General features: G+C 72.3%; 106 protein-coding genes, 2 tRNA genes and 1 pseudogene (2 of these 109 running past the window's edge). 73 read left to right on the top strand and 36 right to left on the bottom strand.

Translation table 11 applies throughout. The features are described from left to right. Window positions 1-939, top strand: partial view of a LysR substrate-binding domain-containing protein gene (locus ACFPCY_RS26865; RefSeq protein WP_378259611.1) — the 3' portion only. It extends 60 nt beyond the left edge of the window; 939 of the gene's 999 nt are visible here — the last part of the coding sequence; its start codon lies beyond the left edge, outside the window; it ends in the stop codon at window positions 937-939. A 212-nt stretch (window positions 940-1,151) separates the two neighbouring features. Next, window positions 1,152-2,024 carry a serine hydrolase gene (locus ACFPCY_RS26860; RefSeq protein ID WP_378259610.1) on the top strand — a complete coding sequence of 291 codons (873 nt, stop codon included), beginning with the start codon at window positions 1,152-1,154 and terminating at the stop codon, window positions 2,022-2,024. 622 nt (window positions 2,025-2,646) lie between these two features. On the opposite strand, the gene ACFPCY_RS26855 is transcribed toward ACFPCY_RS26860, so the two are convergent. Beyond that, the gene (locus ACFPCY_RS26855) at window positions 2,647-3,231 is read right to left on the bottom strand and encodes a DinB family protein (protein WP_378259609.1); all 585 of its coding nucleotides are present in this window, start codon (window positions 3,229-3,231) and stop codon (window positions 2,647-2,649) included. 706 nt (window positions 3,232-3,937) lie between these two features. Between ACFPCY_RS26855 and ACFPCY_RS26850 the strand changes: the two genes are divergently transcribed. The 4 genes from ACFPCY_RS26850 to ACFPCY_RS26835 all read left to right on the top strand — a co-directional run bounded on the left by ACFPCY_RS26850 (window position 3,938) and on the right by ACFPCY_RS26835 (window position 10,336). Continuing rightward, window positions 3,938-6,613 carry an AAA family ATPase gene (locus ACFPCY_RS26850; RefSeq protein WP_378259608.1) on the top strand — a complete coding sequence of 892 codons (2,676 nt, stop codon included), beginning with the start codon at window positions 3,938-3,940 and terminating at the stop codon, window positions 6,611-6,613. A 272-nt stretch (window positions 6,614-6,885) separates the two neighbouring features. Next, the gene (locus tag ACFPCY_RS26845; RefSeq protein ID WP_378259607.1) at window positions 6,886-8,184 is read left to right on the top strand and encodes a toprim domain-containing protein; all 1,299 of its coding nucleotides are present in this window, start codon (window positions 6,886-6,888) and stop codon (window positions 8,182-8,184) included. A gap of 544 nt (window positions 8,185-8,728) precedes the next feature. Beyond that, window positions 8,729-9,556: an AraC family transcriptional regulator gene (locus ACFPCY_RS26840; protein WP_378259606.1), complete on the top strand. Its 828-nt coding sequence runs from the start codon at window positions 8,729-8,731 to the stop codon at window positions 9,554-9,556. Between the two features lie 399 nt (window positions 9,557-9,955). Continuing rightward, complete coding sequence (locus tag ACFPCY_RS26835; protein WP_378259605.1) at window positions 9,956-10,336, top strand: VOC family protein; 381 nt, start codon at window positions 9,956-9,958, stop codon at window positions 10,334-10,336. Window positions 10,337-10,463: 127 nt separating this feature from the next. On the opposite strand, the gene ACFPCY_RS26830 is transcribed toward ACFPCY_RS26835, so the two are convergent. Next, the gene (locus ACFPCY_RS26830; protein ID WP_378259604.1) at window positions 10,464-11,000 is read right to left on the bottom strand and encodes an RNA ligase 1 family protein; all 537 of its coding nucleotides are present in this window, start codon (window positions 10,998-11,000) and stop codon (window positions 10,464-10,466) included. Window positions 11,001-11,064: 64 nt separating this feature from the next. Between ACFPCY_RS26830 and ACFPCY_RS26825 the strand changes: the two genes are divergently transcribed. From ACFPCY_RS26825 to ACFPCY_RS26815, 3 genes are all read left to right on the top strand, one after another. Then, window positions 11,065-12,138: a lipocalin family protein gene (locus tag ACFPCY_RS26825; RefSeq protein WP_378259603.1), complete on the top strand. Its 1,074-nt coding sequence runs from the start codon at window positions 11,065-11,067 to the stop codon at window positions 12,136-12,138. Between the two features lie 364 nt (window positions 12,139-12,502). Continuing rightward, entirely contained in the window at window positions 12,503-13,420 is a 918-nt protein-coding gene (locus ACFPCY_RS26820) for a MerR family transcriptional regulator (RefSeq protein ID WP_378259602.1), read from the top strand. 247 nt (window positions 13,421-13,667) lie between these two features. Beyond that, window positions 13,668-14,750: a TIGR03118 family protein gene (locus tag ACFPCY_RS26815; RefSeq protein ID WP_378259601.1), complete on the top strand. Its 1,083-nt coding sequence runs from the start codon at window positions 13,668-13,670 to the stop codon at window positions 14,748-14,750. 157 nt (window positions 14,751-14,907) lie between these two features. Here the strand turns inward: ACFPCY_RS26815 and ACFPCY_RS26810 are convergent. The 7 genes from ACFPCY_RS26810 to ACFPCY_RS26780 all read right to left on the bottom strand — a co-directional run bounded on the left by ACFPCY_RS26810 (window position 14,908) and on the right by ACFPCY_RS26780 (window position 21,236). Continuing rightward, a tRNA-Ala gene (locus ACFPCY_RS26810) sits at window positions 14,908-14,981 on the bottom strand. A 60-nt stretch (window positions 14,982-15,041) separates the two neighbouring features. After that, window positions 15,042-15,722, bottom strand: coding sequence for a divisome protein SepX/GlpR (sepX, locus tag ACFPCY_RS26805; protein ID WP_378259600.1), 681 nt, complete (start codon window positions 15,720-15,722; stop codon window positions 15,042-15,044). A gap of 241 nt (window positions 15,723-15,963) precedes the next feature. Continuing rightward, window positions 15,964-16,587: a GNAT family N-acetyltransferase gene (locus ACFPCY_RS26800; protein WP_378259886.1), complete on the bottom strand. Its 624-nt coding sequence runs from the start codon at window positions 16,585-16,587 to the stop codon at window positions 15,964-15,966. 609 nt (window positions 16,588-17,196) lie between these two features. Next, a complete protein-coding gene (locus ACFPCY_RS26795; protein WP_378259599.1) occupies window positions 17,197-18,033 on the bottom strand; it encodes a class II fructose-bisphosphate aldolase in 837 nt (278 codons plus the stop codon). Then, the gene (locus ACFPCY_RS26790) at window positions 18,021-18,971 is read right to left on the bottom strand and encodes a 1-phosphofructokinase family hexose kinase (protein ID WP_378259598.1); all 951 of its coding nucleotides are present in this window, start codon (window positions 18,969-18,971) and stop codon (window positions 18,021-18,023) included. The genes ACFPCY_RS26795 and ACFPCY_RS26790 overlap by 13 nt, the downstream gene beginning before the upstream one ends. Continuing rightward, entirely contained in the window at window positions 18,968-20,200 is a 1,233-nt protein-coding gene (nagA, locus tag ACFPCY_RS26785; protein ID WP_378259597.1) for an N-acetylglucosamine-6-phosphate deacetylase, read from the bottom strand. The genes ACFPCY_RS26790 and nagA overlap by 4 nt, the downstream gene beginning before the upstream one ends. A 154-nt stretch (window positions 20,201-20,354) precedes the next feature. Then, window positions 20,355-21,236, bottom strand: coding sequence for an SIS domain-containing protein (locus ACFPCY_RS26780; protein WP_378259596.1), 882 nt, complete (start codon window positions 21,234-21,236; stop codon window positions 20,355-20,357). An 89-nt stretch (window positions 21,237-21,325) separates the two neighbouring features. On the opposite strand from ACFPCY_RS26780, the gene ACFPCY_RS26775 reads away from it, so the two are divergent. Further along, a complete protein-coding gene (locus tag ACFPCY_RS26775) occupies window positions 21,326-22,105 on the top strand; it encodes a DeoR/GlpR family DNA-binding transcription regulator (RefSeq protein ID WP_378259595.1) in 780 nt (259 codons plus the stop codon). Window positions 22,106-22,265: 160 nt separating this feature from the next. On the opposite strand, the gene ACFPCY_RS26770 is transcribed toward ACFPCY_RS26775, so the two are convergent. The 5 genes from ACFPCY_RS26770 to galU all read right to left on the bottom strand — a co-directional run bounded on the left by ACFPCY_RS26770 (window position 22,266) and on the right by galU (window position 26,557). Then, on the bottom strand, window positions 22,266-22,973 hold the full coding sequence (locus tag ACFPCY_RS26770; protein ID WP_378259594.1) for an SIS domain-containing protein: 708 nt from the start codon (window positions 22,971-22,973) through the stop codon (window positions 22,266-22,268). A 136-nt stretch (window positions 22,974-23,109) separates the two neighbouring features. Then, window positions 23,110-23,592: a MogA/MoaB family molybdenum cofactor biosynthesis protein gene (locus ACFPCY_RS26765; RefSeq protein ID WP_378259593.1), complete on the bottom strand. Its 483-nt coding sequence runs from the start codon at window positions 23,590-23,592 to the stop codon at window positions 23,110-23,112. Between the two features lie 307 nt (window positions 23,593-23,899). Next, on the bottom strand, window positions 23,900-24,403 hold the full coding sequence (gene moaC / locus ACFPCY_RS26760; RefSeq protein ID WP_378259592.1) for a cyclic pyranopterin monophosphate synthase MoaC: 504 nt from the start codon (window positions 24,401-24,403) through the stop codon (window positions 23,900-23,902). Further along, window positions 24,400-25,608, bottom strand: coding sequence for a molybdotransferase-like divisome protein Glp (glp, locus tag ACFPCY_RS26755; protein ID WP_378259591.1), 1,209 nt, complete (start codon window positions 25,606-25,608; stop codon window positions 24,400-24,402). The genes moaC and glp overlap by 4 nt, the downstream gene beginning before the upstream one ends. Window positions 25,609-25,630: 22 nt before the next feature. Continuing rightward, complete coding sequence (gene galU / locus ACFPCY_RS26750; protein WP_378259590.1) at window positions 25,631-26,557, bottom strand: UTP--glucose-1-phosphate uridylyltransferase GalU; 927 nt, start codon at window positions 26,555-26,557, stop codon at window positions 25,631-25,633. A gap of 33 nt (window positions 26,558-26,590) precedes the next feature. Between galU and ACFPCY_RS26745 the strand changes: the two genes are divergently transcribed. From ACFPCY_RS26745 to ACFPCY_RS26730, 4 genes and pseudogenes are all read left to right on the top strand, one after another. Then, window positions 26,591-27,181, top strand: a complete 591-nt coding sequence (locus ACFPCY_RS26745) for a 5-formyltetrahydrofolate cyclo-ligase (RefSeq protein WP_378259589.1) — start codon at window positions 26,591-26,593, stop codon at window positions 27,179-27,181. Between the two features lie 185 nt (window positions 27,182-27,366). Further along, window positions 27,367-28,467 (top strand): NAD(P)-dependent oxidoreductase, encoded by a 1,101-nt coding sequence (locus ACFPCY_RS26740; protein ID WP_378259588.1) that lies wholly within the window; start codon window positions 27,367-27,369, stop codon window positions 28,465-28,467. A gap of 341 nt (window positions 28,468-28,808) precedes the next feature. Then, on the top strand, window positions 28,809-30,299 hold the full coding sequence (locus tag ACFPCY_RS26735; RefSeq protein WP_378259587.1) for a potassium/proton antiporter: 1,491 nt from the start codon (window positions 28,809-28,811) through the stop codon (window positions 30,297-30,299). 117 nt (window positions 30,300-30,416) lie between these two features. After that, window positions 30,417-30,599: pseudogene (locus tag ACFPCY_RS26730) on the top strand (FmdB family zinc ribbon protein); the annotation flags it as partial. A gap of 14 nt (window positions 30,600-30,613) precedes the next feature. On the opposite strand, the gene ACFPCY_RS26725 reads toward ACFPCY_RS26730, so the two are convergent. Then, a complete protein-coding gene (locus ACFPCY_RS26725) occupies window positions 30,614-30,760 on the bottom strand; it encodes a hypothetical protein (protein WP_378259900.1) in 147 nt (48 codons plus the stop codon). 243 nt (window positions 30,761-31,003) lie between these two features. Between ACFPCY_RS26725 and ACFPCY_RS26720 the strand changes: the two genes are divergently transcribed. From ACFPCY_RS26720 to ACFPCY_RS26700, 5 genes are all read left to right on the top strand, one after another. After that, window positions 31,004-31,822: an S-methyl-5'-thioadenosine phosphorylase gene (locus tag ACFPCY_RS26720; RefSeq protein ID WP_378259586.1), complete on the top strand. Its 819-nt coding sequence runs from the start codon at window positions 31,004-31,006 to the stop codon at window positions 31,820-31,822. 277 nt (window positions 31,823-32,099) lie between these two features. Next, on the top strand, window positions 32,100-33,278 hold the full coding sequence (locus ACFPCY_RS26715; protein ID WP_378259585.1) for an SAF domain-containing protein: 1,179 nt from the start codon (window positions 32,100-32,102) through the stop codon (window positions 33,276-33,278). Window positions 33,279-33,331: 53 nt separating this feature from the next. After that, window positions 33,332-33,733 carry a large conductance mechanosensitive channel protein MscL gene (mscL, locus tag ACFPCY_RS26710; RefSeq protein ID WP_378259584.1) on the top strand — a complete coding sequence of 134 codons (402 nt, stop codon included), beginning with the start codon at window positions 33,332-33,334 and terminating at the stop codon, window positions 33,731-33,733. A gap of 877 nt (window positions 33,734-34,610) precedes the next feature. After that, window positions 34,611-35,585: an RNA polymerase sigma factor SigJ gene (gene sigJ, locus ACFPCY_RS26705; protein ID WP_378259583.1), complete on the top strand. Its 975-nt coding sequence runs from the start codon at window positions 34,611-34,613 to the stop codon at window positions 35,583-35,585. Between the two features lie 4 nt (window positions 35,586-35,589). Next, window positions 35,590-36,777, top strand: a complete 1,188-nt coding sequence (locus ACFPCY_RS26700; RefSeq protein ID WP_378259582.1) for an FAD-dependent oxidoreductase — start codon at window positions 35,590-35,592, stop codon at window positions 36,775-36,777. A gap of 191 nt (window positions 36,778-36,968) precedes the next feature. On the opposite strand, the gene ACFPCY_RS26695 is transcribed toward ACFPCY_RS26700, so the two are convergent. Then, window positions 36,969-38,786, bottom strand: coding sequence for a thiamine pyrophosphate-dependent enzyme (locus ACFPCY_RS26695; RefSeq protein WP_378259581.1), 1,818 nt, complete (start codon window positions 38,784-38,786; stop codon window positions 36,969-36,971). A 238-nt stretch (window positions 38,787-39,024) separates the two neighbouring features. Between ACFPCY_RS26695 and ACFPCY_RS26690 the strand changes: the two genes are divergently transcribed. After that, window positions 39,025-39,201, top strand: a complete 177-nt coding sequence (locus tag ACFPCY_RS26690) for a hypothetical protein (protein ID WP_378259580.1) — start codon at window positions 39,025-39,027, stop codon at window positions 39,199-39,201. Between the two features lie 694 nt (window positions 39,202-39,895). Then, complete coding sequence (locus ACFPCY_RS26685; protein WP_378259579.1) at window positions 39,896-40,729, top strand: hypothetical protein; 834 nt, start codon at window positions 39,896-39,898, stop codon at window positions 40,727-40,729. A gap of 56 nt (window positions 40,730-40,785) precedes the next feature. Here ACFPCY_RS26685 and ACFPCY_RS26680 read toward each other — a convergent pair whose 3' ends face one another. Beyond that, window positions 40,786-41,451 carry a GntR family transcriptional regulator gene (locus ACFPCY_RS26680; protein WP_378259578.1) on the bottom strand — a complete coding sequence of 222 codons (666 nt, stop codon included), beginning with the start codon at window positions 41,449-41,451 and terminating at the stop codon, window positions 40,786-40,788. Between the two features lie 166 nt (window positions 41,452-41,617). On the opposite strand from ACFPCY_RS26680, the gene ACFPCY_RS26675 reads away from it, so the two are divergent. The 27 genes from ACFPCY_RS26675 to ACFPCY_RS26545 all read left to right on the top strand — a co-directional run bounded on the left by ACFPCY_RS26675 (window position 41,618) and on the right by ACFPCY_RS26545 (window position 59,801). Further along, on the top strand, window positions 41,618-41,761 hold the full coding sequence (locus ACFPCY_RS26675) for a hypothetical protein (protein ID WP_378259577.1): 144 nt from the start codon (window positions 41,618-41,620) through the stop codon (window positions 41,759-41,761). 107 nt (window positions 41,762-41,868) lie between these two features. Further along, the gene (locus tag ACFPCY_RS26670; protein ID WP_378259576.1) at window positions 41,869-42,168 is read left to right on the top strand and encodes a WhiB family transcriptional regulator; all 300 of its coding nucleotides are present in this window, start codon (window positions 41,869-41,871) and stop codon (window positions 42,166-42,168) included. A 1-nt stretch (window position 42,169) separates the two neighbouring features. Continuing rightward, a complete protein-coding gene (locus ACFPCY_RS26665; RefSeq protein ID WP_378259575.1) occupies window positions 42,170-42,493 on the top strand; it encodes a hypothetical protein in 324 nt (107 codons plus the stop codon). After that, on the top strand, window positions 42,490-43,356 hold the full coding sequence (locus ACFPCY_RS26660; RefSeq protein ID WP_378259574.1) for a DUF4097 family beta strand repeat-containing protein: 867 nt from the start codon (window positions 42,490-42,492) through the stop codon (window positions 43,354-43,356). The genes ACFPCY_RS26665 and ACFPCY_RS26660 overlap by 4 nt, the downstream gene beginning before the upstream one ends. Further along, complete coding sequence (locus ACFPCY_RS26655) at window positions 43,353-43,550, top strand: hypothetical protein (RefSeq protein ID WP_378259573.1); 198 nt, start codon at window positions 43,353-43,355, stop codon at window positions 43,548-43,550. Before ACFPCY_RS26660 ends, ACFPCY_RS26655 begins: the two co-directional genes overlap by 4 nt. Then, window positions 43,547-44,026: a transcriptional regulator gene (locus ACFPCY_RS26650; RefSeq protein WP_378259572.1), complete on the top strand. Its 480-nt coding sequence runs from the start codon at window positions 43,547-43,549 to the stop codon at window positions 44,024-44,026. Before ACFPCY_RS26655 ends, ACFPCY_RS26650 begins: the two co-directional genes overlap by 4 nt. 1 nt (window position 44,027) lies before the next feature. Continuing rightward, window positions 44,028-44,249: a hypothetical protein gene (locus ACFPCY_RS26645; RefSeq protein ID WP_378259571.1), complete on the top strand. Its 222-nt coding sequence runs from the start codon at window positions 44,028-44,030 to the stop codon at window positions 44,247-44,249. Then, complete coding sequence (locus ACFPCY_RS26640; protein WP_378259570.1) at window positions 44,246-44,791, top strand: hypothetical protein; 546 nt, start codon at window positions 44,246-44,248, stop codon at window positions 44,789-44,791. Before ACFPCY_RS26645 ends, ACFPCY_RS26640 begins: the two co-directional genes overlap by 4 nt. Continuing rightward, window positions 44,788-45,240: a hypothetical protein gene (locus ACFPCY_RS26635; RefSeq protein WP_378259569.1), complete on the top strand. Its 453-nt coding sequence runs from the start codon at window positions 44,788-44,790 to the stop codon at window positions 45,238-45,240. The genes ACFPCY_RS26640 and ACFPCY_RS26635 overlap by 4 nt, the downstream gene beginning before the upstream one ends. 128 nt (window positions 45,241-45,368) lie before the next feature. Further along, window positions 45,369-45,665, top strand: a complete 297-nt coding sequence (locus tag ACFPCY_RS26630; protein ID WP_378259568.1) for a hypothetical protein — start codon at window positions 45,369-45,371, stop codon at window positions 45,663-45,665. A gap of 8 nt (window positions 45,666-45,673) precedes the next feature. Beyond that, window positions 45,674-46,015 (top strand): hypothetical protein, encoded by a 342-nt coding sequence (locus tag ACFPCY_RS26625; RefSeq protein ID WP_378259567.1) that lies wholly within the window; start codon window positions 45,674-45,676, stop codon window positions 46,013-46,015. After that, window positions 46,012-46,278 carry a hypothetical protein gene (locus ACFPCY_RS26620; RefSeq protein ID WP_378259566.1) on the top strand — a complete coding sequence of 89 codons (267 nt, stop codon included), beginning with the start codon at window positions 46,012-46,014 and terminating at the stop codon, window positions 46,276-46,278. Before ACFPCY_RS26625 ends, ACFPCY_RS26620 begins: the two co-directional genes overlap by 4 nt. Continuing rightward, window positions 46,275-47,480, top strand: a complete 1,206-nt coding sequence (locus tag ACFPCY_RS26615) for a hypothetical protein (RefSeq protein ID WP_378259565.1) — start codon at window positions 46,275-46,277, stop codon at window positions 47,478-47,480. Before ACFPCY_RS26620 ends, ACFPCY_RS26615 begins: the two co-directional genes overlap by 4 nt. Further along, entirely contained in the window at window positions 47,477-49,687 is a 2,211-nt protein-coding gene (locus ACFPCY_RS26610; RefSeq protein ID WP_378259564.1) for a hypothetical protein, read from the top strand. The genes ACFPCY_RS26615 and ACFPCY_RS26610 overlap by 4 nt, the downstream gene beginning before the upstream one ends. A 209-nt stretch (window positions 49,688-49,896) precedes the next feature. Beyond that, window positions 49,897-50,667, top strand: coding sequence for a FliH/SctL family protein (locus ACFPCY_RS26605; RefSeq protein WP_378259563.1), 771 nt, complete (start codon window positions 49,897-49,899; stop codon window positions 50,665-50,667). A 5-nt stretch (window positions 50,668-50,672) separates the two neighbouring features. Then, window positions 50,673-51,050, top strand: coding sequence for a hypothetical protein (locus ACFPCY_RS26600; RefSeq protein WP_378259562.1), 378 nt, complete (start codon window positions 50,673-50,675; stop codon window positions 51,048-51,050). Between the two features lie 38 nt (window positions 51,051-51,088). Beyond that, window positions 51,089-51,253, top strand: a complete 165-nt coding sequence (locus ACFPCY_RS26595) for a hypothetical protein (RefSeq protein ID WP_378259561.1) — start codon at window positions 51,089-51,091, stop codon at window positions 51,251-51,253. Window positions 51,254-51,290: 37 nt separating this feature from the next. Beyond that, window positions 51,291-52,313 (top strand): DUF5131 family protein, encoded by a 1,023-nt coding sequence (locus ACFPCY_RS26590; protein WP_378259560.1) that lies wholly within the window; start codon window positions 51,291-51,293, stop codon window positions 52,311-52,313. Beyond that, window positions 52,310-52,537: a hypothetical protein gene (locus ACFPCY_RS26585; protein ID WP_378259559.1), complete on the top strand. Its 228-nt coding sequence runs from the start codon at window positions 52,310-52,312 to the stop codon at window positions 52,535-52,537. Before ACFPCY_RS26590 ends, ACFPCY_RS26585 begins: the two co-directional genes overlap by 4 nt. A gap of 133 nt (window positions 52,538-52,670) precedes the next feature. Further along, on the top strand, window positions 52,671-53,060 hold the full coding sequence (locus ACFPCY_RS26580; protein WP_378259558.1) for a hypothetical protein: 390 nt from the start codon (window positions 52,671-52,673) through the stop codon (window positions 53,058-53,060). Further along, window positions 53,057-54,658, top strand: a complete 1,602-nt coding sequence (locus ACFPCY_RS26575; protein WP_378259557.1) for a DNA cytosine methyltransferase — start codon at window positions 53,057-53,059, stop codon at window positions 54,656-54,658. Before ACFPCY_RS26580 ends, ACFPCY_RS26575 begins: the two co-directional genes overlap by 4 nt. Then, entirely contained in the window at window positions 54,655-54,843 is a 189-nt protein-coding gene (locus ACFPCY_RS26570; RefSeq protein WP_378259556.1) for a hypothetical protein, read from the top strand. Before ACFPCY_RS26575 ends, ACFPCY_RS26570 begins: the two co-directional genes overlap by 4 nt. Then, window positions 54,840-55,190: a hypothetical protein gene (locus tag ACFPCY_RS26565; RefSeq protein ID WP_378259555.1), complete on the top strand. Its 351-nt coding sequence runs from the start codon at window positions 54,840-54,842 to the stop codon at window positions 55,188-55,190. Before ACFPCY_RS26570 ends, ACFPCY_RS26565 begins: the two co-directional genes overlap by 4 nt. Further along, complete coding sequence (locus ACFPCY_RS26560; protein ID WP_378259554.1) at window positions 55,187-56,113, top strand: bifunctional DNA primase/polymerase; 927 nt, start codon at window positions 55,187-55,189, stop codon at window positions 56,111-56,113. Before ACFPCY_RS26565 ends, ACFPCY_RS26560 begins: the two co-directional genes overlap by 4 nt. Then, the gene (locus ACFPCY_RS26555; protein WP_378259553.1) at window positions 56,110-58,092 is read left to right on the top strand and encodes an ATP-binding protein; all 1,983 of its coding nucleotides are present in this window, start codon (window positions 56,110-56,112) and stop codon (window positions 58,090-58,092) included. The genes ACFPCY_RS26560 and ACFPCY_RS26555 overlap by 4 nt, the downstream gene beginning before the upstream one ends. A gap of 99 nt (window positions 58,093-58,191) precedes the next feature. After that, window positions 58,192-58,389: a helix-turn-helix transcriptional regulator gene (locus ACFPCY_RS26550; protein ID WP_378259552.1), complete on the top strand. Its 198-nt coding sequence runs from the start codon at window positions 58,192-58,194 to the stop codon at window positions 58,387-58,389. 23 nt (window positions 58,390-58,412) lie between these two features. Beyond that, a complete protein-coding gene (locus tag ACFPCY_RS26545; protein WP_378259551.1) occupies window positions 58,413-59,801 on the top strand; it encodes a tyrosine-type recombinase/integrase in 1,389 nt (462 codons plus the stop codon). A 135-nt stretch (window positions 59,802-59,936) separates the two neighbouring features. On the opposite strand, the gene ACFPCY_RS26540 is transcribed toward ACFPCY_RS26545, so the two are convergent. Continuing rightward, a tRNA-Arg gene (locus tag ACFPCY_RS26540) sits at window positions 59,937-60,009 on the bottom strand. Window positions 60,010-60,619: 610 nt separating this feature from the next. Between ACFPCY_RS26540 and ACFPCY_RS26535 the strand changes: the two genes are divergently transcribed. Beyond that, a complete protein-coding gene (locus tag ACFPCY_RS26535) occupies window positions 60,620-61,663 on the top strand; it encodes a D-alanyl-D-alanine carboxypeptidase family protein (RefSeq protein WP_378259550.1) in 1,044 nt (347 codons plus the stop codon). A gap of 25 nt (window positions 61,664-61,688) precedes the next feature. Here ACFPCY_RS26535 and ACFPCY_RS26530 read toward each other — a convergent pair whose 3' ends face one another. The 5 genes from ACFPCY_RS26530 to ACFPCY_RS26510 all read right to left on the bottom strand — a co-directional run bounded on the left by ACFPCY_RS26530 (window position 61,689) and on the right by ACFPCY_RS26510 (window position 70,429). Then, window positions 61,689-62,495, bottom strand: coding sequence for an ABC transporter ATP-binding protein (locus ACFPCY_RS26530; protein WP_378259549.1), 807 nt, complete (start codon window positions 62,493-62,495; stop codon window positions 61,689-61,691). After that, window positions 62,488-63,432: an ABC transporter ATP-binding protein gene (locus ACFPCY_RS26525; protein ID WP_378259548.1), complete on the bottom strand. Its 945-nt coding sequence runs from the start codon at window positions 63,430-63,432 to the stop codon at window positions 62,488-62,490. The genes ACFPCY_RS26530 and ACFPCY_RS26525 overlap by 8 nt, the downstream gene beginning before the upstream one ends. After that, window positions 63,429-66,074 carry an FtsX-like permease family protein gene (locus ACFPCY_RS26520; RefSeq protein ID WP_378259547.1) on the bottom strand — a complete coding sequence of 882 codons (2,646 nt, stop codon included), beginning with the start codon at window positions 66,072-66,074 and terminating at the stop codon, window positions 63,429-63,431. The genes ACFPCY_RS26525 and ACFPCY_RS26520 overlap by 4 nt, the downstream gene beginning before the upstream one ends. Continuing rightward, entirely contained in the window at window positions 66,071-69,409 is a 3,339-nt protein-coding gene (locus ACFPCY_RS26515) for an FtsX-like permease family protein (RefSeq protein ID WP_378259546.1), read from the bottom strand. Before ACFPCY_RS26515 ends, ACFPCY_RS26520 begins: the two co-directional genes overlap by 4 nt. A 129-nt stretch (window positions 69,410-69,538) precedes the next feature. Then, window positions 69,539-70,429, bottom strand: coding sequence for a LysR family transcriptional regulator (locus tag ACFPCY_RS26510; protein ID WP_378259545.1), 891 nt, complete (start codon window positions 70,427-70,429; stop codon window positions 69,539-69,541). A gap of 93 nt (window positions 70,430-70,522) precedes the next feature. Between ACFPCY_RS26510 and ACFPCY_RS26505 the strand changes: the two genes are divergently transcribed. Continuing rightward, entirely contained in the window at window positions 70,523-71,839 is a 1,317-nt protein-coding gene (locus ACFPCY_RS26505; protein ID WP_378259544.1) for an MFS transporter, read from the top strand. Window positions 71,840-71,845: 6 nt separating this feature from the next. On the opposite strand, the gene ACFPCY_RS26500 is transcribed toward ACFPCY_RS26505, so the two are convergent. Both ACFPCY_RS26500 and ACFPCY_RS26495 read right to left on the bottom strand, forming a co-directional pair. Continuing rightward, window positions 71,846-72,145: a DUF6204 family protein gene (locus ACFPCY_RS26500; RefSeq protein WP_378259543.1), complete on the bottom strand. Its 300-nt coding sequence runs from the start codon at window positions 72,143-72,145 to the stop codon at window positions 71,846-71,848. Next, window positions 72,142-72,933 (bottom strand): TetR/AcrR family transcriptional regulator, encoded by a 792-nt coding sequence (locus tag ACFPCY_RS26495; protein ID WP_378259542.1) that lies wholly within the window; start codon window positions 72,931-72,933, stop codon window positions 72,142-72,144. Before ACFPCY_RS26495 ends, ACFPCY_RS26500 begins: the two co-directional genes overlap by 4 nt. Window positions 72,934-73,008: 75 nt before the next feature. Here ACFPCY_RS26495 and ACFPCY_RS26490 point away from each other — a divergent pair, with 75 nt between their 5' ends. From ACFPCY_RS26490 to ACFPCY_RS26470, 5 genes are all read left to right on the top strand, one after another. Then, entirely contained in the window at window positions 73,009-73,776 is a 768-nt protein-coding gene (locus ACFPCY_RS26490) for an ABC transporter ATP-binding protein (RefSeq protein WP_378259541.1), read from the top strand. Between the two features lie 8 nt (window positions 73,777-73,784). Then, on the top strand, window positions 73,785-74,546 hold the full coding sequence (locus tag ACFPCY_RS26485) for an ABC transporter permease (RefSeq protein WP_378259540.1): 762 nt from the start codon (window positions 73,785-73,787) through the stop codon (window positions 74,544-74,546). Between the two features lie 91 nt (window positions 74,547-74,637). Then, entirely contained in the window at window positions 74,638-74,988 is a 351-nt protein-coding gene (locus ACFPCY_RS26480; protein ID WP_378259539.1) for a YciI family protein, read from the top strand. 489 nt (window positions 74,989-75,477) lie between these two features. Continuing rightward, complete coding sequence (locus ACFPCY_RS26475) at window positions 75,478-76,710, top strand: RNA polymerase sigma factor (RefSeq protein WP_378259538.1); 1,233 nt, start codon at window positions 75,478-75,480, stop codon at window positions 76,708-76,710. 84 nt (window positions 76,711-76,794) lie between these two features. Beyond that, window positions 76,795-77,226 carry a DoxX family protein gene (locus ACFPCY_RS26470; RefSeq protein ID WP_378259537.1) on the top strand — a complete coding sequence of 144 codons (432 nt, stop codon included), beginning with the start codon at window positions 76,795-76,797 and terminating at the stop codon, window positions 77,224-77,226. 105 nt (window positions 77,227-77,331) lie between these two features. Here ACFPCY_RS26470 and ACFPCY_RS26465 read toward each other — a convergent pair whose 3' ends face one another. The 3 genes from ACFPCY_RS26465 to ACFPCY_RS26455 form a co-directional block, all read right to left on the bottom strand. Then, window positions 77,332-78,633 carry a lipase family protein gene (locus ACFPCY_RS26465; protein ID WP_378259536.1) on the bottom strand — a complete coding sequence of 434 codons (1,302 nt, stop codon included), beginning with the start codon at window positions 78,631-78,633 and terminating at the stop codon, window positions 77,332-77,334. Between the two features lie 110 nt (window positions 78,634-78,743). Continuing rightward, window positions 78,744-79,493, bottom strand: a complete 750-nt coding sequence (locus ACFPCY_RS26460) for a poly-gamma-glutamate hydrolase family protein (RefSeq protein WP_378259535.1) — start codon at window positions 79,491-79,493, stop codon at window positions 78,744-78,746. A gap of 163 nt (window positions 79,494-79,656) precedes the next feature. After that, window positions 79,657-80,460: an SAM-dependent methyltransferase gene (locus ACFPCY_RS26455; protein WP_378259534.1), complete on the bottom strand. Its 804-nt coding sequence runs from the start codon at window positions 80,458-80,460 to the stop codon at window positions 79,657-79,659. Window positions 80,461-80,495: 35 nt separating this feature from the next. On the opposite strand from ACFPCY_RS26455, the gene ACFPCY_RS26450 reads away from it, so the two are divergent. Beyond that, window positions 80,496-81,263: an SDR family NAD(P)-dependent oxidoreductase gene (locus ACFPCY_RS26450; protein ID WP_378259533.1), complete on the top strand. Its 768-nt coding sequence runs from the start codon at window positions 80,496-80,498 to the stop codon at window positions 81,261-81,263. Between the two features lie 3 nt (window positions 81,264-81,266). On the opposite strand, the gene ACFPCY_RS26445 is transcribed toward ACFPCY_RS26450, so the two are convergent. Next, the gene (locus ACFPCY_RS26445) at window positions 81,267-82,718 is read right to left on the bottom strand and encodes a serine hydrolase domain-containing protein (RefSeq protein WP_378259532.1); all 1,452 of its coding nucleotides are present in this window, start codon (window positions 82,716-82,718) and stop codon (window positions 81,267-81,269) included. A 222-nt stretch (window positions 82,719-82,940) separates the two neighbouring features. Here ACFPCY_RS26445 and ACFPCY_RS26440 point away from each other — a divergent pair, with 222 nt between their 5' ends. The 3 genes from ACFPCY_RS26440 to ACFPCY_RS26430 all read left to right on the top strand — a co-directional run bounded on the left by ACFPCY_RS26440 (window position 82,941) and on the right by ACFPCY_RS26430 (window position 87,747). Continuing rightward, the gene (locus ACFPCY_RS26440; protein ID WP_378259531.1) at window positions 82,941-83,621 is read left to right on the top strand and encodes a TetR family transcriptional regulator; all 681 of its coding nucleotides are present in this window, start codon (window positions 82,941-82,943) and stop codon (window positions 83,619-83,621) included. 68 nt (window positions 83,622-83,689) lie between these two features. Beyond that, on the top strand, window positions 83,690-87,154 hold the full coding sequence (locus tag ACFPCY_RS26435; RefSeq protein ID WP_378259530.1) for an AAA family ATPase: 3,465 nt from the start codon (window positions 83,690-83,692) through the stop codon (window positions 87,152-87,154). A 158-nt stretch (window positions 87,155-87,312) separates the two neighbouring features. Further along, window positions 87,313-87,747, top strand: a complete 435-nt coding sequence (locus tag ACFPCY_RS26430; protein WP_378259529.1) for a hypothetical protein — start codon at window positions 87,313-87,315, stop codon at window positions 87,745-87,747. A gap of 12 nt (window positions 87,748-87,759) precedes the next feature. Here the strand turns inward: ACFPCY_RS26430 and ACFPCY_RS26425 are convergent, their stop codons facing one another. Beyond that, on the bottom strand, window positions 87,760-88,911 hold the full coding sequence (locus tag ACFPCY_RS26425; protein ID WP_378259528.1) for a flagellar basal body-associated FliL family protein: 1,152 nt from the start codon (window positions 88,909-88,911) through the stop codon (window positions 87,760-87,762). A 174-nt stretch (window positions 88,912-89,085) separates the two neighbouring features. Here ACFPCY_RS26425 and ACFPCY_RS26420 point away from each other — a divergent pair, with 174 nt between their 5' ends. After that, on the top strand, window positions 89,086-89,265 hold the full coding sequence (locus ACFPCY_RS26420; RefSeq protein ID WP_378259527.1) for a hypothetical protein: 180 nt from the start codon (window positions 89,086-89,088) through the stop codon (window positions 89,263-89,265). Window positions 89,266-89,384: 119 nt separating this feature from the next. Further along, on the top strand, window positions 89,385-91,286 hold the full coding sequence (locus ACFPCY_RS26415; protein WP_378259526.1) for a serine/threonine protein kinase: 1,902 nt from the start codon (window positions 89,385-89,387) through the stop codon (window positions 91,284-91,286). An 84-nt stretch (window positions 91,287-91,370) separates the two neighbouring features. Here ACFPCY_RS26415 and ACFPCY_RS26410 read toward each other — a convergent pair whose 3' ends face one another. Beyond that, a complete protein-coding gene (locus ACFPCY_RS26410) occupies window positions 91,371-91,598 on the bottom strand; it encodes a DUF397 domain-containing protein (protein ID WP_465251238.1) in 228 nt (75 codons plus the stop codon). 74 nt (window positions 91,599-91,672) lie between these two features. Then, window positions 91,673-92,494, bottom strand: a complete 822-nt coding sequence (locus ACFPCY_RS26405; protein ID WP_378259884.1) for a helix-turn-helix domain-containing protein — start codon at window positions 92,492-92,494, stop codon at window positions 91,673-91,675. Between the two features lie 419 nt (window positions 92,495-92,913). Between ACFPCY_RS26405 and ACFPCY_RS26400 the strand changes: the two genes are divergently transcribed. The 5 genes from ACFPCY_RS26400 (at window position 92,914) to ACFPCY_RS26380 (ending at window position 98,602) form a co-directional block, all read left to right on the top strand. After that, window positions 92,914-93,495 carry an ATP-binding protein gene (locus ACFPCY_RS26400; RefSeq protein WP_378259524.1) on the top strand — a complete coding sequence of 194 codons (582 nt, stop codon included), beginning with the start codon at window positions 92,914-92,916 and terminating at the stop codon, window positions 93,493-93,495. Window positions 93,496-93,569: 74 nt separating this feature from the next. Continuing rightward, window positions 93,570-93,947, top strand: coding sequence for an STAS domain-containing protein (locus ACFPCY_RS26395; RefSeq protein WP_378259523.1), 378 nt, complete (start codon window positions 93,570-93,572; stop codon window positions 93,945-93,947). Between the two features lie 209 nt (window positions 93,948-94,156). After that, on the top strand, window positions 94,157-95,416 hold the full coding sequence (locus ACFPCY_RS26390; RefSeq protein ID WP_378259522.1) for a M16 family metallopeptidase: 1,260 nt from the start codon (window positions 94,157-94,159) through the stop codon (window positions 95,414-95,416). Continuing rightward, window positions 95,413-96,768 (top strand): M16 family metallopeptidase, encoded by a 1,356-nt coding sequence (locus tag ACFPCY_RS26385; RefSeq protein WP_378259521.1) that lies wholly within the window; start codon window positions 95,413-95,415, stop codon window positions 96,766-96,768. Before ACFPCY_RS26390 ends, ACFPCY_RS26385 begins: the two co-directional genes overlap by 4 nt. Window positions 96,769-96,853: 85 nt before the next feature. Further along, on the top strand, window positions 96,854-98,602 hold the full coding sequence (locus ACFPCY_RS26380) for a sporulation protein (RefSeq protein WP_378259520.1): 1,749 nt from the start codon (window positions 96,854-96,856) through the stop codon (window positions 98,600-98,602). 419 nt (window positions 98,603-99,021) lie between these two features. Here ACFPCY_RS26380 and ACFPCY_RS26375 read toward each other — a convergent pair whose 3' ends face one another. Continuing rightward, window positions 99,022-99,843: a GNAT family N-acetyltransferase gene (locus ACFPCY_RS26375; RefSeq protein WP_378259519.1), complete on the bottom strand. Its 822-nt coding sequence runs from the start codon at window positions 99,841-99,843 to the stop codon at window positions 99,022-99,024. A 415-nt stretch (window positions 99,844-100,258) separates the two neighbouring features. Here ACFPCY_RS26375 and ACFPCY_RS26370 point away from each other — a divergent pair, with 415 nt between their 5' ends. After that, window positions 100,259-101,164 carry a hypothetical protein gene (locus ACFPCY_RS26370; protein WP_378259518.1) on the top strand — a complete coding sequence of 302 codons (906 nt, stop codon included), beginning with the start codon at window positions 100,259-100,261 and terminating at the stop codon, window positions 101,162-101,164. A gap of 330 nt (window positions 101,165-101,494) precedes the next feature. Here ACFPCY_RS26370 and ACFPCY_RS26365 read toward each other — a convergent pair whose 3' ends face one another. Next, window positions 101,495-102,364: a hypothetical protein gene (locus tag ACFPCY_RS26365; protein WP_378259517.1), complete on the bottom strand. Its 870-nt coding sequence runs from the start codon at window positions 102,362-102,364 to the stop codon at window positions 101,495-101,497. 1,631 nt (window positions 102,365-103,995) lie between these two features. Next, the gene (locus ACFPCY_RS26360; RefSeq protein ID WP_378259516.1) at window positions 103,996-104,877 is read right to left on the bottom strand and encodes a hypothetical protein; all 882 of its coding nucleotides are present in this window, start codon (window positions 104,875-104,877) and stop codon (window positions 103,996-103,998) included. A 934-nt stretch (window positions 104,878-105,811) separates the two neighbouring features. Here ACFPCY_RS26360 and ACFPCY_RS26355 point away from each other — a divergent pair. From ACFPCY_RS26355 to ACFPCY_RS26335, 5 genes are all read left to right on the top strand, one after another. Then, window positions 105,812-106,414 carry a sigma-70 family RNA polymerase sigma factor gene (locus tag ACFPCY_RS26355; protein ID WP_378259515.1) on the top strand — a complete coding sequence of 201 codons (603 nt, stop codon included), beginning with the start codon at window positions 105,812-105,814 and terminating at the stop codon, window positions 106,412-106,414. 269 nt (window positions 106,415-106,683) lie between these two features. Next, a complete protein-coding gene (locus ACFPCY_RS26350; protein ID WP_378259514.1) occupies window positions 106,684-107,085 on the top strand; it encodes an SSI family serine proteinase inhibitor in 402 nt (133 codons plus the stop codon). Window positions 107,086-107,265: 180 nt separating this feature from the next. Continuing rightward, window positions 107,266-107,679 carry a CBS domain-containing protein gene (locus ACFPCY_RS26345; RefSeq protein ID WP_378259513.1) on the top strand — a complete coding sequence of 138 codons (414 nt, stop codon included), beginning with the start codon at window positions 107,266-107,268 and terminating at the stop codon, window positions 107,677-107,679. 44 nt (window positions 107,680-107,723) lie between these two features. Then, entirely contained in the window at window positions 107,724-108,458 is a 735-nt protein-coding gene (locus ACFPCY_RS26340; RefSeq protein WP_378259512.1) for an ANTAR domain-containing protein, read from the top strand. Between the two features lie 537 nt (window positions 108,459-108,995). Continuing rightward, window positions 108,996-111,023 carry a SpoIIE family protein phosphatase gene (locus ACFPCY_RS26335; protein ID WP_378259511.1) on the top strand — a complete coding sequence of 676 codons (2,028 nt, stop codon included), beginning with the start codon at window positions 108,996-108,998 and terminating at the stop codon, window positions 111,021-111,023. Between the two features lie 124 nt (window positions 111,024-111,147). On the opposite strand, the gene proS is transcribed toward ACFPCY_RS26335, so the two are convergent. Next, window positions 111,148-112,596: a proline--tRNA ligase gene (gene proS, locus ACFPCY_RS26330; protein ID WP_378259510.1), complete on the bottom strand. Its 1,449-nt coding sequence runs from the start codon at window positions 112,594-112,596 to the stop codon at window positions 111,148-111,150. 77 nt (window positions 112,597-112,673) lie between these two features. Between proS and ACFPCY_RS26325 the strand changes: the two genes are divergently transcribed. Further along, on the top strand, window positions 112,674-113,260 hold the start of the coding sequence (locus ACFPCY_RS26325) for a proline--tRNA ligase (protein WP_378259509.1). It continues 1,126 nt past the right edge of the window; only the first 587 of its 1,713 coding nucleotides appear in the window; its start codon is at window positions 112,674-112,676; its stop codon lies beyond the right edge, outside the window.

Raw genomic sequence — 113,260 nt, 5'->3', positions numbered from 1 at the left:
CGCGCGGCGGAGCGGCTCGGCATGGCGCAGCCGCCGCTGAGCCAGCGCATCCGGCGGCTGGAGGACGAGCTGGGCGTGCGGCTCTTCGATCGTACGAGCCGGCGGGTCGAGCTGACCGCCGCCGGCCGCCTCCTGCTGCCCGAGGCCAGGGACGTCCTCGGACGCGTCGGCCGGATCCGGGAGCTCGCCGAGCGCTCGCGCAGCGGCGAGATCGGCCTCGTCCGCGCGGGCCTGCCCGCCGACCTCGGCGGCGACGTGGTCGCCGCGCTCGTCTCGGCGTTCCGCGGACGCCACCCGGACCTGCGGCTCACGCTGCGCGAGACGGGCACCGCCGAGCAGGTCGCCGCGCTCGCCGACGGGTCGCTCGACATCGCCGTCCTGCGCCATCCGTGCGACACGCGCGGCCTCTCCCTCGGTCCGATGCTCGCCCAGCCCCTCGGGGTCCTGCTCGCCGCGGACGACCCGCTCGCGGACGACCCGGAAATCCGGGCCGAGGCCCTCGCCGGTCGCGACCTGGTCCTCTTCCCGCGCGAGGAGGCCCCCGGCGTCCACGACGACCTGCTCGCCGCCTGCCGGCGGAACGGATTCGACCCGCCCGCGGTTCACGAGGCGCGGCATCCGCAGTTCGCGCTGGGCCTCGTCCTGGTCGGCACGGCCGTCGCGCTCGTCCCCCGCCCGGCCGACGCGCCCGGCGCCGGCAGGACGGACGGAACGGGCGGCGGGGCCGCCGCGGGCGGCGCGGTGTGGCGTCCGCTGGCCGGATCCCCGCTGGTCCTGCGCACGTCCTGCGCCTGGCGACGCGACGCCGCCCCCGGCCCGGTGGCAGACTTCGCCGCCGTGACCACCGACGTCCTGCGCGAGGTCGCCGCGATGCGGCCGCTCGACCCCACCCCGCCGCGCCGCGTCGTGCTGCGCCCGTCCTCCGGCTTCCTGTCATGACCCCCCACAACCCCGACCCGCCCGCCACCACCGGCCCCGGCGACCCGAAACGAGCCTCCGACGCGCCAGACCAGCAACAAGCCCCGGGCGCACCCGCCCAGCAACACCCCAGCACCCCGCCCGCTCGCAAAAGCAGCGCCCGCGCAGGCGACCGCGGACCCAACGACCGCCCGGGCGGTCGCGGGCGGGGCGCGGGCGGGCGCGAGGGGGACGTGGCGCGGGCGATCGAGGAGGCGTTCCGGGCGGCGGGCGTGACCGGGCACCTGCACGCCGCGGACATCGACACCGGGCGCGAGATCGGTGTCGGCGCCGACGAGCCGGTGGTGCTGGCGTCCGTCTACAAGGTGCCGCTGCTGGTGGCGTTCTTCCGGCTGGCGGCGCGCGGCGCGCTGGACCCGACGACGCAGGTCACCCTGCGTCCGGACGAGCGGACCGAGGGCGGCACCGGCCTGACGGTGATGCTGGACGACGTGACCATGTCCCTGCGCGACCTGGCCTGCCTGATGATCACCGTCAGCGACAACGCGGCGGCGGACGCGGTGTACGCGCGGGTCGGCCGGGACGAGATCAACGCCGCGCTCCACGCGCTCGGCCTGCGCCGCGTCCACGTCGTCGGCGACGGGCAGGACCTCTTCGACGCGCTGCTCGCCGACTCCGGGACGGCCGGCCTCGGCGAGCTGTGGCAGCGCCTGGACGAGCCCGGCATGCTGGACCGGCTCGGCTCCCTCGACCCGTCCCGCACCAGCTACGGCACCCCGCGCGAGCTGACCCGGCTGCTGGCGATGATCTGGCGGGACGAGGCCGCCCCCGCCGCCGAGTGCGCGCTGATGCGCCGGATGCTCGGCCTCCAGGTCTGGCCGCACCGCCTGTCCTCGGGCTTCCCCCACGACGACGTCCAGGTCAGCGGCAAGACCGGGACCCTGCTGACGCTGCGCAACGAGATCGGTGTCGTGGAGTACCCCGACGGGGGCCGCTACTCGGTGGCCGTCTTCACGCGCGCGTCCGAGACGGTGGCCGTCCAGCCCCGCGCGGACGCGGTCATCGGCACCACCGCCCGCCTGGCCGTCGAGTTCCTGCGCGCCTGACCCCCGCCGCGAAAGCGCTCACGAAACCAGCGAGCGTCCCGCCGTAGCGAGAGCGGCAAGCGGGATGCGAAGGGAAAGCCGCAAGCGGGCGCTGAAGGCGCCTGCAACGCGCAGGCATTCGCAACATGTCCAGCGCGCTCCTACCGCGGATGGAGCGCGCCTTGAAGCGGATCCAGCGCGCCCCTGAGGCAGCGCACCGGGCGGGACCCGAAACGGACGCGAGCGGCGGAGCGCGAAGCAGGCGCAAGGGGCATGTCCGACGCAGGCGCAAGGGCAGGACTCCACGCGGGCGTGAAGGGGTGGCACCCACAACGGGCGGGAGCGGCGGAGCGCGAAGCCAGCGCGAACAGCGGAGCGCGAAAACGGCGCGAGCGGCGGAGCGCGAAAACGGGCGTGTGGGGCCGGGGGCCGAAGCGGGTGCCGCGGTGGGCTGTCGGAGGAGGTTCGGCGGGATCCCGGACGGTGGTTGGCCGTCCGGGATCCGCGCTGAGGGAGTGCCTGGCCTGTACGCAGCGGTCGTAGTGAGGCCAAGCCAACGCTCGGCACGCCTGCCAACCCCCTGGAGGCGCGCCGACGGGGGCGACCCTCGCACGAGTCGATCAACGCTGGATTACCGCGCAGGTCAGGCGAGGTTCTCGGGACGCCAGGGTTTGATCCACGGGGTCTCGGGCCAGCCTTCGGCGGCGGCCATGAGGGGGTAGGCGGTGGCGCCGTCGATCGACTCGCGGACGATGTCGGCGTGCCCGGCGTGCCGCGCGGTCTCGTGGATCAGGTGCAGCAGGACCCAGCGGACCGACCAGGCGTCCACGTCCTGCGGGAACCAGGGGACGTGCTTCGGGACCGGCACCGGATAGGCCAGGTCGTCGATCGTGCCCACGACCTTCTCGGTGCGCTCGGCGGCGCGGGCGTACTCGGCGAGGACCTGTTCGAGGGTGTCGTCCGGCCCGAAGACGAAGCCCTCGGCGTAGTCGTCGGCACCGGCGCCCGCGTCCGGGGGCAGGCGCTCGACCATGTCCATCCAGCTGTGTTCGACGCGGGCGAGGTGCTTGATCAGGCCGCCGACGCTGAGCGAGCCGGCGGTCGGGGTCAGGCCCGCCTGCTCGTCGGTCAGCCCGTAGGCGGCGATGCGCACCACGTGCCGCTCGTGGGCGAGATAGGCCATCAGGCCGTCGCGCTCGTCCGCGACGGGGCGCACGTTTCCGGGCATATGGGGCTCCTTCGCCTCGGCGGGGCGCCGGCGGCGACCCAGCGGAGATCGTCCGAACGGACGGATCCATCCTCGCACCCGCCTACGACGTTTCCCCGGACAGCCGACACCCGCCGCCAGCCCACGGCAGCCCCCGCCTCACCGGACGGCCGACACCCAGCACTCGCCGGACGACCGGGACCCGCGCTCGCCAGAACGCCGCGCCCCAGCCTTCGCCGGGCGACCGCCACCCAGCACGCGGCAGAAGATCAGGGCACGCGCTCACCGGACGGCCGACACCCAGCGCTCGCCGGACGACCGGGACCCCGCGTTCACCGAGGAGCCCGGACATGCGCTCGCCGGCAACCCGTAGCCCGGCGCTCGCCGAACAGGCGGGATCCGGTGTCGCCGGACGGCCGGAAGCGGCGCTCGCCAGGCGGCCGGGAACCGGCGTTCGGCGGGCGGCCGGGAACCGGTGTTCGGCGGGGCGGGGCGGGAGGCGGTGTTCGGCGGGGTGGGCGGTGGGTGCCATGTGAGGAAGACGCTCTCGACGGGACGGGCGGGGAGGCGGAGACTGGCGGGGTCCGGCGGCGGGCGGGAGATCGCCGGATGGGGGCCGGCACGCGCGGGCGCCGGGGCCGGAGCGGACCTCCGGGGACCGGACCGGGCGACACGTCCGGAAACGTAGGCTGTTACCCCTGTTTAGGACGTCCCTGGGGAGAATGCGTTGCGGCTGCCGGAGCACCTGGAACTGCTGCTCACCGACGAGCCGGTCCTCGACGTGTACGCGCACGGCCCGTGGCGCGTGCCGGACGGCCTGTTCGAGGAGATCGCCGCCCGGATCGACGCGCTGGCCGCCGACCCCCGCGCGGTCGGCCTGACGACCGACGAGCACAAGCTGCTGACGCTGCCCGCGTCCCTGGTGACCGCGGAGATCTTCGCGATGCTGGCGTTCCTGCCGGGCGGCGGCGCGATCAAGGCCGGGTCGTGGTCGCAGCTCCCCGAGCGGCTGCTGTACGGGCACCTGGCGAATCCGGCGCCGCTGAGCACCCGGATGACGCGCTGCGATGCGCCCGGCGGCCGGTGGCGGCCGCCGCTGGACTGGCTGGTGGAGGCCCCGGACCGGGAGCTCGCCATCGAGCTGGCCCGCGAGTGCCTCGTCGCGCTGGAGGGCATCGAGCCGCTGGAGACCCGCCGCCGCGCGCTGATCGAGCTGTACGACGCGCCGCCGCCCGGCGAGGTGAACCTGCCGAAGATGGAGCTGCGCGAGCAGTGGCACGCGCACGCTCCCGAGCGCGTCCTCGCCGCGGTGCCGGAGCTGCTCGGCCCGGTCGGGTACCTGGAGTGGGTGTGCGAGGGGCTGCTCGCCGCGCGCGATCACCTGATGGCGGTCGCGCCCCGCGAGGAGTCGGTGGAGACGCACCTCGTCCAGCTGCTGCTCCAGGGCAGCATGGAGCACGTGCCGCCGGAGCTCGCGGCCGCGGTCGGCGAGGACCGGTACCGCGAGGTCCGCGCCCGCTTCCCGGTCGAGCGGCGCGGGTTCAAGGCGGCGGCGTGGCAGGAGCAGACCCGGTCCTGGCTGGTCGCGGCGCTGGTGTCGGGGGCGGCGGACGCCTGCCGCGCCTGGCTCGACATGGCGATGCGGTTCGTCGCGATCGTCCAGGGGCTGCCCGGCGACCCGTGGTTCCCGCGTCCGGAGTGGATTCCGGTCGTGCAGTTCCAGACGGACCTGCGGCGGCTGTTCGCGCCGCGCCGCCGGGTGCCGAACCCGCTCGCCGAACGGCTGCGGGTGGCTCCGGGCGAGCCCGCGGCCGTGCCCGCCGCGCCGTCCACCGGGCTGGTCGACCAGCCGGAGGTGTCCGCCGCGCTGGACGAGCTGATCGCCGGTGCGGGCGCGAGCGCGAGCGCGGCGGACGGGTCGCCGCGTCCGGGCGTCCGGCTGCTGCTCGCCGGCCCGGACGGCACGGGCAAGCGGGACGCCGCGCAGGAGCTCAGCCGCGCCCTGTCCCTCAGCCGCGACCCGCTCTGGCTGACCGCGAACCTGCTGGTCGGGCAGCGGCTGCCGGACGCCGTCGCCAAGCTGCACGGCGACGTGCGGGACTGCGGCGCCGACCGGCTGCTGGTGTTCGAGGGGCTGGACGCCGTGTGCGCCGATCCGAGCCTCGGCGAGGCTGTCGCCGAGGAGCTGCACCGGCTGCTGGCGATCCACCCGGAACTGCACGTCGCCGCCCTGTGCGACGCGGACGGCGACCGGCGGATCGGCGAGATCAACCCCGTCCTGCCGCAGCGGTTCCGGATCGCGCGGACGCGTCCGTTCACCGCCGAGGGGCACGCCGAGCTGTTCCGGCGGGCGCTCGCCGCGCGCGGGGCCCGGGCGACGCGGCACGCCCTCGCCGCCGCCGGGACGCTGCTCGCCGCGACGCCGCCCGTCCAGACGCTCCGGAACGCGCGGCTGGCGCCCTACCTGGCGGAGCTCGTCCTGGACGGCCTGAAGACCCCCGAGGGCGAGCAGCCGGTCGTCCGGAAGGGCGACATCCCGGCGACGCTCGACACCGCGAAGGCCGCGGGCGACCCGATGGCCGAGCTCTCCGAACTCATCGGGCTGGAGGACGTCAAGCACGAGATCGCGCTGCTCGCCGCGACGGCGCGGGTGGACCGGGTGCGCGTCCGGTCCGGCCTGCGGGTGACGACGCCGACCCGGCACATGGTGTTCACCGGCAGCCCCGGCACCGGCAAGACCATGGTCGCCCGGCTGCTCGGCCGGATCTACCGGCGGCTCGGCGTGCTGTCGTCCGGGCACCTGGTCGAGGCGTCCCGCACCCACCTGGTCGGCGAGTACATCGGGCAGACCGCGCCGCGCACCCGCCGCCTGGTGGAGCGTGCCGTCGGCGGCGTGCTGTTCATCGACGAGGCGTACACCCTCACCCAGTCGCCGCTGAAGGGCGACTACGGGCACGAGGCGATCGCCGAGCTGGTGAAGCTGATGGAGGACCACCGGGACGACCTGGTGGTCATCGTCGCCGGATACCAGCGGGAGATGGCCGAGTTCCTCGCCGCCAACCCCGGCCTGGACTCGCGCTTCCCCAAGCAGATCCACTTCCCTGACTACACCGACGAGGAACTGGTCGCGGTGTTCGGCGCGCTCGCCGCGGCGGACGGGTTCCGGCTGGACGACGACCTGCCCGAGACCCTGGCCGGAATGCTGCGCCGCGTCCCGCGCGGGCCGGGTTTCGGCAACGGCCGGCTCATGCGGAACCTGCTGGACATGGCCGTCGCCAACCAGGCACAACGCATCGCCGCCCTGCCCGAACGGCCGGACCGCGAGGCCCTCATCACCCTCGTGGCCGACGACATGCCCCCGATCTGGGACCACCCTGAGGAGCTGTACGGCCTCTACCTCTAGGTCCACAGTGAGCCGAGAGGGCTTGAGCACGGCCCGCAGGACAGCTCGACGGACGTCCCGCAGAACAACCCGGAGACCGACTCAACGGCCAGGCCGGCGGACGACTCGGCAGATGGCTCGGCAGACGGCTCGGCGGGCGACTCGGCGAACGGCCGGAGGATGGCTTCGGGAGACGGCTCGGCGGACGACTCGGCAGACGGCTCGGCAGACGGCTCGGCAGACGGCCGGAGGACGGCCTCGGGAGACGGCTCGGCGGATGGCTGGGAGGCGCGATGGCGACGGCCCGGACGGACGCGCTGGGCCGCCTGCGCGTGCTCGCGGCGCGGCACGACTGCCTGCCGCCCGACCAGAGCGACGCCTACGCGATCGCGCATGAGCTCGCCCACGCCTTGCGTCCGGGCGACGAGCCCGACCGGGGTCGTCCTTGCCGAGGGCAGCGCCGCGTCGAGGCGGACCTGGTCGCGCATTGGGTTCTGACCGAACTGGGGATCGCTTCGCGTCCGCCGTTCGCCGCGTCCGCGCCTTGGGGCGGGCCGGATGTGGGCGATCGGGTCGTCCGTTTGGGGGAGGCGATCGTCCGGCACGTCCGTGCGCCGTCGAGATCCGTGTTGGCGGACGCGCAGGAGTTCTTCCTCGCGTGCGCGCGCGTGGGATGGGTGCCCGCGTACTTGGCGGGTCGTGGTTTCGGCGTCCGCGTCCAGCGGCGATGGCAGATCGGGTGGGCTCCGCCCGAAGCAGGGGCACTGACGGCGCGGCTGCGCGACCTCGGTCACCCGGACGAGTCGATCGTGGCCGCCGGGCTCGCACGTCGAGGACGCGGCGGACGCCTCAGAGACGTGTTCCGCGACCGCGCGACCTTCCCGCTCCGCACCGCGGACGGCACGATCGCCGGATTCATCGGACGTCGAGCGGACGGCGGACGCGGACCGAAATACCTGAACAGCCCCAGCTCAGAACTTTTCCACAAGAGCGAACTGCTCTTCGGGCTGTACGAGTCGCGCGGGCCGCTCGCCCGCGGCGCCCGCCCCGTTCTGGTGGAGGGGCCTTTGGACGCCGTCGCCGTCGCCCTCACCGGACGTCCCGCCGTCGCGACCTGCGGCGTCGCCTTCACACCGGGCCAACTCGCCGCCCTCTCGGCCGCAGCGGACCTCGACCGCACGGGCCTGCTCGTGGCGTTCGACGGCGACGCCTCCGGCCTTCGCGCCGCGCGCCGGGTCTGGCGAGTAACGCGCGCATCCGACAGCCCGCGGCCGGTTCATGGGCCCCTCGATCACGTGCAACTTCCAGCGGGAACGGATCCAGCGGGCCTTCTCGCAGACGGCGGCCGGCCCGCACTCCGCGAGGCCCTCCGTTCACCAAGGCCGCTTCTCGATCTGGTCGTGGACGACGCCCTCGATCGTTCCCTCGACACCGTGGAAAGCCGCCTCGCGGCCGCCCGCGCCGTCGCCGCAGCGATCGCGCTGGGCCGTCCGAACGACTCAGCACGCCAGGTCGTCCGAGTAGCGTCCCGCCTGCAAATCCCGCCCTCCCTGATGACCGAAATCCTCACCGACACGATCAGCCCGCCATAACCGACCGCCCCGCACAACTCCCTCGCCCCTATGCGCCCGCCCGCCGTCTACACACCCCTGCTCCACGACTTCACCGCACGGCTCGCCATCCATCCCGCACGCCCCGCCCCGCACACTCTTGTGCCGCAGGCTTCCGCCCCGAGCGGTCCGTCCGCGTCCGCGTCCGCGTCTTCGTCCCGCCGCCCCGTCGCGTGTCGCCCGTCCCTCACGCCCCGTGGCGCGCGGGCTCGTGCGGGGCTGATCGTGCTTTCGTGCCGTCCGTCCTGCGTGATCGACCGTTCACCGCAAGTGAGCGACCGCTTGCCGACGCGCGCGGGAACCGCGTGAACCTGCGCGCCGTCTCCCACTAACTTCGTGCGCACCCAAGTGGAGACGTTCGCGAAGGCCCAAGGGGGGCGGAGCGGAGGCGCGGGAGGGCGCGTCCGCTCCGGGCCTGACGCGCCGGGTCCGCCTGCGGTGGTGGGGGGACGGGGTCACGGCGGGGCAGTGCCCGCCGTGGCTCCCCACCCCCGTTCTGTCGGTGGCGTCGCCTAGCCTGGCGAGGGTGGAGGCGGAGTACGTCCGGTACCGGCCGGCGGCGGCGCTGCGGCCGTGGGTCTCGGGTGGCGCGGGCTACCGGATGGACGGTCCGCCCGGGCGGCATCAGGGGCTGCCGTCCGGGCGGCTCACGCTGATCTTCTGCCTGTCCGGCAGCGTGGACGTCGTCCGGATGCCGGATCCGGGGCGCGCGCCCGGCTCGTTCCGGACGCTGCTCGGCGGCCTGCACGACGCGCCCGCCGTGATCGAGCACGACGGGCGGCAGCACGGCGTCCAGCTCGAGGTGACCTGGCGCGGGGCGCGGACACTGTTCGGCGTGCCGGCGGGCGAGCTGGCCGGAGACGTCGTCGACCTGTCCGCCCTGGTCGGCGGGCGCGCGATGGAGATCGCCGAGCGGCTGGCCACCGCCTCGACCTGGGACGATCGCTTCGCCGTCCTGGACGAGTCGCTCCTCGCCCTCGCCTCCCGCGACGCGACCGCCGGGCCGCCCGTCCAGGTGGCCCGGGCCTGGGACCGGCTCGAACGCAGCGGCGGCGCGGTCCCCGTGGGCGCGCTCGCCGCCGAGCTGGGCTGGTCCCGCCGCCACCTGGCCGGACGGTTCCAGCGCGAGTTCGGCCTGTCCCCGAAGTCCGCCGCGCGGGTCATCCGGTTCGAGGCCGCCTGCCGCCTGCTGCGCACCCCGGCCCCGCCGCCGCTCGCCGAGGTCGCGGCCCGCTGCGGCTACTTCGACCAGGCGCACATGGCCCGCGACTTCCGCGACCTCGGCGGGACGACCGCGACCGCCTGGCTCGCCGAACTGCACGCGACGATCATCACCCCGGCTTCTGCGCGCTGACCCGCTTCCGGCGGGGCGGACGAACGCGTCCTGCGCGACGCCATCCCGATCGTCCGCGCTGAGAGGGCTCCGCTGGGCGAACCATGCGACACGACGGGGACCGAACGTGACGGTCGAGCCGCACGACGACGCGACGGTCGAACCGCGCGACAACGCGACGGTCGAACCGCTTGCCACGCGGCGTCCGCGAACGCGCCCCGGGTCCGCTCCGCCGCCGCCCTCCCGCTCCGTAGGACGCCGCTCTCCCACCTCGCCCTCGTTCCGCCGGTTCTTCTCCGCCGTCTTCTGCTCTCGCCGTCGCTCCACCGGGTTGCTCTCCGCTGCTACTTCGCCCCGGTGGCGTTCGCAGGTTCCCATCCGTCCAAGACCGGCCGGGGGTGCGGTGCCGACGATGAGGTCATGAGTGAGAACAAGGTCTGGCCCTGCTTCAGCTACCCCGACGCCCGCGCCGCGATCGACTTCCTCGTCGAGGCGTTCGGGCTCGTCGAGCGCACCTGCTACACCGACGACGACCGCATCGTCCACGCCCAGCTCGACTGGCCCGCGGGCGGCGGCGTCATGATCGGCACCAGCGATCCGGCCAACGAGTGCTCGCAGCCCACCGGCGGCGGCTCGGTCTACCTCGTCACGGACGAACCGGACGCCCTGCACGATCGCGCCGTCGCCGCCGGAGCGAAGATCGTCCGCGGTCTGCGGGACGAGGACTACGGCAGCCGCGGCTTCACCGCCCGCGACGTCGCAGGCAACCTCTGGAGCTTCGGCACCTACCGCGGCGAGTGACACCCGGCCCGACCCGTCCGGCCCCCGACCCGTCCGGCCCCCGGCCCGTCCGGCACTCGGCCCGTCCGGCACCCGGCACCCGGCCGTCCGGTGCTCGGGGGCCGGACGGGTCGGGGGCGGCGCGGTGTCAGGCGGGCATGTCGCGGCGCTTGAGCTTGGCCATCCGGCCGTCCGGCGCGTGCCAGACGATGCCCTCGTAGGGGTGGGCGTGCAGCCACTCGCGCAGCCCGTCGAAGTCCAGCGGGACGCCGACCAGGCGCTCCGACCCGTGCAGGACGAGCCGGTGGTCGTCCACGCCCTCGGGGTTGCCGTTGACCTTCGGGCCGATCAGCTCGTAGGTGCCCTCCTCCGACGCGCCGTCTCCGATGGCCGCGCGCAGGTACTTCCAGAACGAGGACCCTTCGGCGGGCTCCCAGCCCACGGTCTTGCCGGTCGCCTCGTCCGTCCCGAGCGGGACGAAGCCGTCCGGGGCCGTCCGCCCGGCGCGGACCTCGCGCCGAGCCCACCAGCGGGTCCCGTCGAACCGGACGCAGGTGCCGTCGAACTTGCGGGTCGGGACGCCCTCACCCGCCAGTACCCAGGCGCACTCGGGGTGGGGAACGCGGGTCACGAACTTCGGATCCGCTTCCCAGTCACGGACGAACACCGTCGGAATCTTGCGCATGTCCCCGATTGTGCGATGGATCCAGGTCTTCCTCGACCGGTTTTCGCACGGCTAGGGTTCGCCCATGATCCAAGATCACAAAGGCCGGGCGCGGCGGCTGACCGCGCTCTGGGCGGCGTCCGCGACCGCGCTGTCCCTCCTCCTGGCCTCCCCCGCCTCAGCCTCGGCCGACACCGTGGGGATCACGATCCCCAAGGACGAGTCGCCCCACAACGCCACCCGCGAGTGGTACTACTACACCGGCCACCTCACCGGCGTGGACAGCAAGGGCAAGCGCCACAACTACGGCTTCGAGCAGGTCTTCTTCCGCAACCAGATCCAGTACCCGACGCTGTCGGGCTACGCGGGCAACCTCGCGGTCACCGACCTCACGGCCGACAACTTCAAGTGGGAGTCGCGCTCCGCCGGGCAGCCGGACAACATCCCGGCGGACGGCGGTTACGACATCGCCGTCCAGGACTGGAACATGTCCGGCAAGAGCGGCAGCTACAAGCTCGGCGGCGGCTTCGAGGACGGCTCGTACAAGCTCGACCTCTCGCTCAACCAGAGCACCCCGCCCGCGCTGCACGGCGACTACAAGGGCGTGCGCGGCCTCATCGACTACGCGCAGTGGGGCCAGTCCTACTACTACTCCTACACCAACCTGAAGACCTCGGGCACGGTGTACGACCACGGTGAGGCGATCAAGGTCACCGGCCAGTCCTGGTTCGACCACCAGTACGGCGACTTCACCTCGGGCTACGGCCGCTGGGACTGGTTCAGCATCCAGCTGACCAACGGCAGCCAGTACATGGTCTACCTGATCAGCGACAAGACCGGCCTGGTGCGGCGGGCCGGGACGCTCGTCCGGCCGGACGGCACGACCGTCGACCTCGACCCGTCCAAGCTCTCCATGAGCCCGACGGGCAGCTGGACGAGCCCGGTGACGAACCTGACCTACACCAGCGGCTGGAAGGTCCGCGTCCCCGGCGGCCAGTTCACCGTCACACCGCAGCGCCGCGACCAGGAGGTCGCCTGGGACAACGCGCCCGGCGGCGGCTACTGGGAGGGCGCCTCGACGGTCACCGGCACGGTCGACGGCTGCAAAGTCGCCGGCCAGAGCTACGTGGAGATCACGACCCCCGACACCGTCTTCTGACCCGCGTCCGGGGCGGCGGCACATCCCCCTCACCGCCGCCCCGGAACCCTCGCATCCCCAGCCCCTCGGGGCGCGCGCGTCCCCACCCCCGGGCGCGCGCCCCAGCCCCAAGCGCGTGCATCCCCAGCCCTCCCTCGCGCGCACCCCCAGCCGCCCGGGACGCGCGCGTCCTTACCCCCGGGTGCGCGCGTCCCAGCCCCAGACGCGTGCATCCCCAGCCCTCCCTCGCGTGCATCCCCAGCCGCCTAGGACGCGCGCGTCCCAGGCGCGTGGGGCGCGCGTCCCCAGCCACACCCTGGCGCGCTCGTCCCCAGGGCTCGGCGCCCCTTGAATCTCCCCTGAGGGCAGATGCCAGGGTGGACGCATGGAGGGCGATTACTCGATCGGTGAACTGGCCCGCACGGCCGGGGTGACGGTGAAGGCCGTCCGCCTCTACACCGACCGGGGGATCGTCCCCGCCCGCCGGACGCCTTCGGGCCACCGTCGCTACGGTCCCGACGCGGTGGCGCGCCTGGCCCTGGTCCGGACGCTGCGTGACCTGGGCCTCGACCTCGGCACGATCCGGCGCGTCGTCGATCGCGAGACCTCCGCCGCCGAGGCCGCGGCGGCGCACGCCGACGCCGTGGCCGTCCAGATGCGCGTCCTCCGCCTCCGGCACGCCGTCCTGACCACCGCGGCCCGCCGCGGCAGCACCCCCGAGGAACTCGAACTGATGCACCGCCTCGCCCGCCTCTCCACCGCCGAGCGCGACGAGCTCGTCGCCGACTTCCTCGACACCGCCTTCGGCGCCCCTGACGGCCCCCTCCCCCGCGTCCTGCGCCGTTCCCTCACGCCCGAGCTCCCCGACGACCCCACCTCCGAGCAGGTCGCCGCCTGGGTCGAACTGGCCGAACTCACCCAGGACGAGGACTTCCGCGCGCTCATGCGGTTCCTCTTCAACGATCACCTGCCCACCGGCCCGTCCGGCCCGCCCCGCAAGCACGCCGTCGGCCTGATCACCGAAACCGTCCGCCCGCTCCTGAACGCCAAAGTCGCCCTGGACTCCGCTCAGGCCGCCGACGTGGTCACCCAGGTGGTCAACGCCTACGCCGCGTCCCAGAACCAACCGGACACTCCGTCCCTCCGCACCCGCCTGGCCGCCTACCTGACCGCCGCCAACGACCCCCGCCGCGAGCGCTACCTGACCCTCCTGGCGACCGTGAACGGCTGGCTGCCCCCAACCCACCCCCGCCAAGAGCTGAACTGGTTCCTCACCGCCCTGAAGGCCCATTCGCACCCCTGAACCGCAGCTCACCCCCTGTCTCCTCATTTCGGACGCCTTGGGACGCCCAGCGAAGCCCGTAACCGGCTCTCCGTCCCGCCGAATGTCCGACCGCCACTCACGCCCGCCCCCGGCTTCCAAGGGCCACTGACGCAGGGGCGGCGGTTCACTCCAGGGGGTGGTTGTCCGGGCCCGGTCACCGCCCGAACCGCGTTTCGCGCGCGGACGTGCCCAACGCCGAGACCGCGAGAACCCATGGAGGCAACCCATGAGCGGTAACGCAAAACGTCTCGGCATCGCGCTGGCGGGCATCGGCACGGCCGCGCTCGTAGCGGTGGCCGGGCTCCCCGCACAGGCCGAGCAGGGTCAGGCCGGCGCTCATCAGGGGCGTGCGCCGGCGCCGACCCGGTTCGTCGAGCGGGACCTGGTCGCCGACCAGCCCGGACGCGCCAAACTCACCGATCCGACGCTGGTCAACCCGTGGGGCGTCGCCCTCGGCCCGGACACGCCCGTGTGGGTCGGCGACAACGGCGCCGACGCCGCCACCCGCTACCGGGACGGCGCGGTGAAGGTCCCGCCGAACATCGCCGTCGAGGGCGGCGCGCCCACCGGCGAGGTCTACAACGACACCGGCTCGTTCACCGTCCACGGCGCGCCCGCGAGGTTCATCCTCGCGAGCGAGGCGGGGCTGATCACTGCCTGGAACCCGGCCACCGGCACCCGCGCGGTGAAGGTCGCGTCCGGCGCCGACGCCGTCTACAAGGGCCTCGCCCTCGTGCACGCGTCCGACGGCCCGAGGCTGCTCGCCGCCGACTTCCACAACCACCGCGTGGACATCTTCACCGGGACTTTCCAGCGCGTGTCGATCCCCGGCGCGTTCACCGACCCGACCCTCCCGCCGTCCTACTCCCCCTTCGACGTCGCCACCATCGGCGGCCTCGTCTACGTCGCCTACGCCCAGAAGCAGGCCAACGGGGACGACGAGGTGGACGGCCCGGGCCTCGGCTTCGTCGACGTCTACACACCGCTCGGCCAGAAGGTCCGCCGCCTGGTCAGCCAGGGCGCCCTGAACGCGCCGTGGGCGATGGTCCGGGCCCCGCAGAGCTTCGGCACGTACGCGGGCGACATCCTCATCGGCAACTTCGGCGACGGACGGATCAACGCCTACACGCCGTCCGGTGTGCCTAAAGGCCCGCTGACCACGGCGTCCGGCCAGCCGCTCACGATCGGCGGCCTCTGGGGCCTCGCGCGCGGCAACGCCGTCGCCGGCGGCCCCGGCAACCTCTGGTTCGCCGCCGGCACCGACGACGAAGCCCACGGCACCCTGGGCCTGATCACCCCGGCCCCCTGAGAATCCGCGAACCTCACACGAATACAGGCCGCGCCCATCCGCCAACTGCCCGCCCGCACCTCGCCGAGGCCGCCATCCCTGCGACGAAGTGCCGTAAAACGACCGAGGGCCTGGCCGGAATCTCTCCCGACCAGGCCCTCGACCTGCAATCACGCGGTGGAGCTGAGGGGATTTGAACCCCTGACCCCCTCGATGCGAACGAGGTGCGCTACCGGACTGCGCTACAGCCCCGCGGACGTGCATAAGGTTAGCGCACTTTGGCAGTGCTTCGCGCACTGGAAAACGGGCGGGTTACTCGCCGACGGCGCGGCGGTCGTCGGCGAACTGGTCGAAGACCTCGTCCTCGGGGCGGCCGACGAACTCCAGGACCTCCGCGGAGTCCTCGGGGACGGCCTGCTCGGCGTCCGGTTCGGCCTCCGCCTGGACCCGGGCGGCTTCTGCGCGGGCGGCCTCTGCGCGGAGCGCCTCGGCGCGGGCGGCCTCGGCCTCCTCGTGGGCGCGCGCCTGGTCCATCTGGACGGCGACGCGGAGCAGGGTGAGGTGGCCGGCCAGGAGCAGGACGGGCGGCGCGATGATCCACCAGGGGGCGACGCCCGCGGCGGACACGGCGACGGCGGTCAGGACGAGCAGGGTCAGGCCGACCGTCCGGCGGCGGCGACGCGCGATCACCGCGGCCCGGCCGGGACGCCGGTTGACGGACGGCGACGTCTGCTCGGCGGGCGGCTCACCCTCCACGCTGGGCTCGCCTTCCACGAGAGATTCGTCTTCGGCCGTGATCTCGTGCTCGGCCTGGTGCTGCTCGGTTCCGGCCGGCTCGTCGTGATCGAGATCAAGGTCCGCGCCGTCTTCCTCGGGACGCTTGTGGAGGAGCCGCGAGAAGGCCGGCGCCTCAGTGTCGCGGCGGAGCCACATGGGGACCAGAACGACGGCCCACACGGCGACGATGGCGAGGTAGAGGAAGGCGCTGCTCATCGGCCCACCACCGGACGGAACCGTCCCCGGGCACGGCGGGACGCCGAGCCGACATTCGGCGCGCGCACGTGCATTGGGAACAGGGTCACGCCCCGCACGGTACGAGTCGGTGTCAGAGCTTGACGAGCATTAGGGGCGGTGTGTCGCGAGATCGTTCCCGCGGTTACTCTCTGTTTGCCAAGCCTTCTCTTCCGGAGGATTCTTACGAGGCGGTACCCGAAAGTCTTCCCGCCGGTCAGGGTCATGAGGGAGATCGGGGAAAGGCCTGCTTGGCGGAGGCCAGCCAGCGCGACCGCAGGCCGCCCGGCACGTCCTCGACGGTCAGCGCGTAGCAGATGTGGTCGCGCCACGCGCCGTCGATGTGGAGTTGGCGGCGCCGAATTCCCTCTTCCCGGAATCCGAGCTTTTCGACGACGCGCCGGCTCGCGGTGTTCTCCGGCCGGATATTGGCCTCCACCCGGTGCAGGCCGACGGTGAAGAAACAGTGGTCGACGGCGAGCGCGACGGCGGTCGGAATGACGCCGCGTCCGGCCACGGCCTTGTCCACCCAGTAACCGATCTGCGCGGAACGGGCCGAACCCCACACGATCGCGCCGATGGTGAGCTGTCCGGCGAAGTTCCCGTCATAGGTGACCACCCACGGCAGCGCCAGCCCCTGCCGCGCCTCGCGCCGCATGGTGTGCACCATGCTCACGTAAGGCCCGAGCCCCGTGCGGAACAGCGGCGTCTCCGGATTGGTCGGCTCCCACGGCCGCAGCCAGTCGGCGTTGCGCACCCGCAGGTCACGCCATACCGCCGCGTCACGATGCCGCAGAGGACGCAGCCCGACCGGGCCCTCGCTCAAGGTGACCGGCCATCCACGCATCCGTTCCACGGCTCCCATGATTCCCCGGACGACGGTTCGGACGCCATCAATTGTCCCCGACAACTGAATCCGGCTTCCGACCCGACCCGGAAGAACCCCACCGACCCCCGCACCCCGACCCGTCCCATCGCACCCCGCACCGTGCCCTCCGCGTCCGCCGAGAACCGCGCCCCGCGAACGCATCGCGCACGGGCCCCCTCGCGGGCGCATCGCGCACGAGCCCCCGCCAACACATCGCGCCCGATCCCCGCGGGCGCATAGGGCGCGGGGATCGGGCGAACGCATCGCACATGATCCCTCCGCCGGCGCATTGCCCCTGAGCCCTCCGCCAACGCCCCGCAAGCGAATCCTCCGCCAGCGCCGCGCAAGCGGCCCCTCCGCTAGCGCCACGCGAGCGGCCCCTCCGCCAACGCCTCGCGAGCGAACCCTCCGCCAGCGCCGCGCCCACGAGCCCGCCGCGGCGCGGTGCGCGCGAGCCCTCCGCTGGCGCCGCGCCCACGAGCCCACCGCGGCGCAAGGCGCGCGAACCCTCCGCCGGCGCCGCGCCCACATGTCCCCCGCCGGGCGCGGCGTTCTCACAGCGGACGGGGCTGGCGAGGCGCGGGAGGATCAGGCTGCGCGGAGGACGCCGAGGAGGCGGGTGATCTCGGCGGCGACGGCGTCTCGGGCCGGGGCGGCGTACTTGCGCGGGTCGACCATGGACGGGTGGGCGTCGAGGATCCGGCGGAGTTCGCCCGTGTAGACCTTGTTGAGCTGGGTCGCGATGTTGATCTTCGTCATGCCGCGTTCGACGGCGGCGGTGAGCGTCTCGTCCGGGACGCCCGACGATCCGTGCAGGACGAGCGGGACCGGCACCGCGGCCCGCAGCTCCGCGATCAGCTCCAGGTCGAGGACGGCGTCCCGGGTGAGCATGGCGTGGGAGCTCCCCACCGCCACGGCCAGGGCGTCCACGCCGGTCGCGGCGGTGTAGGCGACGGCCTCGGACGCTTTCGTGCGGACGCCCGGCGCGTGCACGCCGTCCTTGCCGCCGACCTCGCCGAGCTCCGCCTCCACCCAGACGCCCTGGTCATGGCACCAGGCGGCGATCGAGGCTGTCTCGGACACGTTGTCCTCATAGGACATCGTGGACGCGTCGAACATCACCGATCCGACGCCGAGCCGCACCGCCTCGCGCACCAGATCGGTGGACGTCGCATGATCGAGATGGACGGCGACGGGCACCGCGGCCCCGCGCGCGACCGCGAGCGTCCCGGCCAGGATCGGCTCCAGCTCCCCGTGGTAGCGCACGCAGTTCTCGCTGATCTGGAGGATCATGGGCGCCCCCGCGGCCTCCGCACCGCGCGCGATCGCGGTGGCGTGCTCCAGGTGAATGACGTTGAACGCGCCGACACCGCGCCGCTCGGACGCCGCGAAGGCGACGATCTCGCCGGTTCCTACGAGGGGCATGGAAGTCCTTCGATCTTGATTTCGGGAAGAAGACGGACATACAGGTCGGGATCGAAATCCCCCGCGACGGGAGCGGCGACCGCCGCGGCGGACAGCGCGACCGCGTCCCGCAGCAACTCGTCCCAGGGCCGTTCGAGCAGCAGGGCGCGGGCGGTGGCGGCGACGGCCGCGTCGCCCGCCCCGGTCGGGTTTCCGACGACGACCCGGGGCGGCACCGCCCGCCAGACTCCGTCGGACGTGACGGCGAGCATTCCGTCCGCCCCGAGCGAGACCAGGACGGACCCGGCACCGGCCGCCCGCAACGAGGCCGCCCGGCTCACGACCTCGCTCGCACCTGCGGGATTTCCGCCGTTGGAAACCGTCCCGGCGGTCACGCGCCGCAGCTCGTCGGCATTGGGTTTGATCACATCAGGACGTCCCGGGACGCCTTCCGTCAGCGCCGTGCCGTCCGTGTCCAGGACGACCCGTCCGGGCGCGCGCCGGACCAGCTCGGCATACGCGTCCGTAGGAAGGCCCGGCGGAAGGCTGCCCGAAAGGACGACCACTGCCGCGGACGCGGCGAGCGTCCCGAAATGGTCGAGGAACGCCTGCCATTCCTCGGGCCGAACGTCCGGTCCCGCCTCGTTCAGGACGGTCGCCTCGCCGGTTTCAGTCTCCACGATCGTGAGCGTTCGCCGCGATGTCCCCGCTATGTCCGCGAAGTCGTGAGCGATCCCCGACTGGTCGAGGTCGTCCCGCACGAGATCTCCGACAGCGCCGCCGAGCAGCCCGGTCGCGACGACCTCGCACTCGAGGGCCGTGGCCACGCGCGCGACGTTGACGCCCTTGCCTCCGGCGCGTTCCCGGACGGTTCGGACCCGGTGCGACCCGCCCTGCTCCAGCGCCCCGACCTCATAGGTGACATCGAGCGCCGCGTTCAGTGTGACGGTGAGGATCATCGCCAGCGTCCGTCCTTCATCACGCGCGCGACGGACCGGCCTTCGTCGAGGACGACCAGGTCAGCACGCTTGCCACGCTCCAGCGATCCGACTTCGTGATCAAGGCCGAGCGCGCGGGCCGGGGCCAGCGACGCGGCGCTCGACGCGTCCTCGATCGGGATGCCGACGATGTCGATCGCCCGCCGGAACGCCTCCGCCATGGTGATCGTGCTGCCCGCGATGGACGTCCCGTCCGCGAGCATCGCCCGACCGTCCGAGACGGTGACGGACATCACACCGAGGTGATAGGTGCCGTCGCCCATCCCGGCGGCGGCCATCGCGTCGGTGATCAGCGCGACCCGTCCGGGCGCGGCGGCGAACACCAGCCGGACGACCTCGGGCTCCACGTGCACCCCGTCGTTGATCAGCTCGACGGTCACCCGCGCGTCCCCGAGCGCCGCCGCCACCGGGCCGCCCTCGCGGTGATGCAGCGGTCGCATGCCGTTGAACAGGTGCGTCGCGACACGCGCCCCCGCGTCGAACGCCTCCCGCACGCGAGCTCCGGCCGCGTCCGTGTGCCCGACGGCCGCCACCACGCCCGCCTGGACGGCTTCCTTCACCAGCCTTGCCGCGCCCGGCAGCTCCGGCGCCAGCGTGATCATGCGGACATGGCCGCGCCCGGCCTCGACCAACCGCGCGAACTCGTCCGGATCCGGCGTCCGCAGCAGGGTGGGATCGTGCGCCCCGCAACGGTTCGACGCCAGGTACGGCCCTTCGAGATGGATCCCGGCCACCAGTCCCTCGTCGGCGACGTCCGCGAGCCCGGAGACCGCTGCCTCCATCGCCTCCCGCGATCCGGTCACCAGACTCGCGACGGTCGTGGTCGTCCCGCACCCGAGGTGGTACTCGGCGACCTGCCGAGCTTCTTCTGCCCTGCCCGGCTGGTACGAGGCTCCGGCCCCGCCGTGGACGTGCATGTCGACGAACCCGGGCACGACATACCGCCCGCCCAGGTTCTCAACGACCTCCCCCGGTTCCTCCGCAGCCAAATCCACGCCCCCTGACGGGCCCCCGTCCGAAGCGTCCCCGGAACGCGCGACGACACGTGCAAGGGGCGAAGGCGCACCTGTACCGAGCGCCGCGATCCGGCCGTCCCGGACGCGGAGCCAGCCGTGGATCACTCCTTCGGGAAGAACAAGACGCGCGTTGGCCAACGTCAGCGTGCCGATCGGCCCAGCAGTCGCCGTCATAGCCCCTCCTTTCGGTGCATGAGCTTCCGGGCTGACGTCTGCCGGTTCCCCAGGCCGCCCCACAGTCGCTGGCAAGCGCGAGTGCGAGGGCGAGGGCGAGGGTGAGGGTGAGAACGGAGACAGGGACGAGGTCGGAGCCGAGGACGTAGGGACATCAGCCGAGAATTACGGAACGGGTGAGATTGCGGGGAGTGTCCGGGTCGTACCCGGCCTGGAGAGCCAGGTGCAGCGCGAGACGGTGGACGCGGATCAGCTCGGCGAGCGGGTCAAGCGGGCTGACGAGCATGGTGCCGCCCACGCCGGCGACCTGCTCGGCGAGCCCGGCCGGGGGCTCGCCGAACATCCAGGCCACGCGGCCCGGACCGGTGATTGCGATGGGGCCGTGCCGGTACTCCATCGCGGGGTAGGACTCGGTCCACGCCGTCGCGGCCTCCCGCATCTTCAGCGCGGCCTCGTGCGCGAGGCCGACCGTCCAGCCGCGTCCGAGGAACGTGAACTGCTCGGCGGTCAGCGCCGCCTCGGGGAGCGGTTCGGCGAGCGCCCGCTCCGCGTCGGCGATCGCGCCGCTCACGTCCTCACCGAGATGCGCGCGCAGCAGGACGAGCTGGCTCGTCGCGAAGCGCGTCTGCACGACCGACTGCTCGTCCGCGTAGTCGAGCACGATGACCTCGTCCGCCGCCGTCATCACCGGGGTGGACGGGTCGGCGGTGATCGCGACGGTCGGCAGGTCGGTGCGGTCGAGCAGCTCCAGGACCTCGGTCGTGGTGCCGGACCGGCTGAGCGCCAGCACCCGGTCGTACCGCCGCCCGGAGGGGAACTCGGAGGCGGCGAACGCGTCGGTCTCCCCTAGGCCGGCGGCCTCGCGCAGCGCCGCGTACGACTGGGCGATGAACCAGGACGTCCCGCAGCCCACCACGGCGACCCGTTCGCCCGGGCGCGGCAGCGCGGCCGAGACGCCGCCCGCCCCGTCGCGGGCGGCGCGCCGCCACAGGTCCGGCTGTGAGCCGATCTCGCTCTCGGTGTGGTTCCCCGCCATGGTGACCTTCCCTCGCTGCTCATTAATGCTCGTTTCTTATCTCAAACAGACACAAAGAAACAAGGCCGTGCACGGCTAGACTCCCCTGCGTGACCCGTCACGAACGCTTGAACGCGCTGCTGGAACTGCTCGCCGACGCCGGGCAGCTGAGCGTCGAGGAGGCCGCCGCGCGCATGGCGGTGTCCGCCGCGACGATCCGCCGCGACTTCGACGAACTCGCCCAGCAGCAGATGCTGACCCGGACCCGCGGCGGCGCGGTCGCCAACAGCGTCAGCTACGACCTGCCGCTGCGCTACAAGACCGCCCGGCACGCGTCCGAGAAGCAGCGCATCGCCGCCGCGACCGCCGGGATCGTCCCGATGGGCGCGATCATCGGCCTCAACGGCGGCACCACCACGACGGAGGTCGCCCGCGTCCTCGCCACCCGGCCCGACCCGGGCGGCGGCCGCCCCGCCCTCACGATCGTGACGAACGCCCTGAACATCGCCAGCGAGCTGGCCGTCCGCCCGCACGTGAAGATCGTCCTCACCGGCGGTGTGCCCCGGCCCCAGTCGTACGAGCTGACCGGACCGCTGGCCGCCGGCATCTTCGACCACGTGACCCTGGACATCGCCGTCCTGGGCGTGACCGGCATCACCGCCGAGCACGGCGCGACCTGCCCCAACGAGGACGAGGCCGCCGTCAACCGCCTCCTCGCCGACCGCGCCGAACGGGTCGTGGTCGTCGCCGACGGCTCCAAGGTCGGCCGCCGCGACTTCGCCCGCATCTGCGACACCACCACGATCGACACCCTCGTCACCGACGAGACCCTGAGCGACGAGGCCGCCGCCGCCTTCACCGAGGCAGGCGTAGAAGTCATCCGCGCCTGACCCGCTTTCCGCCCCTGACCCCGTCCTACGCTCGCCCTGCCCCTGCCCGAAGCCAAGCTCCCGGCCCTTGCCCGAAGCCAAGTACCCACCTCAAGGCTCAAGGCTGCAAGGCGACGGACTGGGTCGGTGGGGCCGCTGATAGGCGGGGCTCGACGTGTGGTCAGAGGTAGAAGATGCGGTCGGCGTTGGCCTCCAGTAGGTGCTCGTTGTGGTCGGTGCCTCCAGGGAGGTTGACGGAGCGGAAGACTGGCGGCGTGATGCCGCTCGCGGCGAGGCGTTCGATGATCGCAGCGGTCAGGGCTTGGAGCAGGGCCGTGACGATGACACCGGATGTGGCGCAGAACGGTTCGGGAACGGCCGGATCGCTCAGGACCGCGTCGCCGATCGGCACGTGGTTGTCCAGGACCACGTGCGCCACGTCGGCCAAGCGGGTGCCATAGGCGCGCGAGGTGACCGCCAGCACCTTCACTTCGCGAGCGACGGCGAGCTCGGCCAGTTCTACCGGGAGCGCGTTGCGGCCCGAGACCGAGACCACGATCAGGACGTCGCCCTCCCGGAGGGGTGAGTTGTCCAGGAGCGCCGCCGCATACCCGGGCAGGCGTTCGAGCGCCGTTCCCAGGGTCACGGGTCGGGTCTCGGCCCCGGAGAGGCCCGGGGCGGTCAGGGGGTTGACCAGCATCAGGCCGCCCGCGCGATAGACGATGTCCTGCACGGGCAGCGCCGAGTGCGAGCTGCCGAACGCGAACAGCCGCCGCCCGGAGGCGAGCGCCGCAGCGGTCGTCTCGGCCGCCTCGTCGATCCGCTCTCGCTCGGCGTCCCGGACAGTCCGCAGCAGCTCGGTCACCGCGTCGAAATATGCGTCGCTCATCCGGCTCACACCGGCATGTTCCGCCGTCACGGCGGCCTCGTGAACTCTCTCTCACAGCCATGTCCACGAGCCTAGAAAGCCCGCCGAGCGTTCGAAAGCCAGCGGCCGATCTGTGGATAACTCACGTACCCGCAGGTCAAGCGGGTCGCGGATGATCTCCACCGGCGATCTGGTCCACCGCGTGGGCCAGCACCGGGGCCAGGACGGCCATTCCGTCCCGGACGCCGCCGGTGGACCCGGGCAGGTTCACGATCAAGGTACGACCGGCGGTGCCCGCCAGCCCCCGCGACAGGATCGACGTCGGAACGCTGTCCCGGCTGACAGCCCGGATGGCCTCCGCGATGCCGGGAATCTCCCGATCCAGTACGCGTCGCGTCATTTCGGGAGTGCGGTCGGTCGGAGTGAGGCCCGTCCCGCCCGTGGTCACGACGACGTCGTACCCCTCCGACAGGGCGGTCCGGAGGGCCTCCTCGACCGGCTCGCCGTCCGGGACGACGCGCGGCCCGTCCACCCGGCATCCCGCCTCGGTGAGAAGCGCGACCAGGACCGGCCCCGACCTGTCCACGTAAACACCGGCGGAAGCGCGGTTCGAAACGGTCACAGCCAACGCGCGAATCACTGGATGCCCTCCTTGCGAACGCCTACACCGAGCACGCCAGGCGCTACCGCCGAAGCGCCGCCCCAACCGCCCGGCTACCGGACGACCACTATGCCAAGACGCCACACCCCATCAGCCGATCCCTCACGCGCGCGCCCTGCGCAACCCCACCGCGCGCGCGTCAGCGCAACCACGCCTCGCACGCGTCAGCGCAACCACGCCTCGCACGCGTCAGCGCAACCACGCCTCGCACGCGTCAGCGCAACCACGCCTCGCACGCGTCGGTGTGACTGGCCTTGCGTTAGGGCGGTGCCTGGTGCTGGGCGGGTTAGCGGGCGGGTTTCGGGTGGCGTTGCCAGCGGCCGGTTTTGCCGCCGGTCTTCTCCTCCACGCGGACGTCCGTGATGACCGCGGCCGGGTCGATGGCCTTCACCATGTCGATGAGGGCCAGGCCCGCGACGGTGACCGACGTGAGCGCCTCCATCTCGACGCCCGTGCGGTCGGCCGTCCGGACGACCGCGGCGATGGCGACGCCGCCGTCCTCGACGGAGAGGTCCACCTCGACGCCGTGAAGGGCGATCGGGTGGCACAGCGGCACGAGGTCAGGCGTGCGCTTGGCGCCCATGATGCCTGCGATGCGCGCGACGGACAGGGCGTCCCCCTTGGGCACCTCGCCCTCGCGCAACGCGGACACGCACGCCGGCGACAGCCGGACGAATCCGGTCGCGGTCGCCGTGCGGGACGTGACGGACTTGGCCGAGACGTCCACCATCCGGGCCGCGCCCGCGTCGTCCAGGTGGGTGAACCCGGCGAACTCCGAACCCATGGTCATGACGGCAACCTCATCACCTCGACGTGGGATCCCGCGGTCGCCACGTCGGCGTCCTCGGGCAGGACGATGAGCGCGTTGGCCGAGGCCAGCGAGCCCAGTTGGTGCGAGCCCTGCCCTTCGGCGGGCGACACCGCGTAGCCCTCGGGGCCGTAGCTCAGTCTCGCGCGCAGGTAGTGCCTGATGCCCGCGGGAGACTTCACGTCACGGTCCAGCAGGGCCGAGACAGTCGGAAGCGGCTCAGGTGGCAGTCCCTGCATCGCGCGTAGGGCGGGCCTGACGAACACCTGGAACGACACGTACGCGCTGACCGGATTGCCGGGCAGAGTGAAAATCGGGGTTCCTTGCAGCAAGCCGAATCCCTGCGGCTTACCGGGACGCATCGCGACCTTGTGGAACTTCACCGTTCCGGTTCCGGTCAGGACTTCCTTGACGACGTCCCTGGTGCCCATCGAGACGCCTCCGGACGTGACGACCGCGTCCGCGCGCACGAGCTGGTCCTCCAGCGTCTCCAGAACCTTGTCCGGCTCGTCCCCGACCGTTGTCTGCCGGTAGCCCACACCGCCCGCCTCGATGACCGCGGCGGTGAGCATGAAGCTGTTGGAATCCCAGATCTGCCCGGGCGCGAGCGTGGAACCGGGCTCGCGCAGCTCGTTCCCCGTGGAGAGCACCACCACGCGCGGACGAGGACGGACCATGACGCGGGGCTTCCCCACGGCGGCCATCATGCCGAGCTGGGTCGCGCCGAGCCGGGTCCCGGACGGCGCCACGACCTGGCCTTCGAGAATGTCCTCCCCAGCGCGCCGGATGTAGTTTCCGGACGGCGCCGAACGGGTGATCCGGACGGACGTGCTGCCGCCGTCGGTCCATTCGACCGGGACGACCGCGTCCGCGCCCGCGGGCAGCGGCGCGCCCGTCATAATCCGCGCGGTGAGTCCGGGGCGGATCGCCGCGACGCCGCCGTCGCCGGCGAGGATGTCGCCGACGACGGGCAGCGTCACCGGAGTCTCCTCGGACGCGCGCGCGATGTCGGCCGCCACGACCGCGTAGCCGTCCATCGCCGAGTTGTCGAACGGCGGCAGCGGCACCGGCGACGCGACGTCCTCCGCCAGCACACCGCCGCCCGCCTCCAGCAGCGCGAGGTCGAGCGGCGGAAGCACCGGCACGGCGGCCAGGATGTCCGCCAGATGCTCTTCGACCGTCCTCATGGTCCGTCCTCCAGGCGGGTCGTCACGCGTCCTTCGCGGCGTCCGCTCCGTCATGCGCGCGCACGAACTCGCGCAGCCACGCCATGAACTCGGCGGACAGGTCGTCGCGTTCCGAGGCGAACTGCACGACGGTCCGCAGGTACTCCAGCTTGTTGCCGGTGTCGTAGCGGCGGCCGCGGAACTTCACACCGTAGACGCCTCCGCCCTCCTCGGCGGGCGTGTCGGCGAGGGTGCGCAGCGCGTCGGTGAGCTGGATCTCTCCCCCGCGCCCGGGCGGGGTCTTCTCCAGCACGTCGAAGACCGCCGGGTCGCAGACGTAGCGCCCGATGATGATCCAGTTGCTCGGCGCCTCGTCGCGGGCGGGCTTCTCGACCAGATCAGTGATCTTGACGACATCGTCCTCGTCGGTCGCCTCGATCGCGGCGCAGCCGTAGGCCGAGACCTGGTCGGGCTCGACCTCCATCAGCGCGACGACGCTGCCGCCGTACCGGTTGCGGACCTCGATCATGCGCTTGAGCAGCGGGTCCCTGGCGTCGATCATGTCGTCGCCGAGGAGCACGGCGAACGGCTCGGACCCCACGTGCTGGCGCGCGCAGTACACCGCGTGGCCGAGGCCGCGCGGCTCGCCCTGCCGGACGTAGTGCATGATCGCGAGGTCGGCGGACTCGCGGATGGCGGCGAGTCGTTCGTCGTCGCCCTTCGCGTACAGCGTCTCCTCGAGTTCGTATGCGCGGTCGAAGTGGTCCTCGATAGAACGCTTGTTGCGTCCTGTGATCATCAGCACGTCGGAGAGCCCGGCGTCCACCGCCTCCTCGACGACGTACTGGATCGCAGGTTTGTCGACGATGGGCAGCATTTCCTTGGGAGTCGCCTTGGTGGCGGGCAAGAATCGGGTTCCGAGCCCTGCCGCCGGAACGACGGCCTTGCGTACAGGTGCGAAGTCGGCCATGTAGAGACCCTAGTCACCGTGAAGGACCAGAGCGTGCACGACATCGGCTCGAAACCCGCGCTGCGGGCTGAACTTCTGGCCAACCGAGCGGAACTGTCCGTCGACGTCCGTTCGGCGGCGGGTCGCTCCATTAGGGACGCCTTGCTAGGCGTTCCCGAGCTGGAGATGGCGGGAACGGTCGCCGCTTACGCCTCCATAGGCAGCGAACCGGAGACGCATGGGTTGCTCTTCGCTTTGTGGAAGCGTGGCACATACGTGATCCTCCCTCGACTCCTCCCGGACGGCGATCTCGACTGGGCTTCCTACGAAGGCCCCGATTCTCTCGTTCCCGGCCCATTCGGCTTGCTGGAGCCGACCGAGCGCGCACGAGGAGTGGACGCGATTGCGAGCGCCGATGTGGTTCTCGTACCAGCCCTGGCTGTGGACCGGACCGGTGTTCGGCTAGGACGAGGTGGAGGTTCCTATGACCGCGTCCTCGCGCGCGTGAGTCCGGCCGTCCTCACAGTGGCGCTCGTTTACGAAGGTGAGTTGCTGGACGCCCTTCCCGTCGAGCCGCACGACCGCCGGGTGCGCGCGGCCGTGACGCCGGACTCGGGGCTTCACCTGCTGGGGGACGCCAATTAGGGTTGCCCCCGCACCGAGATCTGTCGGCCGCTCCGGTCCGTCGCGCGTCCCCACCCCGGCGTGACGGTCCGCCAGGAGCGGCCAGCCCATGCAGCTGCCCACGGACGCATGTCTCGCGCGTACGCACGAGACATGCGTCCGATCTGCTGCGCAGGACGGCCGGCTGACAAGAAGCCGCCGTCCACATGCGGCTTCCGCCGCTGAGCCGGGACGTCTGGCGGCGTTCGTCCCGGCAACGGATCCTCGTGCGCACGCGGCCGGTCACCGGCGGAAGAAGGGATGGCGAGGACGGGATGACGACGACACCGTGGAATGTGCTGGCGCTCGCGCCACTGGACGAGGGCATCGTCCGTGGGCTGTTCGCGCCGCTGGGGGACGCGGTACGGGTCTCGTTCCCTCCATCGCGCGACCGCGCAGGGCTGCACACCGCGATCGCCGGCGCCGACGTGGTCGTCTCCGACTTCTCCGGCCAACTGGCTCTCGACGCCGAAGCCGTCGGCCTGGCGTCTCGGCTCGCGTTCGTGCAACTGCCCCAAGTGGGCTCGGACAACGTCGATCTGGAAGCTCTCACTCAGGCGGGCGTCCCTGTCGCGAACACGGCGGGCGTCAACGCGCGCGCGGTGGCCGAGTGGGCTGTCGGAGCCGCCTTCTCGCTCTGCCGCAGCCTCGCGTGGGCGGACCGCGCCATCCGAGCCGGCGGCTGGCCCCAGATGGAGACGCTCGTGCGCGGGGGAAGGGAACTCCATACGCAACGCGTCGGGATCGTCGGTTACGGCGCGATCGGCTCGGAAGCAGCCCGGTTGTTCTCAGCGCTGGGCTGCCCGGTCTCCTACTGGACGCGTCGCCGCCGTCCTGAGGCACCCGCCACCTACCGCGAACTGGACGATCTCCTCGCACACTCCGACATCCTGGTCATCGCCCTGCCGCTGACCGACGAGACCCGGAACCTGCTGGACGACGCGAAGCTCGCGCTTCTGCCGCCCAAAGCACTGGTCATCAACGTCGCGCGCGCAGGCATCGTCCCGGAAGACAGCCTCCTGGCGGCCCTCGATTCCGGCCATCTCGCCGGGGCGGCGCTGGACGTGTTCGAGGACGAGCCCCCTGCCCTCGACCACCCGCTGCGCACGCACGAGAGCGTCCTACTGTCCCCGCATGCGGCATGGGCCACCGCTCAGGCGCAGATCAACAGCGCTGTCGTCATCCAGGACAACGTGAAGGCCGCCGTAGAGGGGCGCCCGGTGCGCAACGTCATCAACGGGCTGCCCCCGAAAATCGAGCGGCGCTAAGCGCGCCCACCCGCACACATCCTCGCCGACCCGCGCACGTCGCGCATGCCCACGAGCGTCCGGCGTGCGCCCACGGCCGCCCCCTGTCCCTACAAACGTCCGCACACGCTCACAAACGTCCTGCGTAGGGCTACGGACGACGCGCGCGCCCGTGGGCGTCCTGTGTAGGAACAGGTGCCTCCCGGGCAGGTCCTCGCACGCCCAGCGGGTGTGCGCGCGCTCGCGCGCGCCTTCGTTCGCCTGAGTCAGCCCAGGTCAGAGGGATTACTGAACGCCCGTTATGCGATTGATGGGCGAACTGCATAGGATCTCTTAACGATCACCTAGGCGAAAGGTGGGATGTGCAGCTCGACCTCTGGCTACTCCTCGGAGCCTCGCTCATACTCTGCGCGATCGTCGCGGTACGGCTGTCCACCAGCGCAGGGCTCCCCACGCTCCTCGCCTACCTCGGCCTGGGCCTGCTGATCGGCGAATCCGGATTCGGGATCCACTTCGACGACGCGGAACTCGCCGAAGTCCTGGGCCTGGCGGCCCTGGTACTCATCCTCGCCGAGGGAGGCATCACCACCGACTGGCAGAAAGTACGCCGATCGGTCCCGGCGGCCCTGTCGGTCTCCACGATCGGCACGCTCATCAGCATCGGCGTCGTCGCCGTGGCCGCCGCCTGGCTGCTCGGCATGGACTGGCGCCTCGCGTTCCTCCTGGGCGCCGTCCTGGCGCCCACCGACGCGGCCGCCGTGTTCTCGGTGCTCCGGCGCCTCCCGCTCCCCCCGCGCCTGACGGGCCTCCTCGAGGCGGAATCCGGCTTCAACGACGCGCCCGTAGTGATCGTCGTAGTGACGCTGAGCGCCTCGGAAGCCGCGCACGGGGTGCCCAACCTGGCCGAACTCGCCGGGGTCATGGTCTACGAGCTGATCGTCGGCGGCCTCATCGGCTTCGCCGCCGGATGGGCCGGCGTGTTCGCGCTGCGGCGGATGGCCCTCCCCGCGTCCGGCCTCTACCCGATCGCGGTCCTGTCCCTCACGGTCGGCTCGTACGGCGCGGCGAACCTCCTCCACTCCAGCGGGTTCCTGGCGGTTTACGTAAGCGCGCTCGTACTGGGCAACGCGCGCCTACCGCACCGCCCGGCCACAAGGGGCTTCGCAGAGGGAATCGCTTGGCTGGCCCAGATCGGCCTGTTCGTCATGCTCGGCCTACTCGCCTCCCCCAGCGACCTGCCCGCGCAGATCGTCCCGGCGCTCGTCATCGGCTTCGTTCTCCTGCTCGTAGCGCGGCCCCTGTCGATCCTGATCTCCACGGCCGGATTCAAGCTCTCCCTTGGGGAAAAGCTCTTCGCCTCTTGGGCGGGCCTACGCGGCGCGGTCCCGATCGTCCTCGCGACCATCCCCTGGGTGAAGGACGTACCGGGCGCCCCACGCCTCTTCGCGATCGTCTTCACCGTGGTGGTTCTCTTCACGCTCCTCCAAGGGCCGACACTGCCCCTGGTCGCGCGCTGGTGCCGCCTGAAGGACGACTCGCGCGCACGCGAACTCGGCGTCGAAGCCGCTCCCCTGGAGGAGCTCCACGCGGATCTGCTGGAGGTGCGCATCCCGGAGGACTCCCACCTGAACGGGGTCGAGATCTTCGAACTTCGGCTTCCGCGTGGGGCGTCGATCACACTCGTCGTCCGGGACGGCGAAAGCTTCGTGCCGGAGCCGACCACCACCCTGCGCGCAGGAGACACGCTGTTGGTCGTGTCCACGGCGGATGTCCGGGACACGGCGGAACGCCGCCTGCGCGCGGTGAGCCGCCGCGGCAAACTCGCAGGCTGGTTCGGCGAGACGGGGGCTTAGCGGCCCTCCCGGACGCGCGTTCGGGAGGCTCGGGCCAGAGCCGCAGCCCGGGCCGGGAACAGATCGGTTGCGAATCCGGTTCACTACATCGGTACCATTAGCAGTCATCTAAGGTGAGTGCCAGCCCGGAATCCCGGTCTGAGGCGACAAGGAGGGACCGTGCCGACGTATCAGTACGTTTGCACCGAGTGCGGCGAGCCTCTGGAGGCCGTGCAGAAGTTCAGCGACGACGCCCTGACCGAGTGCCCGGCATGCGGCGGCAAGCTTCGCAAGGTCTTCTCGGCCGCGGGCATCATCTTCAAGGGTTCGGGCTTCTACCGCACCGACAGCCGTGGCGGCTCGTCCTCGACGGTCGGCACCGGAGCCTCCGCCAAGTCGTCCTCGAACGGCTCGTCGGACAGCTCCTCGTCGAGCTCGTCCTCTTCGGACTCGTCGTCCTCGTCTTCTTCCACGGCGAGCACGTCGTCCTCCGAGAAGGTCGCCTGACCGCCTGACGGTTCACAAGTTTCGTCACAGCCGGGGTCTCCCATACGCGGAGGCTCCGGCTGTTGCTGTTTCCGAACGAGCCCTAGCGGCTGGACGGCTGTCCGTCGAACAGCGGCCGTCCACGCGCGTGTACTGGGCCGAACTCCGTTGAGCGCGAAGTTATCCACAGTCGGCGGCCGGGTTTCTGCCGGGCCGGGCGGGCTGGCTAGGGTCGCGGCATGTCCCTTCCGACTTCTGCGTCCGCCGAGATCGGCGTCATCGGCGGCTCCGGCTTCTACTCGTTCCTCGACAACGTCACCGAGGTGGAGATCGAGACCCCGTACGGCCCGCCGAGCGACCCGATCACGCTCGGCGAGCTGGGCGGCCGCCGGGTCGCGTTCGTCCCCCGGCACGGCCGCGATCACCGGTTCCCGCCGCACCGGATCCCGTACCGGGCGAACCTCTGGGCCTTGCGCTCCCTGGGCGTCCGGCAGGTCCTGGCCCCGAGCGCCGTCGGCTCGCTCACGCCCGAGTACGGCCCCGGCACCCTCGCCGTCCCGGACCAGCTCGTCGACCGGACGTCGGCGCGTCCGCAGACCTTCTACGACGAAGGCGCGGCCGTCCACGTCTCCTTCTCGGACCCGTACTGCCCCGACGGCCGCGGCATCGCCCTCTCCACCGCCCGGGCCGCCGAATGGCCTCCGGTGGACGGCGGCACCCTCGTCGTCATCGAAGGCCCCCGCTTCTCCACCCGCGCCGAATCCCAGTGGTTCGCCGGCCAGGGCTGGACGCTCGTCGGCATGACCGGGCACCCCGAGGCCGTCCTAGCGCGCGAACTCGCCCTCTGCTACACCCCCCTCTGCCTGGTCACCGACCTCGACGCGGGCATCGAAGAAGGCGAGGGCGTCACGATGGACGAGGTCTTCCGCGTGTTCGCCGAGAACATCGATCGCCTCCGCCCCCTGGTCGCCGACATCGTCGCCGCCCTCCCCCGCGAACGCACCTGCCCCTGCGCGAACGTGCTGGACGGCATGAAGCTCCCCATCACCCTCCCCTGACCGCGCTCTCGGCGTCCGCCTAGCCACCCACCCCGTCCCGACGAATCCTGTCCGCCCCACGAGCCCGTCCACGACAGCTCGGCAAACATCCTCCGGGCCTTCGAAGCGTTCGCAAGATCGCTTCGATAACCCATGACCGAACTCAACTACACACCGTTGTCGGTCGATCGCGCTAGGCACGCAGTCTTTGGCGTTCGATCGAGCCACCTCGCCGCCATGAAGGACGGTTCGAGCGACCGGCCACGAAAACCAGCCCCCTTCCGCTCACAGAGGAGAGATGAACGCATGCAAGTACGGGAAACGCCGAGCTGCCCGAGTTCATGCGCAAGTCGAAAGCAGCCGCCCACCGACGTCTTCAAGTCTCCTGGAGCAGGCCGTGAATGAGGGATTCGGACGTCGGCGCCGCCTGTTAGCCGCCCTGTTCGCTGCGCTCGGCGCGGGCCTTGCCATATTGGCGGTCCAGCCCCCTGCGCCCGATACTGTCCGTATCGCGGTCGCCGCGCGAGACCTGGCCGCCGGTGCCACTCTTCGCGGTCCCGACATTCGACTCGCGGAGCTTCCACCGGTGGTTCGTCCGGATGGGGCGTTTCGAAGTCCGCCGGTTGGCCGCGTCCTCGCGGGGGCCGTCCGGAAGGGCGAAGCACTCACGGATGCCCGCATCCTCGGCCCGGGCCTTCTCGATGAGCAGCCGCCGGGTACCGTCGCCACTCCGATCCGCGTGGCGGACGCCGCGGCGGCGCGTCTCCTGCGCCCGGGCGACCGAATAGACGTCCTGGCGGCCACACCTCCAGGCACCGTCCAAGATCTGCCACCCGCGACGGACGGTCCCTCACCCGCTCCTAGCCCAGGCGGGAAGGCACCCCCTCTCGGGAAATCACCCAGTCAAGCAGCGGCGCCCGCTTCGCGCGCGGACGGCGTTCCCTTGACGCCACCTGCCAGCGACACAGTGACGGACAACCACTCCAGCGAACTCCGAACCGGGCCACCCCCTCACACCATTCCCCTACCGGAGATCGAAAGTGGAACCGGCCTGGAGAACAGCATGGAGCCAGCCCCAGAGAGACGATCCTCAGAGCGGAACTGGCCACATGAAACAATCATCGCTCCAATATCCGACGGAGATCTAGTCCCACCTACTACCGCGGCCTCAGCCAAGGAGGCGAACGAGCGCACACCATTGCCGACGTATGCCAAGCCAACTCGCGAACGGGCCTCTCCCCTCTCAGAAGAGAGCGCGAGTCCAGCCGGCACGGGCGAAGGCGTTCGAGAAGCCGAGTCGGGAAGTTGGGCTCGGGTCATCGTCGCGTCCGTCGTCGTCCTTGCCGTCCCCCACGAAGAGAGTGGGCTTGGCGCTGCCGGGCAAGGTGCCTTGGTGGTGTTGGCGACCAGCCGCGCACAAGCGGCCGCTCTGGCCGGAGTCGGAGGACCGCTGCTGGTGACACTGGTGCGGGATTGACCGCATCAATGTGTTACGGTTTGACGACTCTGAGCGACGGAAGGGGTAAGTCCATGGACGGGTTCAAGAAGTTTCTGTTCCGAGGGAATCTGGTCGACCTCGCCGTCGCCGTCGTCGTCGGTGCCGCGTTCAGCGCTCTGATCACTGCCTTCGTGAACTCGTTCATCGGCCCGCTGATAGCCCTGATCGGGGGCAAGCCGGACTTCACCGACCTGCGTTTCAAAATCAACGGGACGGTCTTCCCTTACGGCCAGTTCCTCACGGCGCTCATCTCGTTCCTGATCACCGCAGCAGTGGTCTACTTCTTCGTCGTCCTACCGATGGCCAAGCTGCTGCAGCGCATCACCCGCAAGGAGGAGGCCTCGGAGCACCCTTGCCCGCACTGCCTGAGCGAGATCCCGCTCGCGGCGACCCGCTGCAGGTTCTGCACGTCCGAGGTCGAGCCAGCCTCCTGACCAGCCCGGACGGGCGTCCGCAGCACCTCAGAAGCCGACGGCCGACGAGACGCAGACCAGGGCAGAGCGCAAGGTGTGAACGACGCCTTGATCAGTCCACGGAATTGTCGGGCCGACTGATCGGCTGAATGCTGAAGCCCCAGATCACTGACCGCCCGTGCCGTCCCCGCGATGCGGCGAGCGGCGCCGGGCCGGTTCCCCAGGCCGGACAAGCCTCCACGCGCAGTCCAGCGGCCTACTCGCCGCAGGATCCGCTCGCTGAGAGCCCTCTTTAGCCGGGCAAGGCCGCGCCAGTGAAGCACGCGCGGTCCCAATCGCCGCCCAGCACTGGCCCCCGCGTCCTTGCCCAACGCGCGGCCTCTCCCGCCTCCTGCCCTTGCCTGCCCCCACGCATGGGCCCACCCGCGCATTAGCTGGCGCGGGCCATAGCCTGACCGCGTTTTCGCTTCCGAGCAAGGATCCGCCCCCACAAGGGCCCGCCCTGCACATCACCCCGACCGCGCAGCGGCCCGTCCCGTCCAGCAACCCGCCCCGCACAACGGCCCGACCGCACAAGGCTCGCCCACGGCCGGGGGGCCGCGGGTTCGGGCCTCCCACCGCTCAAGCTCACGGTGGGGGACCAAGGTGCGCGCGGCTAGGGCCTATTTCTTAGATCTGCTGACAGGTGGCGCAGACCCAGACGGGGGCGGACGCGGACGGCGCGACGCGGACGGGGCGACGCGGACGGGGTGATGTAGACGGGGCGATGCGAAGGGGTGGGGACGTGGGTAGCGCGGACGTGGTGGGTGCAGGGGTGGGGCTGGGCGGAGGGGGCTTTGGGGGGGATTGAGGTTGGGGCGGGGCTTGGGGGTTTGGGTGGGGGTTGATTTGGGGCGGGGTGGGTTGGTGGGGTGCCGGGAAGGCGGATTGCGGTGGGTGGGGACGGAGGTTGGGTGTGGACGTCGAGGCGGTTTTCGCGGGGCGGCGGGAGTTGTTGCTTGGAGTCGCCTATCGGGTTCTCGGGCGGGTGGCGGATGCCGAGGATGTGGTGCAGGAAGCCTGGCTGAGGTGGTCCAGGGCTGCCGGGAGCGGGGAGGTGAACGATCCTGAGGGGTTTCTCATAACAGTGACCACGCGGCTGGCGATCGATCGGTTGCGGCGTGTCCAGGCGCGGCGGGAGTCGTATGTCGGGGAGTGGTTGCCGGAGCCGTTGATGACGGCCGAGGACGTGGCCGACGACATCGTCCGGGCCGAGTCGGTTTCGATGGCGCTGCTCGTGGTGCTGGAGACGTTGTCGCCTCTTGAGCGGGCGGTCTTCGTGCTGCGGGACGTCTTCTCGTTCTCGTATGCGGAGATCGCTAAGGCGTTGGAGAAGAGCGAGCCGGCCGTCCGGCAGTTGGCGGCTCGGGCGCGGGGTCACGTGCGGGAGCGGCGGCCTCGGTTCGAGGTCGATCCGGCGGTGTGGCGGCAGGTCAACGACAGGTTCATCGGGGCGTGCCTGGACGGCGGCGTCGAGGGGCTGATGGAGTTGCTCGCGCCGGACGTCCGGCTCGTCGCGGACAGCGGGGGCAACGCGGTGGCGCCGCGCAGGGTGCTGGTCGGGGCCGAGCGGGTCGCGCCGTTCGTCCTCAAGATCATGCAGTTCGGCTCGTCCTTCCTGCGGTCGGCCGGTGTGGGGCCGGACGCGCACATCGAGTACCGGCTGGTCGTCGCCAACGGCGGGCCCGCGATCCAGGCGGTCGCGGACGGCAGGCCGTTCGTGCACTTCCAGGTCCAGGTGACGGACGGGAAGGTCAGCGCCTGCTACCTGATCGTGAATCCGGAGAAGTTCGGCGGCGTCATGTCACGGGACGGATGGGTGCTGCGTCCTTGACGGTATGACGACCAACGGCACCACCATCACCATCGTCGGCGGCGGTCTGGGCGGGCTGACGGCGGCCATCGCGTGCGCCGAGGAGGGCGCGTCCGTCGTCCTGCACGAGGCGCATCGGGCGCTCGGCGGACGCGGGCGCGCGACGTCCGGCGCGCCGTACGTGGCGCATGACGGCGCGCACGTCTTCTACGCGGACGGCCCGCATTACCGGTGGCTGGCGAAGCGCGGCCTGGTCAGAGGGTTGGGCTGGCCGTCCCCGCTCGGCTTCTCGCGGATGCGGTTCCGCGTGGACGGACGGCTGCGGTTCGCTCCCCCGGTGAACGTCCTGCGCGCGCAGTCGCGTGGCCGGCTGAAGGCTCCGGTCGAGGAGGACTTCCACAGGTGGGCGTCCGGCCGCTGGGGCGAGCGGACGGCGCGGCGGCTGGCCAGCATGATCAGCGTGGCCACCTACGACGCCGACACCGGACGGCTGTCCGCCGCGTTCGTCTGGGACCTGTTCCAGCGCGTGTACGGGCCGCGCGTCCCGGCCGTCCGGTGGGTGAAGGGCGGCTGGCAGACCGTCCTCGACCGGATGGCCGAGCGTGCGCGTGAGCTGGGCGTGCGGATCGAGACCGGGTCGCGGGTGGACGCGCTCCCGACGGACGGCCCGGTGATCGTCGCGACGCAGCTTGCGTCGGCGGCCCGACTGCTGGGTGACAATGACCTGTCCTGGACGAGCGGACACTGTGCCCTCCTCGACATAGCCGTCCGCTCCGACCGCCGAGACCGCACGCTCGTCTTCGACCTCGACGAGGGCGCCTTCCACGAGAGCTACACCATGCAGGACGACTCGACCGCCCCGCGCGGCGAGTCCCTGTACCAGCTCCAGATGCCCGTCCGCCGGGGCGAGCGGCACGAGGAGACCCACCGGCGGCTGCGCGCCTTCGCCGATCAGGTGCTGCCCGGATGGTCCGACCGGGTCACCTTCGAGCGCACGGCGATCGCCAAGGGACGCACCGGGGCGCTCGACCTTCCCGGACAGACCTGGAAGGACCGTCCGGCCATCGATCGCGGCGATGGCGTCTACCTCGTCGGCGACATGGTGGCCGCGCCGGGCATGCGCGGCGAGATCGCCATCAACAGCGCCCTCACCGCCGCCCGCCTCGCCGTCGAAGCGGCCACGCAGCCCCGCCCCATCCGGAACAACCGTTAACGGCCCCGACGTCGTGGCGGACGAGCGTGCCGGCTCGTCCGCCACGACGTGGCCCGGCCACGAGCGCGCGCAACACCAACACCTCAACGCCATCACCTCGCCGCTGTCAGCTCGCCGCCGTCACCTTGCCGCTGTCGCGTCGCCGCGGTCAGCTTGCCGCTGTCGCGTCGCCGCCGTCCCGTACTGGTTGGTCAGCGGTAGCGGGCCAGCTCATCGTGATGTTGCTGGAGAGCCGGGGACAGCGCGACGCGGCCCGGCTGGAGAAGGTTGCGGGCCATCGCGCCGGCGGCGGGCTCGCCCTTGCCGAACGCTTGGGCGATGTGCTGCGCATGGGTGGGTTGCAGGCTTTCGCCGAAGGGTGTTTCGTACGGGTCGGTGACCGCTTCGATCAGGCACGGTCCGTCCGTGCTCATCGCTTCGGCGAACACCCCTGCCGCCTGACCCGGTTCGTCGATGCGGAAGGAACGTAGCCCGCAGGCGCGGGCGACGGCGGCGAAGTCGATCGGGTGCAGCTCACAGCCCATCTGGGGATTGCCCAGCAGGGCGGTCTGCTCCCAGACTTCCAGGGCGAGGCAGTCGTTGCGGACGACGACGACCTTGACGGGCAGGTTGTACTGGGCGAGCGTGGCGAGTTCGCCCATGCCCATGCTCATCGAGCCGTCCCCGGTGAAGGCGATGACCGGCCGGTCGGGATGGGCGCACTGGGCGCCGATGGCGTACGGCAGCGCGGACCCCATGCTGCACAGGGTGCCGGAGAACGAGTACTGCATCCCGCGGCGCAGCCGCAGCCGGCCGCCCCACGCCGTCACGGTGCCCGCGTCCCCGGTGACGATCGCCCCGTCCGGGAGGGCTTTGGACAGCTCCCACGTCACCACCTGCGGCCGCATCGGGACGCCGGAGTCGGCGGCCTGCTCGCCGATCAGCTCCCACCAACGCCGGTAGGTGTCCTGCGCGCGCTCCAGGAAGGACCGGTCGGACTTGCGGTCCAGGAGAGGCAGCAGCGCCTCCAGAGCGGGCCCGGCATGACCGACCAGGCCGACCTCTACCGGATAGCGCATCGCGATGCGGTCGGCGTTCAGATCGATCTGCACCCCGCGAGCCTGCCCGGGCTTGGGCCAGAACTCGTAGTAGGGAGTGGAGGACCCCACGATGAGGAACCCGTCACAGGTCTCCATCGCCTCGTGGGACGCGCGCGTCCCGATCAGGCCCATGCCACCCGTCGTGTAGGGGCTGTCGTCGGGCACGCAGTCCTTGCCCAGCCCGGCCTTGATGATCGGTGCGCCGAGGAGCTCGGCCACCCGTTCCAACTGCTCCCCGGCCCCGCGAGCCCCCGCGCCCGCGCAGATCGCCACTCGCTCGCAGCCGTTCAGAACCTCCGCCGCCGCCCGCACCTGATCACCGGGCGGGGTGACGACGAACGGCTGCGCGGCCGTCGAGAGATGTCCTGGCACGTTCTTGGGCGAAGAGGTGTCCTGGTCCAGCACGAAGGACTGGACGTCGATCGGGATCGCCAGGTGCGAAGGGGTGCGGTTCATCAGGGCGCTGCGCACGGCCAGGTCCGTGGCGGGCACGGCGTGCGCGGGCCCCATGATCCGCTCGGAGAACATGCAGGCGTGCTCCAGCAGCCGGTCGGACGGCAGGTCCTGCAGGAAATGCGCGCCGATCGTGTCGTGGTACGACAGGCCGGTGATCGCGATGACGGGTACGCCGTCGATGCGCGCGTCGTACAGCCCGTTGAGCAGATGGACCGCACCGGGCCCGGCGGTCGCCACGCACGCGGCCGGACGTCCGGTGAACTTGGCGTATCCCACACACGCCAGCGCCGCGTTCTCCTCGTGCCGCACATGCACGAACCGCATCTCCGGATGGGTACGCAGAGATTCGAAGAACCCGTTCACCTGGTCGCCGCAAATACCGAAGCAGGTGTCGATGCCCCACTCCAGCAGCCGCTCCACGACCAGATCCGAGGTCGTCTTCCCGCCCGACCCCGCCGCTTCGTCCCCACCCATCCCGACCGCCGTCCCGTCCACCCGTCATTCAGCCCGCAGCGCGGAAGAGCCGGCCCCGGACCCCAACTGCCGAGAACCTGCCCACCCGCGCCAGAACCACCCCACCCGTCCGTGACCTTGGCGAACACAAGATCAACCGTTGACACCCCCCTGACGCCGCGCGGAATCCACCCACCTTCCAAAAGGCCAATCCGCGCGCACCACGCCACCCGAATTCCGAGGAAGGTGACTGAAAGCCATGGTCCTGCGCTTCCTCCTCCTCGCCGCGCTCTTCTTGGGAGGGCTGTACCAGTTCGCAACAGCGGCATTCGCCCGCACAGGATTCCTGGCCATCGTCTACACGCTCGGAGGCATTGGCCTCTGGACAACGGCCGCGGCTATCTGGATGGCCCATCGAGCGCACGGCCGCCGATGATGGCAGCCATCAGCCGTAAAGCCGCGAAGGCGGCTCGGCACTAACATCGCAGTGGACGCCGAAGCACGCCCCGGCGAGGCCCCGCGTTCGTCTCGCGTCATCGGCGCGACCACGCAGAAGGGACGCCCAAAGAGGCGTTTCCGCAGGTCATACGCCTGCAAGGCTGGTGCCCCCGGCAGGATTCGAACCTGCGGCACCCGCTTTAGGAGACAGGGACACATTCGACGCCGATCACGGCATTTACCTGCACTTTAGCGGAGCGGTGTATAGCCCGACGCCCGCTTTGGGCACGCATTGGGATGATCAGCGCTCTGAGACGCCGTTTCCGGGCCCCAACTCGCCGCCCATGCCCAGACCTTCGGGAAGCCCCGAACGTCCCTCTGTGTCTGTTTCAGACGGGCGACTCGCCGGACGGTGCAGCCCCAGCGAGTCCCTGCGGTAGCCGCGCGCCTCGAACGCGGTGCGGGTCTTCGTCACGCGGCGACGAACAGTCTCGTGGTGGATTCCGCTCTTGCCGGCGAGTGTCCGCCAGGTCCATCCGTGCGTGTCACGCCCAGCCCACAGCATGGTCAAAGCCCCTTTTGGCCTGACAGCCCGGTATTGGTCGGCGCGCGCAAGGTTGTCGCCGGTACTTCAACCACCGCGGCCAAATCTAGGCCTGGACTGCACACAGTCGGCAGGGGATGCTTGAAGCATGGCCCAGCTAAGCATGACGCGTCAACGATGGGAAGAACTGAGTGCGCTGCTGAAGGATGAGCAGAAGCTACAAGCCCGGTTTCCCAAGGTCGCTGAGTACCTGGACATGGCTGCCGGGCTGGCGGGAACTGGAGACGACCAAGCGGACGCGGAGTTTGATCTACGTTTCGTGCATTATATGACTGGCGATCGTAGCGTCAGCTCAAATCCGTACTGGGACATCGTTGAATCGTCCGTTGATGTGCGCAACGGACGCCGCGTGGTTGATGGCGGACGGCCAGAAGGAAGCGCACGACTCGCCTACGCTCAGATGCTGTTGCAGGCGACGTACGCTTATGCGATACCTTCACCTGAAACCGTCGAATGGGTTAAGAGTTTTTGTGGCGAAACTCCCATCGTGGAGCTTGGCGCAGGACGTGGCTATTGGGCTGCTCAGCTCAACAAGGCCGGGCTAAATATCGAGGCGTACGATTCCGAGCCTCCAGACAAGGTGGCGAACGTTTCATTTCCGAGAGTAGTCGGGCAGGTGGATATATGGCACCCTGTTCGAAGTCTCGATGATTTTGCGGTTCGCGGCCAAACGGCAGACTATACACTGCTCCTCTGTTGGCCGCCCGGATGGGGAAGTCAGATGTCCTCTCAGGCGCTCAACAAGTTCGAGGAGGCCGAGGGTGAGCGACTCGTGTATATCGGGGAACCGAGGGGCGGAAAGACGGGGAACGATCCGTTCTTCGAGGCGCTAAACGCGCGGTGGCGCCTGGAAAGCGAAGATCCGGACTATGTTTCGTGGTGGACGGATGCGGACCGAGCCCAAGGGTGGGTTCGACGTTAAGTAGCTGCACAGAATAAGAGGGCGCCGACCGAGTCGGCGCCCTCTTATTCCTCTCCCTACTTAAGGCTCATCCGAAAGACGAACGCGTCGTATCGATCACGGGGGTACGACACGTCAGAGACCATGATGATTCGCTTGTCGCTTGCAAGGAAGCGCTGGTGGACAGTCTTCACGAGATCACCGGGCGTCGTCCGTAGCCAGGCAGCGTGTGCCGCGGTGGGCATCTGATCGGCGATCGTCTCTTCGAGGAACGCGGCGTCCGAGATGTCTGCGACCTCCAACGGCGTGTAGGTGTCCGAGATCGAGATTGGCCGCCCGCCTTCACTGGCGCGGGTGATGACGTGCTTGATCTCCTCACCAACCGGGATGCCGAGAGCCTCCGCGAGTTGACTTGTAGCTGGGATCTGTTCGCTGTCCCGCTCGATCACAGTCTGTTGGTCCGACTCGTTCTCGAACGAGCGTTCTGCGGACTCCATCTGGCGTTCGGGAGACACGCGAACGAGGTTGGGACGGTCGGCAACGAAGATGCCTCGCCGCCGCACGGAACGAACGAGGCCCTGACTCTGGAGGAGTTCGAGGGCCTTGCGGACCACGATGTCCGACACGCCGTTCTGCCGAGCCAGCTCGGCGTAGCTCGGTAGCTGCGTGCCGGCCGGAAGCTCTCCAGCTCGGATGCGGCGAGCGTACTCACCTGCGATGCGGACGTAGGCCGGTTCTGCCACTGCCTGATCAACCCCTTCGACGCTCTTGGTGGCACTCCCACCAGCGTATACGCATCATCGTATACCTAGCCTCTTGTGCGTATACGAAGCTACGTATACGCTGCTCGCAGTTGCTCGCCCGAACTGGTGAGTCACCAGCAGTAGTCCGGCGATCAGGAGGTCACCGATGCTTCCCCAGTCCCGACGGATCTGGCCCTCTCTCGTGCTCATCGCCGTTCTGGCGTTCGCGATCAAGAACCCGGTCGGCGCCGCGCACGGCGTCAACCACGTCGCGCACAGCGCGCTCGCCTTCATGGGCGCGCTGGGCTGACGCCCTCGTCCTGGCGGGCGCCGTCGGTCAGCCACCAAGACCTACCCCGCGCCGACGGCCGTCCGCTGTTCCAGCCGATCACGTTCCCGAACTCGAAGGAGTCTGCTGTGAGAACGCCTTTCCCGCCCGGATCGGGCGCTCGTCTGCGTGAGGAGTTGGCCGATCAGGTCGCGTGCCGGTTCGACCCGGAGTTGCACGACGGGCCGGAGCCCCAGGCCGGCGAGTCGCCGGAGTGGCGGGCCGCCCGTGAGGAGGTCGCGCGGCAGGTCTGCGCCGAATGCCCGCTGCGGACGACGTCGTGTCTGGCCTACGTGCGGCGGGTGCGGCCCAAGCGCGGTGTCTGGGCCGGACTGACGCCCGAACAGATCGCCGAGCTGCCGAGCTGGCGATCGCGGAAGGCGGCCTGAGATGCGTGTCCGCATGGTCGGCCTGCCTGACGAGATCGCCCCGATCGTGGAGGCGCTGCACACCGCCCTGGACGTGGTGGAGGTCTCGGCCCCGTACCCGTGCCGCGGCGCCTCCCGCAACGTCCGCGTGTACGCCGAGGTTCGCCCGCTGTCGGACGCGGCCGACGGCATCACCGCCGAGCTGCGCGCGGTCCGGGACCGGATCGACGCGTCGTTCGCGCCGGACGCCGACAAGCACACCGCCGACTCGCACCTGACCCTCGAAGCCGTCCACGAGCACCTGACCGCCCTGATCGCTCGCCTGGAAGGACCCGAATCGCGATGACCACGCGCAATACCGTGACCGCGCCGCAGGCAGGACTGGTGCTGTTGTCGGTGGACCTGCCGCACGGCGCCATCCAGGCCCGCACCGAGCCCGGCCGCACGGTCGCCGAGGTGACCGTCACGACCGAAGACCCGGCGCTGGCCGAGGCCGTCCGCGACACCGCATCGTCCTGGAACCCCGCCCGTGACGAGCTGATCGTGCGGGTGCCCGACACCGGCGCCAGCACGCACACCACGGTCATCTCCCACGGCGCCACGGTGACCGGCATGGACTTCACCGGCGGCGTGGTCAACGTCGGCGGAGGCACGGTCACCATCAGCGGGATGACGATCGCGGGTGACACCGTGGTCGGGGGAGCCGTCGGGGCGGTCACCGTCACCGCGCTGCTGCCGGAGGGGTCCGGGCTGGTGACCCACACGCGCAGCGCGGACGTGGACGCCAAGGGCACCTTCGAGGGCGTCAAGGCCACGTCCGCCTCCGGTTCGGTGGACGTGGCCAGGGTGCGGTACCTGATCGTCAACACCGCCTCGGGCAGCGTCCGCGCGGACGTCGCCGAGCACGTCGCGGTGCACACCAAGTCGGGAAGCGTCCGCGTCGGTCACACGGTGGACGTTTCCGTCTCCACCAAGTCCGGCACGATCACGGTGGGCGACTACGCCAGCTACGGCACCGGCGGTACCGCCCACCTGGAAGCGGCCTCGGGGGCCATCGCCCTGACCGCGTCCGGCCCCGGCCACGTCACCGCCCGGTCGGGGTCGGGCCGCGTGGACATCGACGCCGGTCCGCACCTGGACCCCGCCACGCTGACCGTGCGGGCTTCCTCCCGCACCGGCCGCGTGCGCACGCCGGGAGGTGCCCGGTGAAGCCGCACGAGCACTACGCCGAGGCCGGTCGGCTGTTGGAGCAGGCCGACCACTGGCTGGACGCCGACACCGGCTGGCGGGCGTCGCTGTCCACCGCCGAGCGGCTGGCGCACCGTGACAGCGACCTGGCCGCCGCGCAGGTGCACGCGCTGCTGGCGATTGCCGCCCGCCTCTCGGCCGGGAGCCCGCGATGAACGCCGCCGCCGTGGTCTTCGCGTGCGTGTTCATCGCGCTGTACGCCGCGCACGAGCTGGGCGACTACTGGTTGCAGACGCACGGGCAGGCGTGCGGCAAGGGCGCCGCCGGCCGGGCCGGTCGGCTGGCGTGCGCCCGGCACGTGGCCACCCTGACCGCCGCCAAGGCCGTGTTCGTCACGGTGACCGGTCTGGCGCTGCACCTGCCGCTCAGCCTCGGCTGGACCGCGGGCGCGCTGGCCGCCGACGCCGTCTCGCACTACTGGGCCGACCGCCGCACCACCCTGGCGTGGTTGGCGGCGCTGCTGGGCCGCACCCTCGTGCCGGGCAAGGGCGAGTTCGTCACCCTCGGCGCCCCGCGCCCCGGCCACGACGACAACCCCACGCTCGGCACCGGCGCCGCCGCCCTGGACCAGTCCTTCCACAAGGTGGCCCTGTTCGCCGCCGCGCTGCTGGCCGCGCTGGGGGTGGCCTGAGATGACCAGCAACCACCTCGGCGCGCCGCGCACTGACGGCCGGTCCCTCAGTGAGCTGCTGCTGACCGCCTGCGTCTGCTTCGCGCTGGCCTGCCTGGCCGCGTGTCTGCTCTGGTTCGCCGTCACCGGATTCCTGGCGGTTCCCCTCGCCCCGATCACCCTGTTCGGCTCGATCACCGGCCTGACGACCCTGGCCACTCGCCGCTCCGGAGGTACCCGATGACCACCCACCCGCACACCGCCACCTGGCCGGACACGGACGCCGAGGCGCGCAGGCGGCAGGCCGAGCGGCGCTGGCTGCGCGGCACCTGGACCCGCGTCCACCTGCGCTACGCCCGCGCCCTGCACGAGTTGTCGCAGGTGCCGACCGCGCTGGCGCTGGGCCAGTTCGCCGCCTTCCCCGACGGGCAGGACGCTCGGGACGCCGCCGAGGCCATCGAGACCGCGGTGCAGGCCGCCTACAGCGAGTTGGACCACATCCTCACCTACGTGGCCGCGGTGCTGGACCCCGGCCCGGCCACCTGCCAGACCTGCGGCGGCGGCCTGTGCAGCACCCACGGCCAGGGCCCGGCCGTCTGGGAGCACTGGCGTCAGCTCAGCGACGCCCCGCCCGGCTTCGAGCGCTACACCGCCGACCACCCGCCCGCCGTCACCTTCGGGCAGCCCGACCGGCCCGACTGGACCGCCAGCGACACCGACCTGACGCCGTCCCGGTGCAACACCTCCGCCAGCACGCCCACCCACCACGAAGGGGTCACCCGATGATCGAGATCCGTACCGACGCCGACGCCCGGCCCGCGCGCCTGGACGGCGGGCACCACCCGGCCCAGACCATCGCGATCGCCGACGGCATCGCCGAGGCCGTCCGGCTGCTGAACTACGCCACCGACCCCGGCAAGCACGGGCTGCGCTACCCGGCCGAGGTCTACAGCGTGCTCGGGTCGCTGACCAGCGCCCTGGGCATGCTGCCGCAGGCCCTGACCCAGATCAGCCAGTTCATCGGCCACGGCGTCGCCGACCGGCGCATCACCGAGAACCCGCACTACGGGTCGCACGGAGGCGACGCCCACGCCGCGCACACCGAAATGCACGACGCCATCACCGCGGCCATCGGCCGGCTGGGAACGGCGCTGACGAGTCTCCAGACCGCGCACTCCGCACTGTCCGGCCTGGAAGCCGCCGAGCCGCCCCGCCGCCGCACCTCCCTGAACTGACCGAAGGCATTGACATGACCTGCCTGGCCGCGGCCAGCAACCCGCTCGACGCCCGGCCCGCGCACGGGGACGGCGGGCGTCACCCGCAGCGAACCATCGCGATCGACGACGCAAGAAGGGACCAGACAATGAGCAACTTGCTCCCGCCCCGCACCTGGGTGCTGTCGGCTGGCGGCTCGCTCGGCCAGGTGGTCGGGCACGAGCGCTGGCGGGGAGCCGACTGGTACTTCGTCAGCTTCAACGACATCACCCTCCCCTACACCGGCATGGCCGACCGGGTGAACGCCGAGTCGGTGACGCCCGCCGTCCTGGGCGAGAACGTGTGCCGCAAGCGCTGGCTTAAGTGCTTCTGCGGACTCAAGCACATCCCCCACCCCGAACTGTTGGCCGAATCGGCCGAGCCGTCCCGCACCTGCCGGGACTGACCGGAGGCATGACCATGACCCGCTCGTCCGCACCGGCCCGGCACGGCGTTCAGCCACCAAGCACGACGCCGTCCCGGACGCTCCGACCGATCACGCTCCCGAACGAGCCCGACGCTCCGGCCACCCGCCCGGCCGCCGGCCGCTCCGCCGGTCCGGCCGTCAGGGGCGCCGCCCCCAAGGCGTGCCCGACCTGCCGCACCGCCTTGGACGGCGGCCCGGTGCACTTCCGGTGCCCGTCCTGCCAGCGCGCCGTGATGGCCGCCGACCTCGACCACGAGACCCACGCCCCGCTGACCGTGCCCGCCTGGGCCCGCACCCCCGTCCGCTCCGACCTTGGGAGGGCCGCGTGATCGCCGTGCTCCTGCTGCTCACCGCGCTCACCGCGTTGCTGGGGTGGCTGTGCCTGTCCCCGGCTCGCCTGGCCGCCGCCGGAACGGTGCTGCTGATCGCGCACCCCGTGCTGACGGTGACCCTCACGACCCTGGCCGCCCTGGCGCTGACGGTGGCCGCTGCCCGGATCGTCTACCGGTCGCTGCGTGACGGCGGCTGGCATCTGGTCACCATCCAGCGGCCCGCGTTCGCCGTGAGCCAGGCGGGAGGGATGGCGCCATGACCACCTTCACCCCGCCCCCGGAGTTCGGCCGCCCCGACCACGCCAACGGCTGGCAGGCCGAGACCGCCGGAGCCACCTCCGACCCGCACGGCCGTCCGGTGCAGGTGTTCAACCTGCGCTACCTGCCCGGCTTCCTGACCCGCCGCCGTACCACCACGGCCGAGGACACCGCCGCCGCAGACCGGGTCGGGGGCTGGCTGCTGGCCGGCGCCGCGCTCCTGCTGCTGGCCCTGGCCCTGGCCCAGGGCTATGTCTCCTACCGGGCCCAGTACCAGTTCGTACACGCGGTCAAGCATGAGCACCTGGCGTCCACCCTGGAAGCCCTCGGGCTGGACGCCGCCGCGGTCATCTTCGCGCTGCTGGCCCTGGCCCAAGCCCGGCTCGGACGTCCGGCGGTCGCCGAGCGGACGCTGAACCTGGCGTGCGTCGCCGGATCGCTGCTCATGAACGCCCTGAGCGCCGACATCGGGTCCGCCAAGTCGGTCGCCGCCTGGGTACTGCCCGCCGCGCTGTACGCCGCCGCGTCCGACCGGCTGATCGCGGTCGTCCGCCGCCGCGCGCTGGCCGGACGCGACACCGCCGACACCACCTCGCCGCTGGCCGCCGCGCGCGGCATCGGCCTGTGGGTGCTGCGCCTCGGACTGGCCCCAGTCACCACCTGCAAGGGATTCCGCGCCTGGGTCCTGGACGAAGCCCCGGTGGCGCCCGGACGCCGCGCCCTGCCCGCACCCGGACCGTCCACCTCGCCGTCCGCGCTGCCGTCCGGAGAGCGCCCGGCCATCGAGGCCGGACCGTCCACCCCGTCCGAGTCCGGACCGTCCGACCGGACGTCCGTCCCGTCCGCGCCGTCGTCCGCTGGACCGTCCAGCACGGCCGGACGGACCGGGACCCGGACGCGTAGGACGCCGTCCAGCCGGACTGGTGGCGGACGGTCCAAGCGCTCGTCCCGCACCTCCGCGCCCGCCCCGGTGGACGTGACCGACCTGATTCCGCTGGGCCAGCAGATCGCCGCCGAGTTGGCTGCGCGCGGTGAACCACTCACCCGCGACAGCCTGGCCGCCCAGTTGCGGCAGGCCGGTCACACCGCAGGCAACGCACGCGTCGGCGCCCTGCTCACTCACCTGAAGACCGACACCGCACCGGCGGACTCCGCCGCGTCCCCGTCCGACTCGACCACGGCCACGGAAGGACAGGCCGCATGAACACCCCCAACACCCCGCCCCGCGACGCCGCACCGCAGGACACCACGCGGGCCCTGGACGGCCAGCCCGGCACACCGCCGCCCGGACGCCGATTCCCCGACCCGGTGGACGGCCAGGGCCAAGGGGACGCCGAAGTCATCCCGCTGCGCCCCGACGACGCCCCCGACACCGAGGGCCAGGACGAGGCGCGGCAGGCGCCCCACACCGAAACGCCCGTCCCCACCGACGGGGACGGACCGGAACGCCGTCCGATCATCCCGACCGCATGGAACCGCGACAACTGGCGCGCGACCGTGGCGTTCCACGCGGGACTGTGGTCCTACAAGGCGCGCTACCACGCCCTGCGCTGCCCGCTGTACGTCCTGGCCACCGCGTGGTACGCCCTGGCAGGCGCGCGCAGCAGCGCCGCGCGGCTGTGGGCGTGGTGGCAGTGGACCGATGGCTGGGTGCTGGAGTCGCTGGCGGTCGCCGACGGCCGCCCCGGCCACCACGACGCGATGAACGTGCACCGCGAGGGCAAGAAGACCCGAGCCGCCCGCACCCAGATCCTCGCCGCCTCTGCGGTCGGCGCGCTGGTGCTGCTGCTGGTTCTGGCGCTCTTCCTGCCCTGGTGGGGATGGCTGGCCCTGGCCGGTGTGGCGGTGTGGCTGCTGGCCCGCGAAGGTGTCCCCGAGGGCCAGCCGATCGTCCGCGCAGCCGTGGTCGCCCCCGCCTACCAGGCCCCGACCCCCGAACTCATCACCCGCGCGCTCGGGGCACTGAACATCGGCGCGATCACCGCCGTCATCAAAGACGGCACCGGCCTGGCGTTCATCTCCGACGTGCACCGCGACGGCGACGGCTGGGGCGTTGAACTGGACCTGCCGCACGGCGTGACCGCCACCGACATCATCAAGCGCCGCGAGGCGCTGGCGTCCGGGCTGCGGCGCCCGCACTCGGCGACCTGGCCCGAGGCCGTGCCGCACGAGCACGCCGGACGGCTGTACCTGTGGATCGGGCGCCGCGACATCTCCAAGGCCAAGCCCGCCGCCTACCCGCTGCTGCGCGGGGGCACCACCGATGTGTTCGCCGGTGTGCCGTTCGCCGTCACCCCGCGCGGCCAGCGAGTCAACGCCCCGATGTTCGAGATGAACTGGGTGATCGGCGCTGCGCCCGGTCAGGGCAAGACCACCGCTGTGCGGGCCCTGGCCTGCGGCGCCGCCCTGGATGTGGTCTGTGACCTGTGGATTCACGAGCTGGCGGGCAAGGGCGACCTGGAACCGCTGGCGCAGGTCTGCCACCGCTACACCTCCGGCATGGACGATGAGGCCGTCGCCTACACCGCCGAGTCGGCGCGGCTGCTGCGCGCCGAGTTGGAGCGGCGCCAGAAGCTGTTCAAGAAGATCCCGCGCGATGACAAGCCCGACGGCAAGCTCACCCGCGAACTGGCCACCCGGTTCGCCAAGCTGCGCCCGATCGCAGCGTTCTTCGACGAGGTCCAGAACGTCATCCTGCACCCGACCTACGGCGCCAAGTTCGTAGACGACCTGGCCTACGTGGAGCGGCTGGGCCGCGCCTACGGAATCATGATCTTCCTGGCGACCCAGCGTCCCGACGGCGAGTGCCTGCCGCCCAAGATCCGTGACCTGTGCATCGCCAAGTTCTGCCTCAAGGTCCCTGACCAGGTCACCAACGACATGATCCTGGGAACCGGCGCCTACAAGGCCGGCTACCGCGCCAGCGAGTTCCGCCCCAAGACCGACGCCGGACTGGGCTGGCTCAAGGGCGAGAACGAGACCCAGGCAGTGCGCACCCACTACCTGACCCTGCCCGATACCGCCCGCGTCGCCGCCCGCGCCCGCGCGATGCGCCAAGCCGCCGGAGTGCTGTCCGGCTACGCCCTCGGCGACGACGATGACGCGGCCGACCCCAAGCGCAGCTTCGCCGCCGACGCGCTGAGCGTGTTCGGTGACGACCAAAAGCTGTGGTCCGAAACGATCGCCGCCCGGCTCCGCGAGGCGCTGCCGGGGGTGTACGCCGACATCACCCAGCCGGTGGTGTCCAGTCAGCTTCGCGCCCTCGGGGTGGAGGTCAAGGACGTCCGCGAGACCGGCAAGGCCAATCGCAAGGGCTGCACCCGTGACGACCTTCAGGCCGTCCTGGACGATGCCCGACCGACGACCGACGACCACGCGGAACCGGCCCCGGCGTCGCGCGACATCCCGTGAACCGTCGCGGCGCCGCGACACCCGCCCACCTGCACAAAACGCGCGGCGCCGCGACACCGCCAACCATCCGCGACGCACTGACCTGCACTGTCGCGACGTCGCGGACCCAAGATCCAGTCCGCTGCCCGTTCCGCTCCTAGCGACACCGTCCCCGACACCGACCCCAACCGCGCGACCCCCGCGACACCGACTCTCGGGAGACACCCGTCATGGCGATCACGATGTTCACCTGCGGCCGATGCCGCAAGCGGTACAGCAACCCGCTGACCCACACCTGCGTCACCCGGCTGAACAGCAGGCGCCGCCCCGGCAAGACCCGCTTCACGCCGCAGGCGAGCGTGAAGTGCTCCAAGTGCGGCAAGCCCTACACCAACCCGCTCACCCACACCTGCCAGGTCACCACCGACTTCCGCCAGCGCAAGGCCGCCCAGGCCCGCAAGGTCAAGGCCGCCAAGAAGCGCGCCACCCGCAAGGCCCGCGCCGAACGCGCCAAGCAGCGCGCCCAGCAGCGCGCGCAGGCGCGCGCCAAGGCCCGCCCCGCCGACACCAACTCGCCCGCTCCCGGCGCGGGCACTACCACCCCCGCATCCCCCTCCGTGCCCAAGCCCTCGGCCAAGCCCGGCTTGAAGCCGCCGTCCCGGCCCGCACCCCGCACGGCACCCAAGCACGACCCCCGCGAGTGCTTCCAGACGGTCCGGACCGGCGAGGGCCCCGACGCCGCCCACGAGTGCGAGCGGTTCCCCTGCCGCATCTACCGCGAGGGCTACGCCCACGGCCACAGCACCGGCCACCGGGTCGGCTACACCCTCGGCCACCGCGCCGGCTACGAGAAGGGCTACACGCAGGGCTACGCCGACGGCTGGGCGCGCGGCTACAACCAGGGCGCCGTCGAAGGCTTCAAAGCCGGAGCCGAAGAGGGCCACAAGGTCGGCTACGAGTCCGGATACAAGGCCGGGCTGTCGGCCGGAAGCGCGCGGTGACCCCGATGGCCCTCACCGTGCTGATCGTCTTGGCCGCCCTCGCCCTGTGGCTGCTGTCGCTGCTGTCGCGCCCGATCACCGGGTGCCGCCGCTGCGGTGGCCGGACCGTGGTCGCCACCCGCACCCCCGGCCGCGTCCGCGCCTGCCGCGCCTGCCGCGGCACCGGCTACCGCCGCCGCATCGGCGCCACCACCGTGCACCGCCTGTACTGGACGATCCGCAACCGCCCCCACCCCGAAACCAAACACCACCCTCACACCCAGCCCACCCCCGACCACCACGACGGCCCCTGGCCGCCCGGCCCCGACACCATCCCGGCCCCGCCGCACATCCCTACCCCGCGCATCCCCGACCCGCCAAGCGCACCGGAGGACCCGCGATAATCACCGCCGCCCACCAGGCCACCACCGCGGGCTCCGCCGTGGACCTGCTGTCGGTGCTGCTCGCCATCGCCGCCGCGATCTGGCTGATCCGCTGGGCCCTGCGCGGACGCGGCGCGTGTGGTCGCTGCCAGGGCACCGGCGTACACCGGGGACTGCTCAGCGACAACCGGTGCCGCCGCTGCGGCGGCACCGGCCAGCACTGAAGACCCATCCGTCCGCCGACCCGAAGGACAACTGGCCATGTCCGACCACAGCAGCATCGAATGGACCGACGCGACCTGGAACCCGGTCACCGGCTGCACCAAGGTCTCGCCCGGCTGCACCAACTGCTACGCCGCCACCTTCGCCGAACGCTTCCGCGACGTCCCCGGCCACCACTTCGAGCACGGCTTCGACCTGACCCTGCGCCCCGCCAAGCTCACCCAGCCGCTGCACTGGCGCCGCGGTCGCCGGATCTTCGTCAACTCCATGTCCGACCTGTTCCACACCGGCGTGCCCGCCGACTACATCGCCCGCGTGTTCGCCGTGATGGCCGCCAGCCCCCGGCACACCTTCCAGGTGCTCACCAAGCGGCACGCCCGCATGCGCACCCTGCTGAACCTGCCCGACTTCGCGCACACCGTCCGCGCCCTGGCCGCCACCGACTACGGCGCCGCTGGCACCACCGCGTGGGCGTGGCCGCTGCCCAACGTCTGGCTCGGGGTGTCGGTGGAGAACCAGAAGTGGGCCGACATCCGTGTCCCCGCCCTGCTGAACACCTCCGCCGCCGTCCGGTTCCTGTCGGCCGAACCGCTGCTGGGACCGATCGACCTGACGCAGGCGGTCCGCACGATGGGCAGCGAGCGCGGGCACGGCCTCACCGCCTCGTTCGTCCACGCGGGCGGCTGCTGCCAGCGCCGGTTCCACGGGATCGACTGGGTGATCGCCGGAGGCGAGTCCGGCCCGGCTGCCCGCCCCGCACACCCCGACTGGTTCCGGTCGCTGCGCGCTCAGTGCGACGGCGCGCAGGTGCCGTTCTTCTTCAAGCAGTGGGGGATGTTCGCCCCCGCGTCCGAGGACCAGCCGCACGGCCCGATCGTCCTGGTTGACCAGCGCGGACGTACCCACTCGCCCCGCGTCGGTGTGTTCGCGCCCGCCGATGCGGTCCGCATGAAGCGCCTGACCAAACATCGTGCCGGGCGCGTCCTGGACGGCCGTACTCACGACGCGTTCCCCGCGCCGCTGACCGTCCGCCCCGGCCTGAGCCAAGGAGCCTCGTCATGAAGCCCGAAGACGTGCCCGCCGAGTACGTGGACACCCTCGCCGACATCCTCGACGACGACGCCCACGAGGGATGCGGCGCCGACGGGACGCCGTGCCCCGGCAACGTCCTGCCCTACTACCAGAACGTCGCGCGCGTCGCGCTCGCCGAGATCCTGCCCCAGCACGAAAAGCAGATCCGCGCCCTCGTCCGCGCCGAGACCACGGCCGTACACGACGCCGCCTGACTGCGGCCCCTACCCGAAGACGGAGCGACCCCCAGCGGTCAGCCACCAAGCACGCCGCTGGGGGTCCTGCCCCAACCGATCACGTTCCCGAACGAGCCAGGCCCGCCCGAGACCTAGAAGGAGCCCCACCATCATGACGCACAACCCTCCGCGACGCCCACCCTCCGAACAGTGGCCGTCACCGGCCTTCCCGGACTGCCCGACCTGCCGCACCGACCGCCGCGTCCGCTGGATCGCCTCGGCCAACCGCCTGACCGACGGCGCCCCGGTCCTGGTCTGGCTGTGCGCCGCCTGCCAGGACGCCTGGACCACCCCGGCCACGTCCTGGCCGGTCCTGGACGGCCCCGACTGCCCGACCGCCGGATGCGGCGCGGTCGGCACCCGCTGGCACGCCATCGACCCCGACCACCTCGCCGACCTGTGGTCCTGCCCGTTCGGCCACCTGTTCCTGCTGGACCCCGAGGGCATGGTGTCCCCGCTCACCGCCGACGGCACCGACGGCACCGACGGGGGTGCGGTGTGACGGTCACGCTGTACGACGAGTTCGCCGGCGGAGGCGGATCGACCGACGGCGCCTCGCAGGTGCCCGGTGTCGAGCCGGTCCAGGCCGCCAACCACAACCCGCTCGCCCTGGAGACGCACGGGACCAACTTCCCCGACGTCGATCACATCCTGGGCGACGTCACCAAGACCGACATCGTCCGGTTCGCCCGCGCGGACCTGTTCTGGGCGTCCCCGGCCTGCCCGCCCTGGACCGACGCCCGCGGCAAGAAGCGCGACTTCGACAAGTCCACCTTCCAGGCGCTTCCCGGCATGCCCGACGACCCCGCCACCGCCGACGCGCAGACGCTGCGCGCCCGCAAGCTCATGGAGGAAATCCCCCGCTACCTGGCGCACTGGCACCTGCGCGGCCGGCCCGTGCTGGCCGGGGTGGTGGAGAACGTGGTGCAGTGCCGCCGCTGGGCCGAATGGCACCGCTGGCTCGGCGAGATCCAAGCCCTCGGCTACCGGACCCGGCTGATCGCGCTGAACAGCATGCACGTCCGGCCGGTCCGCACCGCCCGCGCCCCGCAGTCCCGCGACCGGCTGTACCTGGCGTACTGGCTGGACAAGCTGCCCCGCCCCGACTTCGACAAGTGGCTGCGCCCCCAGGCATGGTGCCCGTCCTGCGATCAGGTCATCGACGCCGTCCAGGTGTTCAAGAACCCCCGCAACGAAATGGGCCGCTACGGCATCCGGCACGGCCAGTACGTCTACAAGTGCCCCCGCCACACCTGCCGCGGCCAGATCGTCGAACCCGAAGCGCTGCCCGCGCTGGCCGCGATCGACTGGACGCTGCCCGCCGCCCGCATCGGCGAACGCGCCGACCTGGGCAAGGAGCCGCTGGAAGACGCCACCCTGGCACGCATCCGCGTCGGCATCAGCAAGTACGCCGTCCCGCTGCTCACCCCGGCGGGCGGCACCTGGCGCGACACCGCGCTGCCGGTCACCGCGCCGATGCCGACCCGAACCACCCGCGAGAACGACGGCCTCGCCGTGCCGCCGCTGCTGGTTCCGGTCGAAGGCCGCCCCGGCAAGACCGCCGCACCCGCCGCGGCGCCCCTGCGGACCCAGACCGCCCGCAACGAAACCGGCCTGGCCTGGCTGCCGTTCATCGTCCCGATGCGCGGCGGAGGCGACAAGGAACGCGCCCGCGACATCGGCCAGCCCCTGCACACCGTCACCGCGGGCGGGAACCACCACGGCCTCACCCTGCCCGAACCGCTCGCCCCGTGGGAACACCTGCTGGTTCCCTACAACGGCAAGGGCTACGCCCGCCCCGTCACCGCCCCGGTCGGCGCCCAACCCACCCGCGACCGCTGGGCCCTGGCCTCAGGCATCACCACCGACATCGACCTGGACGACGTCCGGTTCCGGATGCTCGAACCCCACGAGATCCAGCGCGCCATGGCCTTCCGCGACGACTACACCATCTGCGGCACCTCCAAGCGCGCCAAGGTCCGCCAGCTCGGCAACGCCGTCACCCCACCCGCCGCCGAAGTCATCGTCTCCGCCCTGGTGGAAGCCATCACCGGCCAAGACCTCGAACGCGCCCCCCAGCCCCGGACGGAGGCCGCATGACCATGATCGGACGCACCTACCTCGAACGCGGACACCCCGTCGTCGTCCTGGCCCGCTGGGGCAAGGGCGGCGGACCCCGCAACGTCCTCATCCGCCGCGCCGACGGCACCTTGACCGTTCGGCCCTTCCGGGGACTGCGCAAACCCAAGACCACCGGGCCCGACGCGTGTGAGGTGCCCGTATGACCGCCGTCCAGCTCGTCACCGTGGCCGGGCGTACCTACAAGGTGCAGAACGGGCGCCCCTGGCTGGACTGGAAGGACAAGCGCATGCTGACGCACCCCGAGGGCGGGTGCCTGCTGTGCTGCACCAACCGGACCCAGGTTCGCCCCGGCGCCGTCCCGGTCCACCCCGGCCAGGCGTGTCCGCAGTGCGGGCCGGCCTGGCGCGGTGCCCGCCCTGACCTGTGCCGGTTCTGCGGCCGGACCGCGCACTTCACCGAGGCCGGTCGGCCCGTCCACAAGACCTGCCTGGAGGCCGCCATCACGGCGGCCTGGCGCCAGCAGCAGACTCCCCACCAGGACGCCGCATGAGCACCCGCACCCCGCACCCGCACCGGCCGATCGACCTCGCCGAGGCCGTCCCCGGCCCCGACGCCGCCGTGGTGGCCCGGTGGCTGATCGCCCGCGGCATGTACGTGTTCACCGTCGATCACCCGGCCCTGCCCGTCTGCGTCGGCGCGCACCGGCCCGACGCGCCCTGCGACGGCGACCGCGGCAAACACCCGGTCGGCCGGTGGAGCCAGCGCGCCACCCGCGACCCGGCCGCCATCGGCCGCGACCTGGCGCGCGGGCCCCGGAACCTGGGGATCGCGTGCAAGCCGTCCGGACTGCTGGTGATCGACGAAGACCGGCCCGGCGCGTTCACCGACTTCGCCCACACACTCGGCGAGCAGGTCCCGGCCACCTTCACCGTCGATACCGCCAAGGGCCGTCACTTCTACTTCGCCCAACCCGCCGACGGGCCCCTGGGCAACAGTCCGGGCGCCCTGCCCGACGGCATCGACGTGCGCGGCGCCGCCGGGCAGGGCGGCTACGTGGTCGCCCCCGGCTCCCTGCACCAGACCGGCATCCGGTACACCCCGGTGGACTCCACCGCCCCCGTCCTGACCGCCCCGTCCTGGCTCACCAACGTTCTGCGCGCCCGCCCCGGACAGCACACCGCCCGCCATCGACCGGCGCAGCGACCGGCCGTGCCCGCCGAGGGCGGGCGCCCGTTCCGGGTGCTGTGCGCGCTGGTGAACACCGTCTTGGCCGCCACCACCGGCGACCGCAACAACCGGCTGTACTGGGCCGCCTGTCGCATGTACGAACACGCCGACCGCGGCCTGTTCGACGAAGGCGCGGCCCGCGCCGCGCTCGCCGACGCCGCCCACCACGTCGGCCTCGGCGACAGCGAGACCGAACACACCTTGGACTCCGCCCGCGCCATGACCGCCCACGGAGGCGCCGCATGACCGCCCCGGCCGAGCAACCGTCCACCGAGCCCCAACCCGCCAACACCGCACCCGCCGCCCACAGCGAGCCCGAACCCGCCGCCGACGCCCGCGCCGACAGCTCGGCTACCGCTGCGGACATCGTCGGGCGGCACGTCGCCAAGGAAGACAAGGGGCCGTCCCAGGCCGCGATCCTGGTCAAGATCGCCAAAGACCGGTTCACCTTCTGTGTGTCCGGGGACGGCCGCCCCTATGCCGTGCCCATCGACGGCCCCAACGTCGCGCTGCCGTTGCGCGGCAAGAACGGGCTGCGGTCCCAGCTCGCCCGCATCTACAACGACGAACAGAACCAGGCCGTCTTCTCCCAGTCCGCCCAGGCCGACGCCATGACGGTGTTGGAAGGCATCGCCCAGACCGCCGAGTTGAACACCCCGCACCTGCGCGCCGCGCGCACTCCCGACAGCATCCACCCCGGCGACGGGAACGGCGTGGTGGTGGACCTGGGCACCCCCGACGGCCGCTGCGTGGTCATCACCCCGGCCGGCTGGCAGCGCGTGCCGCGCTCCCCGGTGCTGTTCCGCCGGTCGGGCGCCATGAAGCCGCTGCCCGACCCGGTCCGCGACGGCGACGGCCTGGCCCGGCTCGGCGCGCTGCTGAACCTGGATGAGGACGCTTTCCACCTGCTGGTTGCCTGGTTGGTCGCCGCGTTCATCCCGGACCTGCCGCACCCGATCCTGACCTTTCGGGGAGAGCAGGGCACCGGAAAGTCCAAGTCCGCGCAGATGGTCATCGGGATCATCGACCCGTCCGGCGCACCCAAACGCACCGCGCCCCGCGACCTGAAGTCCTGGGCCACCCAGGCGTTCAACTCCTGGGCGCTGTGCCTGGACAACATCTCCTTCATCCCCGACTGGCTCAGCGACGCGCTGTGCCGCGCGGTCACCGGCGACGGCATGGTGGACCGCGCGCTGTACTCCGACGACGACGTAGTGGTGTTGGAATTCCGGCGCGTGCTCGCCCTGACCACCATCGACGCCGGAGCGCTCGCCGGCGACCTCGCCGAGCGTCTCCTCACCCTCGAACTGAACCTGATCCCCGACCACGCCCGCCGCGAGGAAGCCGAACTGGACGCCGCCTACCGCGACGCCCACCCCGCCATCCTCGCCTCCCTGTTCGACCTGCTGGCCCAGGTACTCAAGGCACTGCCGGACGTGGAACTCACCCACCGGCCGCGCATGGCCGACTTCGCCCGCGTGCTGGCCGCCACCGACCACGTCACCGGCTGGCACACCCTGGACACCTACACCGCCGGAGCCCGCGACGCCGTCGCCGACGTCCTGGACGGCGACCCCTTCGCCCAAGCCCTCATCGCCCTGGTAGACCAGGCCGGGCCCGAAGGGATCGCCGCCACCGCCCAAGAGATCCTTGACCAAGTCCCGACCCCCGAACGCCTGCCCAAGAAATGGCCCAAAGACGCCACCCGCGCCGGAGGCCAGATCAAACGCCTCGCCCCCGCCCTCCGCCACGTCGGCATCGACGTGGACGACACCGGCCGCGGCCCCCGCCCCAAGCGGCAGCGGATCTACCGTCTGACCCCGACATCGGAGAGGGGACGCATTCCAGCGTCCACAGCGTCCACCCCCTCCCCTGAACCTGACCTGACCAGCCACAACACGGCGGACGCTAGCAGGCTTGCGCAGCGTCCCCCCAGCGTCCACCTAGCGTCCACAGCGTCCGCCGAACCCCGCCAGGCGGACGCTGTGGACGCTCAGGCGGACGCTGGCCCCCCGCACAGCGTCCGCCTAGCTCAATCCCTTGACCAGCGGAAACAGCCCTCGGCGGACGCTGGGGACGCTGTGGACGCTGAAATGCACTACCCCTCCGATGTCGGCACCTGCGCCGTCTGCCGACAGCCGATGACGCTCGTCGAACTCGGCCAGACCACACACCCCAACTGCCAGCCGGAACCGCCCATCGGGGCAGCCCACGCAGCCACCTGACCCATTTTCAGATTCGACCCGTGAAGCCAGGGCGCTCAGCCACCAAGCACGGCGCCCGCGACCGACCAACCGATCACGTCCCGAGAAAGAGGCCCGAGGATGAAGAAGCCTTCCACCGACCGGATGCTGACCGTGGACGAGTTCTGCGACAACCTTCGGATCACCCAGCGCACCTTCTATGAATGGCGTGCCAAGGGCACGGCCCCGCGCTGCATCAAGATTCCGAACGGGCAGCTTCGAATCCGGCCCGCCGACTACGAACGCTGGCTCGATTCCCGCCAGGAGGTCGCGGCCTGATGCGCACTACCTACAAGGTCCGGGTGTTCAAGACCGAAGTCCGCCGGAACAAGGCAGGCAAGGCCACCTCGTACCGCGTCCGCTGGAAGACCGACAACCTGCCCGAGTGGAAGCGCAGCTTCCCGAAGGACGCGCAAGCCGACTCCTACCGGAGCAGCCTGATCACGGCCGCGCGCAACGGCGAGGCGTTTAGCCTCGCCACCGGCGAACCGGTGTCCTGGGGGCGCAAGGACAAGCAGGACATGAGCTGGTACGACTTCGCCTGCAAGTACGTGGACATGAAATGGAAGCCCGCATCCGGCCGGTACCGCGATGACATCGCCCGTGCGCTCACCGCGATCACTCCGGCGCTGCTCACGAGCCGACGCGGAAAGCCCGATGACAAGCGCCTGCGCGCCGCCATGCGGCGCTGGGGATACAACACCAAAAACCGGGCGAACGCGCCCGACGACGTGGCCAAAGCGCTCGCGTGGCTGGCCGATAGCACCAAGCCGGTCTCGGCTCTCGCCGAGGAAGAGACCGCACGTGCCGCGCTGGACGCCGCCACCTCGAAGCTGGACGGTACCGGCGCCGCCGCGACCACCGCCCGCAAGCACCGGATGATCCTGGCCAACGCCCTGGACTACGCGGTCGAACTCGACCTGCTGGCTTCCAACCCCGTGCGCGCATTGAAGTGGAAACCCCCGCGCATCACCGGCGAGGTGGACCGGCGCCGTGTCATCAACCACGCCCAGGCTCGTGCGCTGCTGGCCGCCGTCGGTCGCCAGCCTCGAAGCGGGAGGCGTCTCGTTGCCTTCTTCGCAGTGATGTACTACTCAGCCCTGCGGCCCGAGGAAGTCGTGAACCTGCGGCGTGACCACATCACACTTCCCGAGCTGGTCACCAATCCCGAGACCGGTGAGCAGGAAGAGCCCGCCGACGGCTGGGGCGAGATCGTCGTGTACAAGGCGGCGCCGTTCGTCGGGCGCGACTGGACCGATGACGGCGCGCTGCGAGAGGAGCGCGCACTCAAGCACCGCGCCGACGATGAAGCCCGGCACGTCCCATGCCCGCCGGAGCTGGTCACCATCCTGCGGAGCCACCTGGCGGAGTTCACCGAGGGCCCTGACGGGCGCGTGTTCTACGGCGTGCGGGGTGGTGAGCTTCCCAACATCACATACCGCAGGTCCTGGCAGGTCGCGCGAACGGACGCGCTGACCGCGGCCCAGGCCGCATCCCCGTTGGCCGAACGCCCCTACGACCTGCGGCACGCCTGCGTCTCCACCTGGCTCAACGGAGGCGTCCCGGCCGCCCAGGTCGCCGAATGGGCCGGCCACAGCGTGGAAGTCCTGCTGCGGATCTACGCCAAGTGCATCGACGGGAAGGACGAGGTCGCCAAGAAGCGGATCTCGGCCGCGCTCCGCGAGTCCTGAGCCCCCGCCCGTGGGCAAGCATTGGGCAGAACCAGCCGCATGCAGCCGCACCCTGCCGCATACAACCGCATAGATCAAGAGGTCCCTGACCGGCGTTCGCGCTGGTCAGGGACCTCTTTTCGCTGCTTGACCTTGTGCCCCCGGCAGGATTCGAACCTGCGGCACCCGCTTTAGGAGAGCGGTGCTCTATCCCCTGAGCTACGGAGGCTTGCCGTTCGCCGTAGAGCGTAGCGGACGGCGGTACCAGGGTAGGGGACGGGAGGGGTCGGGGTGGAACCCGATTTGGGGCTAGGCCCGGTGGGGCGGGGGTGAGTACAGTGCGGTGCCGTGGTGGGTCGGCATCGTGGGTCGGCGCGGCCCGGGGATGGCGGCCTCGGGCGGACGCCTCGGCGGGTGTGGCTGGTGGCCGGGGGGATCGCCGTTCCCGTGGTGTTGGCCGGGGCGGTTCTGGTCGGGGTGTCCGGGGGACGGCCCGAGGCGGTGAGTGATCGGCCGACGGTCGCGGCGTCTCCGGAGAGCAATCCCACTGTGGGCGGTTATGTGCCGCCTCAGCCGAAGCCGGCCACGCGGTCGCCGGTGGTGGAGCGGTCCGTCCGGCCGAAGGCGACCAGGTCGTCGCCGCCGGTGCCCTCGCGGAGACCGCGGCGGCCTCCGGATCGGGAGCGGCCGGGGTGCCCGCCGGGGTGGCAAGACTTCCCGATCCTGCGCCGCTGGTGCGAGAGGCACGGTTACGGCGGGCGGTAAGGCCCTGATCACCGCCTGACCTGTAGTAGCGTTCCTGCGGCTCTTCGGCTTCGGGCATCAGGAGGAAACTGGACGTGCCGATTCCTCGGTCGGCGGTGCTGACCGCGGTGGTCCTGATGGTGGTCACGTTGGTGTCACCGAGCGGTGCCGCGGCGAGCGGCGCCCTGGACCGCGACGGCGACGCGGCCGAGCAGCTGCGGAAGGCCGCGAGCAAGGCCCGGACGGACCTGCAGGCGGCGACGAGGCAGATGGAGGACCGGCGGCGGGCGCTCGCCGTGGCCCAGGACAAGCTGCGGGCGACGCTGAAGGACCTCGCGGCGGCGGACGCGCAGTTCGACCGCATCCGCGCTCCGCTGTCGCGGCTGGCGAACGCCTCGTACCAGCAGCCCGGAGTCGTCGGCTCCATGGCCGTTTTCGGCTCGGGTGGCGATATGTCGGCGTTGCGCTCCACGGCCGATGTGAACCATCTGGCGGACTCCCAGCAGGCCCTGATCGGGCAGGCGGACCGGTTGCAGAAGCGGAAGCAGGCGCTGGCGTCGGCGGCGCAGGAGTTGCAGGCGGACAACGCGGTCGAGCAGACCCGGTTGCAGCAGCAGATCGACGGGTTGAAGCAGAAGTCGGCGCAGCTCACCGCGCAGTTGGAGGGCATGCTGCGCAAGCTCGATCCGGACAAGCGCCTGGAGCTGGGGTGTGACAAGAGCCTGGCGGCGCAGTCCACCAAGTTCCCGAACGGCCTGATCCCGGACAAGTACCTCTGCCCGCTGCCGCAGAAGGGCATGAAGCTGCGCGCGGACGCGGCGCTGGCCTTCTACAAGGTGAACGCGGCCTACCGGCGCCGGTTCGGGCACAACATGTGCGTGACGTCCAGCTACCGGAGCCTGGCCGACCAGCACCGGGTGTACGCGGAGCGGCCCGGGTTCGCGGCGGTTCCGGGCACCAGCAACCACGGCAAGGGCCAGGCCGTCGATCTCTGCGACGGCGTGGAGAACCAGGGGTCGACCCAGTTCAACTGGATGAAGGCCAACTCCGGGAAGTACGGCTGGTTCCATCCGACCTGGGCCTACAGCAACCCGTTCGAGCCCTGGCATTGGGAGTACGGGACCGACAGCGACCACTAGGCACTGACCGGAACCCGACGAGCGATCACTGGGCGCGGGCGGGGAGCGGCTCCTCGGTGATGGTGCCGTCGGTGATCGCGAGGACGCGGTCGGCGTGGTCGATGACGATCGGGTCGTGCGTGGCGACCAGGACGGTGACGCCCTCGGCGGCGATCACGGCGCGGAGCAGGGGCATGATCGCGCGGGAGGTCTCCGAGTCGAGCTGGCCGGTCGGCTCGTCCGCGAGGAGGAGCCGGGGCCGCGACGCCAGGGCCCGCGCGATCGCCACCCGCTGGCGCTGCCCGCCGGACAGCTCGTAGGGACGTTGACGGGCGTGGTCGGCGAGCCCGACGAGGGCCAGGAGGGTCTCGACGCGCTTGTCGCGCTCGGCGGGGGCGGTGCGGGCCAGGCGCAGCGGGACCTCGACGTTCTCGGCCGCCGACAGGACGGGGATCAGGCCGTGCGACTGGAAGACGAAGCTGATCGTCTCGCGGCGCAGCCGGATGAGGCCGTCCTCGTCGAGGGAGGTGACGTCGTGGCCGTCCAGGCGGACGGTCCCGGAGTCGGCGGTGTCGAGGCCGCCGATCAGGTTGAGCAGGGTGGTCTTGCCGGAGCCGGAACGGCCCTTCAGGACGACCAGTTCCCCGCGCTGCACGGTGAACGAGACGCCGCGCAGGGCCTGCACCTCGACCTTGCCCGTCCGGTACGTCCGCACGAGGTCGGAGACGACGAGGATGGGATCGGAGGCGGCCGGAACCGCCCCGGAGACGGCCGGAACCGAGCCGGAGACGGCCGGAACCGAGCCGGAGACGGCCGGAACCGGTCCGGAGGCGGTCGGGGTCGGGTCACTCACCGGGGTCCTCCTCCGCCGGGTGGACGGCCACGTGGTCGGTCTCCAGGTCCAGCCGGACCCGGTCCCGCATGTCGAGCGCGTCGATGAAGCGGCGCGGAAGCTGGACGCGGCCGACGCGGTCGAGGACGGCGTACTCCTCGGCGACCCGGACGGTGCGGCCGTCGGCGTCGACCGTGCTGCGCCGCCGGACCTCGCTGCTGGTCCGGCCGTCACGGATGCCGACGGTGCGCTCGACCTGCTCGGACACGTGCGGGTCGTGGGTGACGATCACGGTGGTGGTGCCGAGTTCGGCGTTGACGCGGCGCAGCGCGTCGAAGACCTGCTCGGCGGTGGCGGAGTCGAGCTCGCCGGTGGGCTCGTCGGCGAGCAGGACGTCCGGCTCGTTGGCGACGGCGACGGCGATCGCGACGCGCTGCTGCTGGCCGCCGGACAGCTCGGCCGGGCGGCGTCCGGCCAGCTCGCCGATGCCGAGGACGCCGAGCAGTTCGGCGGCGCGGGCGCGGCGGTCTTGCCGGGACCGCCCGGCGAACCGCATCGGGAGCTGGACGTTCTGCTCGGCGGTCAGGTAGGGCAGCAGGTTGCGGGCGGTCTGCTGCCAGACGAACCCGACCTTCTCGCGCCGGAACGTGAGGCGCTGCGCGGCCTTCATCGTCAGCAGGTCGATCCCGCCGACGCGGGCGATCCCGGCGGTCGGGACGTCGAGTCCGGACAGGATGTTCAGCAGCGTGGACTTCCCCGAGCCGGACGCGCCGACGATGGCGATCAGCTCGCCGGGGTCCACGAGCAGGTCGAGGCCCTGGAGCGCGACGACCTCGATGCCGTCGGCCTTGTAGATCCGGACGAGGTTGTCGCACACGATGTGCGCGCCCTCGCCGTAGACGGGGCCCCGGTCGGTCGCGCGGCGTTCGAGTTCCGCGAGGCTCGGGGTCTCGGTCATGTCTCCTCCCCCGTTCGAAGCACTTCGCCCAGCCGGTGGCGGGCGTCGAAGAGCCGGTCCACGAGCACCGCGGCGAGCCCGGCGACGGCCAGGACGGCGGCCAGCGCGGCCAGGTGCAGGGGTTCGACGGCGTGGTTGGACGCCGCGAACCCGAGCGTGTAGGGACGCAGGTTCACCACGGGTCCGGTCAGGCGCGGCAGCAGCATGCCGACGAGCCATCCGCCGAGGACGGCGCAGAGCACGACCGGGCCGATCTCGATGAGCGCGAGCGTCCGGCGTTGCGCGCGGCTCAGCCCGAGGACTTCGAGGTGCGCGATGGCCCGTCCGCGTTCGCGCGCGCCCACGAGGAGGACGAGCAGCACCGACAGCAGGCCGTACACGACGACGATGAGCGCGCAGTCGGCGAACGCCTGGTGGACGACCCGGACCATCGGCCCCTGCTTGAGCTGCTTCTCGACGTCCCCCTGGTAGCGGATGAAGGACGGTCCGATCGAGTTGGCCGCGAAGTCGGGCACGGCCTTCCGCGCGGTCCGGTCGAGCGCGGCGCGGTCGATGCCGCGTCCCTGGACGAACACCCTGGTCGGGAACGAGTCGATGTCCCGGAGCCGCTGGTACGGGATGATCACGTACGGGGTGGTGGCGTCCTGGCCGGGGAAGCGGTTGACGATCCCCGCCGGCCGGACGGGCAGCACCTTGTTGAACCAGTTGAGCGTCGTGGGCTTCGTCCCGACGTACTGGACGGCCGCGGGGGACACCAGCATCGCGTCGGGGTCGGACGGCGCGTCCGGGACGAACCGGGCCGCGCCGCCCGCGATGGCCCGCAGCGCGTTCAGATCGACGGCGAGCACGGTGACCTCGGGTTTGCCCTCGCCCGCGGCGCCGCCGACGCTCGCGTCCGGGATCGACCGGAGCGGCACGGCCGCGGTCACGCCGCGCACGGATCTCAGCCACTGGGGCAGCCGGTAGTCGAACTGGGTGGCGGTGACCTGGGCGTCGGAGCCGACCGCGTACCAGGCGCCGGTGCCCTGGCCGCGCTGGAGCGCGGCGTCCACGGTCGCGCCGAACCCGGCGACGGCCGCGGCGAGCAGCAGCACGACCAGCGGGAGGGCGGTCACGACCTGCTGCCGGGACGCGCGGGCGAACCCGACGAATCCGACCATGGACCGGCCGCGTCCGAACAGCCGTCCGGCGAGCCGGAGCGGCCAGGGGAAGCCGCGCAGCACGATCAGCGCGGACGCGACGCCGAGCAGCACCGGGACGGCCCAGACCAGCGGATCCGCGCCGAGTTGCGCCTGCGCTGCGAGGCCGCGGCGGCGCAGCACGACGAGGCTGATCACAGCGAGGGCGAGCACCAGCAGCTCCAGCACGAGCCGCCGCCGGGACGCCTTGGGCGTGACCGTCTCCGGACGCCGCGTCGTGAGCGTCGCGCCGCGGTTCCAGCGCGCGGCGAGCACGCACGGGAACCCCACGGCGAGGACCGCGACGATCGCCGCCAGGTAGGCGGAGACGATCTGCGTTGGCCCGGCATGGACGAGCAGCCCGGCGCCGTAGCCGATCGCCGCTCCGGGCAGCAGCGTCGGCGCGGTCAGCCAGCCGACCGTCCGGCACAGCTGGAAGAGCGAGGAGCCTCGCGCGCGCATGACGCCGAGCGCGCCGCGCAGCCGTTCGGTGAACAGCGCCAGCCCGAGCAGCAGCGCGCCGACGAGCACGGCGGCGAGGCCGCTGAAGGCCAGCCCGGTGATCACCTGGGCGGTGGCGTACTGGCCGACGAAGTCCTTGATCCGCGTGTCCAGCGGGGTCTGGACCTGGCAGGGGAAGATGTCCTGCCGTCCGGCGACGGCGACCCGGTACCGGTCGAGGTCGCGGGACAGGTCCGGCATACCGGAGGCCGTGATCCCGCCCGGATTCAGCGGGAAGCGCCAGGTGTAGGTGAACTTGCCGTTGTACCTGGTGAGGAACTGCGAGTAGGCCGCGGAGTTCATCAGCGCGCCGCCGACGAGCACCTCGCTGCCGTTGCCACTCACCTCGACGTGCGGGTTGACGGTCGATCCGCGGGCCGCCCAGTAGCCGTCCCCCGGGTCGTTCGGCCGGATGATCTGGGAGACGGTCAGGTCGATCGGCGCCGCGCCGTGGTCGAACCGGACGACCGAGCCGATCTTGAGACCGAACTGCGCGGCCGTCTCCGGGGTGATCGCGATCTCCGGACGGGCCGGGTCCGGGTAGGCGGGCCCTTGAACCGCGCGGTAGGGACCGGTCGGCTCCGAGTTGGCGGTGAGGCCGAGGACGGCGGGGCGCTGCCCGGCCGGCCGCGCGATGCGGGCGCCGGAGGCGAACGCGAAGGCGTCCGCGCCCTGCGTCGCGCGGGCGAGCCGCGCGGGCATCATGCCGTGCCACGTGTCGCCCTGGGGCGCCATGCCGGCCGGGTTCGGGAACATGCCGAGCCCGATCGGACCGCCGGCCTCGCCGGACACCGTCACCGAGGCGTCCCTGCCGCCGAGCAGGCCCGCCGCGGCCCGGTCGTAGCCGTGGACGGCGCGCGCCGGGAACACCACGGCGAGCGCGGTCGTGACCGCCGCCATGACGGTCACCGCGAGCAGCGCCGCCCAGTGCGTCCGGGCGAGCCGGAGCCGGGGCCCGTTCATCGGTCCTCCCCCGCGCGCAGGTCACCGCCGAGGCCGCGCCTTCGCAGCACCCGGATCACCACCGCCAGGACAAGGCCGAGCATCACCGCGACCCCGGCCGCGAGGCCCGCCACCGCGAGCCACGGGACGACCAGCTCGGCCGGCGGGTAGGGCTTGGACGCCTGGACGGTCAGGACGATGTGCGGGACGACGAGCCGCGCCACGACGAGCCCGAGCACGAGCCCGCCGGCCAGGCCGAGCCCGACGAGGATCGCCTGCTCGACCGCGAGCATCCCGGACACCTGCCGCTGGTGCAGGCCGAGCGCGCGCAGCACGGTGAACTCGCGCGCTCTCTCCCGGACGGCCACGGCGGCGTTCACGGTGAACGCGATCAGCGTGAAGGCCAGCGCGGCGCCGAAGCCGAGCAGCAGCGCGCCCTGGAGGGACGCGGCGAGCGGCGCGTCCCGCAGCTCCCGGCGGAGCTGGACCCGGTCGGCGGCGACGTCGCCCCAGGCGTCGTGGTCGCGGAGCTGCGCGGCGGCCGGGGCCGTCCGCGCGTCGCGCACCGAGAGCCACCATTCGTCCGGGTTCGCTCCGGTGTCGGAGGACGCCCCGGCCGCCTGCCAGCGGTCGGCGAGCGTCGGCAGGTCGACGAGCGCGCCGCCGGTCCCGGCGTCGAGCCCCGGCAGCGCCGGGACGATCGCGGCGACCTTGATCGGCTGCTGGCCGGTGCCGAGGTGGACCTGGACGGTGTCGCCGACCCTGGCGTGCGCCTGGTCGGCAAGGGCGCGGTCGATGACGCCGGTCACGGCCGGGAGCGGCGCGATCGCGCCCGACTGCTCGTTGTCGTGCGGCGGGGCGTCGGCGCGCGCGACGAACATGTTCACCCGCGCGGTCGGTGCGCCCGGCGGGAAGCCGGACAGCACGGTCGCCGGGATCGAGGAGGTCAGGAGCACGTTCGGCCGCTGCGTGGCGGTGACCTTCCCCATCTTCGCGCCCGGTCCGGTGCCGTCGTCCCACCACAGGTCCCAGTTCGCGCCCTGCGGGAGCGCGGCCGGGCCGCCTCCGGGACCCTCGCCGCGCGCGCCGAGCACCTCCAGCGTGAGGGGGCCGTGGAGCGGGTTGTCGCCGTCCGACCAGCGCAGGCCGCGCAGCGACAGCGGGTAGGAGATGGCGCCGTCCGGGCCGGCGAGGGACGTGACGTCCACCGTGGAGGTCCGGGTCCTGCCGTCCGCCTTGAGGCCGGTCAAGTCGATCGAGTGGGCCACGCCGCGCGCGTCCTGGAGGATCGCGGTGACCTCGTAGGTGGCGGCGTACGGATCCCAGGGGGCGAAGTAGGCGTCGGGCGGCAGCGGCGGGGCGGAGCCGGCCGCGGTCAGCCGCAGGTCCATGGCCAGCTTGGCGGGCCGTCCGGGCAGCGGGACCAGGTGCGTGGCGGGCCGCGCGGCGGCGAGCGTGCCGAGCTTCAGCGCTCGGGCGAGGTCGGGACGCACCCGCAGCACGTCCCCGAGGTTGCGGATGTCGGTGGCGAGCAGGAAGCCTTCGGCGTTGCCGTAACTGGCCGATCGCCGCGTGACGGGGAGGGCCTTCGTGACGCCGGGCAGGGAGGCGTAGCGTGCGCCGCGTCCGAGCGGGCCGAGCGCGACGTCGCCGGACGGTTCGTTGACGCGCAGGTCGGCGGCGGCGCGGAAGTCGGCCTGCTCGGTCTGCGAGCGCCGCCACGTGCCCATCGTCGTCGCGGACAGCACCCCGACGGCCATCGCGAGGACGAGCAGCAGCGCCGGCCCCGCGTACCGCAGCGGACGCCGCGCGACCTGCCGGGCGCCGAGCGCGGGGGCGAGGCCGCGTCCGCGCGAGGTGAACCGCTCGGCGACGCGCGAGGTGACCGGGACGAGCCGCAGCATCAGCACGCCGCCCGCCAGCAGCGCGAGCGCGGGACCGGACACGATGAACGGGTCGACCCCGCCCGCGCCGGACACGCGCGGCGTGCTGCCGTAGCGGGTGAGCTGCCAGACGCCGAGCCCGGCGACGACGAGCAGCGCGAGGTCCGCGCCGGTGCCCGCCCACGCGCTGCGCCGGCCGCGGCTGATCGCTGCCTCGGTCTCCACGAACGTCCCCCGGACGGCCCGCAGCGTCGGGACGGTCACGGCGGCGACGAACGCGAGCGCGGCGATGCCCGCGACCGTCCAGAGCGTGCTCGGCGAGCCGGCGGACAGCCGGATTCCCGTCGCCCTGACGGCGGGCGCGTGCCCGGCGAGCCGCAGCAGCGGATCCGCGAGCAGCGGCCCTATCAGCACGGAGGGCAGGACTACGGCGAACCCTTCGGCGACGGTGATTCCGGCGAGTTGCCGCATTCCCGCACCGCGCGTGCGCATGAGCGCGAGCTCGGTGCGGCGGTGGTCGGCGAGGAGCCTGGCGACGAGCAGCCACGCGTACCCGGCAAGCAAAATCAGCTGGAGCACGGGCACGAACATGGTGGAGCGCGCTACCAGGACGGCGCTCGCGAGCTGCTCGGCGAGCTGCGGCAGGTCGGTGGTGACGGCGAAGGTCGTGCCGTCGCCGTACCTGCGCAGCGAGGTGGTCGCGTCCTGCATGCGGTGCCCGAGCGCCCGGAGGCCGGAGACGTCCAGGTGGGACAGGTCGTTGCGGACGAACCACGTGACGTCGCCGCCCGCCGCGGCGAACCGCGCCCGGTACGCCTCGGGCGTCAGGACGAGCGGCCCGTAGGTCGTGTAGTTCTGCTGGTCGGCGCCGGTCGTGACGAGCCGGTCGCGGTGCCAGAGGTAGTCGTCCTGGCGGAGCACGTCGAACGTGCCGACGACCCGCACCTTGACGGCCGAGGTCCTGTCGACGCGTCCGTGGACGGTGAAGACCGCGCCCGGCTTCAGCCCCGTCGAGCGGGCGGCGGCGCTGGGCAGGACGGCTTCGGCGACGCCGTGGGACGTGGCGGCGGGCCAGCGTCCGGACGTCAGTTTCGCGTGCTGCTCGATGCCCGAGTAGGTCGCGAACTTCGTCAGCTCGGGATGCTGGGCGCGCTCCTGGCCGGGCAGCGTGTAGGTGTCGCTGTGCGCCGTCGTCTCCAGCCGGTACGGGATGTCCCCGTACGTCCGGCGGAGGGAGGCGTCGAGCTGCCTGCCGGTCTCGGCGTTCTGGCCGGGCAGGACGGTCACCACGACCGTCGCGCCGATCTGCGCGTCGCGCGCGAGCGTGCGGTGCAGGCCGTCGCGCGTCACCGCGCCCGCGTAGCCGACGAGGGCCGCGAGGACGGTCGTGGCGAACAGCGCGGTGGCGCAGGCCGCCGAGACCAGGGTCCGGTCGCCGGCCATCCGCCGCAGTACCAGCCCCGGATGCCACATAGACGCCGATGATCAGGTGAACGTGAACCGTGCCACAAGTCCCTGTCATCGTTTCTTGGACAAACCGCAACCTTCACCGGATAGGCCCCGACAGCTCCCCCTCTATCGGCCTGACCCAAACCGCGCGGTTCAGCCGACCGGAGTGGCGGCGCAGGCGTACAGCAGCTCACGGAGACCGGGCAGCGCCTCCCGGTCCGACCGCCACACCAGTCGCAGGCTGATGTCCGGGACCGGCAGGTCGAGCCCGGCCAGGGACCCCTGCCGCAGCGCGTCGGCGACGGCGAAGCCGGGCAGCAGCGCGATCCCGAGCCCCTGCTCCGCCCACGCCCGCAGCACCGGCACACCCCCGGCGCGCACGCGCGTCGGCCCGGGTCCGAGGAACCGGTCGGCGGCGAGCCGGAACGAGCAGTTCTCCACGTTGACCAGCAGCGACTGCCCGTCCAGATCGTCCGGACGGAGATCGCGGCGACCGGCCAGCGGGTTGTCCGGCGCCGCCACGACGACGAGCGGGACGGGTTCGACGTCCACGAACGTCAGCGGCTCCTCGGGCGGGGCGAAGCCGAGATCGCCCAGCGCGTCGCCGGTGTCGAGGAGCAGCGCCACGTCGAGCGTCCCGCCGATCACCTCGGCCAGCAGCTCGTCCCGGACGCCCGAGGCGCGGATCTCGGTGGCGACGTCCGGGGATCGGGCGGCCAGGCGGGCGAGCACGCGCGGGACGAGGGTGGCGGCGATCGTCTCCAGCGCGCCGAGGCGCAGGGCCGACGCCGTGCCGACGACCTCGCGGCGGGCCTGGTCCGCCGCGTCCAGGAGGCGTCGCGCCCAGGTCAGCATCCGCTCGCCGGACGGCGTGAGCCGCATCCCGCGCGCGGTCCGTTCGAAGAGCGGCACGCCGAGGCCGTCCTCCAGCGCGCGGATCCTGGCCGAGACGCTGGACGGCGCGAGATCGAGCGCGTGGGCCGCGTCGGTGACCGTCCTGTGCCGGACGACGGCCTCGAAGATCCTCAGTTGCCGAAGCTCCATGAGTCGCTCCCACCACGACCGTTCGGTTTTTCCGAACACAGCGTACGCGACGGCCGGTGGAACGGGACGCCGCCTCCGCCGATGCTGGGCCGCATGACGATCACCGCTACGACGAGGCGCGCGCGGGCCGGGACGCGGACGATCCCGCTGCTCGGCGTCTCCCTCGGCTATTTCATGGTGCTGCTGGACATGACCGTCCTGTCGGTGGCCGAACCCGACCTGGCTTCCTCGCTGCACGCCTCGGTGTCCGGATTGCAGTGGGCGACGACCTCCTACACCGTCGTCTTCGCCGCACTCCTGCTCACGGCCGGTGCGGTCGCCGACCGCTTCGGGGCGCACCGGGTGTTCCGCTCCGGAATCGCCGCGTTCGGGGTTCTCTCGCTGCTGTGTGCGGCGGCGCCCGGACTGTGGACGCTGGTCGCGCTGCGCGGTCTGCTGGGCGTCGCGGCGGCGGCCTGCGTCCCCGCCTCGATGGCGATGATCACGCGCCTCTACCCGGACGCGCCGGACCGGACCCGCGCGCTCGCGACCTGGGCCGCGATCAGCGGCAGCGCGGTCGCGGCGGGTCCCGTGCTCGGCGGCCTGCTGGTCGGGGCGGCGGGCTGGCGCGCGGTCTTCGTCGTGAACGGCCCGATCGCGGTCGCGGTGCTCGCGCTGACGGCGGGCGCGGCGGTGCGCTGCCCGCGCGGCACGCGGCGGATCAACGTGCGCTCGCAGCTCGCGGTCTGCGCCGTCCTCGGCCTCGCGACGGACGCGCTGATCGCGGCGGGCGCGAGCGCCTGGCCGCACGCGGCGATCTCCGCCGTCGCCGCGATCGCCGCCGCGGTCGTCCTCGTGGCGCTCGAACGCCGGGCTCGCGGCAAGGCGGACGCGGAGGCGGTCGTGAACCCGGCGCTGCTGCGCAGCGGCGGCGTGCTGATGGGGCTGGGCGTCGGCGCGGCGGTCAACTTCGCGCTGACCGGCGACCTGTTCGTGCTGCCGCTGACGCTGCACCGCGGGCCGGTCGCGACCGGGCTCGCGATGCTGCCGATGACCGTGCCGTTCATCCTCGGGCCGCCGATCACCGGACGGATCGTCGCGCGTTTCGGTCCCCGGCCCGCCCTGCTCGGCGGGACGACGCTGCTCGCGGTCGGCGGTGTGCTGCTGGCCTGCCACGTCCTGACCGCCGGACTGCTGCTGACCGGATGCGGGGTCGCGCTCGCGCTCCCGTCGCTCGCCGCCGCCGTGATGGCCGCCGCGCCGGACGGCACCGCCGGGTCGGCGGGCGGGCTGCTCAACGCCGTCCGGCAGTGCGGGGCGACGCTCGGCGTCGCGGTCGCGGGGGCCTTCGCCACCTCGCATCCCTCGGTGGCGCTGCTCGTGCCGGGCGTGGTCTGCGCGGTCGCCGGCCTCTCCCTCGCCCTCGGCTGACGGAGGTCAGCGCTTGCGGCGGACCTTGATGTCGCGCATGTCGGTGACGACCGTCCTCAGCACCTCGTACGGGTAGCCGTACGCGTCGAGGGCGGCCAGGGCGGCGAGGCCCGCGTCGTCCTCGTCGTCGTCCGGGCCGGCCGGGACCTGGACGCGGAAGGTGAAGACCGAGAACGAGCCGTCGCAGGTGAAGGTGCCGCGTTCGGTGAAGGCGGTGTCGAAGGCGTCGCCGCTGCTCAGGGCGGCGCGGGACGCGTCGTCCAGGTCGCCGAACTTGCCGCGCACGGACACGCGGAAGGCGTTCATCTCGTTTCGTCCTCTCGGGTGGCGCGGGTCTCGCGGACGGCGCCGGTCTCTGGGGTGGCGCGGGTCTCGCGGGCGGCGCCGGTCTCTGGGGTGGCGCGGGTCTCGCGGGCGGCGGAGGGCTCGCGGACGGCGGAGGGCTCGCGGACGGCGGAGAGCTCGCGGGTGGCGTAGGTCAGGACGCGGTCGCCGAGCAGCGACTCCAGCACGTCCAGCAGCTCGTGCATGGCGGCGGCGATCTCGCCCGGCGGCTCGTCGCGGGCGGTGCGGGCGGCGATCTCGGCGAACATCTGCTCCTGCACCCACGCGATCTGCGCGGCGACGAGCCGGGGCAGCAGGTCGTCCGGGGACGCGCCGGCCGCGGCGGCCAGCTCGGCGGCGAGGGCCTCGCGCATCTCCGCGCCGACGCGGTCGAAGCGCGCGAGCAGCGTCGGGGACTCCTTCACCATCCGCATGAACCGGCCGTAGCCGAGGGTGAGGCCGACGCTGCGGTCGCGGCGGCTCAGCTCGCCGTGCAGGTTCCGCAGGACGGCCCGCGCCGCCGACTCCCCCGGCTCCCGGTCCCGGACGAACGCGGCGAGCCGGTCGCCGGACGCCTCGCCCTCCGGGAGGACGAGGTCCTCCTTGGCGCCGAAGTAGTTGTAGACGGTCTTCACCGACACGTCCGCCGCCTCGGCGACCTCGGCGATCGTGACGGCCTCGAAGCCGCGCTCCACGAACAGCCGGGTCGCGACCTCGGCCAGGTGCCGCCGGGTCGCGCGCTTCTTCCGCTCACGCAGGCTCTCCGTCACGGCCGACAGCTTACACGCCATACGAAACTTATAGTCAGTTGTAAATTTCGCATCTGCTGTGCTTTCCTGTCGGGCATGACCTCCCCTGTTCTCGACGTCCGCGGGCTGACCCGCACGTTCCGGCTGCGGTCCGGGGACGTCCACGCGGTGCGCGGCATCGACCTGGCGGCCGAGCGCGGCGAGATCCTCGGCGTCCTCGGCCCGAACGGCGCCGGCAAGACGACCACCGTCCGGATGCTCGCCACGCTGCTGCCGCCGTCCGGAGGCCGGGCCGTCGTCGCGGGCCGCGACCTGCTCGCCGACCCCGCCGGAGTGCGCGCCCGGATCGGGTACGTCGCCCAGTCCGGCGGCCTCGACCCGCACTGCCCCGCCGGCGAGGAGCTGGTCACGCAGGGCCGGATGCACCGGCTGTCCCGCGCCGAGGCCCGCGCCCGCGCCGCCGAACTCGCCGCCGACCTGAACCTGACCGACCTCCTCGACCGGCCGACCGCCGCGCTCTCCGGCGGCCAGCGCCGCCGCCTGGAGATCGCGCTCGGCCTGGTCAACCGGCCCGAGGTGCTCTTCCTGGACGAGCCGACCACCGGCCTCGACCCGGGCAGCCGCGCCGACCTGTGGGACCTCGTCCGGCGCGTCCGCCGCGACCACGGCACGACCGTCCTGCTGACCACGCACTACCTGGACGAGGCCGACGCGCTCGCCGACCGCCTCGTCGTCGTGGACGCCGGAGCCGTCGTCGCCGAGGGCACCCCGGCCGAGCTCAAGGCCGCGCACGGCGCCGGGACCCTCCAGGACGCCTTCCTCGCCATCACCGGACGCGCCTCCCACGCGCCCGCCGCCGTCTAGGACCCGCCATGAACCGACTCCTCACCGACACCGGCGTGATCTTCGGCCGCTCGCTGCGGCAGACGCTCCGCTCGAAGACCGCGCTGACCTTCGGCATGCTGCAACCGCTGCTGTTCCTCGCCCTGATGGGCCCGCTGCTGTCCAAGCTCGACCTGCGGACGGGCGGGACGTCCTGGCAGGCGTTCGTGCCGGGGCTGCTCGTCCAGCTCTCGCTGCTCGGCGGGATGTTCGTCGGGCTCGGCATCCTCGTCGAGCGGCAGGTCGGCGTGATCGACCGCATGCGCGTCACCCCGCTGCACCCCGCCGCGCCGCTCCTCGGCCGGATGCTGCGGGACGTCGTGCAGCTCGTCCTCCAGTCGGCGCTGCTCGTCCTGCTCGGCGTCGCGTTCGGGCTGCGCGCCCCCGTGGGCGGCGTGCTGCTCGGGTTCGTGTTCGTGGCGCTGCTGTCGGCGGCGCTGTCCATGCTGTCCTACGGCCTGGCGATGAACGTGCGGACCGCGCCCGAGTTCGCCGCGATCGCCAACACGACCGTCCTGCCGCTGATGCTGCTCGCGGGCCTGCTGCTACCCATGACGCTCGCGCCGGGCTGGCTGGACGGCGCGTCGCGCGTCGTCCCGTTCCGCTACACCGTGGACGCCGTCCGGCACCTGTACCTGGGCGAGTACGCCGACCGGACGGTCCTCACCGGCCTCGCGGTCACCACGGCGCTGGCCGTCCTCGGCCTCGCGGGCGGTCTGGCCCTTTTCCGCAGGTCAGGCAGTACGCCATGATTTCCGGAAAAAACTTCGGGCGTCATGTCGATCCGGCCCTCCCTCGATCGACGCCCTGGTGAAGGCGACACCGAGCGAGAAGGAGAAGGCCATGCGGTTCCTCATGATGACGGTCGACGACGGCACCCCCCAGGAGCAGCCGGACGAGGCGCTCCAGGCCGAGATGGGCGCGTTCATCGCCGAGCTGAGCAGGTCGGGCGTGCTGCTCGCCACCGGCGGCCTCGACCCGCGCGCCACCCACATCGTCGCCAGGGACGGCAAGGCCGAGGTCGTCGACGGCCCGTTCAGCGAGTCCAAGGAGTTCGTGGCCGGTTTCGCGCTCATCGAGACCCGCACCGAGGAGGAGGCCATCGAGCTCTCCCGCCGCTTCTGGTCCATCGTCGGCAGCGGCCGCGGCACCATCCAGCGCGTCTACGGCCCCGAAGACACCCCCACCCCCTGACCCACCCCTCCCCCACGCCCGCCGCGCCCAACGCGCGGCGGGCGTGCTGCTGTCCGCGCGGGGCTGCCGCTCGCGGGGGGAGCGTGTCGTTCGCGGACGCCCGGCCGCTCGCGGACGCGCCGCCGTTCGGGCGGCGCGTCGCCGCGTGGGCACACTGCCGCCCGCGGGCCCGTGCCCTCCGCAGGCGTGCTGCTGTTTGCGGGTCCTTGTCGCTTGCAGGCGCGCCGCCGTTCGCGAGCGTTGCCGTTCGCGCAGGCCCGTCCCGCCCGCAGGCGCACTGCGTTCACGGGCGCGCCGCCGCCCGCGGGCGTGTTGCTGTTTGCGCGTCCTTGTCGCTTGCAGGCGCGCCGCCGTTCGCGAGCGTTGCCGTGCGCGCAGGCCCGTGCCGTCCGCGGACGCGCTGCGTTCACGGGCGCACTGCCGCTTGCGGGTGTGGGGCTGCTTGCGGGTGTGTTGCTGTTCGGGTGGGGAGGTGTTCTGATCGGGCGCGTGAGGGATGTGGAGCGGACGGTCGAGGCGGTGTGGCGGCTGGAGGCGCCGCGGATCATCGCGGGGCTCGCGCGGCTGGTCAACGACGTCGGGCTGGCCGAGGAGCTGGCGCAGGACGCGCTCGTCGCGGCGCTGGAGCAGTGGCCCGGGCAGGGCGTCCCGGACAATCCCGGCGCGTGGCTGATGTCGGTCGCCAAGCGGCGCGGGATCGACCGGATCCGGCGCGAGCAGACGTTCGCGCGGAAGGTCGAGGAGATCGGGCAGGCCCTGGAGGCCGCGACCGAGATGCCCGAGCCGGACGAGATCGCCGACGACCTGCTGCGGCTGGTGTTCACGGCCTGCCATCCGGTGCTGTCGCGGTCCGCGCGGGTGGCGCTGACGCTGCGCATGCTCGGCGGCCTCACCACCGACGAGATCGCGCGGGCGTTCCTGGTGCCCGAGGCGACCGTCGCGCAGCGGATCGTCCGGGCGAAGAGGACGCTGAGCGCGTCGGGCGTCCCGTTCGAGGCGCCGGAGGGGCCGGAGCGCGCGGCGCGGCTCGACTCGGTGTTGGAGGTCGTCTACCTCGTGTTCAACGAGGGGTACGTGGCGACCGCCGGGTCCGACTGGCTCCGCGTCGATCTCTGCCTGGAGGCGCTCCGCCTCGGACGGCTCATCGCCGAGCTCGCGCCGCGCGAACCCGAGGTGCACGGGCTCGTCGCGCTCATGGAGATCCAGGCGTCGCGCACGCGCGCGCGGGTGGACGAGGACGGCGCGCCCGTGCCGCTGCCCGACCAGGACCGCGGCCTCTGGGACAGGCTGCTCATCGCGCGCGGCTTCGCCGCCCTCCTGCGCGCCCAGGAGATCGGCGCCCCGCCGGGCCCGTACGTGCTGCAAGCGGCCATCGCCGCGTGCCACGCGCAGGCGGCGTCCGCCGAGGAGACCGACTGGGAGCAGATCGCGGGCCTGTACGAACTGCTCGTGCGGGCCGAGCCGTCCCCGGTCGTGCAGGTGAACCGGGCGTTCGCGCTCGGGATGGCGTTCGGGCCGCGGCGCGGCCTGGACCTGCTCGACGCGCTCGCGGACGTGCCGTCCATGAAGGGCTACCACCTGCTGCCGAGCGTGCGCGGGGACCTGCTCGCGCGGCTCGGCGAGCGGTCCGGCGCGGCGCGCGAGTTCGCCCGCGCGGCCGAGCTGACCAGGAACGAGGCCGAGCGGAGCGTCCTGCTGAAGCGGGCCGCCGAACTTTCTTAGAAAAAACTTCCGGCGGGTGTCGATCGGGGCGGCGGCCGATCGACGCATGAGCGAGACGGAAAACAAACCGGAAGGACCCCAGCCATGGCCACCGCCACCACCGCCGTTCAGACCAGCGTCACGACGACCCGCTCGCGCCGCCGGTCCGTCCTGTGGGTGCTCCAGATCCTCGTCGGCGCGTTTCTGCTGGTCGGATCGGCGATGCCGAAGTTCGCCGGCCAGAAGGACGCGGTCGAGACCTTCGCCGAGATCGGGATCGGCCAGTGGTTCCGGTACGTGGTCGGGGCCCTCGAGGCGGCCGGGGCGATCGGGCTGATGGTCCCCCGGCTGGCCGGGCTCGCCGCGACCGGGCTGATCGGCCTGATGGTCGGGGCCGCGATCACGCAGGTCGTCTGGCTGGTCCCGGCCTGGGCGGCGTTCCCGCTGGCGCTCGGCGTGGTGTTCGCCCTGGTCGCCCGCGACCGGCGCGCCGAGACCCGCGCCCTCCTGACCGCCCTGCGCGGCTCGCGGAAGTGAGCAATCGGCGGATCAGACCCCGAACGCGACGAAGGCGGACGGCCCGGGCACCCCACGCGCCCGGGCCGTCCGTATCCGGGATGGTCGGTCGGCCGCTCCCGCCGGTCAGCAGTTGCTCTGCGCCGGCTTGCCGTTGAAGCGGTCGGCGAGGAAGGCCGTCACGTCCCCGGCCGCGCCCCAGTCGGTCGTGAGGTGCTCGGTCGGGTAGGTGTTCTTCCAGGTCGTGTTGATGCCGGCCTTGCAGTAGGCGTCGTGCGTGGCGTCCTCGGTCTCGTGCGGGATGATCTCCTCCAGCCAGCCGCGGTACTGGAACACCGGGAAGCCGATCTTGTACTTCGCCCCGGACGACGCCGGCCCGATGTCCACGCCGAGCTTCTGCCGGTCCACGATGTCGCCCCAGGACGTCCCATCCGGGCCCTTGAGCGCGTAGATCTGGTCGAGGGTCAGGTGGTCGGTGGAGTAGTTCTCCACGTGCGCCCCCGCGAACACCGCGAGCGTCCCGTACAGGCAGTTCGACTTGACGTCCTGGATCGCCTTGCGGCCCGCGTCGTTCATCAGGCTGTCGAACGGCATCTCCGGGTAGGCGCTGTGCAGGCCGACGAGGGCGTCGGCGGCGAAGCCCGCGAAGGCGCCGCCGTTGAGGAACTTCGCGGTGACCTTGAGGTCGCCGGGAACCCCGCCCGCCGCCGCGCCGACGACCTTCAGCTCGGGCGCGTAGGACGCGGCGAGCTGCGCGCCCCACAGCGACGCCTGGCCGCCCTCGGAGTAACCGGAGATGCCGACCGGGCCGTCCGCGGTGAGGGTGCCGCCGGGGATCTTCCGGGACGCGCGGACGATGTCGAGCAGCGCGTGCCCGGCGTTCTGCCCGACCACGTAGGTGTGCGTCGAGTCCTTGAGGTAGCCGACGCCGTCGGTCGCGGCGACCGCCATCCCCGCCTTCAGGAACAGGCCGAGGTTGCCGCCCTCGTACATGTCGACGTACTGGCCCGCGAGCTGCTTGGAGAACGCGCACTGCTGGCCGAGGCCGAGCGTGCCGGGATTGAAGGCGACCGTGGGCCGCGCGCCGCCGCCCGGCCACGCCGCGTCCGGGATGGCGACCGTCCCGGACACCGCGATCTTCTCGCCCTTGACGTTCGTGGAGACGTACCGGACCTTCCACGCCTTCATCGGGATGTCGCCGGGAATGTTCGACAGCTTGGTGGGAGCGCAGGCCAGCAGGTCGCCGGCATTTCCGGTGACACCGACCGACGGGGCGTAGATGTCGTCGTCGGTCGCGGTGCACCCGCTCGGCGCGGCGGCCGGGGCGGCGGCCGGGGCGGCGGCCGAGGCCGCGGGCGGAAGCGCGACGGCGCCCGCGACGCTCGCCGCCCCGAGGACGGCCGCACTGATCATGGACCGCAGTTTCATCGCCACTCACTCCTGGGAGCCGGAAAGTGATCGGTGACGACTGTGGCGCAGCGGATCAGCGCGGCGGTACGCAGCCAGGCAACAGGAGTGCCCCGCCGGTTAGCATCCGGTCACAACGAGGCGAGGACGGAGTCGACCGCGCGGACGTAGGCGTAGAACGCCGCCGTGCGGTGCCGGGGGTCGGCGATCCAGGCGGCGTCGAGGCGCCCGCCCCTGAAGAACGCCTTGCGCTGCGCGGTGGTGATCTCCAGCTGGACGCCCTTGCCGCGCGCGTTGCGGTTGCAGATGTTCTTCGGGTCGTTGCCGTCGATGCGTCCGGGCGGCGCGGACACCGTGAAGCCCTTCGCGCGCAGCGCCCTGGTGATCTTCTGCGCCAGCGCGGCGTCGCGGCCCCCGACGTAGGTCGTGGCGGTGTCGCCCTTCGCCGCGTGCCACGACACCGTGTACTTCACCGTCTTCAGGAGCTTCAGCGCGCGCGGCTCGTCGAAGTGGGTGGAGGTGATGTGGAGCGCCTGGTTGCCGGACTTCTTGAGGCCCTCGAACGAGTAGAAGGCGTCCTTGCCGGTGCTGGACGCGTAGTCGGCGAGCTGCGTGGTCGGCGGCTCGATCTGCCCGCCGTGGATCGCGATCTGCGCGACGCGGGCGCCCTTCGGCGTCCGCTGGACGCGCCTGTAGTCGCGTCCCTCCTTCTCGTGCCGGGCGAGGTCGGCGTAGTTCCTGTACCTGTCGGCGGCGGCCGAGACCTGCGCGGCGACGGGCCTGGCGTTCGCGACCGCGCCGGACGAGGACGAGGCGCCTCCGCACGCCGACAGCGGCAGCACGGCGACGACCAGCCCCGCGGCGGGCAGCAGCTTCTTCACGAGGACACTCCTAGATCAGAACCGTTAGACCGGCCGGCGTCTCGACCGGTCGGGAACTCGAAAGTCGGGGTGGAGGGCCGGAGCAGCCGGTCAAGGCAGCCGGTCAAGGCAGCCGCTCGGCGGTCAAGGCAGCCGCTCGGCGGTCAAGGCAGGCACTCGGCGGTCAAGGCAGGCACTCGGCGGTCAGGAAACCGCCGCGCACGCCCTCCGGGGGCGTCCTGCCGTAGGACGCCGCCGCCTCGGCCAGGACGTGCCGCTCGACGCGCCAGCCGTGCTCTTCCAGCCACGCGGTGGACGCTTCGCCGAGCCCGCCCTTCCACAGCGGCCCGGCCGGGAACTCGTCCGGGTCGGCGCGTGCCTGCTCGATCAGCCATGCGGTGCCCGAGCCGTCCTCGAAGGCGAGCCGGCTGCCCGGCGCGGACTCCCCGTCGATGCCGTCCAGCAGCGCCGCCGCGTCGTCCCGGGACAGGTAGATCAGCAGCCCCTCGACGAGCCACGCCGTCGGACGGGACGGGTCGAACCCGGCGTCCCGCAGCCGGGCCGCCCAGTCCTCGCGCAGGTCGGCGGCCACGGCGACGCGGCCCGCGCGCGGCTCGGCGTCGCCGAGCGTGGCGTCCTTGAACGCGAGCACGTCGGGCAGGTCGGCCTCGAAGACGCGGACGCCGTCCGGCCAGTCGAGCCGGAACGCGCGCGTGTCGAGCCCGGCCGCGAGCAGCACGACCTGCCGGATCCCGGCGGCGGTGGCGGCGAGCAGGTAATCGTCGTAGAACCGGGTACGGATGACCACCTGGAAGATCATCAGGTTCCGCACCTCGTGGCCGGCGCGCGGCACGACGGGCGGCCCCGCCGCGCCGAAGGACGCGGCGAACGGGTCGGCGAAGAGCCGGTCCGGACGGCGGTGCTCGACGGCGCGCATCCGGGCGACGCTCAGCGCGGTCCGCCCGACTCCCCGCAACGGCTGGTCCATTCCGATCACCCTACTCCCGGACGGAGACCCCCACGATGAAGATCGCCCACGTCGTCACCGGAGCGGGCCGGGGCATCGGCCGCGCCGTCGTGACCCGCCTGCTCGCCGACCCCGACACCGTGGTGGTGGCGGTGGAGCGCGACGCCGGGACGCTGGACTGGGCCGCGGCCGAACCCCGCGTCCGGACGGTGACCGGCGACGCCGGGGACGCCGCGACCGCCGAGCGCGCCGCCGACCTCGCCGAGGAGTCCGGGACGCTGGCGGGCTGGGTCAACAACGCGGCCGTGTTCCGCGACGCGTCCCCGCACACCGCGTCCGCGCGCGAGCTGATGGACCTGGTCGCGCTGAACCTCGGCATGCCCATGACCGGCTGCACGACCGCGATCCGGCGCTTCCTCGCGGCCGGGACGCCGGGCGCGATCGTCAACGTCACCTCGCACCAGGCGCGGCGGGCCGTTCCCGGCTGCGTCCCGTACGTGACGGCCAAGGCGGCGATCGAGGGCCTGACCCGCGCGCTCGCCGTCGAGTACGGGCCGCGCGGGATCCGGGTCAACGCCGTCGCGCCGGGGTCCGTCCGCACCGAGCGGTACAACGCGTTCCTCGCCGACCTCGGCCCGGAGCGCGCCGCGGACGTCGAGCGGCAGATGGGCGAGCTGCACCCGCTCGGCCGCGTCGCGCTCGCCTCGGAGGTCGCCGCGGCGGTCGTCCACCTGCTGTCGGACGAGGCGTCGTTCATCACCGGGGCGACCGTCCCGGTGGACGGCGGCCGGTCCGTCCTGGCCCACGACCCGGAGGCGCACTAGGGGTCAGGGATTCGGGGTGAGGAACCCCAGCGGCAGGAAGCGCGTCGTGGTCCCGGACGCGATCGAGTCGGCGGCCGAGGGCCCGCAGAGGGCCTGGAGGGCGTGCGCGCCCAGGGCGTTGTCGATCGGGTCCGGGATCGGCACGCCCTGGCCGTCGAGGCGCTGGTATCTGGCCCGGTTCAGCGCGAACGTGAGCTGGCGCGCGCCGTCCTGGCTGGTCAGCGACTGGGTCGCCGCGCCCCACACCAGGCCGTCGTGCCCCCAGAAGCGCCCGCAGGGCAGGTTCACCGCGTAGATCCCGAGGCCGTAGTCGAGGACGGTCTGCCCGGTCGCGTCCTTCACCGGCACGGTCTTCTGCATCTCGGCGAGCGCGTCCTTGCTGGTCAGGCCGCCGGTGAGCAGGTCGCGGTAGAAGTGGTTCAGGTCGTCGGCGGTCGAGACCAGCGAGCCCGCCGTGGACGCCCAGCTCATGTCGTACTCGCTGTAGTCGCGCGGCGGGTCGAGCACGCCGTACAGCGACTCGTACATCTTCGGGTGCGGGCCGTGGATCACCGGGTCGCCGCCCGGGAAGTAGGTGTGCCGCAGCCCGGCGCGGCGGATGACGTTCGCGGTGATGTAGTCCGTCGCGCTCCGGCCGGTGACCTTCTCCAGGAGCAGGCCGAGGATGACGTAGTTGGTGTTGGAGTAGGACCAGTTCTGGCCCGGGTCGCCGGTCGGCTTGGCGGCCAGTCCCCACGCGACCAGTTGCTTCGGGCTCAGCCGCCGGTACCGGTTCGCGTCGAGGCTCGCCGGGGACGGGTCGTCCAACGAGGGGAACGCGGCGGGCACGTAGTCGCCGATGCCGCTGGTGTGGTCGAGCAGCATCCGGACGGTGACCTGCCGTCCGCGCGGGCCGGGCACGAGATCCGGCAGGTAGGCGGCGATCGGGTCGTCCAGCCGGACGCGTCCCCGGTCGACCTGCTGCAGGACGGCCGTGGCGACGAACGTCTTGGTGATGCTGCCGACGCGCTGCCGCATGTCGGCACGGACGGGACGTCCGGTCGCGGTGTCGGCGACGCCGGACGCGCCCTGCCAGGACGCGTCGCCGTCCCGGACCGCCGAGAACAGGCCGGTCATCCCGGCCTGGTGGGTGGCGTCGAGGGTGGCCTGGAGCTTGGCCCCGTCCAGCTCGAATGGCGCCGTCCGGACGTCCGTACCCGCGCCGTCCTGCACCTGGGTCCGCTGGACTTCGGCACTCTGGGCTCCGGCGCTCTGCGCGGCGCCGCTCTGCGCCGGGGCGAGCGGGCTGCCCGGTGCGGCGGGCAGCGGCGCGGTCCAGGGAAGCGGCGGTGTGAGTCCCGCCGGCGTCGCCTGCCGGACGTCTCCCGGGGGGACGGCGGCCGCCGTCCCGGCCGTGACCGCCGCCGTCGCCAGCGCCGCCGCGGCAAGAAGCCGCCGGAGCCGCCTGGTCTCCATCCCGCCACTCCAGTCCCTGAACCGGCCGGGCAGCGCGCCCGGTCGGCGTCCACTCTGGCACCACAACTCAACGCAAGTCCGACATCAAGGCGAACCGGACATGGAGATGTGACGAGACGGTGATCCCCGCGGGTTCATCGTGATCGGCATGAGACCCGTCACGGGAACTTCTAGGCTCGACCTAGAAGTAGGTCAGAGCCATTTTCATGCGAGAATGCGGGCATGAGCCGCACGACGAAAGGCACGTCCGCAAGCACCGGCGAGGACAGGCCGGAAGGATTGCGGGCGCTGAAGAAGCGCCAGACGAGGCAGGCCATTTCCCACGCCGCGACCCGCCTCTTCCTGGCGCGCGGCTTCGACCGGGTCACGATCGCCGAGATCGCCGAGGCGGCGCAGGTCGCGAAGATGACCGTCACGAACTACTTCCCGCGCAAGGAGGACCTGGCCCTCGACGTCCACGCCGAGTTCGTGGCCTGGCTCGCCGGGACCGTCCGGGACCGGGACGCCGGCGAGTCGGCCCTGACCGCCCTCCGCCGCGCCTACCTGGACGCCGTGGACCGCCGCGAGGCGGTGATCGGCTTCAGCGGCGAGCCGTTCGCCCGGATGCTCCTCGGCAGCCCGACGCTCGTCGCCCGGATCCGCGAGCTGCACGAGGAACGCGAGCGCGCCCTCGCCGAAGCCCTCGCCGAGGACACCGGCGAGAGCGCGGACGCCCTGACTCCCCGGCTCGCGGCGTCCCAGTTCGGAGGCGTCCACCGGGTGCTGTTCGACGAGGCCCTGCGCCGGACCGTGGACGGCGAGACCCACGACGAGATCGCCACGGCGCTCATCGAGGCCGCCGGGGTCGCCTTCGGGCTCCTGGAACCCTCGCTGGGGAATTACGCCATAAGGGCAGACCAGTAAACCTGGCCCCAGTTGTCGCGGGGACGGCCTAACCTTTACGCCGGGTTTGTAGGTGAGGGGGGTCTTGCGTGGCGCTGCCGGAGCATCTGGAGCTGCTGGTCACCGATGAGCCGGTCTGCGACTACTGGGCTCACGGTCCCTGGCGGGTGCCGGACGGGCTGTTCGCCGAGATCCGCGAGCGGGTCGAGACGCTGGTCAACGACCCGCGCTGCAAGGACCTCACCACCGACGACCTGGAGCTGCTGAAGGCGCCCGCACCGCTCGTCCTCGGCGACCTCGTCCTCGCCCTGGAGTTCCTCGGCGGCGGTTCGGCGGTGTGCACCGGATCACACTCCCGCCTCCAGTACCAGTTCTTCGGCAAGTACCACCGCGAGCCGCGCGACCTCCTGCTGGAGTTCCCGTCGTGGATCGTGACCAGCGGCAACTTCCGTCCGCTGGAATGGCTCGGCGACAGCGGCGACCGGGAGCTCGCGCTGACCCTGGCCCGCGAGTCCCTCGACGTCCTGGCCGGCGTCGAACCGCTGGAGCCGAGGCGGCGGGCGCTGGCCGAGCTGCTCGCCGACCCGCCGCCCGCGCTCGACATCACCGACCACCTCGTCGATCAGCGGCAGGCCTGGATGGACCACGCCGGCGACGACGTGATCGCCGCGCTGCCCGAGCTCGCCGGGCCGATCGGCTACCTGGAGTGGATCTGCGCCGGGCTCGCCCCGGTGCACGAGCACCTGCGGGCCGCCGCGCCGCGCGAGGAGACCGTCCAGGACCTGTACGTCCACCTGCTCCTCCAGGGCGGGCTGCGGGAGGTCCCGGCCGAGCTGTCCGCCGTCCTCGGCGAGGACGGCTACGGCGAGCTGCTCGAACGGTTCGCCCACGTCCGGGACGCCGGGTTCGAGGCGGGCGAGTGGAGCGAGGGCGTGCGGGCGTGGCTCGCGCGGGCGCTCGGCGCGGGCGAGGCCGACGCCTGCCGGGGCTGGCTCGACATGGCCGTCCGGTTCACCGGATCCGTGCAGGGGCTGCCCGCCGACTGCGACATCCCCGACCCCCAGTCGATCCCCGTCAGCCAGTTCCAGTACGACCTGCGGCGGCTGTTCCGGCCGCGCCGCCGGGTCGTGAACCCGCTCGCCGCGTCCGTCGGGAAGGGCACGCCACGCTCGCGCCGCCCGCGCCCGGGCGGCGAGGTCGGCGCCGGACTGGTCGGGCAGGACGACGTCGTCGCCGCGCTCGCCCGCATCGCCGAGGGGGACGCGCCCGTCCGGCTGATGCTGGTCGGCCCGGACGGCACCGGCAAGCGGGACGCCGCGCAGGAGGTCGCCCGGCTGCTGCTCGACCGCGGGGTCACCGCGTCCCCGCTGTGGCTCGCCGACGACTTCTTCGCGGGCAAGGAGGTCTCGGCCGCCACCACCCATCTCTACAACGACGCGCGCGAGTCCGCCGGTTCCCGGCTCATGGTGATCGACGGCCTGGACGACATGTCCCGCGACCCGCGCAGCGGCGAGGCCATCGTCGAGGAGCTGCACCGCGCCCTCGACGTCCACGACGACCTGCACGTCGTCGCCCTGTGCGAGCCCGGAGGCGACGAGCGGATCCGCGAGGTGAACCCGGCGCTGTCGCTGCGGTTCGAGATCGTCCACACCCGCCCGTTCACGCCCGAGGCGTTCGCCGAGCTGTTCTCCCGCGCCCTCGCCGCGCGCGGCGCCCGCGCCCACAAGCGCGCCCTCACCGCCGCCGGGGACCTGCTCGCCCGCACCCCGGCCGTCCGGAACCTGCGCAACGCCCGGCTCGCCCAGCGGCTCGCCGACGTCGTCGTCGCCGACGTCCGCGCGCGGACCGCGCCCGGCGAGGAGCTGGTCGTCAAGCGCGCCGACGTCCCGGCCCGGTTCGACGCCGCCGGAACCGCGTCCGACCCGTACGCCGAGCTCGCCTCCCTCGTCGGCCTCGGACCGGTGAAGCAGGAGATCGAGCTGCTCGTCGCCGGGGCCAACGCCGCCCGGCTGCGCCGCGACGCCGGGCTGCCCGCCGCCGCGCCGTCCCGGCACATGCTGTTCACCGGCAACCCCGGCACCGGCAAGACCGAGGTCGCGCGGCTGCTCGCCCGGCTCTACAAGGACCTCGGCGTCCTCTCCTCCGGCCACCTCGTCGAGGTCTCCCGCGCCCAGCTCGTCGGCCAGTACCTCGGCGAGACCGCCGTGAAGACCCGCGAGGTCGTCCGGCGGGCGATCGGCGGCGTGCTGTTCATCGACGAGGCCTACTCGCTCGCCCAGTCCGACCTCGCCGAGGACTACGGGCCCGAGGCCGTCGCCGAGCTGGTCAAGATGATGGAGGACCACCGCGACGACCTCGTCGTGATCGCGGCGGGCTACGAGCGCGAGATGCAGCGGTTCGTCGCGTCCGACCCGGGCCTGTCCTCGCGGTTCCCGGTGACCGTCCGGTTCCCCGACTTCACCGACGCCGAACTCGTCGAGATCTTCACCCGGATGGCCGCCGCCGCGGGGCTCACCGTGACCGCGGACGCGTCCGCGAAGGTCGCCGACCTCCTGCGCCGCGCCCCGCGCGGACGCTCCTTCGGCAACGCCCGCCTGATGCGCAACCTGTGCGAGCGCGCCCAGTCCCTCCAGGCCCGCCGCGTCACCGCGCTGAAGCGCCCGTCCGCCGAGCGCCTCGCCGAACTGCTGCCCGCCGACATCCCCGACTCGCTCACCGGCGCGTCCCGCACCGTCGCCGCCGCCGACCCGCTCGCCGCCCTCGACGCGCTCGTCGGCCTCCGCGACGTCAAGACCGAGGTCCACCGCCTGGTCGCCGAGGCCCGCAGCGCCGAGCTCCGCCGCACCGCCGGCCTCCCCGCCGCCTCCCCCACCCGCCACATGGTCTTCACCGGCGGCCCCGGCACCGCCAAGACCACCGTCGCCCGCCTCGTCGCCGCCGTCCACGCCGACCTCGGCCTGCTCTCCTCCGGCCACCTCGTCGAGGTCGGACGCGGCGATCTCGTCGGCGGCTACCTCGGCCAGACCGCCCCCCGCGTCAAGGCCGCCGTCGAGCAGGCCCTCGGCGGCGTCCTGTTCATCGACGAGGCCTACGCCCTCGGTTCCGACGCCTACGGAGCCGAGGCCGTCGCCACCCTCGTCAAGCTCATGGAGGAGTACCGCGGCGACCTGCTGATCATCGTCGCGGGCTACGAGCGCGAGATGACCTCGTTCCTCACCGCCAACCCCGGCCTCGAATCCCGCTTTCCCAAGCGGCTGAAGTTCCCGGACTACACCGACTCCGAGCTCGTCCAGATCTTCGAGCTCCTCGCCGCCGCCGACGGCCTCACCCTCGCGGACGGCGTCCGCGACGCCCTCCGCGCCCTCCTGACGACCGTCCCCCGCGGCCCGTCCTTCGGCAACGGCCGCTTCATCCGCAACCTCCTCGACGCCGCCGTGGCCACCCAGTCCGTCCGCCTCACCACCACCGCCACCCAGGACCCCGCCGTCCTCCGCCCCGAAGACCTCCCCACCACCCTCCCCACCCCCGCCACCGCCCCCGGCCTCTACCTCTGACCGCTCCAGCGCCTCTGGCATCTCCGACTTTTACCGACTTCCTGACTGCTCGGACCCCGGCCGCTAAGGTCTTCCGCGATCTTCTGGACGTCGCGGGAGGCGCCGGATGCAGGCCGGGCGGTCAGTCCGACGTGAGCAGGCAGTCCAGGGAACTCACGGTGACGCTGAAACTGGACGATCCGAACGACCAGAGCGGTCTCAGCGCGCAACGCATGATCGTCCTGCGGAGACAGGACGCGCAGATGCGGTCCGGCCATTACGCGGACGTCACCCCGACCAGGGACAGCCGCCTTGTCAAAGGCCCTTTCAGACCGGTGGACGGGCCGGACGGGCTGGGTGTCGAGGCGTATACCGAGGAGTACCGGATCGTGCAGGGGCCGCCGCTGCCGACGGACACTCAGGTCGTCGAACTGACCGCCGCCTACCGCGACCTGATGGTCATGGTCGCCTACAGGGGCGAGGACGTCGCCGCCGGGAAGCCCGGGGAGCAGAACGTCATCCCGCTGCCCGCCGAGACGGCCCGGGCGGGGGCGCTCGCCGTGGCCCGCGAAGTGATCGCCTCGCTGAACGCGTGCCGGACCTGCCGCCGCTAGCCCTCCCCAAGGTCAGGGGGTGCGGCGGCGGATCTCGTTGATGATTTTCTGCATGTCCTCCTTCTCGGCGGTGGGGCCGGTGAGCTGGACGGCGACGGCGGTGTCGACGGGGCCGCCTTGGCGGGAGGCGAAGACGTGGCTCATGGCGACGCGGACGACCTTCTCGTTCTTGTCGTTGGTGCCGGCCTCCTCGGCGTACTGGGTGGTGGGGTCGGTGGCGTGCCAGTCCTTGGCGGTGATGACCATGGTGTTGCGGGCCGACTCGCGCTGGGCGGGGCCGCAGCCGGACGGGCAGGGCTGGATCGCGACCAGGCCGCCGGCGCTGGTGCCGCCGGTCGGCGGGAAGCCCTTGCCCTCGTGGGCGCAGATCCAGCGGTCGGAGAACGGGGGCTTGTCGCTGCGCATGCAGCCCCATTCGTCCGGGACGTTGAAGTTGAAGGGGAAGCCGTTCAGCTTCATGAAGTAGAGCTTGTCGCCGCTGCCGAAGGTGGGGCCCGCGACGTGGGCCCTGTCGTCGGTGGCGGTGAGTTTGGGGACGTCCGAGGTCGTCGGGGACGCGGCCGGGGTGTCGGAAGGGGTGTCGGACGAGGGCGCGGTCGGGACCGGCGGGGCGGGCGAGGCCGCCGTGGTCGAGGCGCCGTCGTCGCCGGTGAGCAGGAAGTAGGCGACGCCGCCGAGGGCGAGGATGACGGCCGCGACGGCGACGAGCGGGATGACCACCGGCAGGCGGGACGGGCCGGGCGGCGGCGGAGCCGAGACCGGCAGGGGGTTGTGCGGCTCGGGCGACCAGTGCGGGGCGAAGCCGGGCACGTGCGCCGGGCTCGGGGCGGACGCCGACAGCGCGGTGGTGTCGAGGACGCCGAGGATCTCCTGCACCGCGCCTCCGGAGTAGGGCACGGCCACCCAGATCGGCGGGACGGCCGTGGCGGAGGCGACGATCTCCCGGTTCTCGGCCAGCGCGCCGACGGCGGAGGCGAACCGGGCGCGGACGCCCGGATCGGCGGCCGCGGTCGGGTAGGGGACGCCGACGACGACCCTGTTGCGGCGGTGGTCCTCGCCGAGGAAGACGGTGCCCGCGCCGTGCGAGCTGAGGCGGCCGAGCAGGGTCAGGCCGCCCATCAGCCTCGGGTCGGCGATGCGCAGCGGTTCCGGATCAGGCTCCACGGCTCTCCCTTCGGTTCGCATGCTCCGTCCGGCCCGATGAAGTTAGCGGTGCGAAAGTTTTTTTGGGAAGCGGCCGCTCGGCTGGAATACCCGGATGGATCTTGCGGTTGCAACTATCACGCGTACAAGATCCCGCACGGCGGGTGACCCCTCTTCGATCCGAAGGAGATCACCGTGCAGAGCAGTATTCCGAAGCCTCGTCACGACGAGAACAAGACCGTGCGGACCCGCTCGCTCCGGGCGCTCGCGGTGGCGGCCCGGCTGGAACGCCACCACGCCCCCGAGGCGCCGCCGGGCTCCCAGGTGGGCCGCGGTGCGCACCGGCCCGTCCAGCGGGCCACCGAGAACGCCTGAAACCGCAGGTTCCGTCGAGGCCCTCGCGCGAGATTTCGCGCGGGGGCCTCACCTCTACGTGGGACAAACTAGGATTTTCTGACCAGCCCACGGGAACGCATGCGACGGGAGCGAGCCGAGTGACGGACAGGACGATGCCCGACGCCCATCCGCTGCGCGCCGGGGATCCCAGCGATCTCGGCGCGTACCAGGTGCTCGGACGGCTCGGCGAGGGCGGCCAGGGCTCGGTCTTCCTCGGCCGGAGCCGGACCGAACCGGCCGAGCTGGTCGCGATCAAGCTGCTGCACACCGGGCTGGCCGGGGACGAGGCGGCACGCGCCCGGTTCGTCCGGGAGCTGGAGGTCGCCAAGCGGGTCGCCCGGTTCTGCACCGCGCAGGTGCTCGACGCGGACGTGGCCGGCGACCGCCCGTACATCGTCAGCGAGTACGTGCCGGGGCTGTCGCTGCACCGGCTCGTCCTGGAGGACGGCCCGCGCGCCGCCGGCGCTCTGGAACGTCTCGCGATCGGCACCCTGACCGCCCTTCTGGCCATCCACCAGGCCGGTATCGTCCACCGCGACTTCAAGCCGCACAACGTGATGATGGGGCCGGACGGCCCGCGCGTGATCGACTTCGGCGTCGCGCGCGCCCTCGGCGCGGCGGGCGAGACGCAGAACGTCGGCACCCCGGCGTACATGTCGCCGGAGCACTTCACCGGCGGCGAGGTCGGACCCGCCGCCGACATGTTCGCCTGGGGCACCACGATGGCCTTCGCCGCCAACGGCCGCCCCGCCTTCGGCAACGACGAGATGGCCGGTGTGATGCACCGGATCCTGACCGGGGAGCCCGACCTCGGCGACCTGCCCGACCCCCTCCGCTCGATCGTGCTGGCCTGCCTGGACAAGGACCCGGCCCGCCGCCCCGGCGCCCGGGAGGCGCAGGAACGCCTGGTCGGCGCGGCGACCGGCATCACCCCGGTGCCCACGCCGGCCCCCGCCGTGTGGCCGGCCCCCGAGGACGTGACGACCCCCGGCAACCATCCTGCCGCCCCGCACGACCTCGGCAACTCCGGCGCGTCACCTGTGGATAACAGCAACGCCAACGGAGTTTCGCCGTTCGGCGCCGCCACGCCGCCCCCCGGCGGCCTCGGGAACGCGTCCAACCCAGGCCATCCCGCTAACGGGCAGTGGCCAGTCGCTCATGGCGTCCCAGGGAACGCAGCCGCTCAAAGCTTCCCGGGGAACGCAGCCGCTCCGGGCGTCCCAGGGAACTCTGACGGACGCACGAATCCGAACGTCCCGCCTGGCGGAGGCTGGAACGGCGGCCCCAACGGTGGCCCGCCGAACCGGAACGACGGCAAGGACGGCAAGGGACGACGCAAGCTCCTCGTCCCCATCGCCGCCGCAGCGGCAGTGCTCACCGTGGTGGCGGGCGGAGCGGTATGGGCGGCGACCCGTTCCGGGGGCGACGGCGACAAGAACAAGACGGTCGCTCAGGGCGACGGTGCGAACGGTAACAACCCCACAGCCGGTCCCGGTGGAGGCTCCGCCAACAACCTGGGTGGCAAGACGTCGTCGCCTAGCGGAAAGCCCAGTGCGAAGCCGTCCTCTGGCAATCCGACGAAGGAGAGCTCACCGAAGCCCGGATCCGACGGTGACGGGAAGCCCGGCTCATCGCCGGGCGGCGGCGGGGGCAACTCGCCTTCCGGGCAGGAACCGCCGAACAAGTTCACGCCGCAGCAGGCCTGCGACTCGGGCGGGCATGGCGGCGGGTACTACGTGCAGCGGTCCATGCCCGCTTCGGGTGGGACGGCCTACCTGCTCTACAACAGCTCCGGCTACAACTGCGCCGTCACGATGAAGACCAGTGGAGTAGGCCGTAACACGCCGGTCTCGGTGTGGATCCAGGCCACCGGAGGTTCGCAGGTCGCGGACTCCGGCTCGTTCCAGTGGTACGCAGGCCCGGTGTATGTGAAGGCGCCCAAGAAGTGCGTTCGGTTCGGCGGGAACGGAGCGTCCGCTCCCTGGGGCAACTGCGGCTGAGCCTTCCCTTGCGGGCGCTGAGCCGCTCCCAAAGGGCAACCGTGGCTGGACCACCGTCGCCCCTGGGGGCCGCTCAGCGCGGTCTCAGTTGTCGGACGGTGTGATGAGGTGGTCGAAGTCGCCGTCCTTCGCGCCGAGGATGAGCGCCTCGATCTCCGGACGGGTGTAGATGAGGGCCGGGCCCTCGGGATGGCGTGAGTTTCGCATGGCGACACGGTCGCCGGGCAGTTCCGCGATCTCGACGCAGTTGCCTTGGGAGTTGCTACGGCGCGACTTCAGCCAGCGCGCGCCGCGCAGGTTGGTCGCGGGCATCCCGTTGTACGGATAGGGGACGGCGTGGGGCCGACCGTCACCGGTCGGGAGCGGGGGCTCGTCGGTCGGGAGCATCATGTCTCTCTGAGGAAATCACCGAGAAGCTCGACGGTGTGCTCCGGGGTCGCACTGTCGACGGACAGACGTTCCATGGCCTGGAGGTACGTGTCGACGTCGTCGCGCTTGTCGAGGTACATCGCGCCGGTGAGGCTCTCCACGTACACCACGTCCGGAAGGTCCTGCTCGGGGAACCGGAGGATGGTGAACGCGCCGCCCTCAGCGGCGTGCGCGCCGAACTTGAACGGCATGACCTGGATGGTGACGTTCGGCAGTTTCGACACCTCGATGAGGTGCTCCAGCTGGCCGCGCATCACCTCGGGGCCGCCGATCGGCCGCTTCAGCGCGCTCTCGTCCAGGACGGCCCACAGGCGGGGCGCGTCCGGAGCGGTGAGCCGTTCCTGGCGCTGCAGGCGCAGGCTCACGCGTTGTTCGATCTCGCTTTCGGGTGCGCCCGCGTTGCCCTGCTGGATGATGGCCCGCGCGTAGCCCTCCGACTGCAGAAGCCCCGGAACGAACTGCAGCTCGTAGGTGCGGATGAGCGCCGCCGACTCCTCCAGACCGACATACGTCTGGAACCAGCTCGGCAGGACGTCGGTGTAGCGGTGCCACCAACCGGGCGTGTTCGCGTCCCGGGCGAGCTGCAGCAGAGCCTCGCGCTCGCGCGGGTCGGTCACGCCGTACAGGGTCAGCAGGTCTTCGACGTCGCGTTCCTTGAAGCTGACCCGCCCCAGCTCCAGTCGGCTGATCTTGGACTCGGACGCGCGGATGACGTAACCCGCGTCCTGGCGGCTCACGCCCTTCGCCTCGCGCAGGCGACGGAGCTGTGAGCCGAGCAGGATGCGGCGGACCGTCGATCCGGTACCCGGCGTCTCTGGAGCCACGCCCAACCTCCCGGCCGTTCTGGCGGACAGCGAACCTAGTGTGCCATCGCCCGGCGGGATCCGCCGGGGGGCGCGGGGATCATGATCCCCTTTCGACTGTTGACCTTGGAATCCGTCTCCCGGGTACCTCCGATCCGGTCTGCCGCGCGGTGTACTGGAGCGTGCAGACGTCAGATGCACGTGCATCGGCCGATGCATTTGGCTCTTGCATTCGCACGCTACGATGCGCAGGATAACGCACGAGACTTCCGAGCCATGGCTGCACAACGAGATCACTCTGCGGGGTCCCGGGAATGACGTCACGCCACGCGCACGACGACACGCGCTGGAGGGTCGAGTCCGCCGCGCGCGCAGCGTCCTCAGCGCCGTCCGCCATGCCAGCCTCCACCGTGCCGCCCGCCGGGTTCCCCGGCGGGCCCGCGACAGGCGTCCCGGAGGCCGCAGACCTCCCGCCCCACCTCGACCACGCGCTGCGCGACCTGGTGCTGCCGTGCGGCGCCACGGTGTCCTTCACGGTCCTGCCCGACCCGGAGTCGGTCACCGCGGCCCGGCACTTCACCCTCACCCGCCTCGACGAGTGGGGGCTCGCGCCGCTCGGCGACGACGTCGGCCTCGTCGTCTCGGAACTGGTCACCAACGCGCTGCGGCACAGCGGCGGCACCAGCTCCTGGTGGACGAGCCCGGACGGGCACCGCGGCGACGTCCACGAGTTCGGGGACGCCTCCGACCCGCTCTGCTCGGCGCCCACCGCCATCCGGCTCCGCCTCCTGCACCGCGCGGACTGGCTGCTGTGCGGAATCTTCGACGCCAGCTCCGACGGCCCGCGCCGTAAGGAGCCCGACTACATCGCCGAAACGGGCAGGGGACTCCACCTCGTGGAGTCGTTCAGCTCCCGCTGGGGCTGGTCGTCCCTCCCGTTCGGCAAGGTCGTCTGGGCGATGTTCCAGACCGCCTGACTTTGCCCGGGGGATAACCGGCCGCGCCCCGGGTATGGACAACCACCCATCCGGAGCGCTGACAGGGAGTACTCGTGGAATTCGCCGTCGAGCACAGGGCCGTGCGGGAACTCACCGTCGTGAAGATCAGCGGCGAGATCGACGTGTTCACCAGCCCGCGCCTGCGCGAGATGCTGCTCGACATCATCGACAACGGCGGCCTGCACCTGGTGGTCGACCTCGGCGAGGTCACCTTCCTCGACTCCACCGGGCTCGGCGTCCTGGTCGGCATCTACCACCGCCTGCGCGCGCGGGACGGCTCCATGTCGTTCATGGGCGTCAACGACCGCGTCCGCCGCGTCTTCCACGTCACCCAGCTCACCAAGATCTTCGTCCTGCACCAGGACCTGGACGAGGCCCTGGCCGCCTACGACGCCGCCGCGTCGTCCCAGGAGTCCCGCTCCACTCCGTGAGCACTTCCGGTGGCCTGACGACTCCCGTCCGGTCGCTCCGTTCGGCCACTCTCGTCGGTCGCTCCTACGCGACGGCGGCCGACCGACCAGTCCGGCTAGGCGTGAGGTGAAGCCCCAGCCGGTACGGTGAATCAGGGGATCAAGACCGCTGCCGGGCGGGCGGCGACGCTTTCCCCGGAACCGATCCACCGACCGGACTGGAGCGCTTCGTGGCCGAACAGCCGCTGCACGAGCACACGCTCGGCAATGGCCTGCGGGTGGTGGTCTGTGAGGACCATGTCGTACCGCTGGCCGCCGTCAACATCTGGTACGGCGTGGGCTCGCGGCACGAGCGCGCGGGCCGCACGGGCCTGGCCCACCTCTTCGAGCACCTGATGTTCCAGGGCTCGGGCAACGTCGCCGAAGGCGAGCACGCCGCGCTGCTGGAAGCAGCCGGGGCGTCCTTCAACGCGAGCACGTCCTTCGAGCGCACCAACTACTACGAGACCGTCCCGGTCAGCCACCTGGAGCTCGCCCTGTGGCTGGAGGCCGACCGCATGGGGACGCTCCCGGCCGCGCTCACCCAGGCGAACCTCGACAACCAGCGCGACGTCGTCAAGAACGAGCGCCGCCAGCGTTACGACAACCAGCCCTACGGGACGGCCTTCGAGCGCTTGTGCCGCCTGACGTTCCCGGAGGGGCACCCGTACGCGCACACGCCGATCGGGTCCATGGAGGACCTGGACGCCACCACGCTGGACGACTGCAAGGACTTCTTCGCCACCTGGTACGCGCCGCACAACGCGGTGCTGTCCGTCGTCGGCGACGTCGACCCCGAGGAGACGCTGAGAGCCGTCGAGAAGTACTTCGGGGGCATCCCGGCGGGTCCGGCCACCCCCGCGGCGCGTCCGGGCGATCTGGGCCCGCTCAGCGGCGTCACGGGGGAGCCCGTGGACGAGGACGTGCCGTCCCCCGCGTACTTCGCGATGTTCACGCTCCCGACGGACGGCGGCGACGACATCGAGGCCGCCGAGATGGCCGCCGAGGTGCTCGGCGGCGGGTCCGGATCGCGCCTGTACGACCGGATGGTCCGGCGTGACCAGATCGCCACCGAGGTGTGGGCGGGCGTCACGCGGCTCGCGAACGGGCCGTCCCTCGCGCTGGTCGAGGCGGTCGGACCGGACCCGGAGAAGATCTCCGCGGTGCTGGACGAGGAGCTCGCCCGGTTCGCGGCCGAGGGCCCGACCGACGACGAGACCGCGCGCGCGACCGCGCAGGCCGAACGCGGCTTCCTGGAGCGCACCGAGACCGTCACCGGGCTCGCCAACGCGCTCTCCCAGAACGCCACCCAGTTCGGCGACCCGTCCAGGGTCTTCACCGCGCCCGCGCGCGCGGCCGCCGTCACCGGCGACCAGATCAAGCAGATGGCGGGCCGCTGGCTGGCGCCGGGCGCCCGCACCGCGCTCACCTACGGAGGTGCGTCCAAGTGACTGAGGTGAGGCTCGCCGAGCGCCCCGTCCCCGGCCCGTTCCCGGCCTGGGAGTTCCCGGCCGCGACGTCCGGGCGGGTGCCGTCCGGCCCCGGCACGCTGCGCTGCGAACTGCCCGGCCGCCGCCTGGCCGCCGTCCGGCTCGTCCTCGACGCGGGCGCGGGACGCGACGCCGCGGGACAGGACGGCGTGGCCACGCTGACCGCACGCGCGCTTCTGGAAGGCACCGAGGCCGGTGGCGGGACGGCCCTGACGAACGCGTTCGAGCGCCTTGGGGCGTCCCTGTACGCGTCGGCCGACCTGACGGCCCTGCGCATCGCTCTCGACGCTCCCGTCACGCGTCTCGCGCCCGCGCTGGAGCTCCTCGGGGCAGTCCTGCGTGGACCCGCGCTCGCCGACTCCGACGTCCGTCGCCTGGTGAACGAGCGGCTGGAGGAGATCTCGCAGGACGACGCCGACCCCGGCTCACGCGCGGCGCGCGAACTGCGCGCGGTGCTCTTCCCCGCGGAGGCGCGCGCGTCACGGCCGACCGGTGGTTCGCGCGCGTCGGTCGAGGGGCTGACGGGCGAGGCGGTGCGCTCGTTCTTCGGTTCGATCGTCCCCGCCGAGGGCACGGCCGTCGTCGCCGGCGACATCGCGGGCACCGACGTGGACGCCACGCTCGCCGAGGCCCTGTCCGGCTGGACGTCGTCCGGGCCGGGGCTCGCCACGGCCGACACGATCGCGCCCGTGAACGAGCCGCGCATCGTCATCGTGGACCGTCCGGGTTCCGTGCAGACGTACCTCAACATCAGCCACAGCGTCCCGGACCGGACCGATCCGGACTGGCCGCTGCTGTCGGTCGCCGCGCACGTCCTCGGCGGCGGCCTCACGTCCCGGCTGAACGCCGTGCTGCGCGAGGAGAAGGGCTACACCTACGGCGTCCGCACGGGAATCCTGCGGATGCCGTACTGCGGCGTCTTCGTCACGCAGGGCTCGGTGCACACCGAGGTCACCGGCGACGCCGTCGCGGACGCCCTGACCCAGCTGCGCTCGATCGGCGAGCGCGGCGTCGAGGCGGACGAGGCCACCGCCGCGATCAGCGCGCTGGCCGACCGCGCGCCCGGCGAGTACGAGACGTCCCGCGCGGTCGCCGCCGAACTCGCCGACGCGTCCGCGAGCGGCCTGGGCGCGGACTACACGTCCCGCTACCTGGCCGCCGTCCGGGCCGCGACGCCGGAGTCGATCGCGCGCGCGTACACGGGCCACGTCGACACCGAGCGCCTGACCGTCATCGCGGTCGGCGACGCGTCGCAGATCCGGGAACCCCTGGAGAAGCTCGGTTACGCGAGCGTGAGCGTGACTTCGAAGTAGTTATCCACAGCCCCGGCGGCCGTTGGGCCGCCGGGGCGTGCCGGGCGTAGTGTGCCGCTTGTCGATGACGAGAGGAGATCGTCCAGTGGGATACGGGGGACCGGCGGTGGACACCGTCCTGGCCGAGCCGCGCTGCGCGCCCGGCGGGGTCGCGGCGGGCCACGTCCACCTGCGCGGCGGGGCCGCACCCACCGACATCCGGCACGTCACGATCGCGCTCATGCCCCGCATGCGCGACCCGCACGGCCGCGACGTCGCGGGCCCCGAGGTCTACCGCGGCGCGCTCACCCGCTCGTTCACGCTCGGCCCCGGCGAGGAGCGGGCGCTCCCGTTCTCCATCCCGCTGCCCTACGAGCTGCCGTTCACCACCGTCCTCGGCCGCGAGCTGCCCGGCTTCACCCTCGGCCTGTGCACCGAGGTCGACGTCCGCGGCGGCCCCGACCCGGGCGACGTCGACCCGATCTCCGTCGAGCCGCTCCGCTCCCAGCAGTGGGTGCTCGCGGCCGCCGCGCGCATGGGCTTCACCATCACCACGGTCGCCTTCGAGACCTCCGAGGTGCCGGGGCTGTCCCAGCGGCTCCCGTTCCACCAGGAGATCCTGCTCAACCCGCCGCCGCAGTTCCAGCGACTCGACGGCGTCGGGCTCACCTTCATCGCCAGCCCCACCACGATGGGGTTCAAGCTCCGCGCCCTCGGCCGCTCCGGCCCCTACGACGACGAGTCGTTCGGCGCGTTCATCGTCGAGCACCCCGAATCCGCCGAGACCGACTGGACAGCCCGCCTCACCGAGTGGCTCGAATCCGCCGTCCTGCTGCCGCCGTCCCTGGATTACACCCCCGGCCCGCCGGGCGCGCGGATGCCTGGCCCCGCGGCCCCTCCCGGCCTCCCACCCGGCTTCGCGCCCGCCGCCCACGGCATGCCCCCCGCAGGCCCGCCTGGCGTGAGCGGCCCCGGCGTGGGCGGCCCCGGCGCGCCTGGCTTCGGCCCCGGAGGGCCGGGCGGCCCTGGCGGTCCCGGCGTTCCTAACGGCCCGGGCGTTCCCGGTGGGCCGGCTTTCGGCCCGGGTCCGGGAGCACCCGGCGTACCGCCGCACCCGATCGGCCAGGGGTCGCCGTCGGGTCCTCCGGGCGCGGGCATGCCGGCGCCCCCGTTCGGCTCGCCTCCCATGCAGCCCGGCCCGGGTATGCCCCATGGCGCACCCGGCCTTCCCCCGGCCGGTCCGGGAGGCCCCGGAGCATCCGGATACGCGGGGCAACCGTCCCCGAACGCCATGGGCCCCGCCGGACCGCCCGGCCCGAACGCCCCCATGCCGTCCGGCCCAGGACCCCAGGGAGCCCCGTTCCCCGGCGCGGCACCTCACGGCGCATCCTTCCCGGGCCCTGGCCCCCAAGGCCCGCCACCCGGAGGACTTTCCCACCCCGGCGCGTCTGCGCCCGGTCCGGCCGCTGGTCCTCCTGGCTCCGGCATGCCCCCGTATCCGCCCCTCGCCGCACCACCTGTCGGCGGAGGGGCGCCACCAGCCCCCTACCAGGGGCCTCCTCCAGGTGCGCCGCTTCCGCCGCCACCAGGCGCGGCCCCGATGCCTCCGCCTCCCGCGCCCGCGATGCATCCGGGACCGCCCCCGGCCGCGCCGTTCCCACCACCCATGTACGGCCCGCCGATGTACCACCACGGCGGCCACCCGCACTACCACCACCACCCGGGCGCGGACGTGGCGGCGGCCGGCGCGATCATCGCGGGCGGCATCGTCGCCGAAGCAGCCGTCCACGCCGCGAGTCACGCCGTGGTGGACGGCGCGGACGCCTTCCTCGACATCCTCGACCTCTTCGGCTGACCCACGCGCCCCCACCCCGCTGGGAGCAACGCGGCCGCCGAGCGGCCACGGCGAGCAGGCACGGCGAGCAGGCGCGGCGGATGGGCACGGCGGACGGCGCGCAAGCGGGCAGGGCAAGAAAAGGGCGCGGCAAGCGAGCGCGGCGGGTGCGCACGGCGGGTGCGCACGGCGGGTGCGCACGGCGGGTGCGCACGGCGGGTGGGGGCGGCGGGTGTGCGCGGCAGACGAGGACGGGCGGCGATGGTCGGGCTGGTGCCGTCCGAGGATGAGCAATGGCAGTGGAGGCGTCCGGACAACTGAACAGGGGCCTTAGCTACCGGCTGCTGCCGCGGTGGTCTTGGGACACGGATGGCGGGGGTCGGTGGCTGTGGTTCCGTTGCGCGAGCGGTTCCGGGACGTGGACGAGCGGAAGGGGGACGTCAGGGATTCAGCGCATATTCGGTGTAGCGGCCTTCGGGAACGAAGCCGAGACGGCGGTAGACGGGCTCGCCGTCAGCGGAGGCTTGGAGCACGGCGGTTCGATAACCGTGGTCGCGGGCGAGGTGGAGGGTGGCCAGGGTGATGGCGCCGCCGTAGCCGCGGCGGCGTTCGGATTCCAGCGTCGAGATGTTGTAGATGCCCGCGACGTCCGCGCAGAGAAAGACCTCCGCGGAGCTGACCGGGCGGCCGTCCCGGTAGCCGACCAGGTACCGGGCGGGGCTGTCGGGGGCGAGGGCGCCGTGTGCGGCGCGGGCGTAGAACTGCTGGACGGTGGTCGCGGGCGGATCCCAGTTGGCGGCCAGGACGCGGGCGTAGTCGGCCAGCCGATCGGGCGTCCTCACCTCGCGGATGTCCAGGTCGAGGGCGGGTTGGGGCGGCAAGGGCGCGGTCAGGTCTCGCCACATCCCCGTCTCGGTCTCGGACGGCGCGAGACCGGCGGCGGCGAGGCGGGCCGTGAGGTCGGCGGGCTCGGACGCGGGCCCCACCCACCACGAGAAGTGTCGGCCCGTCGCGGCGACCTCGCTGATGATCTCCGCGATGCGCCGTCCTGCGGTCTCGGGGGTGAAGCGCGCGGCGGCGACGATGTTGAAGGTGTCGTCGTCCAGGCCGCTATCGGCGATCAGAAGGTCGCCGGAGTCGGTGACGGACGCCTGCGGGACGTGCCGGTGCAGATGGCGAGCGTGCTCGGCCAGGTTCCGTTCCATCCTCGCCGCGAGGCCGTCCCGCCGGTCATCCGGCCCGTCCAGCCGGGAGGCGGTCACGTCGCACCGAGGCGCACCAGTGTCATCCGCCACCGATGCGGTCGGGACCTCCCCGCCGGCACCAAGATCGTCCTGCCGGAAGACAGGCGTGACGCGTCGGCGGGTACCGGGGTCGTCCGTCCCGGAGGCGGTTGGAGTGCGCCCAGGGGCGTATCGAGACTGTCCTGCCGGGCGGTGGCCGGGGCGGATCGGCGAGTTTCGGGGTCGTCCGGACGAGGGCCGTTCATGGCGATCAGTACATCAGCGAAGGGGGGGACGGACCGGATCCGAGGGTTCGGCGTGTCCGAACCGGGTAGCGGGCACCGGAACAGATCGGGAAATGAGCGTGTGAATCGGACGAGTTGCGGCGCGGCAGAGGTCAGTCGGGCCGTGGGTGGTTAGGGTCGAGTGCGGTGCCCGCCCCCGAGGGAGCTGTATGACCACCACTGTGATCCTGGTGCTGCTGTGCCTGGCGATCGCCGGGCGTGAACTGTATCTGGCGTCCGACAAACGGCTCCCCCGCGCCCAGGCGGAGTTGCGCGAACTGCGCGACCGCGTGGCCGACCTCACCCGGCGGCAGGAGTCGCTTCGCGCCGATATGGATCGCTCCGTCCAGTCCGCGTCGCCGGAACCGCGGCCCGCCGTCGTCTCGGGCGACGGACCGTCCCACGAACTGGCCGGGCACCTCGACGCGCTCACCGACCGGGTGGACCGCGTCGAGAAGGAGCTCGGCACGCTGTCCGGGCGGTTCGCCGAGCTGGAGCTCGACCGCGAGGCGCAGCGCGCCCTCGCCCGCTCGCTGGACGCCGTCGAACAGGACGTCCGGGGGCTCCATCAGGAGATGCTCGACCGGCTGGCGTCCGAGAAGGGCGTGGTCGCGGGACTGGTGCTGAGCGAGGAGGGCGAGGCCGAGGCCCTGCTCACCGAGGCGTTCGAGCGGTGCGCCGCCGAATACGGACTGCGCGTGCGCATCCGCGACGAACGCGTCGCGCAGGCCGCCGAGGGCGGTTTCTCGGGAACGTCCTACTACCTGTCCGGACGACGCCCGGAAGCGCTCGCGGAGGAGCTGTTCGCGTACGCCCGCGGTCTGTACGACCCGCAGGACCCGTCCGGCCTGACGGCGCTGCTCACCGAACTCGCCCACCTGCGTGGCGGCGGGCTCGTCCGCTACGGCTCCTTCACGGCCGTGCGAACGCTGGACGCCCTGCTGTGCGGCCTTCTCCCAGAGGACGCCGACTCGTCCGCCGAGACTTCGGACGAACCGCGGGACCTCGCCGCCCGCATCCGCGAGCTTCCCGACGACCAGCAGTGCGACCTGACCTGGCTCCGCACCGACGACTGACCGCCGGGGATCCCACTCCGACCTCCTGCAAGCGTCCCGCCGACGCGTCGGAACGGACCACCAGCCCCAGCGTTGTGCGCCCACCCGGTCGCGTCCTGCCCAGCGGCGGTGCGCCGCCCCTTCACCCTCTTACTGCTGACACGTCAGCAGGCGACGCTCATCGCGATCCGCAGTTCACTGCGTTGCCGCAACTGAACTGGCCCGGCCCCGGGCGGCGTCCCCGAGTGCCACCCAGGGGTGAGTGGCTTCGGGCGAGCCGGGATGATCCGGCGGATCGTCCCGGCTGCTGGCGGTTGGGGTGACTTCAGTGCGGGCGGGGGTCGAGGCGGGTTAGGGGCGGACGAAGCAGGGGGTTGTGGCTTCCTTGCGGTCGATGCGGAAGGCCAGGAGGCAGCGGGGTGCGCCGCGGTCGTCCAGGGCTAGGCACAGGCCGAGGCCCAGCCGCGGATCGACCAGGACGACCCGGCGGAGGGAACGCAAGGTGCGGCGGGCTCGGGGCCAGGTTTCGGGACGGCGCGGGTCGCGGAGGGTGTCGGCGATGACGCGCGAGGCGTAGCGCCAGAGGGCCGGGGCGTCCAGGACGCGGACTCCGGCGGCGGTGAGATCGGCGACGATCACGACGCCTGTGTCGTCTTCGTCGTCCTTTGTCCGGCCTCGGTTGTGTTCGTCGGGGTGGTCGAAGGGCGTGTCGAACGTCGTCGGGCCGGAGTCGAAGGACGATGCGCCGCCGAGCAGGTCGGACGCGGACGATGGTGAATCGCCGAACGGGTCGGCTCCGAAGTCGTCGTAGGGCTCGTCCAAACGATCGTGCGGCGCGCTGGGGCCGCTGACCGGACGGTGGTAGCGGAGCGGATCGACGGTGTCCACGACCAGCGCGTTCGCGTATGGCCGGGACGCGCGCGCACGAGGGCGGGCCGGCTGCTTGGGCGTGGCATGGAGGTGGGCGCTGAGATCGACCTCCAGACCGTTCGGGCCCATCCACGCGGGAACGCCGAGGCGGGTTATGGCTCCGCGTTCGTCCAGCGGGGCGATCTCGCGCCAGATCTCGTCCGCGGTGGTGGCGAGGGTCGCGGCGACGCCGTGGCCCGGGAAGGCCCCTTCAAGGACGACGAGGAGCGCTTGCCAGGTGGGTCCGCCTACGAAGTCGCCGACGAACTCGTCGACGAGGGCCCGGCGGGCTCGCGGGTCCAGCCGGGACATGTCGGACGAGCCGGGCGAAGGCGCCTTGGCGCGCGGCTCTCGTCCAGGGTGGGACGGGCTGCTGGGGACGCGGTCGCGCGCGGTGACGTCCGGCCTCGTCCTGGACGGCTCCGTGCCGCTCGGACGGTCGTCGAGAGCTTCCGGTCGACGGCTCGGCCAGTCGGAAGCCGTGAGAGGGCTTTCGGGAAGGTCGCTTGGAGGCTGGTCCGAGAGGCCGTTCGCCTCGGCGAGGTTGCGGTGTGCTCCCGGCTGTCCCTCGGGGCGCCCGGCGGCAGGCTCGGGTGAACGGTGGCGGCCTCCGCTCTGGGACGGCGTCCACACATCTGTCTCAGATACCGGGACGGCCGACCCTGCCGGGGGCGCGTCGGTACCGAACGAAGGCGGATTCGCCGCCGCGCGGGACGGCGAATCCTTGGGCGGAGATGCCGCTTCCTCTACAACGCCAGGTCGCTCGTTGGCTACGGGACGTTCGCTGAAGCGGACGTCATCGGCGGACGGCTCGGCGTGCGCGCGCGGGGAGGCGGCCTCGGCGTCGCTGGGATCGCTAGCCGGAACGGCCGGAGTCTCTGGGACGTGCTGCTGCGTGTCCGGGGGCAGGTCTTCCGCATGGGCGGCTCTCGCCGTAGCCGATGTCCGGTCGGCGTCCGGAGTGGGCGCCTTGCCAGGGGCCGATGGCGCGTCGCGGCGAGTCGCAGATGGTCCGGTGACGCCGGGCTTGCGTACGGTCATCCAAAGTTCGTCGTCTTGGTTCTGGGTGTCCGGCGAGGGGGGCGAGGCGCTTTGCCGGGAGGCTTGCGTTTCCGCAGGAGACGGGGTGGCGTTGGTCGCGCCTGGATGGTTGCCTTCGCTGGCGTCTTCGTGGACATCCGAAGGTGAGAGGGCGCGTCGGGGGGACGACGGGGTTGCGTCGTCCGGCCTTGGTACGCGCTCCCAGGGCTCGCCAGCATCGCTGCCCGCTGGGGGCCGGAAGTCCGGTTGGACGGGTATCTCCGCATGTGTCTGGGGCGCGGGATCGGCATCGTCCTTGGGCGGTGGATCTTGCGGAGTGGTGGACGGGCTTGCGCTGTCTGAGTTGCGCACGCTGGTCCAGGGCTCGTCCGTGGGGACGGGCGACGGCTCGGCTGACGGGTCGAGGTCGGCGCGTCCGGCGTGGCGCTCGGCTGGAGTCCCCGCGGCGGGATGCGGATTGTCCTGGGCGGTCGCTGGATTGGCCGTGATCGGCGTCCAGTCGGGCGGCGGAGGCGACGGCGGAGGCATCTTCACGTTCGCTTGTTCCGCGGGCGAGCTCGCAGGATCGGTTCCCCACGTTGCCTCAGTGGGAGGCGGCGCGGGAGGGGTTATCGGCTGTTCGGCGGCGGGGCGGCGGGGTGCGCCGCCTGCGACTCGGACGTCCCCCGGGTGGGGCACCTGCGCCGGTGGGACGGGGCGCGGGTGCCGGGGCACGGGCGGGTCGGCGCGCGGAGGCCGGACGGGCTCGTGATCGCCGGGCTCGTCGGAGGGCGGGCCGGAATGGTCGCGTGGGCCGAATCTCACGTCCACGATCCTGTGCAGAGAACAAGATCGTCGGCAAGCTCTGCGCTGATCATCTTCTCCTCGCTCGGACGGCGGCCACGCGTGGTGGCGGCACAGGTTCAGGACGGACCGAAAAGCGCGGCACAGAGATGTTCGAGACGGTCGGGCCCGTCGTCGGCGGCGAGGACGGACAGGACGGCGGGGGGGCCGCCCGCCGGCTCGTCCAGGCGGAGCCGGACGGACACCTCGCGGCGCATGGGCTCGTCGATGCCCTGAGCTGCGGCGACGTCCTGGAGGCCGACGGAGACGACCTCGGGAAGATCGACGAACACGGGCAGCTCGTCCGCGAGGAGCTGCTCGATCCAGAGGTCGAGCAGGCGCCGCGCGAGACCGTTGAGAAGGCGCCCCCACTCCTCGACCAGCGGGGGCGGGACGTTCTCCGTCTGGAGCTCGGGAAGGCCGAAACGCGCCAGGCCGTTCGTCGCGAACCAGAAGCCGTGCGCCCCGCGGTCGTGCGTGAGCAGGATCCAGTCGGTGAGCCGGATCATCCCGTCCGGGCCGGGCAGGGAGCGTTCCAGCCGGTCCCGGCCGAGCACCTCGGGCGTGAAGCCGTCCACGACCGGCATGCTCAGGGCCGTTCCGACCGCCCCGGCGACGGCCCGCGCCGCCCATTCGTGCGCGGGCGGCCAGCCCGGCCGGTACGCGGCGTGGACGGCCAGCAGGTGGGACGCGGCGGACACCGCGCCCAGCTCCGCCCGGGACGCGCCGTACGCGGCGAGCAGGTCCAGCGGGAGCGGCGGGAACTCGCCCGCCGGACGCATGTCGAGGGTCAGCAGCGGACTGGCCAGCATCCCGAGGACGAGATCGCGGAGCGGCGGACGGACGAGCCGGGCGACCTGCGCCCGGGCCAGCTCCCGCGGATCGGCGGGCGGCGCGGCGAGGGCCACGGCATAGGTCGCATGCAGGTTCTCCGGAACCGGCAGCGTCAGACTCTCTCCCAAAGCGCCCACTCCCCGACGACGCCGGCTCGGCGGAGCCCGGCGTCCACCCGACCGACACTACAGATCGGACGCGGAGCGTCTCCGGAAAACGATCTGTCGCAAAAGGGACAATTTCCTACCGACCGTCCCCACCTGTCCCTCAGCGTCTGCGGCGCCCACTCCGCGCCCTCGCGGCTCCAGTCCCCCACCACGCGCCGTCCCCTCAAGGACGCCGCCCAGCACCTCGGCCCTCCCCCATCGACTTCAACTGCGTCGCGCCGACGAGCCGCCCACGCGCCCCGCCGACAGCGAGTGAGCATTCACTCGCGGTGGGTGAGCACTCACTCACCCGTTGAGGTGAGTGTTCATTCACCACACGGAGACCCGAGCGAGCTTCACCGCAAGCATGGGAGCGAGCGAGCCCGACTGCCCGGCCTTGCCGACAGGTCGCGGTCGGTGAGCGTTCACTCACCCTCATGAAGGTCGCCGAAAATCGGTTGCACTCACGTGGCGCGCTCTATACCGTGCGCCGGAAGTGGAACGGGACACTTGGGCGGCAATGTGACTGACGCCACGCAACCTTTTGGACCGTCCCAAGCGTCCTACTTTGTGAGAACGCCACCGACGAGGTGATGGCTCGATCCGGCAAGGCCCGCGACGTCCCGTGACCCGGGGTCGCCCTGGCGAAGCCGATCCGGTTCCATCCCTCCCTCGGCCCACCTCCCAAGCGTGGCCGAGACCCCGCCCGGCGCGAACACTCATCCTTCAGGGAGACGCCGCCCGCGCGCACGAGCCCCTCCGGCTCCTCCGCGCCGGTCGTCGTGAGTACGCGCCGAACCCATCGGGACGGTGGCACGTACGAAAGAAACGGGGGGCGGCACGTCCGCCCGAACTCGACGCGCCGACCGCGCGTCCACCGCCGGCCCACCAGGCCCTCAACCCTCGGGGAGCGACGATGACCGCTGCGACCACGGCTGTCCGCCCAATGGACGACACCTTCCGCCACAACGTCGACCGCTACGAGCGCGACGTGCTTCCGCTCGTCGACCCGCTCTACGCGAGCGCCGTCCGGATGACCCGCAACAGCGCCGACGCCGAGGACCTCGTGCAGGAGACGCTCGCCAAGGCATACGTGAACTTCCACCAGTTCCAGGAGGGCACGAACCTCAAGGCGTGGCTGCACCGCATCCTGACCAACAACTTCATCAACACCTACCGCAAGAAGCAGCGCGAGCCGCAGCGCGCGGGCTCCGAGGAGCTGGAGGAGTGGCAGATCGCCCAGGCCGAGGCGCACTCGGAGGGCTTCCGGTCCGCCGAGTCCGAAGCCCTGGACCGCATCCCCGACCAGCGCGTCGTCACCGCCCTGCGCTCCCTCCCGCAGGACTTCCGGGACGCCGTCTACCTCGCGGACGTCGAGGGCTACGCCTACAAGGAGATCGCGGCCATGATGGGCACCCCCATCGGCACCGTGATGTCCCGCCTGCACCGCGGCCGCAAGCAGCTCCGCGAGGCCCTCGCCGACCACCCCGCGCGCGTCACCCATGAGCTCGCCGCCTGAGCCCTCCCGGCTCCCCCGCCCCCCGAGGGTGCGACCACCGAGGTCGCACCCTCGTTCCGTCTCCGCGACAGGAACGCCGTGGCGCCCCAACCCCGAACAGCCCGGTGGCTGGCTGCGGCGTGGGGGTCGCGGCGTGGCGGGTGTCTGGTTGGGGCGGGTGGAAATGGGCTGTCTTCGGGGCCCTGGAGAACCTTCCGAAATCGCACCCACGCTGGGTAGCCGAATGGATACATTAGGCGACGGTTCTTCTGCGATCGTGGGGAGTGGTTGTGAAGTACCTGATCTCTGGTGTTCTCGTGGGAGCGCTCGCCGCCGGGCTGGCCGCGGCGCCCGCGGAGGCGAGCGCCGACGATGGAGGGTTCGCCGGATCGACGAGCCTGCGGTTGACGGTGTCCTATCCGGCGAACACCCTCTCCGGCACGCGGACGGTCGTCCTGTCGTGTGACCCGGCCGGCGGGTCGCATCCGCAAGCGGCGCGCGCGTGCGCCGACCTGAGGGCCCACCACGGGGCGGTCGATCATGATCCGGCGGAGGGGATCTGCCCGATGATCTACCGGCCGGTGATCGCCCGGGCCGTCGGACGCTGGCACGACCGGGCCGTCAGCTTCCGGCGGGAGTACGGCAACGACTGCCTCATGCACGCGCGTACTGGAAGCGTCTTCGCGTTCTGAGCCGTCGTGCTGGAAGGAAGTTCGCGTTCTGAGCCGACCCATCGGACGGCGTGAACGGCCCGGAGGATCCGTCCGGGCCGTTCGGCATATCCGGCGGATCGCTGGGTAGGGCGCGCTCGCGACGTGACGGGGCATGCGCGCGAACGGGAGGTACCGGCGATGTCTTCTGGAATACCTCGGGTGAGCGACGTGATGACGGCGCGTCCGCGGTCCCTTCCCCGCGACGCCACCCTGCACGAGGCGGCCCGGCTGATGCGGGACGAGGACATCGGCGGTGTCCTGGTCACCGTGGCCGGACGCCTCTGCGGCATGGTCACCGACCGGGACATCGTGGTGCGCGCCCTCGCCGAGGACCGGGACCCCCGCATCATCTCGCTCGGGGAGGTCTGCACCGCCGACCTGGCGACCGTCCGGCCGGACGACGACACCGCCACCGCCGTCCGGCTGATGCGGGAGCGGGCCGTCCGGCGGCTGCCCGTCGTGGACGAGTCGCGGCGTCCGGTGGGGGTCGTGTCGCTCGGCGACCTCGCGATCAACGACGGGCTGACCGCTCCGACGCTGGAGGAGATCTGGCGGGCGCCCCCCAACGTTTAGGTCGGCCGGCGCGTCAGTAGTGGCGAGGGGATACCGTCGGGAGGGTGCCAGCCACCACCGTCCTGACCGACCGGCTCGCCGTGGAGATCGCCCGCCTCGGCATGGTCGGAGAATCCTCCGATGTGGGGACGCTCAGCCGCGTCGCCGAACTCGCCGCGCAGGCGATCCCCGGGTGCGCCGGAGCCTCCGGCGTGCGCTGGGCCATGCCGGACGAGAGCTCCCCCGGCGAGGCTCCCGAACCGCTCGCGCACGCCGCGAGCCATCCCGATCTCGCCGAGATCACCGACCGCCAGCTCGCCCGTGGAAAGGGTCCGGTCTTCGACGTCGTCGCGACCCGGCGTCCGCTCGCCGCGGACGACGTCCTCGCCGAGACTCGCTGGTCGGAGGCCACGTCGGACATGCTCCGGCGCGGCGTCCGGTGCTTCAGCACGACGCCGCACGACCACACCTCGCCGGTGCTGGTGACGCTGACCCTGTACGGCGTCACACCGGGCGCCCTGGCGCCGGGCCAGCACGCCCTGGCCGCGCTCCTCGCGGCCCAGGGCAGCGCCGCCGTGTCCAACACCCTCCAGTACGACGAGGTCCACCGCACGGCCGCCCAGCTGAGGGAGGCCGTGGAGTCCCGCGCCGTCGTCGACCAGGCCAAGGGCATCCTGATGCACGCCCTCGGCTGCGACGCCGACCAGGCGTTCGCCGAGATGCGCCGCATCTCCCAGACCCGCCACCTCAAGCTGACCGCCCTGGCCCAGCGCATAGTCGGCGGCCGCGGCGTCTCCTGACCCGCCAGACAGACTCCCGCAGCACCACACCAGCCCTCCGCCACCCTCAACGAACCCGCAGCCACCGCCGGGCTATGGGAAGCCCCTTCCCATAGCCCGCGCCCCGGCCGTCCTCTCCGCCTCTTCGCATGCGCGCATGACCTCGTCCGGGCGGACGGGGATCAGTGATCGACATCGCAGTCGTTCGCGGCGGCCGAGCCCCCGGCCGGTGGCACGGAAGCGGGGCGGGTGGAAGGCCGGGGGACGGAGGGCGTGGCGGTGAGGTGATGATCACGTTGGAGGGGGTGGGGGTGGGTAGGAAGGGGTGCATGGGCTGGTGGAGAGCGGGGTGCCGGGTGCGCGGAGGTTGAGCGCGGGGCCCCGTGGGGGTATTGGGATGGGTGGGGCCGGTGGTGATGTTCGGGGGCGGGAGGGCCGTCTCCGTACAGCGAGGGCCATTCCGGGAATAGGCTGCGAAGGTCGGCCGGAGGGCCGTGCCGGCGGTCGGCCGGTGCACGGCCGATCAGAGCGTGCGTCGTCGAGGACAGGAGGGGTTCGATGCCCGAGCAGCTCGACCCCGAAAGCGTGCTGCGCGAGGTCGCGGGCCTGGAGGAGCGGATCGAGGAGCTGCGGCGGTCCGCCGGGCTCCCGGACGCGGACGCGCGGGCGACGCTCGACGCGGCGATGGTCGAGCTGGAGCTGGCGCTCGCGGCGCTGCGGACGATCGGCGGGGAGCAGAGCGGCGCGCCCGGACGGTCCGCCGCGACCGAGGACGAGCGGCGCGTCCTGAAGACGGTCTTCACCGACGCGCCGGTCCCGCTGTTCCTGCTCGACCGGGACGGCGGCGTCCGGCGGGTGAACCGGCAGGCGGCCGAGCTGCTCGGCACGTCCACCGGGTACGTGTCGGGCAAGCAGTTCACGGCGTTCTGCGACCTGGCCACGCGCGCGCCTTTGCGGTCGCAGCTCGCGGCCGTGATCCGGACGGGGCGGCGCTGCCGCGTGCCGGTCCGGTTCCTCGGCGGTGAGCGGCCGGTGGACGCGATCGTCACGCTGGCGCGGGTGTGGATCCGCGGCGAGCCCGATCCGATGGTCGTCGCGGTCGCCGGGCCGGCCACCACGCCGATCCGGTTCTCGGCGACCTCGGAGCCTGCCGCCGAGCGGGAGGTCGAGGCGGCCTCGACGGCGCGCGTGCAGGCGGCCAGGGCCGCCGAGGCGTCCGCGAAGTCGTCCGGCGTGTCGACGACGGTCGGGGTGGACACCTCCGGGGACGAGGCGATCGCCTCGCTGGTCCACCGGATGGACGTGCTCGGGGCCGTCACCGAGATGCTGCTCGACGAGCCGGTGTTCAACGAGACCGTCGCGGTGCGGCGGTGCGCGCGGCTGCTGGCGACGGAGCTGGCCGAGTGGGTGTTCATCGACCTGGTCCCGCAGCGGAAGGCCGAGGGCGGCGGGCAGCCGGGGACGGCGCGGAACGGCGACGCCGACCCGCTGCGGTACGTCGTCATGGGCCCGGAGGACGAGGCCGCCGAGGAGGCGGCGCGGCGGTTCTCGGAGGTGGACCCGGCCCCCGGCACGCTGCCCTGGACGGTCTTCGAGAGCGGCCAGAGCGCGCTGCGGGCGCACGCCGACGAGCCGGACCTGCTCGGGACGTGCCCGGACGGGCAGCCCGTGCTGAGCCTGATCGGCGCGACGTCGGTGCTGTGCGTGCCGGTGACCGACGGCGACGCGACGATCGGCACGATCACGCTCGGCGGCAGCGGCGAGCACGGCCCGTTCTCGCTGCTGGACCTGTCGGTCTGCCAGCGCATCGGACGGTACCTGGGGCTGGTCGTCCGGGCGGCGCGGCTGTACCGGCGGCGGGCCGAGGTCGCGGCGACGCTCCAGGCGAGCCTGCTGCCGCGGACCCTGCCGGAGATCGAGGGCGTCGAGCTGGCCGCCCGGTACACCTCGGCGACGCACGGCACGGAGGTCGGCGGCGACTTCTACGACGCGTTCCGCACCAAGGACGGCTGGGGCCTGGTCCTCGGCGACGTGTGCGGGAAGGGCGAGGACGCGGCGGCGGTGACGGCGACGGCCCGGCACGGCGTCCGGCTGGTGTCGCGGTGGCGGACGCATCCGGCGGAGGTGCTGGCCGCGGTCAACGAGGCGCTGCTGACCGAGGACCGGTTCGTCACGGCCGTCCTCGCGGGGATCACGCCGCGGGGCGAGGGCGTCCGGGTGACGCTCGGCATCGCGGGGCATCCCCCGGCGATCGTGGTCCGCGCGGACGGCGTGATCAGGACGGCGTCCCGGGGCGGCGTGCCGCTCGGCCTGTTCGAGGATTTCGAGGCCGGGCTCGACACGCTCGACCTCGCGCCGGGCGACACGCTCGTCCTGCACTCCGACGGCGTCCTGGAGGCGTGCGACGTCGGCCGCCGCCAGTACGGGCAGGCCCGGCTGCTGGAGACGCTGGCCGCGCACGCCGTGGAGCCGGTGGACGAGATGCTCAGCGCGGTCGAGCGCTCGCTGCTCGACTTCTGCGACGGCGACCTGCGGGACGACGTGTCGATGCTGGCCCTCCGCGTCCTGCCGCCGTCCCTCAACTGACCCGCTGACCGGCGGGCGGGAGCGAGAGGCAAAACCGGACGGGCCGGGGCGACAGTGTCGCTCCGGCCCGTCCGATCGAACGCGCAATTGATCGAGTGCGCGTCGAAGCCGCGCCGCGGGTCGCTCAGTAGGCGCGGCCGAAGATGACGCGCTTGCCGTACGCGGACGGCTGGCCGCACTTGACGCAGGCGCCGGTCTCCTCCGGGGCGTCCATGGGGATGACGCGCGGGGTGGCGGCGGTGTCGGCCTTGATGTCGTCCTCGCACTCGGCGCGCCCGCAGTGGAAGGCGCGGGCCCAGCCCTCGGCGACCTGGGCGGCGAACGCGTCCCAGGTGTCGACCGTCGCGGTGTGCTCCTCGCGGAACGCCTCGGCGCGGGCGAGCAGGAAGGACTGGAAGTCGGCGAGGATGCCGGGCAGCAGCTCGGGCACCTTCTCCAGCGGGATCTGCTCCTTGCCCTGGCCCTCCACGGCGGGCAGGCGGCGGGCGAGGGTGGCGACGCCGTTCTCGATGTCGCGCAGGCCGAGCTCGATGCGGACGGGCACGCCGCGCATCTCCCACTCGTTGAACTTGAAGCCGGGCGAGAGCTGCGGGCGGTTGTCGTCGACGTGCACGCGGATGCCCGTGGCCTTGATCGCGCCGGCGAGCCGGCGGGCCTCGGCGGCGGCCCGCTCGCCCTGCTCCTTGCGCCCGATCGGGACGATCACGACCTGGTAGGGCGCGAGCCGCGGCGGCAGCACCAGGCCCTTGTCGTCGCCGTGGGTCATGATCACGCCGCCGATCATGCGGGTGGACATGCCCCAGGACGTGGTGTGGGCGAGGGTGAGCCTGCCGTCCTCGTCCTGGTACTGGATCTCGAACGCCTTGGCGAAGTTGGTGCCGAGGTAGTGCGAGGTGCCGGCCTGGAGGGCGCGGCCGTCCCGCATCATGCCCTCGATCGTGTAGGTCCGGACGGCGCCGGCGAACCGCTCGCCGGGGGTCTTCTCGCCGGCGACGACGGGCATCGCGGCGAGCTCGCGCGCGACCGAGGCGTAGGCGTCCAGGGCCCACATGGTCTCGCGCATGGCGTCGGTCTCGTCGATGTGCGCGGTGTGCCCCTCCTGCCAGAGGAACTCGGTGGTGCGCAGGAACATGCGGGGGCGCATCTCCCAGCGGACGACGTTCGCCCACTGGTTGAGCAGCAGCGGAAGGTCCCGGTGGGAGTCGATCCACTTGGCCATGTACTCGCCGATGACCGTCTCGGAGGTGGGCCGCACGACGAGCGGCTCCTCCAGCTGCTTGCCGCCCGCGATGGTGACGACCGCGAGCTCCGGCGAGAACCCCTCGACGTGCTCGGCCTCGCGCTTGAGGTAGGACTCCGGGATGAACAGCGGGAAGACCGCGTTGTCGTGCCCGGCCTCCTTGATCCGGCGGTCCAGGTCCGCCTGGAGGAGCTCCCATACCCGGTACCCGTACGGGCGGATGACCATCGTGCCGCGCACCGGGCCACGGTCCACGAGCTGCGCCCGGACGACGAGCTCGTTGTACCAGGCGGAGAAATCCTCGCTCTGCGGCGTCACACCTTCTCGACTCACGCCCCCAGGGTACTGACGCCGGGCACCAGCGAATAACTCAATACCGGCGGCGCGTCCGCACCGTTATGGTCGGCCGCATGCGCTGGTCACGAATGTTCGTCCCGACCCTGCGGCAGGATCCGGCGGACGCGGACGCGCCGAGCCACCGCCTGCTGCTGCGCGCGGGGTACGTCCGGCAGCTCCACGCGGGGCACTATTCGCTGCTGCCGCTGGCGGTGCGGGTGCGGGCGAAGGTGATCGGGATCGTCCGGGAGGAGCTGGAGCGGATCGGGGCGCAGGAGATGCTGCTGCCCGCGCTGCACGCGGCCGAGCCGTGGCGGCGGTCCGGACGCTGGGATTCGGTCGGGCCGGAGATGTTCCGGCTGACCGATCGGCGGGGCAACGAGCTGGCCCTCGGCATGACGCACGAGGAGATCTTCACGACGCTCGGCCTGGAGCTGACCTCGTACAGGCAGCTCCCCCAGCACTGGTTCCAGTTCCAGACCAAGTTCCGGGACGAGCCGCGCCCCAAGGGCGGCCTCATGCGGGTGCGCGAGTTCACCATGAAGGACGCCTACTCCTTCGACATCTACCAGGCCGGGCTGGACGCGTCGTTCGAGGCGTACCGGACGGCCTACCTCCGGATCTTCGAGCGGCTCGGGATTCCGGCGATCCCGGTGGAGGC

The organism is Actinomadura gamaensis, from assembly GCF_042652125.1.
In the GTDB taxonomy this organism is placed as follows: Bacteria; Actinomycetota; Actinomycetes; order Streptosporangiales; family Streptosporangiaceae; genus Spirillospora; species Spirillospora gamaensis.
The sequence above is the reverse complement of the archived record's forward strand: the minus strand, read 5'-3'. Positions and strand labels throughout refer to the sequence as shown.

Coding starts and splice junctions, on each gene's coding strand:
- ACFPCY_RS26650 (WP_378259572.1), top strand. CDS start 43,547: ATGAACGCCGCCGCCGTGGTCTTCGCGTGCGTGTTCATCGCGCTGTAC.
- ACFPCY_RS26400 (WP_378259524.1), top strand. CDS start 92,914: ATGCCAGCCTCCACCGTGCCGCCCGCCGGGTTCCCCGGCGGGCCCGCG.
- moaC (WP_378259592.1), bottom strand. CDS start 24,403: ATGACCATGGGTTCGGAGTTCGCCGGGTTCACCCACCTGGACGACGCG.
- ACFPCY_RS26715 (WP_378259585.1), top strand. CDS start 32,100: ATGAACGCATGCAAGTACGGGAAACGCCGAGCTGCCCGAGTTCATGCG.
- ACFPCY_RS26485 (WP_378259540.1), top strand. CDS start 73,785: ATGAACCGACTCCTCACCGACACCGGCGTGATCTTCGGCCGCTCGCTG.
- ACFPCY_RS26825 (WP_378259603.1), top strand. CDS start 11,065: ATGATCCAAGATCACAAAGGCCGGGCGCGGCGGCTGACCGCGCTCTGG.
- ACFPCY_RS26800 (WP_378259886.1), bottom strand. CDS start 16,587: ATGCGTGGATGGCCGGTCACCTTGAGCGAGGGCCCGGTCGGGCTGCGT.
- ACFPCY_RS26560 (WP_378259554.1), top strand. CDS start 55,187: ATGAGCACCCGCACCCCGCACCCGCACCGGCCGATCGACCTCGCCGAG.
- ACFPCY_RS26410 (WP_465251238.1), bottom strand. CDS start 91,598: ATGCCCGCGACCAACCTGCGCGGCGCGCGCTGGCTGAAGTCGCGCCGT.
- ACFPCY_RS26570 (WP_378259556.1), top strand. CDS start 54,655: ATGACCATGATCGGACGCACCTACCTCGAACGCGGACACCCCGTCGTC.
- ACFPCY_RS26585 (WP_378259559.1), top strand. CDS start 52,310: ATGAAGCCCGAAGACGTGCCCGCCGAGTACGTGGACACCCTCGCCGAC.
- ACFPCY_RS26610 (WP_378259564.1), top strand. CDS start 47,477: ATGAACACCCCCAACACCCCGCCCCGCGACGCCGCACCGCAGGACACC.
- ACFPCY_RS26695 (WP_378259581.1), bottom strand. CDS start 38,786: ATGGGTGGGGACGAAGCGGCGGGGTCGGGCGGGAAGACGACCTCGGAT.
- ACFPCY_RS26440 (WP_378259531.1), top strand. CDS start 82,941: ATGAGCCGCACGACGAAAGGCACGTCCGCAAGCACCGGCGAGGACAGG.
- ACFPCY_RS26780 (WP_378259596.1), bottom strand. CDS start 21,236: ATGGCGGGGAACCACACCGAGAGCGAGATCGGCTCACAGCCGGACCTG.
- ACFPCY_RS26555 (WP_378259553.1), top strand. CDS start 56,110: ATGACCGCCCCGGCCGAGCAACCGTCCACCGAGCCCCAACCCGCCAAC.
- ACFPCY_RS26580 (WP_378259558.1), top strand. CDS start 52,671: ATGACGCACAACCCTCCGCGACGCCCACCCTCCGAACAGTGGCCGTCA.
- ACFPCY_RS26820 (WP_378259602.1), top strand. CDS start 12,503: ATGGAGGGCGATTACTCGATCGGTGAACTGGCCCGCACGGCCGGGGTG.
- ACFPCY_RS26515 (WP_378259546.1), bottom strand. CDS start 69,409: ATGTGGCATCCGGGGCTGGTACTGCGGCGGATGGCCGGCGACCGGACC.
- ACFPCY_RS26645 (WP_378259571.1), top strand. CDS start 44,028: ATGACCAGCAACCACCTCGGCGCGCCGCGCACTGACGGCCGGTCCCTC.
- ACFPCY_RS26635 (WP_378259569.1), top strand. CDS start 44,788: ATGATCGAGATCCGTACCGACGCCGACGCCCGGCCCGCGCGCCTGGAC.
- ACFPCY_RS26830 (WP_378259604.1), bottom strand. CDS start 11,000: ATGCGCAAGATTCCGACGGTGTTCGTCCGTGACTGGGAAGCGGATCCG.
- ACFPCY_RS26845 (WP_378259607.1), top strand. CDS start 6,886: ATGGCGACGGCCCGGACGGACGCGCTGGGCCGCCTGCGCGTGCTCGCG.
- ACFPCY_RS26855 (WP_378259609.1), bottom strand. CDS start 3,231: ATGCCCGGAAACGTGCGCCCCGTCGCGGACGAGCGCGACGGCCTGATG.
- ACFPCY_RS26465 (WP_378259536.1), bottom strand. CDS start 78,633: ATGAAACTGCGGTCCATGATCAGTGCGGCCGTCCTCGGGGCGGCGAGC.
- ACFPCY_RS26740 (WP_378259588.1), top strand. CDS start 27,367: ATGCGGCTTCCGCCGCTGAGCCGGGACGTCTGGCGGCGTTCGTCCCGG.
- ACFPCY_RS26365 (WP_378259517.1), bottom strand. CDS start 102,364: ATGTCCCGGCTGGACCCGCGAGCCCGCCGGGCCCTCGTCGACGAGTTC.
- ACFPCY_RS26505 (WP_378259544.1), top strand. CDS start 70,523: ATGACGATCACCGCTACGACGAGGCGCGCGCGGGCCGGGACGCGGACG.
- ACFPCY_RS26500 (WP_378259543.1), bottom strand. CDS start 72,145: ATGAACGCCTTCCGCGTGTCCGTGCGCGGCAAGTTCGGCGACCTGGAC.
- ACFPCY_RS26700 (WP_378259582.1), top strand. CDS start 35,590: ATGACGACCAACGGCACCACCATCACCATCGTCGGCGGCGGTCTGGGC.
- ACFPCY_RS26445 (WP_378259532.1), bottom strand. CDS start 82,718: ATGGAGACCAGGCGGCTCCGGCGGCTTCTTGCCGCGGCGGCGCTGGCG.
- sepX (WP_378259600.1), bottom strand. CDS start 15,722: ATGAGCAGCGCCTTCCTCTACCTCGCCATCGTCGCCGTGTGGGCCGTC.
- ACFPCY_RS26770 (WP_378259594.1), bottom strand. CDS start 22,973: ATGAGCGACGCATATTTCGACGCGGTGACCGAGCTGCTGCGGACTGTC.
- ACFPCY_RS26685 (WP_378259579.1), top strand. CDS start 39,896: ATGGCCCAGCTAAGCATGACGCGTCAACGATGGGAAGAACTGAGTGCG.
- ACFPCY_RS26605 (WP_378259563.1), top strand. CDS start 49,897: ATGGCGATCACGATGTTCACCTGCGGCCGATGCCGCAAGCGGTACAGC.
- ACFPCY_RS26660 (WP_378259574.1), top strand. CDS start 42,490: ATGACCACGCGCAATACCGTGACCGCGCCGCAGGCAGGACTGGTGCTG.
- ACFPCY_RS26565 (WP_378259555.1), top strand. CDS start 54,840: ATGACCGCCGTCCAGCTCGTCACCGTGGCCGGGCGTACCTACAAGGTG.
- ACFPCY_RS26640 (WP_378259570.1), top strand. CDS start 44,246: ATGACCACCCACCCGCACACCGCCACCTGGCCGGACACGGACGCCGAG.
- ACFPCY_RS26520 (WP_378259547.1), bottom strand. CDS start 66,074: ATGAACGGGCCCCGGCTCCGGCTCGCCCGGACGCACTGGGCGGCGCTG.
- ACFPCY_RS26615 (WP_378259565.1), top strand. CDS start 46,275: ATGACCACCTTCACCCCGCCCCCGGAGTTCGGCCGCCCCGACCACGCC.
- ACFPCY_RS26355 (WP_378259515.1), top strand. CDS start 105,812: ATGACCGCTGCGACCACGGCTGTCCGCCCAATGGACGACACCTTCCGC.
- ACFPCY_RS26525 (WP_378259548.1), bottom strand. CDS start 63,432: ATGACCGAGACCCCGAGCCTCGCGGAACTCGAACGCCGCGCGACCGAC.
- ACFPCY_RS26675 (WP_378259577.1), top strand. CDS start 41,618: ATGCTTCCCCAGTCCCGACGGATCTGGCCCTCTCTCGTGCTCATCGCC.
- ACFPCY_RS26510 (WP_378259545.1), bottom strand. CDS start 70,429: ATGGAGCTTCGGCAACTGAGGATCTTCGAGGCCGTCGTCCGGCACAGG.
- ACFPCY_RS26790 (WP_378259598.1), bottom strand. CDS start 18,971: ATGATCCTCACCGTCACACTGAACGCGGCGCTCGATGTCACCTATGAG.
- ACFPCY_RS26550 (WP_378259552.1), top strand. CDS start 58,192: ATGAAGAAGCCTTCCACCGACCGGATGCTGACCGTGGACGAGTTCTGC.
- ACFPCY_RS26450 (WP_378259533.1), top strand. CDS start 80,496: ATGAAGATCGCCCACGTCGTCACCGGAGCGGGCCGGGGCATCGGCCGC.
- ACFPCY_RS26370 (WP_378259518.1), top strand. CDS start 100,259: ATGACCACCACTGTGATCCTGGTGCTGCTGTGCCTGGCGATCGCCGGG.
- ACFPCY_RS26665 (WP_378259575.1), top strand. CDS start 42,170: ATGCGTGTCCGCATGGTCGGCCTGCCTGACGAGATCGCCCCGATCGTG.
- ACFPCY_RS26590 (WP_378259560.1), top strand. CDS start 51,291: ATGTCCGACCACAGCAGCATCGAATGGACCGACGCGACCTGGAACCCG.
- ACFPCY_RS26625 (WP_378259567.1), top strand. CDS start 45,674: ATGACCATGACCCGCTCGTCCGCACCGGCCCGGCACGGCGTTCAGCCA.
- ACFPCY_RS26795 (WP_378259599.1), bottom strand. CDS start 18,033: ATGCCCCTCGTAGGAACCGGCGAGATCGTCGCCTTCGCGGCGTCCGAG.
- ACFPCY_RS26455 (WP_378259534.1), bottom strand. CDS start 80,460: ATGGACCAGCCGTTGCGGGGAGTCGGGCGGACCGCGCTGAGCGTCGCC.
- mscL (WP_378259584.1), top strand. CDS start 33,332: ATGGACGGGTTCAAGAAGTTTCTGTTCCGAGGGAATCTGGTCGACCTC.
- ACFPCY_RS26835 (WP_378259605.1), top strand. CDS start 9,956: ATGAGTGAGAACAAGGTCTGGCCCTGCTTCAGCTACCCCGACGCCCGC.
- ACFPCY_RS26335 (WP_378259511.1), top strand. CDS start 108,996: ATGCCCGAGCAGCTCGACCCCGAAAGCGTGCTGCGCGAGGTCGCGGGC.
- galU (WP_378259590.1), bottom strand. CDS start 26,557: ATGGCCGACTTCGCACCTGTACGCAAGGCCGTCGTTCCGGCGGCAGGG.
- ACFPCY_RS26600 (WP_378259562.1), top strand. CDS start 50,673: ATGGCCCTCACCGTGCTGATCGTCTTGGCCGCCCTCGCCCTGTGGCTG.
- glp (WP_378259591.1), bottom strand. CDS start 25,608: ATGAGGACGGTCGAAGAGCATCTGGCGGACATCCTGGCCGCCGTGCCG.
- ACFPCY_RS26490 (WP_378259541.1), top strand. CDS start 73,009: ATGACCTCCCCTGTTCTCGACGTCCGCGGGCTGACCCGCACGTTCCGG.
- nagA (WP_378259597.1), bottom strand. CDS start 20,200: ATGACGGCGACTGCTGGGCCGATCGGCACGCTGACGTTGGCCAACGCG.
- ACFPCY_RS26630 (WP_378259568.1), top strand. CDS start 45,369: ATGAGCAACTTGCTCCCGCCCCGCACCTGGGTGCTGTCGGCTGGCGGC.
- ACFPCY_RS26815 (WP_378259601.1), top strand. CDS start 13,668: ATGAGCGGTAACGCAAAACGTCTCGGCATCGCGCTGGCGGGCATCGGC.
- ACFPCY_RS26480 (WP_378259539.1), top strand. CDS start 74,638: ATGCGGTTCCTCATGATGACGGTCGACGACGGCACCCCCCAGGAGCAG.
- ACFPCY_RS26690 (WP_378259580.1), top strand. CDS start 39,025: ATGGTCCTGCGCTTCCTCCTCCTCGCCGCGCTCTTCTTGGGAGGGCTG.
- ACFPCY_RS26720 (WP_378259586.1), top strand. CDS start 31,004: ATGTCCCTTCCGACTTCTGCGTCCGCCGAGATCGGCGTCATCGGCGGC.
- ACFPCY_RS26470 (WP_378259537.1), top strand. CDS start 76,795: ATGGCCACCGCCACCACCGCCGTTCAGACCAGCGTCACGACGACCCGC.